The organism is Serratia sp. BNK-12 (genome assembly GCF_047456085.1).
In the GTDB taxonomy this organism is placed as follows: Bacteria; Pseudomonadota; Gammaproteobacteria; order Enterobacterales; family Enterobacteriaceae; genus Serratia; species Serratia liquefaciens.
This window is the reverse complement of record NZ_CP179896.1, coordinates 1211103-1326445: the sequence shown is the minus strand read 5'-3', so window position 1 is coordinate 1326445 and position 115343 is coordinate 1211103. Positions and strand designations below refer to the sequence as shown.

Sequence of the window (115343 nt, the reverse complement as noted above, 5' to 3'; positions counted from 1 at the left end):
ATCAAAATGACAAATCTCCACGCTGCGGCGAATGCTGTAGTAGTAGTCGTTGTGGGTACGTGGGATCAGCTTCGGCGTGCCGGTACTGCCACCGGAGAGTTGGAAGAACGCTACCTGATCGGCCGCGGTTGGCGCAGCCACGAAATCGCCGCAATCCTCTTCCAGCCAGCTCACCAGCGACTGCTCACCCTGTTCCTCACTGCGCAAAGCGACCAGGCGCAATGAAGGATGTTCAGCGCGAAACGTCATCAGGAATTCGTCGTTACCGAACAGGCCATGCTGACGATCGGCAATCAGCAACGCCGGTTTGATCTGCGCCGCATAGGCGTTCAGCTCATTGCGTTGGTGGCTAAACAGCGCATTTACCGGCACCACGCCAATTTTCAACAGCGCAAAGAAAGTCACGTAGAACTCGACCACGTTACCCAACTGCACCAGCGCGGTATCACCGCTGTGTATGCCCCGACGCAGCAAGGCCGCAGCCAGCCGATCGGAGAGTTGATTAAGCTGGCGATAGCTCAGGCTGCGTTGCGGGTCGATCAGCGCGATGGCGTCATTTTTAGCCTGGCGGGTGATGATGTCGGTCAATGGCCGGTCGGTCCAATATCCCCGTTCGCGATAGCGACGGGCTAATGCCTCAGGCCAGGGAGTAAAAGCAATGCTCATGGAAATGTCTATCCTTGGTTCAGGCCAAACGCCCGCGAAATGGTACTGAGTTTGGTGCCGGTTTCGTGCCATTCAGATTCCGGCGAAGAGTCTTGCACAATGCCGGCTCCGGCAAAGAGTCGCACCTGGTTGCCCTGCACCGTGCCACAGCGGATGGTCACTACCCACTCCCCGTTGCCTTCGGCATCACACCAGCCGACGATGCCGCCAAACAGGCCGCGATCAAAAGGCTCCAGTTGCTTGATCACCTGATGCGCCAGCGCCGTTGGCGTACCGCACAGCGCCGGTGTCGGATGCAGCAGGCAGGCCAACGACAACGCGTTTTCCGCCCGGCTGGCGGCCTCACCGTCGATTGGTGTAGACAAGTGCCACAGCGTGGTGGTGCTCAATAATTCAGGCGAGGTGGGGATATTCAAATAACTGCAGCGATCGGCCAGCACCTGCCGCATACCTTCGGTAACAAACTGGTGCTCGTAGAGATCTTTCTCGGAAACCAACAGCTGTTGGCTGACTTCACGATCCCGCTGCGGGTCGGCGTCACGACGGGCGGAGCCTGCCAGCGGGTTGGAATAAAATTGTGCGCCGGATTTACGCAGCAGCAGTTCAGGGCTGGCGCCCAGCAATGCTCCCTGTTCCAACGGCACATGGAAATGGAAGCCATGCGGGTTTTGCGCGATGATACGCGCCATCAATGCCTGACTGTCTACCGGTTCGCGTGTTTCAATCTCCAGCAGGCGTGACAGCACCACTTTATCCAGTTGGTCACCACGGGTTGCTTCCACCGCATCTGCCACCATCTGCATGAAAGGCTGTTGTGCCGGCACTTCATTTTGGCTGATAATTTCCGGCAGGGCTTCCTGTGGTGAGGTTACGCCAGCCAAAAAGGCATCGCGCTCAAACCACTGGGTGTGCTGGGGAATAAAAAGCGCAGAGGGTTGATGAGTATCGAACGGGATCGCGCCGCACAGGACCGGGTTTTTCACCCCCGCCAGTTTGGCTTCGGCAAAAGCATGCCGTACCGCCTGCTGGAACTCGCCGTTAAGCTGATCCCCGCCCTGGGCCGGCAGCGTGATTTTGGCGAAGCAGCCCTGGGTGCTCAGGCTACGGAAAGGAGAGGTAAAGAAAAAGCCGGAGGTCGGCGACACGCCTGCTACGGACGACTCGCTCTCCTTGCTGTGCGGCTTCTTCTGCCCGGTACCCTTTACTGTCACGCTCATCGGTTCTCCCTTTCGTATCATGAACAATAACCTGTATAATAATGATTATCATTTGTATTGAATCGCGTTAAATTACCCTCGTGAATATGCTATGTCAATAAATGTAAACAGTTCTTCTATTCATTATCGTGCTATAAAACCAGCAGTTTTAATTATATAAATGATAAGTATTACTATTTAAATTCTAAGGAATGCTTTATGAAGAAGAACCTGTTCTTCGGCTTCGCACTGTTTGGCATGTTAGCCATGGGTGCAGCCCATGCCACAGAGGCCGGTTGGCCGCGTAAAATCGAAACTTCACACGGCGTAGTGACCCTGCAGCAGCCCCCTACCCGCATCGTTTCCACCAGCGTAACCGTCACCGGCACCCTGCTGGCGATTGATGCGCCAGTGATCGCCAGCGGCGCCACCACGCCCGGCAGCCGTCTGGCGGACTCACAAGGTTTCTTCCACCAATGGAGCGCTATCGCAACGCAGCGCGGCGTAAAGCGCCTGTACATTGGTGAACCCAACGCAGAAGCCATTGCCGGTGAAGCGCCCGACCTGATCATCATCTCCGCTACCGGTGCCGACTCCGCCGTACGCCTGTACGATCAGCTGTCCGCCATTGCCCCGGTGCTGGTGGTCAATTACGACGACAAAAGCTGGCAGGCGCTGGCGATAGAGCTGGGCCAGGCCACCGGGCACGAAGCCGATGCGCAAAAAATCGTTGATGATTTCGATAGCCGGGAAAAGTCACTCAAACAACGTATGACGCTGCCGGAACAACCGACCTCCGCTCTGGTCTTCAGCGCCGACGGCAAGTCAGCCAACCTGTGGACCGCCGAATCTTCCCAGGGGCAAATGCTCAAGCAGCTGGGTTTCACCCTGGCGGTTCCGTCTGACAAGCTGAACAACAGCCGCAGCATGGGTATGCGAAAGGACATCATTCAGCTCGCCGGGGAAAACCTGGCGGAAGGGCTGAACGGCCAGACGCTGATGCTGTTTGCCAACAACGAAAGCGATGCGCAGCGGCTGATGGCCAATCCTTTCCTCGCTCACCTGCCGGCGGTGCAGCATAAGCGGGTTTATGCGCTGGGCAATGACACCTTCCGACTGGACTACTACAGCGCCAGCAACCTGCTGACGCTGTTGGAAAAACAGTTTATTTCTCAGTAGATCCCGCGGCGGGCTGGAGATCGCTTTCCTGCCCGCCAAGGCTCACCTGACGCAGACCTTTCATCGCGAACGCCAGCACCACACCCAGTACCGCCACGCCAAAACCGAAGCTGGTTGAAGTCATGGCCGGCAACATAAACGCCCCCATCGCCCCCAGCAGCAGGGCACCCAATGCGTCCCCCACCACATTTTGCGCCGTCCACAGGCCATTAATGCGCCCCAGGAAAGCATCCGGCGTCAGGTTCTGAATCAGCCCGTACTGCAGTAATGAGTTCAATGCGCTCAGGTAGCCAAACACCACCAGGAAGAACAGTGCCAGACCGTACCAGGGCATCAGGCCGAACAGGCCGATAGCGACAAACGCGCCAATCGCCGTCATCAGCATCATCCAGCCCGGCCGCGCCACGTGCGCCACCCGGCCACTGGTAAAGGCGCCAATTGCCGCGCCCAGCGGCACGGCGGAATACATAAAGCCCAGCTGCGCCGCACTGACCTGCCACATGCCGGACATCGCCGGGTACAGCACTCGCACCGCGCTGGCCATGGTCAGCAACGCGCCGATCAGCGCCACCATGCCAATCACCCGGTTACGAAACAGGAAGCCAAATCCCCCGGCCAGTGCGCGCAGCGGATGCTCACGCGGCTGAGGGGGTGGCAACAGCTGTGGCAGCTGCAATAAAGGGATCAACGTCAGCAAGGTGCCGAAGGCCGCCAAAGCGTAGTTCCAGGTCACGCCGGCGTTGGCAATCACCAACCCGCCGATCGCCGGGGAAAGAATGGAGCCGAAACGCACCGTCAGCATGCTGATGGCACCGGCCTGAACGATATTTTCACGCCCAACCAGCGCAGGCGTCGCCGCCAGCAACGCCGTCACGCCTACCGCCCCGAAGAACCCGTCCCAAACCGCCAGCAGATAAATCAGCGTTAATGACGGCGCAGGTAAAGCGGCATTTAAACAAAGACCGATAAACCCAATACCACAGGTGGAACGAGCGAAGAGGATCAGACGGCGGCGCTCGTAGCGGTCAGCCAGTACGCCCCCCATCAGCAAACCGGCAAACATGCCGCTGCCGGCCAGCGTCACGGACAACCCGACCAGCAGCGTCGACCCGGTCAGGGCCTGGATCTGCACCGGGATGGCAATGGCCATCAGCCCGAGCGCCAGAATGGAAATAAAACGCGCGCAGAACACAGCGCGAAAGGCGCTATTGGTCTTAAGCAGGCCAAAATCAAGCAAAATAGAGGGCTTACTCATTAGCTTTCTCACCACAACTAAAGAAAAGGGGCAGCGTCTGTGCTGCAATAGCGAAGGGACTCATGGTACCATAGATGAAAACAATCAATAATGATAATAAATATCATTCATATTCAATCAAATAATGGATTGTTATGTTACGGATTACACGCAATTGCACACCGTCCATTCCGCTGTCCAGGGACCGTCTTGCGGGTGGCACTCCCCGCTCATTTCGTCGCAAGCTGCTTGGCTTGCTGATTGCCGTTTGCGCCCTGTTGGTCGTCATGCTGCTCAGCCTGTCGCTCGGTGCCAAATCTATCCCCTTCGACACGGTTATCCAGGCGCTCAACGGCCAATGTAGCGGCGCCGACTGCACCATCATTACCAACGCCAGGCTGCCGCGCACGCTGATCGGCGTGCTGGCGGGTATCGCCCTTGGCCTGTCCGGCGTGCTGATGCAAACCCTCACCCGCAATCCGCTGGCCGACCCTGGCATTCTCGGCGTTAACGCCGGCGCGGGGTTTGCCGTGGTATTGGGCATCACTTTCTTTGGTGCCGCTCACGTCGGCGAATATCTGTGGTTCGCCTTTGCCGGCGCGATGTTTGCCGCCCTGCTGGTGGCGCTGATCGGCGCATTGGGTGGCAGCAGCCTGAACCCGGTTCGCCTGACGCTGGCCGGCGTCGCGCTGGCGGCGGTGCTGGAAGGCATGACCTCCGGCATTTCCCTGTTGAACCCGCTGGTGTTCGATCAGCTGCGTTTTTGGCAGGCCGGTTCGCTGGATATTCAAAATATGCAGGTGGTGCGCACCGTTGCCCTGCCGATCCTGCTGGGCACAGCAATCACGCTGTGGATGAGCAAATCGCTGAACAGCCTGAGTATGGGCAATGAGTTAGCCACCGCGCTGGGCACCGGCATCGTCCGCACCCAGTTGCTGGGGTTGCTGGCGATCACATTGCTGTGCGGTGGCGCCACCGCCGCCGTTGGTCCGATAGCCTTTGTCGGACTGATGATGCCGCACATTGCCCGGCGACTGGCCGGCTCCGAGTTGCACTGGATGCTGCCGTGGACCTTGGTATTGACCCCTATCCTGCTGCTGAGCGCCGATCTGATCGGCCGCTTCCTGGTCGCCGGTGAACTGCGCGTTTCCATCGTCACCGCGCTTATTGGCGCACCGCTGCTGATCATGCTGGTGCGCCAACGCCATATGTTCAGGAGGCAGCGCTAATGTCGATGTCCGCAGCCCGCCTGATGGCCAACCACAAAATGCGCGCCTTGTCGCGCCCGGCGCTAACCGCGCTGCTGCTGTTGCTTGCCGCTCTGGCACTGGCGATTTATGCCTTGGGTTCCGGCGCTCTGTCGCTCAGCGCTCTGCAGGTGATCGACGCCTTACGCGGTGAAGGCCCGGCCAACCTGGCGGTGATCGTTACCCAGTGGCGTTTGCCTCGCGTGATAATGGCGCTGTTGTTGGGTGCCGCGCTTGGTATCAGCGGCGCCATCTTCCAATCGCTGCTGCGTAACCCGCTCGGCAGCCCGGACGTCATCGGTTTTAATACCGGCGCTTACAGCGGCGTACTGGTGGCAATAGTGCTGTTTAACGGCGGCATTCTCGGCATCACCTCCGGGGCACTGGCCGGTGGCTTGCTGACCGCCGCGCTGATTTATCTGCTGGCATGGCGCAACGGCGTCGAGTCATTCCGTTTGATTATCGTCGGTATTGCCGTTCGCGCCCTGCTGGTGGCCGGCAATACCTGGCTGATCATCAGCGCTTCGCTGGAGTCCGCCATGACCGCCGGACTGTGGAGCGCCGGTTCACTCAACGGCGTGACCTGGGCGAAAAGTTTGCCGGTGCTGGCGGTGATTGCGCTGTGCTGCCTGCTGCTGTTGATGCTGGCCCGCCGCATGCGGCTGCTGGAGATGGGCGATGACACCGCCTGCGCACTCGGTGTGCCGGTGGAGCGCTCACGCGTGCTGCTGTTATTGGTCGGCGTTACCCTGACCGCCGCCGCCACCGCCGTCGCCGGGCCGATCTCCTTTATTGCGCTGGTGGCCCCACAGATTGCGCGACGCCTGTGCGCCAACCGCAGCGTCCTGTTGCTGACAGCCCTGACTGGTGCCCTGTTGCTGCTGCTCGCCGATGTCGCGGCGCAACGCCTGTTTATGCCTTATCAGTTGCCGGTCGGGGTATTGACCGTCAGCCTGGGCGGCATTTATCTGATTTGGCTATTAATCCGTGAGTCACGAAAAAAATGAATGCTGAACTCTTACAGCCCGCGCCGTTACGCGCCGAAAACCTGACGCTCGGCTATGACAAAAAAATCGTCGCGCGCGACCTTTCCGTTTCTATTCCGCACGGTGAACTGACGGTCATTATCGGGCCGAATGCCTGCGGTAAATCGACCTTGCTGCGCACTCTTAGCCGCCTGATGCAGCCGCAGGCCGGTGCCATCTGGCTCAACGGCAAACACATTAGCGACTATGCCACCAAAGAGGTGGCTCGCCAGTTGGGGCTGTTGCCACAAAGCTCGACCGCGCCAGGTGACATTACCGTGTTTGATCTGGTGGCACGCGGTCGCTATCCGCATCAGCGCCTGTTCAGCCGCTGGCGTGAAGAAGACCAGCAGGCGGTCGAACAGGCCATGCGCTCCACCGGCGTGTTTGAACTGGCTGAACAGCCGGTTGATACGCTTTCCGGCGGACAGCGTCAGCGGGTCTGGATCGCTATGGTATTGGCGCAGCAAACGCCGTTGCTGCTGTTGGATGAGCCGACCACCTGGCTGGATATCAGCCATCAGATCGACTTGCTGGAACTGATGCGCCAGTTAAACCGTGAAAATGGCCATACGCTGGTGGTGGTGCTGCACGATCTCAACCATGCCTGCCGTTACGCCACGCATCTGATTGCCATGCGCGACGGTAAAGTGGTCGCAGAGGGTGCACCGAAGGATATTGTGACGCCGGAATTGATCGAAAAGGTCTACGGTCTGCGCTGCATGATCATTGACGATCCCGTCTCGCACACGCCATTGGTGGTACCGCTGGGTAAGTAATCGAGATTGTAGGGGCCCAGCATGCTGGGCCCGCGTTAATCGGGACGAATGTATTCGTCCCCTACCATCACTGGGTATTATAAAGCGCGAAGTATGCGGTTCAACAACGGTCCTAATACCTTGAACGACGTTGGTGAAACGATATCCACGTGCGCACAGTCCAGTTCATGAACCTGTAGCGCGTCCACATATTGCGACCAGGTCTGCTGAACATCCATCCCCTCCTGCAACGTCTGGCGCGCAACAAACAGCGTCGCTTGTCCTTTGAAGTTCGCCGTATGGGTGGCTGAAAGCAGACGAACCGAATCGGCATAGTTGGCTTCGATATTATCGAACATGGCTACGCGAGTTTCGCCCAATGCCGGATCCAGCGCATCTTCAGACACCGCCAGGAACTGCTGTCGTTCGCGCTGAACTTCTTTCAACACGTTGTCATCCAACATCACGTCCCAGTTTTGCGTTTCCGGCGGATAGGTATCCAGCAGCCCAAGGAAAGCCACTTCTTCGCCCCTTGCCTGTAAGCGCGCGGCAATGCCTTGTGCCAGAGTACCGCCCAGCGAGTAACCGATAAAGTGATACGGGCCGTGCGGTTGCACTTGCAACACCGTCTCCAGATGCGCGTCGCATACCTGGTCCATATTTTCGCTCAGCGCCAACGGGCCATCCGGCCGTGGTGACTGAATGCCCACCAGCGACCAGTGCTGATCGATATAGCGCGGCAACACGCTGAACTGCCATGAGAAGCCGGACGCCGGATGCAGGCAGAACAGCGTTGGTCCTTCGGTGGTGCGCAGTGGCAGAACGCGGTCAAAACCGGTTTTGTCAGCTTCTTCCTGGGTGCGTTCTTCGGCCAACAGCTGCGCCAGCTGTTCCACGCGGGAAGCCACCATCACCTGCCCTACCGACACCGCCTTGCCCAGCTCACGCCGCAGCTCCGCCGCCAAACGCATCGCCAACAGCGAGTGCCCGCCGAGGGCAAAGAAGTCATCGTCGGCAAACACGGTTTCACGTTGCAGCAGGCGAGCGAACACCGCAGCAATCGCCGTCTCCAGCCCCGCTTGCGGCTCACGCCCTGCAGCGCGGGCTGCGCCCTGCGGTTGCGGCAACGCTTTACGATCCAGCTTGCCATTGGCGCTCAGCGGCAGAGTATCCATCTCGACCAGCGCCACCGGCACCATATGCGGCGGCAGGCGATCGGCCAACGCTGCGCGGAGTGCGTCCAGATCAAGGCGCACGCCGGGCTGCGCCACCAGATAGCCCACCAGCTGGCGGGCATCGCCACCGCCAGGATCGGTTGGCGTATTTTCCAGCACCAGCGCGTGAGTCACCGCCTGTTTAATCCCCGGCAGCGACAGCAAAGCATGATCGATTTCACTCAACTCAATACGTTGCCCACGTATTTTTAACTGATCGTCACTGCGGCCAAGGTATTCCACCTCGCCTCCCGGCAGCCAACGGGCGACGTCACCCGTGCGATACATCCGCCCGCCATCGCCGTCAGGATCGGCCACAAAGCGGCTGGCGGTCAGTTCCGGTCGTCCCAGATAGCCGTGCGCCAGTTGCACACCGGTAAGGTACAAATCACCGGCGACGCCCGGCGGCACTGGCCGCAGGCGCGTATCGAGGATGCGTAAACCGGTGTTCCAAACCGGTAAACCAATCGGCACATTGGCGCCAGTGACGGCAGCCAAGGCTTCGCCCCAGGCCGGATGCCAACTGACGTCCACCGCCGCTTCGGTCGGCCCGTACAGGTTATGCAACGGCACCGCAGTGCGGCTTTGCCACAGGCGGCACAGTTCCGCCGGCAAGGCTTCACCACTGCAAAATACCTGGCGTAACGGCGCACAACACGCCACCGCCTGCGGGCTATCCAACGCGCTGACGAAGGCCGCCAGCATCGAAGGGACAAAGTGCATGGTGGTGACACGATGTTGATCAATCAGCTGGAGCAACTGTTCCGGATCGCGATGCGCTTCAGGCGGGGCCATCACTAACTGGGCCCCCACTATCAGCGGCCAGAAGAATTCCCATACCGAAACGTCAAAACTGCAAGGCGTTTTCTGCAGCACCACATCGCCTGCCGCCATAGGATACTGATGTTGCATCCACAGCAACCGGTTGACGATCGCCTGATGCCCCACCAACACGCCTTTCGGTCGCCCGGTCGAGCCGGAGGTAAAGATAATGTAGGCCGGGTGATGCGGCGTCGGTCCATTGAGCGTGACGTTGACTGCGCTGTCTATCGGCAACGGCGCGTCATACAGCAAGATCTCACCCTTGCCGGCAAAACGTGCCTGCTGGGTCGGTTCGGTGATAATCAGGCGCGGCGCAGCGTCCTCCAGCATCATGCCAAGACGCTCGTCAGGATAACCGGTATCCAGCGGCAAATAGGCCGCCCCGGCTTCGACGATGGCCATTAACGCCAGAGACAAAAAGACCGAGCGCGGTAAGGCGACGGCGACGATATCACCCGGTTGTACACCCTGCTCCGTCAACTGACGCGCCAGCGCGGCAACCTGTTCACGAGTTTCGCGATAGGTAAATTGGTACTGCGCATCGGCCAGCGCCGGGGCGTCAGGGGTTTTCTGCGCCTGCTCCGCCAGCAGCCCGCTGAGGGTTTGCGCCTTCACCGGATGTGCCGTGTCATTAACCCGGGCCAACAGTTGGCGGTCTTGCTCGGTGAGCAAATCGGCATCGCCAATCGGCATCTGAGGCTGTGCGGCAAACTGACGCAACAACAGAGGCAGGCGTTGCAGATGCGCCGCCAGCTCATCACGCTGATAACGTTCGGCATTAGCCAACAGATCGACCTTCAGCGTACCGGCCTCGTCGAGGTACAACGCAATCTCCAGATCACGGACCGGCCCGGAGGCCAGCTCATGGGTGATGCCTTCGATACCGCCGAAGTCCAACTGGAAATCGAACATCTTAAAGTTGAATACCGTGCCGTACAGCGGTTGGGCATCGCCAATTCGCCCCAGATCGCGCTGCACCTGCTCCGCCTCGTAGCGCTGATGGCGGCGAACGGTTTTTAACTCACGACCAATATTACCGGCGACCTCGCTCAGCGTAGCCTGAGGGTCGAGGTGCATTTCGATCGGCAAGACGTTAATCACCGGTCCGTTGGCACAGAGCGCGGCCGAACCGGTACGGCGCATAAAGATAAAACCGGCGCTGAAGCTGGCATGTCCGCTCAGGCGTGAAACCCACAACGCAACCAACGCCAGTGCCATATCTGCCACGCTGAACTGCTGCTGACCGGCGTTCACCAACTGCGTGAAATCTTGTCGGTCGCACAGCTGTGACAAGCGGTGAATACGGGTGGTTGGCGTCTGCCCGGCCAACGGTTGCGGGCAAAGGGTGGCAGGCGTCGGCAATTGCTGTGCCTTGTTCAACCAGAAGGCAGCGTCGCGCTGAGAGGTGGACGATTGCGCATAACGCTGATATTCCTCGACCACTTCGCTGAATGCGCTGAAGGGCGTCGGATCCGGCCGTTCATTGTGCAACGTCCGGGTGTAAATATGGGCGATTCTGCGGGCAATGGCGGTAAAACTGAAGCCATCTACCAGAATATGATGATAACGCTGATACCAAAACCAGCGCTGTTCCGACAGGCGGATCAGCATATGACGATATAACGCATTGCCGCTACCGATGCGCAAATCACCGGACATATCCAACTGCATGAGGGCACGCGCTGCTGCAGCGGCATCGGGAGATTCGCTGAGATCGAAGTATTCTACCGGCAGGATCGCCAGCTCGGGGTCATGCCACTGCATCGGCACCCCGTCACGCTCTTCAAAGCGGAACTGCAGGGTATCTACTTCCGACAGCCCCTGCTCAATCGCACGCAACAGGCACGCCTGATCCAGCGGGCCATTCAGCTCAATATAGTGGGAAACCGCATAGGCGTTGGCATGCGGCGAAATCTGATCGGCAACCCAGATCCCGGGTTGCGCGGCGACCAACGGCAGTTCAGTGGCGAACGGCCGTTCGGTCGGTAATAAATTCCGGTCTGACAAGGTACTGACTCCTGTTATCGGTATTGGCGCCATCACGCCTTACGCAGCGAGGCGGGCCGCATATCCTGCCAATGCTGTTCCAGCCAAATCACGCACAGCGGACGCGCCGCCGGGCCAAACACCGGCGTCCACCCCGCCGGCACTGCGCTAAAGTCTGGCCACAGGCTGTATTGCAATTCATCATTCTGCACAATCAGGCAGCTTTGTTGCTCGTCATCGAACGGGTTCAGAGTTTCCATCGCGGACTCCTTGGGCAGTGAAGGTTAGCTTGATCGAGGGGGCAGAGGATTGGTCCGCCCACAGTGCCTGCAGACCGTCTATCAGACCGCCACGCCAGCACAAATGATCGTGTCCCCCGGCCACCACCCGGTATTGCACCCGGTGACCGGCATCACGCAGCAAGTCCGCCATCCGATCGTTGACCCGGCGCGCCACTTTTTCATGCACGCCGGCTTCCATAAACACCTTCAGCTTGCCTTTGCCAACGCCCTGCTCAACCTGATGCAGTAACCAACCGGCATCGGCCGGAATTTCCGCAAGCTGATACATGTCGCGACGTGGCCACCAGAAAGAGCTGGACTGGCAAATCACCCCGCCGAAGCTCTGCGGCCAGTGCAGCCCGGCATACAGCGATGACAAGCCGCCAAAACTTTGGCCGCACACCAGAGTACGGGCAGGATCGCGCTGGTACGGCGCCCATTCGGCGACCTGCGGCAGCAATTCTTCTTGTACCGCCAGCCAGAAATCTGCATTGCAGGCCAGCTCCTGGGAGCGGTGTTTGAGATCGATAATGTCAATCAGCAGATAAACCGCTTCCGGCAGCTTGCCCTCGCGGGTCAACTGCATCAGCGGATCCCAGACCGGCATGTTGCTCGCCCAGAATTGACCGTCCAGCAATATCGCCAGCGGACGTTGTGTTGGATCGCCTTCGCCGGTGGTATAAACCCAGACGTTACGGGTATTGCCCAGACGCTCGCTGTGCCAGCTGTGGCGCTGCAGTTTCGCCGGGGGAGCTGGAGTACAACGCCCGCTGGCGACCGCATAGCGATCGAAATCCTGCCAGGCCGGTTGCGGCAGCGCTTCCGGCATATGCAGGCCTGACAATACATGCCCGCCGACACCGGCCCAGGAACGATGGGGATTCAGCAGGTCCTGGGTCGCACCGGCAAACACCTGATGCCACCAATGGCGGACCGAATGCATATTAACGTGCGCATCCTCATCACTGGGGGCCAGTGGCCGGTCGTCCATACAGGGGATAAAGCAGTAGCTGCCGCGCCAGTCGGCGCTGAGCTCGGTTTGCCAGTACCAAACGTCGGTCCCTTCCAGCCGTTGCAGGCTCTGCGGCGGCGACGACTGATGATGGTCGGTCAGACAATTGATGTGGATCCAGACGCGTCGATAGGCGGAAGTGAGTTCACATCCCTGGGGGTCACGCCATAAAAAGGTGACCTTCCCGCGTCCATCCCCTTGCAGCTCCACCAGCGGCGTGCCGCGTTTGGCGATATTCAGCCACCATCCATGGCGCCCGGCGTGCTTGCTTGATAATAATCTGCTGCTTTCTGACTCGGATTTTGTTTTCAAACGCCTATTCACTATTTAGCTGGCAGCTTCAGGAAAGCCGGTAATTTCGCGGCGCGAGGCGCTGCCCAAGAAAACGGTAAGTCGAATACTATTGATAATTATTTGCGTTTGCAATAGTGTGTGTAGGCTCGTAAACAGGGCAGGTATTCTTCAACAGGGACGGATGCCGAATTTAAGCGCTGAATCCAATGTCGTGGCCGCTGCGTCTTGGCCGATTGGGTTTCTCTTTCCGAAAACAAAAAACTACAACCGCCCTTCTCATAGCCGGAGAGCTACTGCTTCGGTGCCCGGAGAAAGGCAGCAAGGTAGGAACTCTCAGATGAACAGCAAATTATCACGTTATTCCTTAGCCACACTCATCGGGTTAGGGTTAGGCGCGTCCGCTTTTGCACACGCCGCACAGCAAACCGACACCAGCCCAGAAACAGACAAGGTCGCCAAAAGTAAAAAAGAAGCCGCCGAGGACACTATTGTCGTCACTGCCGCCAAGCAAAACCTGCAGGCACCTGGGGTTTCTACCATTACCGCCGACGAAATCAAAAAACGCCCACCTGCCCGTGATATCAGCGAGCTGATCCGCACCATGCCCGGCGTTAACCTGACCGGTAACTCCACCAGCGGCCAGCGCGGCAACAACCGCCAGATCGATATCCGCGGCATGGGCCCGGAAAATACCCTGATCCTGATTGACGGCAAACCTGCCAGCAGCCGCAACTCGGTGCGTCAGGGCTGGCGCGGTGAGCGTGATACCCGCGGCGATACCGCCTGGGTCCCGCCGGAAATGATTGAACGTATCGAAGTGCTGCGCGGCCCCGCGGCAGCCCGTTACGGTAACGGCGCCGCCGGCGGCGTGGTCAACATCATCACCAAGAAGAACACCAAAGAGCTGCACGGCTCGCTGAACACCTATTTCAACGTGCCGGAGCACAAGCAGGAAGGCTCCACCAAGCGTACCGACTTCAGCCTGTCCGGCCCGCTGACCGACCAGTTGAGCTTCCGCCTGTTCGGGGGTTACAGCAAAACTCAGGCCGATGCCTGGGACATTAACGAATCGCATAAATCCGAGCGAGTGGGTGCCTACGCCAGCAGCATTCCTTCCGGCCGTGAAGGGGTGGTAGATAAAAATATCGACGCCTTGCTGCACTGGGACTTCGCGCACCTGCAGTCGCTGGAGTTTGAGTATTCCTATGGCCGTCAGGGCAACCTGTACGCCGGTGACACTCAGAACACCAACACCAATGCGCTGGTACAGAGCAACTACGGCAAAGAAACCAACCGTATCTATCGCGAGACCTTCGGCCTTAACCACCGCGGTGCCTGGGACAATGGCGTCAGCACCAACAACTACGTTCAGTTCGAGCGCACTCGCAATACCCGCCTGAACGAAGGGTTGGCCGGCGGTACCGAAGGTATCTTCGACGCTAAAAACGAAGGCTTCGGCACCACCAAACTGGACGATTTCCTGGCGCACAGCGAAGTCAGCGTGCCATTTGAACTGGGCGTGACGCAAACCGCCACCCTGGGTACCGAATGGAACCAGCAACGCATGAAGGACGGTTCATCCACCAGCCAAACGATGATGGGGGGCACCATTCCCGGTCAAGGTAGCGGTACTCGTAGCCCTTACGCATCCGCCCATATCTTCTCGCTGTTTGCCGAAGACAACATGGAGCTGACCGACAGCACCATGCTGACGCCGGGCCTGCGTTACGATCTGCACTCCGAAGCCGGTAACAACTGGAGCCCGTCGCTGAACCTGTCACAGGAACTGGGCGACAACTTCACCCTGAAAATGGGCATCGCCCGCGCCTACAAAGCGCCTAACCTGTACCAGACCAACCAGAACTATTTGCTGTACAGCAAAGGTCAGGGTTGTTCGTCCAGCGATGTCAAAAATGGCTGCTACCTGCTGGGTAACGACGACCTGAAGGCAGAAACCAGCGTCAATAAAGAAGTCGGGTTGGAATTCCACAATGAAGGCTGGCTGGCCGGCGTGACTTATTTCCGCAACGATTACCACAATAAAATCGAAGCGGGTAATAGCCGTATCGGCACCAGCAGCACCGGCACAGCCGTGTACCAATGGGAAAACGTGCCGAAAGCGGTAGTCCAGGGCCTGGAAGGCACGTTGAACGTGCCGGTCAGCGAGACCGTCTCCTGGAGCAACAACGCCACCTATATGATCGAGAACAAGAACAAGAGCACCGGCGACTACCTGTCGGTGATCCCCAAGTTCACCATCAACTCGACGCTGAGCTGGCAGGCGACCCAGGATCTGTCGATGCAATCGACCCTGACCTGGTACGGCCGTCAGAAACCGAAGAAGTACAACTACCAGGGTAAACCGGTCAGCGGTACCGAAACCAAGGAGGTCAGCCCTTACGCCGTGGTAGGTGCCAGCGCGACCTATGATGTGACCAAAAACATCAGCCTGACGGCGGGTATCGACAACCTGTTCGACAAACGTCAGTTCCGCGAAGGTAACTCGCAGAACGTGGGTGACCCAACCACCGGTGCCATTAACATTGCCGGTGCAGGTGCCGCCACCTACAACGAACCGGGTCGTACTTACTATATGAGCGTGAATACCCATTTCTAAACGGCCGGCTTAATCAAGACTGCTAACCCCCACTAAGGGGCTAAACCGGTAGGGGTCGAACATGGGTACAAACCGGTCACATAGGTAACACTTTTAACCGGTCACATGGGTAACAGTTATAGACTGGCATAGCGGAGGTAATTCACTATGCCCTGGACCGAGACCGTTACCATGAAACGCCTTGAATTTATTCATGCCTGTCAGACCAGCGGGGATTCTTTTTCCGCTGTCTGCAGGCATTTTTGTATCAGCCGTAAAACGGGTTACAAGTGGCTTAAGCGTTTTCAGCCCGATGACGTCTCCTCTCTTGAGGACCATTCCCGTGCACCTCTGACTCATTCACGGCAACATTCATCCGACGTCATTAACTGCCTCATTAGCCTTCGTCGTGCTCATCCTGACTGGGGCCCAAATAAAATTCGTCAGTGGCTTCTCAACCATGAAATCCCTTTTGACGTTCCCGCAGGCAGTACGATTGGCGATATTCTCAAACGCGAAGGCCTTGTCCCAGACAGGATAAAACGCAGAAAAACTCCCGAAAATACGCATGCGCTCACTGATATTCAGGCCGTCAATCAGGTCTGGAGTGCTGACTTTAAAGGTAAATTTAGGCTACTCAGTCAGGAGTACTGTCGCCCTTTTACACTGACCGATAACCATAGCCGTTATCTTCTGGCATGTGAGGCTAGCGCGTCAGAAAACCTGCTGTTCACTCGAGCCTGTTTTGAGAGAGCCTTCCATGAGTATGGTCTGCCAGAGGTTGTGCGAACTGATAATGGGGCGCCCTTTGCCGGAACGGGTATAGCCGGGCTGAGTAGTCTCAGTGTATGGATGATAAAGTTAGGTATTTACCCGGAGCGTATAAAGAAAGGCCACCCGGAACAAAATGGCCGTCATGAACGGATGCACCGTTCGTTAAAGGCTGGCCTAAGCCATAACAACATCCGGCAAACGATGGAAGAACAACAGGCATGGTTCAGTGATTATCGTTATGAATTTAATCATGAAAGGCCGCATGCGGCACTGGGAGGAGCAACGCCTTCTTCGGTGTGGACACCTTCACCCCGGCAGTGGGACGGACGGATACCGGAGGTCAATTATCCGGAAGGAGCCCGGTTGTACAAGGTGGCTGAAAAAGGAGATATACGGCTCGGTAAAAGACTGTTTGTCAGCGAGGCGTTACGGGGAGAATATGTGATGCTTAAAGAAGTGGGTGAAGGGTTGGATGTCGTGTTGTTCGACCGGATGATACTGGCTTATTACGACAGAGCTAAGCACAGTATTATCCGTATCGATTAGACGAAAGTGTTACCTATGTGGCCGGTCAGATCTGTAACCCATGTGGCGGTTGTACCCATGTTCGACCCGATTAAATCCAGTGTTTATGCAACTGGGCGCAGCATGCAGCGCCCCTACCATAAAAAAGCAGAGCCGATTGCCAACGACCTAAGGGGCTGCCATGCAGCCCCTTTTTTATTATTTCTCCAGCGAAACCTGTTTGAAGATGTGTTTGCCGAAGGGATCGATCTCGTAGCCTTTCACCTCTTTGCGCACCGGTTCAAAAATGGTCGAATGGGCAATCATCAACGCCGGCATCTGATCATGCATCATCACCTGTGCCTGTTCATACATTGCCACCCGCTTGGCGTGATCGTTTTCCTCACGCGCTTGCGAAATCAACTTGTCGAACGGCGGATAGCACCACTTGGCCGAGTTCGAACCGCCGTTGGCCGATACGCAGGTAAACAACGGGCCAAAGAAGTTATCCGGATCGCCATTGGCCGTAGTCCAGCCCATCAATGCCGTTTGATGCTCGCCATTTTTTATCCGCTGCAGATATTCGCCCCACTCGAAGGTGACAATTTTGGCCTTCACGCCAATCTTCGCCCAGTCGGACTGGATCATCTCCGCCATGCGCTTGGCATTCGGGTTGTAGGGCCGCTGTACCGGCATCGCCCACAGATCTATCGCAAAGCCCTGCCCCAGCCCTGCCTCTTGCAGTAACTTTTTGGCTTTCTCCGGGGAATACGGGTAATCCTCAATCTTGTCATTGCTGCCCCACTGGGTCGGCGGCAACAGGTTCTTCGCCGGCTGGCCCGCGCCGTGGAACACCGCTTCGAGGATCGCTGGTTTGTTCACCGCCAGCGCCAGCGCCTGCCGCACCTTGACGTTATCCAGCGGTTTTTTCTGGGTATTGAACGCCAGGAAACCGATATTCAGACCGGACTTCTCCATGACCTGGATATTGGGATCCTGACGCATGCGTGTCAGATCCGCCGGGTTAGGAAACGGCATGACCTGGCACTCATTTTTTTGCAGCTTGGCATAACGCACCGCCGCATCCGGGGTAATTGAGAACACCAGACGGTCAACCTTGGGTTTGCCTTCCCAATAGTGGTCGAACGCCTTATAGAGGATCTTCGCATCCTTCTGGTACTGCACCAACTGGAAGGGACCGGTGCCGATCGGGTCGTTGTCCACCCGCTGCGGGGTACCGGCCTTTAGCATCGCATCGGCATATTCGGCGGAGAGAATGGTGGCGAAGTACATGCCGAGATCGGCCACGAATGGCGCTTCAGCGCGCGAAAGTTCAAAGCGCACGGTATTATCGTCCACTTTGACAATGTTGTTGATCAACGTGCCGAACTCCATCGACTCAAAGTTGGTGTAAGCGCCGTTGGAAACCTTGTGATAAGGGTTATTGGCGTCTTTTTGCCGCATGAAGGAGAAGATGACGTCGTCGGCGTTGAAATCGCGGGTGGGGGTAAAGTATTTATTGCTCTGGAATTTCACCCCCTTGCGCAGGTGAAAAGTGTAATTTTTGCCGTCTTCGCTCACCTGCCAGCTTTCGGCCAGGCTGGGCTGCAGCTCAACGGTGCCGGTTTTGAAGTCCACCAATCGGTTATAGATCGTCGCCGAACTGGCGTCCACCGTCGGGCCCGAGGTAAACAACTGCGGGTTAAACCCTTCCGGTGAGCTTTCAGAACAATAAACCAGCGTACTGGCGCGCGCACCGCCCATCGCTGCCAAAGCCAATAATCCCAGCGTCATTGTGAGTGTTTTTGTTTTCATCCTGCCATCCCCGGTATAGAAAATAGACTCGATGGATACCAATAAATCATGAAGTTAGGGATGTAAAGAACAAATTTTAGGCATAAAAAACGGGGAGCGCCGCGTACGGCATTCCCCGTGGTTTTTACGCTTGATGAAATTAAATCATCTGGCTGAAGTTCATCTGCGCCATCAACTTGTAGTTGTCGGCGTAATCGACCGGAATGGCCACCACGACCGGCCCCTGGATTTCCATCGCCCTGCGTAACATGGGCCGCAGGTCATCCACCGACTGCACCGCAAACCCGACCGCCCCGCACGCCTCGGCATAGGCTTTAAAATCGATAGGGCCGAATTCCACCCCGGATTTGCGGCGGTATTTGTTCACCTCCTGCATTTCCACCATGTTGTAGGCGTTATCCACCCAAATTACGTGCACGATGTTATTTTTCAGCCGCACGGCGGTTTCCAGTTCCATGCTCGACTGCATAAAACCGCCGTCGCCGGAAATCGACACCACTTTGTCGCCCGGCCGCACCAGCGCCGCGCCGATGGCCCACGGCAGCGCCACCCCCATGGTCTGCTGGCCGTTGGAAATCAGCAGTTGGCGCGCACGGAAGCTGTAAAGGTAACGCGCAATCCAAATGTGGAAACTGCCCATGTCCACACACAACGTCACGTCGTCGCTGACAATATCCTGCAGCTCTTTGACGATGCGCAGCGGGTGGATTGGCATACCGCCGCGCCGTGCGGCACGTTCCGCCAGTTCGGTACGCTGGCGACCAAGATCGCTGAGGATCGATTCCACTTCGGCCGGCACGCTCACCACGCTGTTAAAGGCTTCGGTCATCATGTCGAGCGTGGCGCTGATATTGCCCACCAGCTCGACGTCCGGACGATAGCAGGTATCGATGTCCGCCGGCAGCACGTCGATATGCACCAGTTTCAATCGCCCCTGGCTGTTCCACATGCAGGGATCGTATTCGATCGGGCCATAGCCGACGCTGACCACCAAATCGGCTTTCTGCAGCAGCTGGTCGGCCGGTTGGTTGTTGAACAAGCCGACGCGGCCGGCAAAGCGTGCAAAGTGATTAACGTCGATCACCCCTGCCGCCTGGTAGGTCCCCACTACCGGCATATGGGTGCGATGCAGCAGTTGGCGCACCGCCTCGCTGTTTTCCGGGCGGCTGGCTTGCAGCCCCAGCAACAACACCGGGCATTTCGCCTGTTGGATCAGCTTAACCGCGGCGCGAATATCCTCGGCAGCGGCGGCCCCCATTCGCGGCAACCGACACCCCGCCAGCACCGGGGCGCTGACCGGCTCATTGACGATGTCCATCGGCAGGCTGACAAAAGACGCCCCCGGACGGCCGAATTCGGCGTGGCGGAAAGCGTTGGCAATCACTTCAGAAATCGCCGAACCGGCATGCACTTCGGCACAATACTTGGTCACTGGCCGAAACATACTGACGGTATCCATGCTCTGGTGGGTCTGTTTGAGGTTGTCGGCACGCTTCACCGCCCCGCCGAACGCCACGACCGCATCCCCTTCCGAGGTGGCGGTCGCCAGCCCGGTGATCAAATTGGAACTGCCCGGCCCGGAGGTCACCAACGCCACCCCGGCCTTGCCGGTCAAACGCCCCACCGCCGCCGCCATAAACGCCGCGTTGGCCTCGTGGCGCACCACCACCGTTTCTATCGACGGCGCGTCTTCCAGCGAATCGAATACCCGGTCAATCTTGGCGCCCGGAATACCGAATACGTGTTTAACCCCCTGCGCCTCCAGATTTTTCACCACCAAATCTGCGCCACATGCCCAATTATTGTCTGTTTTTGCCTTGTTCATGGAATACCTCCTGAAAATACACCCAGGACTGTCGCGGAATTAACCCTCGGCAGAACGAATTGCGCTATCCAAATCCTCGGGACAGAGGTCGGCGCGCAGAAAATCCGCATCATGCGGCAATTGAAGATTGAGGCGGGTGATCACGCCAAATTGCAGGCGACCGTGGTCAAGTTGGTAATCCAGCACGTGACCGCCACCGTTGCGATCGTCGGTGACAAAATGCTCGTGATAACCGGCCACGCCAACGCCCTGCATGTAATCAGGCGAACGGAAGCCAACCAGGGTGCCCTGACGTCGATGGAAGGCAAAGGTCGGCTGCTCTTCTATCGCCTCCAGCATCGGACGATAAGGCCGCTCTTGACGCGGCACGGTGCGGGTTTCCACATGGCTGAACTCGCCGTCGACGCGCAGCGCGCAGAACAGGTTCGGCGAAGCCACCTGCTCATCGATGCACTGGTGCAACTGCGCCTTGGTGATCGGACTGTCGAAGTGTTGGGTGACGCTAGGTTGGAAAAAGGTGACAACGGCAAACGGGGTTTTCTGCTGCAAACTGGCCGGTCGTGCGCTGCCGTCGGCGCGCAACTGGTGAATTTCCTGGTCGAAAGCGATCAGTTCGCCGTCGAGGTGATTGAACGTTCCCAGGCCAAAGTTGCCGTGCTTGAGCAACTCGGCAATAGTGACCTCCCCTTCGTAAACGCCGCTGATCAGTGCGCTCATCAGCGAGATTTGATAGATCTCGCCCTCCCCAACGCTCAGCGACTGCCTGGCAAACCCTTGCGCCAAATGCTGTGCGCAGGAACACCCATGGTCTTCGTTCATAACTACTCCTCCACCAGCGCGGAGTGAAATGCCCCGCGCGTTCAAAAATGCCCACCCGTAGGTGAACAAAGATGTCGCCGGCAGCGCGTTCAGTTGGAACGATTCAGCCAACGGCGACAAAAAAACCGGCACGGCAGGCCGGCGATGCCCAATGTCAACAACGGTTTAGATTCACTAATCATTGTTGGTAAACAGGGCATCAATTTGAACGGTTAATCTGGTGTTGAAGTCATCATCAATACCGCAGGCACACGGTGGAACCTGGGGGAAATTCTGTATTTAAAGTTCTAAAAACCGCGAGTTTTATGCATTTTCTCTCTGTGCGGCGGGGTTCACGACACGCCTTCGCTTTCCGTAAGCCCGAAAAAAGAGTAGCCGCATTGCGACGGACGGAGAACCTGGTATTCATAAGAAACGCTTTTGCATATAATGCAAAGATGAATGACGCCCGCTATGTTGAACATCTGCCGATATTTCTCGAGGTCGCCCTGTTGGGCAGCTTCTCCGCCGCCGCTCGCAAGCTGGGAATGGTGCCTTCTTCGCTGGTACGCCACATTGATGCGCTGGAAAACGCGCTGGACGCCACGCTGTTTATCCGCTCTACGCGGGGTTTGATACTGACGGATGCGGGCGAAAGGCTGCAGGCGCGAGCAAGCACGCTGCTGACGGATATCACCGACATCCGTGCCGAACTGGCTTCGTGGAACGATATACCGCAAGGCACGCTGCGTATCAGCTGTCTGCCCACCTTCGGCAAAACCTATATCCTGCCGCTGTTGCCGACGCTGGCCGAACGCTATCCGCAACTGTTTGTCGACCTGGATTTGACCGAACGCCAAACCGATCCGACCCAGGAACTGTTGGATGCCGCCATTCGTATCGGCGAGCAAAAAGACAGCGGGCTGTACGCCAGCCGCATCGCGACCCAGCGCTGGGTGATGTGCGCCAGCCCTGACTATATCGCCCGTTACGGACAGCCGGCCGACCTCAATGCATTGCCGCAGCATCGACTGATTGCCCGCTACCATAAGCAACAACCGGCCTGTTGGGCGCAAATCCTCAGCGTTCCTCTGATGAGCCGCTGCAGCATGGTGCTGCGCTGTGACGACTTTACCGCTCAACGCCAGGCGGCGCTGCTGGGGTTGGGGCTCACCTTTTTGCCCAACTGGGTGGTTGGCCCGGATATTCAGGCCGGCCGCTTGCTGCAGGTGTTGGAAGACCCGCGCCAGGAGCAACAGGGGATTTACCTGTTACGGCCGGTGGCGAAGGTATCCGCGCGGCTGAACCTGTTTATTACCCTGCTAAAACAAAGCATCGGTCAGCCGCCGAGCTGGGAGTAACGTGGGGAAACCTGTCCTTGCAGCGCCGAGTTGTCGCTTTCATCTTTCAGCTCCACCCCGGTCAGCCGACGCTGGAAAGCCTGCTCCAGCAGCCAGGCCAGTTTGAACGCCGCCTGCGGATAATCCAGCCCTTCCGGACGCACGTTGGAGATGCAGTTGCGCTCCGACTCGCGCCGCCGGGTGTTCGGCCCCCAGGTAAGGTAGATACCAAGGCTGTCCGGCGACGATAAGCCCGGCCGCTCGCCGATCAACATCGCCACCGCTCTGGCCTGCAAACACTCGCCGATATCATCCCCCAGCGCGACCCGCGATTGGTGTGCCAATACCACAGGGGCAACCGAAAGCCCCAGTCCATCGAGATAAGGTCGCAGCGCCTGCAACAACGGTAGCGCCTGACGGTGCACCGCCTTGGAGGATAAACCGTCCGCCACCACCAGCAGCAGATCGGCCGGTTTTTCCGGCAGGCCCAGCAGCAGGCTGCGGCTGTCAGGAGCCAAACGCCGCCCGAGGTCCGGCCGACGGAGATAGGCGGTGCGATCGGCGGCCTGACTGTGCACCGTCAGGGTTTGCCAACCTTGCTCCTGCAATGTCCCGGCCAGCGTATCGCTATCAAACGGCTGATGTACCGCATCACGCGCCTGCGCATGCGCCAGACCGAATTTAAGCAACTCCGCCGTAGGCAGGCTGGAACCGGTACGCCCCAATGCAATGCGCGCATCGGTAAAGGCGCGCAGCGCGTCCCAACGGTTAACGTGCACCGGTTTGCTCATCGTCTCTCTCCCTGCAGGGCCAGTAGCAAAGGGTGATTGGCGGCGGTATCGCGCAGTTGACCCCGTTCATCGGTAATCTGCATTTTAGTCAGCCAGTCGGCAAACTCCGGTGCGTGCTTCAACCCCAGCAGCTCGCGGATATAGAGCGCGTCGTGGAATGAGGTGCTTTGATAATTGAGCATGATGTCGTCGGCACCCGGCACGCCAATCAGGAAAGTCAGCCCGGCGGTGGCCAACAGCGTCAGCAGCGTGTCCATGTCGTCCTGATCCGCCTCCGCGTGATTGGTGTAGCACACGTCGCACCCTAGCGGCAGACCAAGTAGCTTGCCGCAAAAATGATCCTCCAAGCCGGCGCGGATAATTTGTTTACCATCGTACAGATATTCCGGGCCGATAAAGCCGACCACGGTGTTGATCAACAACGGGGAGAAATGACGCGCCACCGCATAGGCCCGCGCTTCGCAGGTTTGCTGATCGACGCCATGGTGTGCGTTGGACGACAAACAGCTGCCCTGCCCGGTTTCAAAATACATCACGTTATTGCCCAAAGTGCCGCGGTTAAGGCTCAATGCCGCCTGCTGCGCTTCCGCCAGCAGCGCCAGATTGATGCCGAACCCCTGATTGGCCGCTTCGGTACCCGCGATCGACTGGAACACCAAATCCACAGGGACGCCACGCTCCATCAACCGTAGCGTATTGGTCACATGGGTCAGCACGCAGGATTGCGTCGGAATGGCGAAGCGCTGGATCACGTCGTCCAGCATGTAGTTGAGCTTTTCCAGCAGCGGCAGGCTGTCGCTGGCCGGATTGATGCCGACGACCGCATCCCCGCAACCATACAGCAGGCCGTCGAGCATGCTGGCGGCAATACCCTGCAGACTGTCGGTAGGATGATTCGGTTGCAACCGCACGCTGAGCCGCCCCGGCAGGCCGAGGGTATTGCGAAAACGCGTAATGACCCGGCACTTCTTCGCCACCAGGATCAGATCCTGATTGCGCATCAATTTACTCACTGCCGCCGCCATTTCCGGCGTAATGCCTGCAGCTACCCGTGCCAACATCGCGCTGTCCGCCTGCTCGCTCAAGAGCCAATCGCGGAAATCCCCCACCGTCAGGTGCGATATCGGCGCAAAGGCCAACGCATCGTGGCTATCGACAATCAGCCGTGTGACCTCGTCATGTTCATAAGGCACCAGCAGTTGCTGGAGAAAGGTTTTCAGCGGCACATCCGCCAACGCGATGCGCGCCGCCATGCGTTCTTCTGCACTGTCCGCCGCCACCTCCGCCAGATAATCGCCGGAACGTGCCGGTGATGCCTTGGCCAGCAACTGGCGTAAATCGTTGAAACGGTAGCTGCGCCGGCTAAGCGTGGCCTGATACATAGCGCCCCCTGTTTTGCCCTGAATGGTCGGTGGAAGTTGCAAACCCTGTACCAAGTGTAGTCAGTGGGCGTGTGAAATTATTTTTTGCCGGAAATCAGCCTATGTCCCCATATCTCGGGCTATCCACGCTGCAGTGGCGCGCACTAAAATCATGCACGGCATTCCGCCTGTGGTCGCTTCGGGTTACAGTAGCCTCAACTAAGGAGCGGTAATGAGTCTGCAGCAGAAAATTATCCAGTGGTTACAGCAAGATAACGAAAGAATGATGGCATTGCGCACCGCACGACGACTCGGGCTGAATGACTGGTGCCTGGGGGCCGGTTTTGTGCGCAATCTGGTGTGGGATCAGCGCCACGGTTACGTTACGTCTACGCCGCTCAACGACATCGACGTGATCCATTTCGACCCACAGCGCCCGGAAGCGGAACGTGACCACATGCTGGAAACGCGGCTGCAAGAGTGGCTGCCACAGCCCTGGTCGGTGAAAAACCAGGCGCGTATGCATTTGCGTAGCGGTCGGGCTCCTTATCGCAATAGCGAAGACGCCATCAGCTTTTGGACCGAGGTGGAAACGGCCGTGGGTGCACGCCTGAATGCAGATGACAGCATTACGCTGGTCGCGCCGTTCGGTCTCGAGGGGCTGTTTGCCGACACTATTACCTTCAATGCCAAAAACGGCGACCTCGATGCCTATGAACAGCGGGTTGTCGGCAAAGGCTGGTTACAACGATGGCCGCGCCTGCGGCAAATTCGCGGGTAAAGTTTTTCCCCAGGTTGCCGATACCCTGAGTAGCCATATCAAGACTCAGGGAGAGCATTATGTCGACCAGCATCACCATGATTGTTCCGGTGAAAAATACCGTACCCGGCGTCAGCAACGTTTTTAGCGCCCCCGGTAATACAGGCCAGGTGCTGATGGCCAAGCCGGTACATCAGCAACCTGAAGGCGACAAGTCTAATGAAACCAAAGCGGCGGGCGGTAGCGACCGGGTTAGCGTTTCCGACAGCAGCGCTTCAGCACGCATCAAAGTGCTGAACAAACAGATTCAGGCTCTGCAGCAAAAACTGGTGGATCTGAAAGATTCGGACAGCGATCCCAAAGAGATCGAAAAACAGAAACAGCTGATCCAGGCGCAGATCAAGATGCTGCAGGCCGAGATCGCGCGGATTCAAAAAGAAGAGATGGAAAAACAGCAGGCCGAGCAGATGGCCAAGGCCAATGAGAGCATTGTCCCTGCCAAGGGCGATGGCATCAACCGCCCGACGGCGGCCAACGCCGTGGACGTGTATATCTGACTCAGTAGTCCGCCTGTTGTCGGCGTTGCTGCTGCAACAATGCCGCCTGCTGGCCAACCACTTGCCAGATGGCTTCCGCCGCGGGTGTCAGCGAACGGTTTTTACGCCGGACCAGCATCAGTGCGCGGTTGATTTCCGGCATCAGCCGACGCACCTTTAATTGCCCCCCTTCCGGCAGCGGTAACGCCAGCGCAGGAAAAATACTGATGCCGATACCTGCCGCCACCATCGGGAACAACGTTGCCGGGTGGCCTATCTCTTGTACCACCTGCGCTTCCACGCCTTGCTGACGCAACGCGCTGTCAATCAGCGGCCGGCTACCGGACGCATAGTCCTGCAATACCAGACGACTGCCGTTCAGCGCCGACCAGTGCACCTCGGCCCGCCCGGCGAAGGGGTGATCGTTACGGCACAGCAGCAGGAAGGGTTCGTGCAGGATGGGTTCGCAGTCCAGATCCACCGCCTGGACCGGATCCACCACGATGCCAAAATCCACTTCGGCGTTGCGAATGCTGTGCAGGACCTGTTGCTGTGCCTGATCGCGCAGCATAATGCGAATATCCGGATACTGCTTTTCCCCTGCCGCAATGCACTGCGGCATCAGGTGTGCGGAGATGGTTTGGCTGGACGCCACCCGTACCGTACCGCTGCGCTGCACGCCGAAGCTGCGCGCATCCAGCAATGACGACTGCAGCTCATCCAGCAAGCGTTCAACGCGGTTGGCCAACCGCTGCCCGGCGTCGGTCAGCACCACTTCGCGAGTGGTGCGATCGAGCAGGCGAACGCCGACCTCCGCTTCCAGCTCTTTCACGCTGTGGCTGACCGCCGACTGCGTCAGACCAATGGCCTCACCGGCCCGGCTGAAACTGCGGTGGCGGGCAATGGCGACAAACACCTTGAGCTGCTTAATCGAGTAATTCATGTTTTTTATTCATAAATGAATTAAATAAATCAATTTAATTATTATATCCCGCCGCGCGACAATGGGCGCATTGATTTTTCATCCGAGTACGCCGCCATGAGATTCTTGCCCGATCGCTTTACCCTGACGTTGATCGCCACCGTGCTGCTGGCTTCGTTCCTGCCTGCGCGCGGCGAGTTCGTCGGCTGGCTGAACGCACTGACCATCGCCGCCATCGCCCTGCTGTTCTTTATGCACGGCGCCAAGCTGTCGCGCGAAGCCATTCTGGCCGGCAGCAATAACTGGCGGCTGCATCTGTGGGTGATGTTCAGCACCTTCATTATTTTCCCGGCGCTGGGCGTGCTGTTTAAATGGTGGTCGCCGGTCAACGTCAGCCCCGAGCTGTATTCCGGCTTTATTTATCTGTGCATTCTGCCCGCCACCGTGCAATCGGCCATCGCCTTTACTTCGCTGGCAGGCGGCAACGTGGCGGCGGCGGTATGCAGCGCTTCAGCGTCAAGCCTGTTGGGGATTTTCGTTTCGCCGCTGCTGGTGGGGCTGCTGATGAACGTTCACGGTGAAACCGGCAGCCTGCAGCAGGTGGGTTCCATCGTCCTGCAGCTGTTAGTGCCCTTTGTGGCCGGTCACCTGTCGCGCCCGCTGATTGGTAAATGGATTGAACGCAACCGTAAGCTGATTGGCAAGACCGATCAGACTTCGATCCTGTTGGTGGTTTACGCGGCCTTCAGCGAAGCCGTCACCCACGGTATCTGGCATCAGGTCGGATTGGGTTCGCTGGTGTTTATCATCGTCGGCAGCCTGGTGCTGCTGACGATCGTGCTGGTGGTGAACACTTACATGGCGCGCTGGCTGGGCTTTAGTAAAGCCGATGAGATCACCATCGTGTTCTGCGGCTCGAAGAAAAGCCTGGCGAACGGTATCCCGATGGCCAATATCCTGTTCCCGGCCGCTACCGTGGGGATTATGGTGCTGCCGCTGATGGTGTTCCACCAGGTACAGCTGATGACCTGCGCCGTGCTGGCGCGGCGCTATCAAAAGAAACAGCAGGAAAAACAGGCGGTGCCAAACGCCGAAACGGCGCGGGGATAATCAAACGGGCGCGACGATTGCCGCGCCCGGCTACTCAACTTTTCTTCAGCGGCTTGACCAGGTGGTCGAGCCCTTCGATTTTAATCGCCAGCGTCATTTCCATCAGCATGCCGAGTTTGCCATTCGGGAACTCCCCCTTGCGAGCAAACCACAGCAGGTACTCCTCGGGCAGGTCAATCAGCACCCGCCCCTGGTATTTACCGAACGGCATCACGGTGTTGGCGATTTCCAGCAGGTTCTCTTTTTCCATCAGGCACCCAACAGGCGGATCATTTCCGCTTCGTCGATCACCGCAATGCCCAGTTCTTGCGCCTTCACCAGCTTGGAACCGGCGGCTTCCCCGGCAATCACCAAATCGGTTTTCTTCGAGACGCTGCCGCTGACCTTGGCGCCCAACGCCGTCAGGCGATCTTTGGCCTCATCGCGTGAAAGCTGGCTCAATGAGCCCGTCAGCACCACGGTTTTACCGGCAAACGGGCTGTCGATTTCGTCCGCGACTATCACCACCGGCGCCGGCCAGTTGATGCCTATTTCGTCGCTGATCAGTTCATTGATAACCTTCTGGTTAAGCTCCTCGTCCAGGAAATGCCGCGTGTGTTTCGCCACCACTTCACCGACGTCCGGCACTTCTTTCAAAGCCTCGATGTCAGCCGCAAACAGCTTCTCCAGCGTGCCAAAATGCGCGGCCAGATTGGCGGCCGTGGCTTCACCGACCTCACGGATGCCCAACGCGTACAGGAAGCGGGCGAAGGTGGTTTGCTTGGACTTCTCCAGCGCATTGACCAGATTCTGCGCTGATTTCGGCCCCATGCGATCCAACCCGGTGAGAATGCCGGCGGACAGGCGGAACAGATCGGCCGGGTTCTTGACGTACTCTTTTTCCACCAGCTGTTCGATGATTTTGTCACCCATGCCGTCGACGTCCAACGCTCTGCGGGAAACGAAATGCTTCAGTGCTTCTTTACGCTGCGCGGCGCAAATCAGCCCGCCGGTGCAGCGTGCCACCGCTTCGCCTTCGACTCTTTCGACATCGGAACCGCATACCGGACAGTGTTGCGGGAATACAACTTCACGCGCGTCTGCAGGGCGGCGATCGGTCATCACCCCAACCACCTGCGGGATCACATCACCCGCGCGGCGCACGATCACCGTGTCGCCAATGCGCAGGCCCAAACGTTCAATTTCGTCGGCGTTGTGCAGCGTGGCGTTGCTAACAATCACCCCGGCAACCAGCACCGGCTCCAGGCGCGCCACGGGGGTAATAGCCCCGGTACGACCAACCTGGAACTCCACCTCGCGCACCAGGGTAATCTGTTCCTGCGCCGGGAATTTGAACGCCGTTGCCCAACGTGGCGCACGCGCCACAAAGCCGAGCGTTTCTTGCAGATCGATATCGTCGATCTTCACCACCACGCCGTCGATATCAAAGCCGAGCTGCGCACGGTCCTGCTCTACCTGACGATAGAACGCCAATACCTCGTCACTGCCGGTACAACATTTGGCGCGATCGCTAACCGGCAAGCCCCACGCTTTGAACTGCATCAGCCGCTGCCAGTGGCTGCGCGGCAATTCGCCCCCTTCCAGCAGGCCAACACCATAGCAGAAGAAGGTCAGTGGGCGCTTGGCGGTGATGCGCGGATCAAGCTGACGGATCGACCCGGCGGCGGCGTTACGCGGATTGGCAAAGATTTTGCCGTCTTTGCGACGCGCCTCTTCGTTCATCTGCTCGAAACCGGCCTGCGGCATAAAGACTTCGCCACGCACTTCCAGCCGACGCGGGATGTTGTCACCGGTCAGACGCAGCGGAATGGCGCGGATGGTACGCACGTTGGAGGTAATGTTTTCACCGGTGGTGCCGTCGCCGCGCGTGGCGGCGCGCACCAGCTCGCCGTCTTCGTACAGCAAACTGACCGCCAGGCCGTCCAGTTTCAGTTCACAGCAGAAGGTCAGCGGCTCGCTGCTCTTCAGGCGATCCTGCACCCGCTTGTAGAACGCCAGGAAGCTCTCTTCGTCAAAAACGTTGTCCAGCGACAGCATCGGCACTTCATGGCGTACCTGATCGAACGCCGCCAAAGGAGCCGCGCCCACGCGCTGGGTGGGCGAGTCGGCGGTGATCAACTCAGGATGTGCGCTTTCCAGCTCGCGCAGTTCACGCATCAGGCGATCGTATTCCGCATCCGGCACTTCCGGCGCGTCCAGCACATGATATTGATATTCGTGATGGCGCAGTGAGGTTCGTAGTTGATTGATTTGTTGGATTATCGATTCCATGGCTCACCATCAAAGATAAAAAACCCCCGGCAGGCGGGGGCTTTGTTGTTACGGATGTTCAGTGCGCGTAGCAGCCGTTTAGTCGTTGTTATCCAACACTTCACGAATGCGCGCTTTGTAGGTTTCCAGCTTCTGCGGGGTCATCATGCGGCGCTCGTCGTCCAGCACCACACCACCCACGTCGTCGGCGATCCGCTGTGCCGACTGCAGCATCAGCTTGAAGTTCTGATTAGCGTCGCCATACGACGGCACCATCATGAACATCGATACGCCCGGCGTCGAGAAATCGGACATCATCTCAGGATCAAAGGACCCTGGTTTAACCATATTCGCCAGGCTAAACAGCACAGGACCGCTGCCCGCAGGGCTGATATGGCGATGGAAGATGCCCATTTCGCCAAACTGGAAGCCCGCCTGCAGCACGCTCTGCAGCAGAACTTCGCCGCCGATTACGCCACCCTGATGTGCGGTAACGTGCAGCACCAGTACGGTTTCTTTCAGTTTTGCCGGTTTGACGGCAGCAGGTGCAGGCTGAGGCTCGTGCACCACCGCTGGCTTCTCTTCCGGCTGTGGCTGATGAGCAGGTTCGGCGTGGAACGCCGGCTCCGCTGCATGCGCCACTGGCGGCAGATCGTCAACGCGCGGTTCACGGCGCGGCGCAGGCTGCTGCGGCTCGTCGTCTTCATCCTGCGCGTAGTTGTCCAGCAGGATGTCATCATAATCCGGTCGCTGAGACAGCGGTGGCGGAGACTGATGAGCAGCCGGTTGAACGGCACGCGGTGCTGGCTCAGCCGCCGGAGCGGGCTTGGGCGCAACCACGGGTTCTTCGCGAGCGGCATCAAAATGACCAAAGGACGGCTCATCTTGCGGGTGAGCGGAGCGTACACGCACCTCTCCCACGCCTTCATCGAGATCGTCGATCGGGGATTGTTCACGTTCCTTTTTGGAACGTTTGGCTGGGCGATCGCGAAAAAGCGATGAGCGTTCCTTACGACTGGTCCAAAGACCGTGCAATAACAACGCTATTATGGCGATCGCGCCAACAACGATTAATATCAGACGCAAATCCTGCATCATTGCTATCTCTGTTGTTCCAATACATTGCCACCGCGGCAAACATTCACTCTTTAACTCTATTTGCCCAAGCACACAAGTGCAAGTCCGTGCTGAACTTTATGCCAATAAAGATGATTATTCTGCCTTTTTTTGCTGTTTTTTAAGCCAATGTCACCCTAGCCAGTAGAAAATCATCCCGATATGATAGCGATGCCTGTTCAGACAAAGAGATAACTTAAGATATGTCCTATTCGCAGTCACCTTCTCACTCCACCAGCGGCCTTCATTATTTTGCCGAAGGCTGGCGCCTGATTTCGCGCCCGGGGATTAAACGCTATGTCGTCTTGCCGTTACTGGTCAACGTGCTGTTGATGGGATCCGCCTTCTGGTGGCTGTTCAGTCAGCTGGGTGACTGGATCCCCAGCATGATGAGCCATGTGCCGACCTGGCTGCAGTGGCTAAGCTACGTTTTGTGGCCGCTGGCGGTGATCTCCGTCCTGTTGGTGTTCAGCTATCTGTTCAGCACCATTACCAACCTGATTGCCGCCCCGTTCTGTGGCTTGCTGGCCGAACAGTTGGAAGGCAGCCTGACCGGCAAACCGCTGCCGGATACCGGCATTTTTGGCATTGTGAAAGATCTGCCGCGCATTATGGCGCGCGAATGGCGCAAGCTGGCCTACTACCTGCCGCGCGCGCTGGTGCTGTTGATACTCTATTTCATCCCGGGCATCGGCCAAACGGTGGCGCCGGTGCTGTGGTTCCTGTTCAGCGCCTGGATGTTGGCCATCCAGTATTGCGACTACCCGTTCGATAACCATAAGGTAAGCTTCGCCGATATGCGTCGCGCGCTGCGCCAGCATAAAACCGACAACCTGCAGTTTGGCGCCATGGTCAGCCTGTTCACCATGATCCCCATCCTTAACCTGGTGATCCTGCCGGTCGCGGTGTGCGGTGCCACCGCCATGTGGGTCGATCGTTATCGCCCACAATTCGTCCGTTCCTGAGCCGTTTTATTGGCCGCATTACGATTAATTCTTCGACAGGGCGCGCAATTTGCGCCCTTATCCTTGTGCTTAAAACTTATTTCCTAATAACATATAGATATACCAATTCTTTACTTCCCTGCCGGTACTGTTAGCGTATGCTTTCGACGTTCCCCACATTTTTCATAGAGTTAAAGGACGGGCTATGAGCAAGATATATGAAGACAACTCATTAACAATCGGCCATACGCCGCTGGTTCGTCTGAACCGTATCGGCAACGGACGCATTCTGGCCAAGGTTGAATCACGCAACCCCAGCTTTAGCGTTAAATGCCGCATCGGTGCCAATATGATTTGGGACGCAGAAAAACGTGGCATTTTGGTCGCCGGTAAAGAACTGGTGGAGCCGACCAGCGGCAACACCGGCATCGCGCTGGCGTTCGTCGCCGCGGCGCGTGGCTACAAGCTGACGCTGACCATGCCGGAAACCATGAGCATCGAACGCCGCAAGCTGCTTAAAGCGCTGGGCGCCAACCTGGTGCTGACCGAAGGCGCAAAAGGCATGAAGGGCGCGATCGCCAAGGCGGAAGAAATCGTCGCCACCGATCCGAACCGCTACATCATCCTGCAGCAGTTCAGCAACCCGGCTAACCCGGCGATCCACGAACAAACTACCGGCCCGGAAATCTGGGACGACACCGATGGCGAAGTTGACGTATTCATCTCCGGCGTCGGTACCGGCGGCACGCTGACCGGTGTCAGCCGCTACATCAAAAACACCAAGGGCAAGGCGATCACCACCGTGGCGGTGGAGCCAACCGATTCACCGGTCATCACCCAGGCGCTGGCGGGTGAAGAAATCAAACCGGGCCCGCACAAAATTCAGGGCATCGGCGCAGGCTTTATCCCCGGCAACCTGGATCTCGATCTGGTGGACCGCGTGGAACAAATCACCAACGACGAGGCCATCAGCATGGCGCGCCGCCTGATGGACGAAGAAGGCATCCTGGCGGGCATTTCCTCCGGTGCCGCGGTAGCCGCAGCGGTGAAATTGGCCGAAGAACCGGCGTTCGCCGACAAAACTATCGTGGTGATTTTGCCGTCTTCCGGCGAACGTTATTTGAGCACCGCCCTGTTCGCCGATTTGTTCACCGAGCAAGAATTGCAACAGTAGTGCCAGCCGCGCATAAATCGCTAAAAAAGCACCTTTCGGGGTGCTTTTTTGTGGGCTGGATCAAAGTTTATAGCAGTCAAAGATTGATTTTACCCGTCAGCTTTAGTATTTAACGGTGCATTATTTCGATGCGCAAAATTAATCGCCCTTCATTTCTTGTTTAGGCTGAATCGATTTACTCATTTGTCGCTGATGCGTTAAACACGGCATAATGAAGCGCGGATTGAAACGACGGCGGAAGCCAAATTTTTTGATCTGAAGTGCCAAACTCGTCGTTTTCTGTTGCATCAATGCTCGCCCCTGTACCATAGTCAGGCGCTAACCAGACAAGCTAAAGTCATACCCTTGGGCTAAACTTTAGCTCCACGACACACCAATAAGTTGGGGAAACATCAATGTTCCAGCAAGAAGTTACTATTACCGCTCCGAATGGTCTGCACACTCGCCCTGCCGCTCAGTTCGTTAAAGAAGCCAAAGGCTTCACTTCTGACATCACCGTGACCTCTAACGGGAAAAGCGCCAGCGCCAAAAGCCTGTTCAAACTGCAAACTCTGGGGCTGACTCAAGGGACCGTAGTGACCATCTCCGCTGAAGGTGAAGACGAGCAGAAAGCCGTTGAGCACTTGGTAAAACTGATGGCAGAGCTTGAGTAATCGGCCCGTCTTCTTAGTTAACACCAGTCAAGAGTAAGGTAGGGTTATGATTTCAGGCATTTTAGTATCACCGGGTATCGCTTTTGGTAAGGCTCTCCTACTGAAAGAAGATGAAATTGTCATCAACCGGAAGAAAATCTCTGCAGATGATGTAGAGCAGGAAGTCTCACGTTTTCTTGCCGGCCGCGCCAAAGCGTCCGAGCAGTTGGAAGCGATCAAGACCAAAGCTGGCGAAACCTTCGGCGAAGAGAAAGAAGCTATCTTCGAAGGCCACATCATGCTGTTGGAAGACGAAGAGCTTGAGCAGGAAATCATAGCCCTAATCAAAGATGAGTTGGCTTCTGCAGACGCTGCGGCCTACACCATCATCGAAGGCCAGGCGAAAGCACTGGAAGAACTTGACGATGAATACCTGAAAGAGCGTGCGGCCGACGTACGCGACATCGGTAAACGCCTGCTGCAGAACATTCTGGGTCTGGCTATCGTCGATCTGAGCGCCATCCAGGACGAAGTTATCCTGGTCGCTACCGATTTGACCCCGTCTGAGACCGCACAGTTGAACCTGGACAAAGTGCTGGGCTTCATTACCGATCTCGGCGGCCGGACCTCCCACACCTCCATCATGGCTCGCTCCCTGGAATTGCCGGCAATCGTAGGCACCAGCGACGTGACCAAGCAGGTGAAGAACGACGACTATCTGATTCTGGATGCGGTTAACAACAAAATTTACGTTAACCCGACCGCTGACGTTATCGATCAGCTGAAAGCCGAACAGAACCAGTACGTCACCGAGAAAAACGATCTGGCCAAGCTGAAAGATCTGCCGGCGATTACGCTGGACGGTCATCAGGTTGAAGTCTGTGCCAACATCGGTACCGTGCGCGACGTCGCCGGTGCAGAGCGCAACGGCGCAGAAGGTGTTGGTCTGTATCGTACCGAATTCCTGTTCATGGACCGCGATTCACTGCCGACTGAAGACGAGCAGTTCCAGGCTTACAAAGCCGTTGCGGAAGCCATGGGCTCACAGGCCGTGATCGTCCGTACCATGGACATCGGCGGCGACAAAGACCTGCCGTACATGAACCTGCCGAAAGAAGAGAACCCGTTCCTCGGCTGGCGCGCGATTCGTATCGCCATGGACCGCAGAGAAATCCTGCACGCGCAACTGCGCGCCATCCTGCGCGCTTCCGCGTTCGGCAAACTGCGCATCATGTTCCCGATGATCATTTCCGTGGAAGAAGTCCGCGATCTGAAAGGTGAAATCGAGACGCTGAAGGCGCAGCTGCGTGAAGAATCCAAGGCCTTTGACGAGACCATTGAAGTGGGCGTAATGGTGGAAACACCGGCCGCGGCAGTGATTGCTCATCACCTGGCGAAAGAAGTCGACTTCTTTAGTATTGGGACAAACGATCTAACCCAGTATACTCTGGCGGTAGATCGCGGCAATGAGCTGATTTCTCATCTCTATAACCCGATGTCCCCATCAGTGCTTGGCCTGATCAAACAGGTTATTGATGCATCTCATGCAGAAGGCAAGTGGACCGGTATGTGCGGTGAACTGGCTGGCGATGAGCGTGCTACACTGTTGTTATTGGGCATGGGGCTGGATGAGTTCAGCATGAGTGCGATTTCAATCCCGCGCATCAAGAAAATTATTCGTAATACTAATTTCGAAGATGTGAAGGCGTTGGCAGCGCAAGCCTTGGCACAGCCAACGGCGCAAGATCTGATGAATTGCGTGAATAAATTCATCGAAGAAAAGACGCTCTGCTAAACTTCCACGACACTGGAACGCCGCCCAATTTAATGCTTAGGAGAAGATCATGGGTTTGTTCGATAAACTGAAATCTCTGGTTTCTGATGACAAGAAAGACACGGGCACTATCGAGATCGTAGCTCCACTTTCTGGCGAAATCGTTAATATCGAAGATGTGCCTGACGTAGTATTTGCTGAAAAAATCGTTGGCGACGGTATTGCCATCAAACCTACCGGCAACAAAATGGTTGCCCCGGTTGACGGTACTATCGGTAAAATTTTCGAAACCAACCATGCTTTCTCTATCGAATCCGACAGCGGCATCGAGCTGTTTGTCCACTTCGGTATCGACACCGTTGAACTGAAAGGCGAAGGCTTCAAACGCATCGCTGAAGAAGGCCAGCGCGTCAAGAAAGGTGACGTCGTTATCGAGTTCAACCTGGCCCTGCTGGAAGAGAAAGCCAAGTCTATCCTGACGCCGGTGGTTATCTCCAACATGGACGAGATCAAAGAGCTGATCAAACTGACCGGTAACGTAACCGTTGGTGAGACCCCAATCATCCGCATCAAGAAGTAATTGCGAATGAAATAAGAACGGCGCCCTTGGCGCCGTTTTTTTATGTCACCAGGCTGAATCAGTATGTACTGCACGTACACTCCGAGGCATTTTCAAACTGCCTGCGCCGATAACGCCTATTGCACAACTGAGAATACCCAACGAATTTCGAATTGCAGCCAGGCGGCAAGCGGGGGAATCCCCAGGAGCTTACTCAAGTAAGTGACTGGTGTGCGCACGAGCAGCCAACCAACAACGCGGCGGTTCTAAAGGCGAAGGGTATTATTACTGCCAACGCGGAATGCGCAGAGTAATCACCAATCCTTCCTGTTCGCCGTTGCGCGCCTCAACCTGTCCGCCATGTGCCAGCACCACCTTGCGGGTGATCGCCAGTCCCAGTCCGTAACCCTTGCCCGACATCGACGATTTTACCCTGACGAACGGATCAAAGATGCTGGAAAGCTTCGACTCTTCTACCCCAGGCCCCTGATCGCTGACCTCTATTTGGAACAGTTGGTCGATTCGCGTCAACACCACCGTCACCCGCTGACCATGGCTGGAGAAACGTAACGCGTTGCGCACGATATTATCCACCGCGCGCCGCATCAGCTCGGCATTGCCCTTAACGGTATATTCCACGTCCGAACTGGCCTGTAGCGCAATCTCGACGCCAGGGATTTGCGCTTCGTAACGCGCGTCGCTCACTACCGCATCCACCAGCCCGTACAGATCGAAATACTCTTCGTCCGGCAGACTGTTGCTCTCGGCACGTGACAGCGCCAATAGTTCGCCAATCATTTTATCCAGCCGCCCCGCTTCATGCTCAATGCGTTGCAGCGAGTTCTCGACGTTGCCTGCATTTTGCCGCGCCAGGCCAATGGCCAACTGCAACCGGGCCAACGGTGAACGAAGCTCATGCGAAACGTCGTGCAGCAACTGCTCGCGGGCGCTGACCAACAGCTCCAGCCGCTCGGCCATGCTGTCAAAATCGCGCGCTACCTCGGACAGTTCATCATGTCGCCGGCGCATCGCAGGGAACAAACGCACCGATAAGTCGCCCTGAGCTACGCGGTCAAAACCATCGCGCAGCTTACGCATCGGCCGGGTCAGGTTCCAGGCCAGTACCGTACTGAACAGCAGCCCCGCCAGCCCCCCCACCCAAAGCATCGGCATAGGGATATTGAACACGTGCGGACGCCGGTTCGGGCTATATTCTTCCCGCAGGGCCCGCATGTCGTAACTCAACAGATAGCCCGTGCCACCCGAATCTTTCACCCACGCAGTCACCTCTTTTAACCTGCGGCGCCCCTCAAATACCGGTTCCTCCGCTGCTGGTGGCTGCGCCATCGGCGTTACGGACAGCAAGCGTCGGTCATCATCCGACCAGTCTTTCAGCATGGCATTCAATGCCGGCAGTCCGCCCTCGCGCAATTGGGTGGCGGCCGAAGTCAGTTGCAGCGTAACCGCACGCCGGGCCATCGCGTTTTCCGGTGGCTCATAGCGATCGCCATACAAAGAAAAAGCGACCCACAGCGCCTGGGTCATGATGATAAAGGTCAGCCAGAAGCCGAGCAGGATTTTCCAGAATAGTCTTCCGCGCATGGCCATTACCGAATGCGGTAGCCGATGCTGCGCACCGTTTCAATGCTGAGTGCGTTATCCGTCAACGCCCCCAACTTCTGGCGAATATTGCTGATGTGAACGTCAACGCTGCGGTCATAGGCTTCGCGCGGGCGCCCCAACCCTTTTTCCGATAGCTCGTCTTTTGATACCACGCGTTCGGGCGCGCGCAGCAACAGCTCCAGCAAGTTGAATTCGGAAGCGGTCAGATCGAAAGGTTTACCGCGCCATTCGCTGCTGCGGGTCGATGGGTTGAGGGTCAGCTCACCGAAGTTAATGGCAATTTCGTCGTCCACTTCTTCCGGGCGCTCGTCGAAACGACGCAGCACCGCACGCAGGCGTGCCACCAGCTCACGGGGATAGCATGGCTTGGGCATGTAGTCGTCGGCCCCCATCTCCAACCCGATGACCCGGTCGATATTGTCGCCTTTGGCCGTCAGCATAATGATTGGCATGCGGCTCTTTTTGCGCACGTCGCGCAGCACGTCGATGCCGCTCATGTCCGGCAGCATGATGTCGAGGATCATTGCGGTGTAATCGCCAGACAGCGCGCCTTCCACGCCCGCTTTGCCGGTCAGCACCAGCGTGGCATTGAAACCTTCGCCAGTCAGATATTCACTCAGCATGGTGCCGAGTTCGAGGTCATCATCGACCAATAAAATTTTCATGCCTTGCTCCTTCGCGGATTTTCGTCATTTTCACGCCTATTTGCCTGCTTCGCAGCCGGTTTTACTCAATCCTTACATATTCCTGAATGCCACTTAACCGCAGCCCGGCCGACGGCGCGTTAAATTAGTGCCAACAGATTTTCGCCACGCTTTATGCCAGGGAAGCTTCTCCTCATGCCATCGTTTCAACGCTTAAAACGCTATCTGCCGCCCACTGTTATTGTGGCCGCTATCGCCCTATTTCTCTACTTCCGATCCCACGACGCTACAGAAACGCCCCGGTATATCACAGCGGTAGCGCAAACCCGTGACCTGGAACAAACGGTGCTGGCCGACGGTACGATAGAAGCGCAAAAACAGGTTAGCGTCGGCGCTCAGGTATCGGGCCAGATTAAGGCCCTGTACGTGGCGCTGGGCGACAAAGTGCATAAAGGCCAGCGAGTGGCTGAGATTGATGACTTAACCCAGCAGAACGCCCTGAGGGACGCGGAAGCGGCATTGAAGAACGTTCAGGCACAGCGCGCGTCCAAAATGGCGGCGCTGCACAACAATCAGCTGGTTTATCAGCGTCAGCAGGCCATAGTGGCGCGTGGCGTCGGGGTCCGCGCAGATTTGGACAGCGCTCAGGCCACGTTGATTGCCACCCGCGCCGATATCAACGCGCTGGATGCGCAGATCATTCAGGCGCAAATCGCGGTCAACACCGCGCAGGTTAACCTCGGTTACACCAAAATCACCTCGCCGATCGACGGCACCATCGTCGCGTTACCGGTAGAAGAAGGCCAAACGGTGAACGCAGTCCAAAGCGCCCCCACCATCGTCAAAGTCGCTCAGTTGGCGACCATGACTGTCGAAGCGCAAATATCCGAAGCCGATGTGGTCAAGGTGAAAACCGGCATGCCGGTCTATTTCACCATCCTCGGCGAACCGGGCAAGCGTTATAGCACCCAGCTGCGGGCCATAGAGCCGGCACCAGACTCGATCAACGACGAAACCACTTCGACCAGCACCAGCACGTCTAGCAGCACTTCCAGCTCCAGCACCGCAATTTACTACAACGGCCTGTTTGATGTGGCAAACCCGGACGGCGCGCTGCGCATCTCAATGACTGCGCAGGTGTATATCGTGTTGGCCAAAGCGGAAAATGCGGTGGTGATCCCCGCAACCGCGCTGGAAGGCGACTGGGTACAGGTGGTGGATAAGCAGGGCAATATCGCCCGCCGTCCGGTCAAGGTCGGTATCAATAACAACGTCGACGCACAGATTATCAGCGGCGTGTTGGCCGGTGAGAAAGTGATCGTCAGCCAGGCCAATGCCACGAGCCAAAGCCCCGCCCGTCGTATGGGCCCGCCACCGATGGGGATGTGATGATGGCCTCACAACCCCTACTGCAACTGCAGGGTATCAGCCGCCGTTTTCAGGCCGGTGACCAAAACGTCACCGTGCTCAAGGAGATCAATCTCAGCATTGCCCAAGGCGAGATGGTGGCCATCGTGGGCGCCTCCGGCTCGGGTAAATCAACCTTGATGAACATTCTCGGCTGCCTCGATCGCCCAAGCGAAGGGGATTATCAGGTGGCCGGCCGCAGTACCGCACGGCTGGATCGCGACAGCCTGGCCGAACTGCGCCGCGAACATTTCGGTTTTATCTTCCAACGCTATCATTTACTGGGGGATCTTAGCGCCCAAGGCAACGTGGAAGTCCCTGCGGTGTATGCCGGCCATGCCCGCAGCGCACGCCAACAACGCGCCGCCGATCTGCTGCAAAGGCTCGGCCTGGCGCAACGGTTGAATTATCGTCCCAGCCAGCTCTCCGGTGGCCAGCAGCAACGTGTCAGTATCGCTCGCGCATTGATGAACGGTGGCGAGGTAATCTTGGCAGACGAACCCACCGGCGCGCTGGACAGCCACAGCGGGCAAGAAGTGATGAGCATCCTGAAAGACTTGCACGCTCGCGGCCATACGGTGGTGATTGTCACTCACGATATGCAAGTTGCCGAACATGCTCAGCGCATCATTGAGCTTAGTGACGGCGAGATTGTCGCCGACCGACGGAAAACAACGGCCCACACCGTGGCACGCCTACCGATAGCGCTGGATAACGCCGTCAGCCGCTGGCAATCGCAACGCGATCGCCTGTACGAAGCATTCAAAATGGCGCTGCTGGCGATGGCCTCACAACGCCTGCGCACCCTACTGACCATGCTCGGCATTATCATCGGCATTGCCTCGGTAGTATCGGTGGTGGCGCTGGGCAAAGGCTCTCAGCAGCAGGTGCTGGCCAACATCAACGCCATGGGCACCAGCACGCTGGAGGTCTATCCGGGCAAAGATTTCGGCGATATGCGTTCTGCTGCAGTACAGACGCTGCGGGCCACCGACGCCGATGCGCTGGCGCAGCAGGGCTACGTGCACAGCGTCACGCCGACCGTTTCAAGCAGCACCACCTTCCGCTATGGCAATCAGTCGGTCAGCGGCACGGTCAATGGCGTCGGTGAGCAGTATTTTCTGGTGCGCGGTTACAGCATCGACAGCGGCATGGCGTTTAACCGCCATAGCGTCGACCAATTGATGCAGGAAGCGGTGATTGACGAAAATACCCGCAACAAACTGTTTCCTCACGGCGCCAACCCGCTTGGCGAAGTGATCCTGCTCGGCTCGCTGCCGTGTCGCATTATCGGCGTCGCCGCCAAAAAACAGAGCGGTTTCGGCAGCGACGAGAATCTGAACGTCTGGATCCCCTACACCACCGCCATGAAACGCATGCTGGGCCAGAGCTACCTGAAAAGCATCACCGTGCGGGTGAACGACGATATCGATCTCACCAGCGCCGAAGACGGCGTCACCCGTCTGCTGAGCCAGCGCCATGGCGGCAAGGACTTCTTTGTGATGAATACCGACAGCATTCGCCAAACCATTGAGAAAACCACCGCCACCCTGACGCTGCTGGTGTCGATGATCGCATTGATTTCTCTGGTGGTGGGTGGCATTGGGGTAATGAATATCATGCTGGTGTCGGTGACCGAACGCACCCGCGAAATCGGCGTGCGTATGGCGGTCGGTGCCCGCGCCAGCGACATCATGCAACAATTTTTAATTGAGGCGGTACTGGTGTGCCTGCTGGGCGGCACATTGGGGGTTCTGCTGTCGCTGGGGATTGGCGTGGTGTTCAGTCAATTCAGCGACAATTTCACGATGGTGTATTCCACCGAGTCCATTGTCGCCGCGTTTATCTGTTCGACGCTGATCGGGGTGATTTTTGGCTTCTTCCCGGCAAGACGCGCTGCCGGGATGGATCCGATACATGCGTTGGAAAGGGAGTAACCCTCAACCGAAAACGCCGGTGGAGAGGTAGCGATCGCCGCGATCGCAGATGATCGCCACAATCACGCTGCCCGGGTTCGCCGCTGCGATCCGCAACGCACCGGCCACCGCACCGCCGGAGCTGACGCCGCAGAAAATGCCTTCGCGCTGCGCCAGCTGACGCATGGTCTGCTCGGCGTCGGTTTGCTCGATATCCAACACCTGATCCACCAGATCCGGGCGGAAAATACCCGGCAGATAAGCCGGTGCCCAGCGGCGAATACCGGGAATATTGCTGCCTTCCGCCGGTTGCAAGCCAATGATCTGCACCTGCGGATTTTGGCTCTTCAGGTAGCCGCCCACGCCGGTAATGGTGCCGGTGGTGCCCATGCTGGAGACGAAATGGGTGACCCGCTGCTGGCTCTGCTGCCAGATTTCCGGGCCGGTGGTGGTGAAGTGGGCGTAGGGATTGTCCAGATTGTTGAACTGATCCAGCACCTTGCCCTGCCCCTGATTCTGCATGTCCAACGCCAGGTCACGCGCCCCTTCCATGCCCACTTCCCGGCTGACCAGGATCAGCTCGGCCCCGTAGGCGCGCATCGCCGCCTGGCGTTCCAGACTCATGTTTTCCGGCATCAGCAGCGTCAAAGCGTAGCCTTTCAACGCCGCGATCATCGCCAGCGCAATGCCGGTATTGCCGCTGGTGGCCTCAATCAGCCGGTCACCGGGTTTTATCTCACCGCGCAATTCCGCCTGCTGGATCATCGCCAGCGCGGCGCGGTCCTTCACCGAGCCCGCCGGATTATTGCCTTCCAGCTTGACCCAAACCTCGCTGCCCAGTCCTGCGGCCAGACGTTGTAATTTTACCAGCGGGGTATTGCCGATGCATTGTTCGAGCGTTGTCACGTGCTTTGCCTGTGTGTTGAAGTGCGTAATGTAAAAAGGCAACCCCAGGGTTGCCTTTAAAATGATGTTGGGAGGTAAAAACTATCAGGCGCTTTTAGCTAACGCAACAGGTTGTAGCAGCCGATCGCCAGCGTACAGGCGCGCATTCAGGCTGCCGACGTAATAACGGCCACCGCGAACCGGCGGCTCGTTACCGTCAGGCAACACCACGCTGATAGGTTCCTGGTGCCAACCGATCGGCTGAACGGTCATCTGCCAGAAGTGGCCACGCGGGCTAACCTCCAGCACCTGCACCGGCAACGGGCAGCGTTCGCTGCTCTCGGTGCCCACTTCCATCTCCCAAGGCCGCAGGAACAGATCCACGCTGCCCTGATGCATCGGCTGGAACGACAGCGGCCACTGGTGCGCGCCGACGAACAGTTGCGAGCCGCGGATTTCGCCGCTCAGGCGGTTCACTTCGCCCATGAACTCCAGCACAAAGCGGCTGGCCGGTTCGCGGACAATTTCTTCCGGCGAACCTACCTGCTCAATATTGCCCTGGCTCATCACCACGATGCGGTCGGCCACTTCCATCGCCTCTTCCTGATCGTGGGTGACGAACACGCTGGTAAACTTCAGCTCTTCATGCAACTGACGCAACCAACGGCGCAGTTCTTTACGCACCTGGGCATCCAGCGCACCAAAAGGTTCGTCCAGCAGCAGAATCTGCGGCTCTACCGCCAGTGCACGAGCCAAAGCTACGCGTTGCTTCTGGCCGCCGGAAAGCTGTGAGGGATAGCGGTTGGCCAAATGATCCAGCTGCACCATCTCCAGCAGTTGGGTCACTTTTTGTTTGATTGCCGCGGCATTCGGACGCTCACGACGCGGCAGCACGCTCAGGCCAAAGGCAATGTTGTCGAACACCGTCATATGGCGGAACAGCGCGTAATGCTGGAACACGAAACCCACCCGGCGATCGCGCGCATGCACATGGCTGACGTCGGTGCCGTGGAAGCCCAGCTTGCCGCCGCTCTGGTTTTCCAGCCCGGCAATAATGCGCAGCAGCGTGGTTTTGCCGGAGCCCGACGGCCCCAACAACGCCACCATCTCACCGGAGGCAATATCGAGCGAGATATCGTTCAATACCTTGGTACGACCGAAGAACTTGTTGATACCGTTAATCTCAATGCTCATGACTTTCCTCCCGCTCGAGACGTGCATTCTGGCGTTCCAGACGCCATTGCAGGCCACTCTTCAAAAATAGGGTCACTATCGCCATCAGGGTCAGTAACCCGGCGGCGGTAAAGGAGCCAACAGTGTTGTAATCCTGTTGCAATAACTCGACCTGCAGCGGCAGGCTAAAGGTCTCGCCGCGAATAGAACCGGACACCACCGACACCGCGCCGAATTCGCCAATGGCGCGCGCGTTGGTCAGCACCACGCCGTACAGCAGCGCCCAGCGAATGTTCGGCAACGTCACCCGGCGGAACATCTGCCAGCCGGAAGCGCCCAGTAAAATGGCGGCCTCGTCTTCCTGGCTACCCTGGCTCAGCATCATCGGCACCAGCTCACGCACCACGAACGGACAGGTCACGAAAATGGTCACCAACACCATGCCCGGCCAGGAAAACATGATCTGGATATTGTGCGCATCCAGCCAACCGCCCAGCAGGCCATTACTGCCGTAAAACAGCAGGTAAATCAGCCCCGCCACCACCGGTGAAACGGCAAACGGGATGTCGATCAACGTCAGCAGCAGCTGGCGGCCCGGGAAAGTGAACCGCGTCACCAGCCAGGCCAGCAAGGTGCCGAACACCAGGTTGAACGGCACGGTAATCAGGGCAATCAGCACCGTCAGCCAGATAGCGTGCAACATGTCGCGATCGACCAGGTTGCTCCACATCGCGCCAGCGCCCTTGGAAAAGGCTTCGGCGAAAATGGAAACGATCGGCACCACCAGCAGCAATACCGAAAACAGCACGCCGATACCGATCAGCGTCCACTTGCCCCAATTGACGCGCGGGCGTTCGACACCGTTGAACTCAGAGATATCCGCCATCAGTGCCCCCCGATGCGTCGGCCAAAGCGGCTTTGCAGAACGTTAATGCTGAACAGCAGCAGCAGCGAAGCCGCCAGGATCACCGAGGCAATCGCACTGGCCGCCGGATAATCGAACTCCTGCAGACGAACGAAAATCATCAGCGAGGTCACTTCCGTCTTCCAGGCGATGTTGCCGGCGATGAAAATCACCGCACCAAACTCGCCCAGGCTGCGGGTAAAGGAAATGGCCGTGCCGGCCAGCAGCGCCGGTGCCAACTCCGGCATCACCACGCGGCGAAAACTCTGCCAGCGGGTTGCGCCCAGGGTCTCTGCGGCCTCTTCATATTCGGGCCCCAGCTCTTCCAGCACCGGTTGAACGGTACGCACCACGAAGGGCAAGCTGGTGAAGGCCATCGCCACCGCGATGCCAAGCCAGGTGAACGTCACCTTGATGTCAAAATGCGCCAACCATTGGCCATACCACCCGGTGGTGGAGAACAGCCCCGCCAGCGTCAAACCGGCCACCGCCGTCGGCAGCGCAAACGGCAGGTCGATCAGGCCGTCCAGCAGCGTGCGCCCGGGGAAACGATAGCGAGTCAGGATCCAGGCCATCAGCATGCCGAACACCGCGTTGAACAAGCTGGCGACGCCCGCCGCCAGCAACGTGACCTTATAGGCTGCAACCACCTGCGGGTTGGAAACCACTTCCCAATATTGCGCCAGGCTCATCTGCGCCAGCTGCATCACCAGTGCGCTGAGCGGCAGCAGCAGGATCAGGCAAGTGTAAAACAGGCTGCTTCCCAGACTGAGACCAAACCCAGGCAGAACCCGTTTGCTGGACAACAACATTACTTATGCCCTGCCGCTAACAGTTGATCCAACTCGCCACCGGTAGAAAAGTGCGTCTTCATCACCTGTGGCCAGCCACCAAACTGATCTTCTACACGGAACAGTTTGGTCTGCGGGAACTGGCCCTTCGCGGCCGCCATCGCCTGTTTGTCATACACGCGATAGTAGAAGCTGGTGATCACCTGCTGCGCAGCCGGGCTGTAGAGGTAATTCAAATAATCTTTGGCGGCCTGTTCAGTACCGTTTCTTTCCACGTTTTTGTCGACCCAGGCGACCGGGAACTCCGCCAGAATATCGACCGGCGGCACGATCACCTGATACTTGTCTTCGCCATACTGCTTGCGGATATTGTTCACTTCCGACTCAAAACTGATCAGCACGTCACCCAGGCCGCGTTCCACAAAGGTAGTAGTCGCACCGCGACCGCCGGTGTCAAACACCAGCACGTTTTTCAGGAAACGGGTCATAAAGGCACGGGTTTTGGCCTGATCGTTGCCGTCAGCCTGGCTGGCGGCTCCCCAGGCAGCCAGATAGGTATAACGGCCGTTGCCGGAGGTTTTCGGGTTCGGGAACACCAGCTTCACATCGTCGCGCACCAAATCGTTCCAGCTATGGATGCCTTTTGGGTTGTCCTTGCGCACCAGGAAAGCCATGGTGGAATAGAAAGGTGAGCTGTTGTTCGGTAAGCGAGCCTGCCAGTCAGCCGGAATAAGTTGGCCGCGATCGTGCAGGATCTGCACGTCGGTCACCTGGTTGTAGGTCACGACGTCGGCACGTAACCCCTGCAATATGGCCAGCGCCTGCTTGGAAGAGCCAGCGTGAGATTGTTTGATGGTCAGCTTGTCGCCCGGATGCTGCTGGTTCCACTGCTGTTCAAAACCCGGGTTCAGTGCGGTAAACAATTCACGGGAAACGTCATAGGAGCTGTTCAGCAGCTCAGCGGCCGAAACGGTACCGCTGGCTAACAGCGCCGCCGCCAACCATCCTTTCAGCATGAAATTTTTAACCCGTGTTTGTTTCATTGTGCACCTTATAGCTGAATCAATCCGCCGGGCTTTCGCCCTGATGTTGACCAGTGTATTTATAACTAGGTGCGGAGCTGTAACGCTTTTATATACCGTTTAGTGATTTTCAAGCATCAAACGCTATAAGGCAGGGGCAGAGCGGTGTGGCAGAGGAGGAAGTTAATCCGGAGCCGGCATGGCCGACCCCGGAGGAAAGGTTAAAGCGACAGCAGGCGCGTCAACGAAGGCGCAAAGTAATAGCTGCCGGTCACCGCACGGCTAAAACGCAGCATCGCATCACGTTTGCCGTCCAAATCGCCAAACATGCTCAGCAGTTGTTTTTCGATGTTATGCAGGCGGGCGCAATAGGCGATGAAATATAGCCCGTGTTTACCGCTGGCAGTACCGTAAGGCAGGCTCTGACGCAAAATCTTCAGGCCTTTGCCGTCTTCTTTCAGATCGACACGGCTGACATGCGAGGTGTCAGGACGCTGCTCCGGCGGCAACTCTTCGCTGTCGTGCTTGGTGCGGCCGATAATCTGCTCCTGCTGCTCGGTGGTAAAGCGCTGCCACTGACGCAGGTTATGTTCATAACGCTGCACCAGCACGTAGCTGCCACCTGCGTCTTCTTCACCTTCGGCGATGACCGCCACTTCAGGACGTTTATCGCCCTGCGGATTTTCAGTGCCGTCGATAAAGCCGCTCAGATCGCGCTCTTCCACCCAGCGGAATCCGTGGGTTTCTTCTTCAATCTTGATGGCGTTGCCGAACGCTGCCAGCGCCGCCTGCGCCAGCGTAAAGTTAACGTCATGACGCAAGGATTGGATGTGGATCAACAGATCGCGCTGGGTGGCCGGGGCCAACCCTTTGCCCAGCGGGGTGAATGGCTTCAGCTCTTTTGCGCCCTGACCGCTGGAAAGGTCGTGCCAGACGTCATAGCCAAAGGCGATCACCGCACCCAAATGCGCATCGGGAAACTGCTGTTGCAGCTCGGTCAACGTCTGGCAAAACTGCTTGCAGCCCTGGCGCAAATCGGCGAATTCGCCCTGCACGGTGGCTTCCATAAAAATGGCGAAGCGGCAGTGTTCCAGTAAAATACCGCTCTGAACCTGGGTCATTATCGTTATCCTCAAAATCGAAATCGAGTAACAGGCTGCTGTATACCCGTCGTCTTTAAAGTCGCAGCGTTGTTACCTGCTTACAAGACCCCTCCGTAGGTCTTGCCCCTTCGGGGCCGCTACAAGCAGCGTTCAAATCTGTTCCCGACAGATTTGTCGCTCACCCCCGTTACTTACTCAAGTAAGCGCCCGGGGTGAGCGAGCTGGCCGCCTGGCTGCAACTTTAAAGCCATAGGGTATATGTCTAGATTTCCTGTTACGAATGCGCAGTATCATACCCGATGAAAACGGGATTGCCTTGCATCAGCGCAAAGAAAATAGGGTTACCCATAACCGGGCAATCTTGCCCAAAGGTAGCGGTGATTTAACGTTCAGTGGGGATGGAAACCAGATAAATCAGGGGCGCCGCGGATCGGGCGCCCAGGGGGAAGCTTTATTGCGGTTTGGCGTGCCAGATGATCTTGCTGACCGTCCAGCTTTTCAGCGTGTCATCCGGTGGGATGATATCTTGCGGGCCGGCCCACTTGCCGTCGAAGATATAGGTGACGTACTTGCTCTGCTGTGCGACGCACTCGACCTTGCCGGCATCATCGCCGTCGGCCGGTTTACAGGCACCGAACGCCTTGCTGTACAGGTCACTGAACGGCGTGCCCAGCTTGCTGCCCCACTCGGTCGCGACTTTGCTGTCCATCACGTCCACGCGCTGCACGTGACCCTTGGGTTCCCCGGTGATCACCAGCTTCACGTCGTTGCCGTCCATCGCCTGGTAGTAGGAAACTATTTTGCCCTGGCTGGTAGCCATGCCACCGCGCAGGCGGTAATCGCCATTCAGCCCGTCGTTAATGGCGCTTTCCGACATCGTGGTACCGGCGTTGAGGTCACCAACGCCCTTGGCGCTGACTTCGAGGCTGCTGCCAAACCAGTTAAATGGCGACAGGCTGGACCAAGAGAAATTGGACATCGTCGAACAGCCGGTCAGTAACAGCGGAAGCCCTAACAACAGTGGGCGAACATTCATTTTTAGCTCCTTAACATCAATGACGGGGCACAGCCTGCTCTGCCCTGCCGCACTTGGCGTTTTGTTGCGTGTCAGCCTCTCACAACTGTCCACGCATCGCCATCGGTTGCGAGCTTGGAGTGCGGAAAATGAGAAAAGTGCCGCACTGTGCGGCAATTAACCCGCCTCATCCTGTACCACGAAACAGGCCTTAAGACGCGCACTCAGCAGCAAGTAAGCCAGCGCCAACGCATCGAGCAGCGCCAACACGATGTCCAACGCCGAAGGATTGTCGTCTTGCTGCCACAGGCTAAACAGGGAACCGCCCAGCGCTGCCAGCAGCGAAGCAATCAGTACCCAGCGCCAGGCACGCCATAGCCGTGGCCACTGGTGACGACGCGGAGCAATCAAAAATGCCAACGCCGCCGGCAGCCCCAGCACGATGCCATACCAGAACCATTGGGTGTCCGGGTAAAACAGCGATAGCAGGCCTTCCCCCTGCTGGCGCGAAACCCCGGCCATCACAAACAGGATCCAGGTGCGGGCCTGTAAAATCAGTACGCCCCAAAACCACAGCGGCAAACGCAACGCACCGTGCTGATCGTAATCGTCGGGAGAAAAACGGGGTGGAAGTGGCTTCAACATCGATTCCTTGCCAATATCATGATGATTTTTCAAATGGGTGCCGTGTTTATTGTTTTCAATGCGCGCGCTTAAGAACCCCTTAAGATTTTCATGCTTTACTTAACCCCATCAAACCAGCAGTCCTGATTGGCAGGGCTTTGATTCTAGATTGAGATAAGGAAGCTTAAGATGAAAAAATATACCCTGGCAGCATTAATTGCTCTGTGCAGCGCACCGGTTATGGCTCAGCAAGGCGGGTTCCTCGATCCTGCGGCACCGCAAACGCACACCCAAAACACGCAGCAAGGCGGATTTTCCGGCCCTAGCGCCGCGTTGACCACCGTCGACAAGGTCAAGTCAATGAGTGATGACACCTGGGTGATGCTGCAAGGCAACATTGAGCAACGCGTCGGCGACGAGACCTATACCTTCCGCGACGCCAGCGGCACGCTGACGGTCGAGATCGACAAAAAACGCTGGAACGGTCAGACCATCACCCCGAAAGATAAAGTGCAGTTGGAAGGGAAAGTGGATAAAGACTGGAGTAACGTGGAAGTCGACGTGAAAACCATCAAAAAACTGCCCTAACGCGCAGTTTGGGCGGTGAAGCCTCACCGCCCAAAGTATCGCTCAATATTCCTGATCTTCGATCAGCCGCTTGCCCAGGCTGGTAATGCTCTGGATCTCGTAACCGAGTTTCTCGTACATCTCGATCACCGTGTCGTTATCTTCCCGCACCATCAGTTGGATCTTCGGGCAACCGCGCGCGATCAATTTTTTCTCTAACCGGCTGATCAACGCATTGGCGATACCGCGTCCGCGATAATCTGGATGCACCCCGAGATAATACGCCGAACCACGATGACCGTCGTATCCCCCCATCACCGATCCCACGACTTCTCCGCCCACTTCCGCGACCAGAAACAGATCCGGATCGTGATTCAGTTTGCGCTCAATATCCATCTCAGGATCGTTCCACGGCCGCAGCAGATCGCAGCGCTCCCACAGGGTAATGACTTCTTCAAAGTCGTCTTGTCGAAATACGCGAATTTCCATCGATGTTCGCCGCTGTTAATTAAGATGTTTATCTGATTATCGCGGGATTATTCACTTACGCAATATCAAACTGCGATTTCCCCGGGCAATAATGCAGAAATCCCCGGTAACTCGCGTAATAAATGGACATAGTTATCCGGTCGATTAATGATTATCAATACGATATAACGTCGCAAAATAGAATTTGTCGATGGAGCGTAGCGTTATGAAAAAGCAGGTTAAACCCTTCCTCAATTTTAAACCGCTCCCCGTTTCCCCCACGCGACGTCAATTACTGCTTTCTGGTCTGGCGCTGGTGCTGCTCGGCAGCAAGAGCCAAACGGCCCAAGCCGAAACCGGCGGCATGCTGCGCAAGCAACACGCTAAAACTGCGCCCAAACCCAGCGGCAGCAAAAGGCTGGTGATGATCGATCCCGGTCACGGCGGCATCGATTCGGGCGCCGTCGGCAGAGAAGGTTCGCAGGAAAAACACGTGGTGCTGGAGATTGCCAACCACGTGCGTCGCATTCTGCACGAACAGGAACACGTTGAAGTGCGCCTGACGCGGGAAGAAGACGAGTTTATCCCCCTGTTTCAGCGGGTGGAGATTGCCCACCAGCATCAGGCCGATCTGTTTATCTCTATCCATGCCGACGGTTTTACCAGCCCGGAAGCCTCCGGTGCCTCGGTGTTTGCCCTGTCCAATCGCGGTGCCAGCAGCGCCATGGCGCGTTATCTGTCCAACCGCGAAAATGCCGCCGATGACGTGGCCGGTGGCAAATACAAAAATCAGGACAACTATCTGCAGCAGGTGCTGTTCGACCTGGTGCAAACCGATACCATCAACAACAGCCTGACGCTCGGCCGCCACGTGCTCGGCCAGATCCGCCCGGTGCATCATCTGCACAGCAACAGCACCGAACAGGCGGCGTTCGCGGTGCTGAAATCCCCGTCGATTCCGTCGGTACTGGTCGAAACCTCGTTTATCACCAATCCGGCGGAAGAGCGCCTGCTTGGCACCACCGCATTCCGCGAGAAAATAGCCCGCGCCATCGCCGACGGCGTGATCAGTTTCTTCAGCTATTACGATTCACACCAACGAAAACCCGGCTGATACTGCCAGCCACGGTGAATAAAGGTATACTCTGCGGCTTGTTCAGTCAGACGCTGTGAATTAATCCGTATGAGTTTATCGACCATCGCAGAAGTAAAATCCTTCCTGCTGGCACTGCAGGACCGCATCTGCACGCAGCTGGCTCAGGCCGACGGCGGCGCCGTTTTCAACGAGGACCGCTGGACGCGGGAAGAAGGCGGCGGTGGCCGCAGCCGGGTATTGACCGACGGCGCGGTGTTCGAACAAGCGGGCGTCAACTTCTCACACGTCTCCGGTGCCACCCTGCCCGCCTCCGCTACCGCGCACCGCCCCGAGTTGGCCGGCCGCAGCTTCCAGGCGATGGGCGTGTCGTTGGTGATCCACCCGCGCAGCCCTTATATCCCGACCAGCCACGCCAACGTGCGGTTTTTCATTGCGGAAAAGCCGGGCGAAGAACCGGTGTGGTGGTTTGGCGGCGGCTTTGATCTGACCCCCTTCTACGGCTTTGAAGAAGATGCCATTCATTGGCACCGCACCGCCGAACAGCTGTGCGCCCCCTTCGGCGAGCAGGTGTATCCCAAATACAAAAAGTGGTGCGATGACTATTTCTTTATCAAGCACCGCAACGAAGCGCGCGGCATCGGCGGCCTGTTCTTTGACGATCTCAACACGCCCGACTTCGCTACCTGCTTCGCGTTTACCCAAGCGGTGGGCGAAGGCTTCCTCGATGCCTATTTGCCGATCGTGGAAAAACGCAAGGCGCTGAGTTGGGGCGATAACCAACGTCAGTTCCAGCTGTATCGCCGTGGCCGCTACGTCGAGTTCAATTTAGTCTGGGATCGCGGCACGTTGTTTGGCTTGCAAACCGGCGGACGTACCGAATCTATCCTGATGTCGATGCCGCCGCTGGTACGCTGGGAATACAACTATCAACCGGCGGAAGACAGCCCGGAAGCGGCCCTTTACCGTGATTTCCTGCCGGTGCGCGATTGGTTGAAGGAGCCGGAATAATGCAGATTTGGGTCGATGCGGACGCCTGTCCCAACGTGATCAAAGAAGTGCTGTTCCGCGCGGCGGATCGTACCGCCATGTCGGTAACGCTGGTCGCCAACCAACCGCTGAGAACGCCGCCTTCCAGGCATATCCACACTCTGCAGGTGGCGGCCGGTTTTGACGTGGCGGATAACGAAATCGTGCGCCGCTGCGAGAAAGGCGATCTGGTGATCACCGCCGATATCCCGCTGGCTGCCGAGGTGATCGAAAAAGGCGCGGTGGCGCTGAATCCGCGCGGGGAACGCTATACGCCAGACACCATTCGTGAGCGCCTGAACATGCGCGACTTTATGGACACCCTGCGCTCCAGCGGTATCCAGACCGGCGGCCCGAATACGCTGAACCAGCGCGACCGTCAGCAGTTCGCCAACGAGCTGGACAAGTGGTTGCAGCAGGCAAAACGGGCGCAGTGATTGCGCCCGTACTCCGCTTAGAATCGCACCTCCCCGCCGAAGATATAGGTTCGGCCGCGGGCGGTGTTGGTCGGTGTGAAGTCCTGTGACTGGGACGGCATCGAGTTCATCTTGTTCAACGCATCGGAATAGTCTCTGTCCATCAGGTTCTGCACGCTGAATTTCAACAGCAGGTTACGGTTGAACTGATAGGTGCTGTACAGATCGATAATCGTCGGAATGTGCGGCGCAGGCTCTTTCAGCAATTGCTCATTTTCGTCCCGATCCGAATTTGGCGACAGGCGAACCGCTTTACCCGTGTATTTGACCAATCCGCCCAGCGTCAGTTTCTCGTCCAGCAAACGAACCCCAGAATCTAACGTGAAATAAAACTCCGGCAGTTCGCTGATGTCACCGGCACCGAATTCGTTGCTGGCCTGATTGGTCGGTTGGCTGGTGTGCTCTTTGCTCAGGGAGAGTTTGGTGTAGGCGAAACCGGCATCATACATTGCCTCTACTTCCACCCCACGCATTCTGACCGGCTCATAAGCATTGCTGTACATGGTCATCACGACATTCTCATCGGCGTTATCCCACTCTTCCTGCGTAGCCTGGGAGCGGTTGCACTTCTCGCGATTGCTGCACACCATGTAGTTTTGGCTGGAAATGTAATTTTTGATCTTTGATTCAAAATACACCGCCTTCAGCTGGAAGCTGTCCTGCTTGAACAACAGGTCATGAGCATTGGCGTTGAAGCCGGCCTGGTAGGTTTCGGCGGTTTCGCCCTTCAGGAACGGGTTCATCGACTGCCCGCCGCTGTTGGCGAAGAATACCTCCTGAATATTCGGCCCGCGCATCGACTTGCTGTAGCTGACAAACGGCTGCAACCATGGCGTCACCTGCGCCGATAACAGCACCGACGGATTAAAACCGTGCTCTTTCAAATTGATATTGCTGGCCCCCTGCGGGAAGCAGGCCACTCGCTCATCACAGGCAGGTTTATAACCGGAAATATCATAGGAACTGTAGTTCAGATCAAAGTTGCTCTGCCAGATGCCGTAGTTAAGCTGCAGCCCACTGTAAAGGCTGGCGATATTTTGTTTACCCGCGATCCCCACCGGCGAACTTTCCGCCTGGTTATCGTCGGTTACCAGCCCGGATGCGTGCTTCTTGTATTCGTTACGGATCAGCTTGCCACCATAACTGAAGGCAAAATCGACCTCCTGCAGGCTGAAACGGCTGGTGTTATTGACGTCCAGCGCGTCCGAGATATTTTTCGCCTTACTGTCGCTAAACCCTGCCATATTGTCAGACATGAATTTCTGCTCACCGCGGCTGGTACTGGCTGTCAGATTAAAATCAATCAGCTCGGAGAAAGGCGCATAGTGATATTTAATATAGAAGTCATTACTGTCGATATGACGGCGGGTTATTTTATTCTGGTAGGTCCTGGCCGACAGTTCGATACTATTAAAAGCGTCTGGCTTAATATCGACTTTGAATAACTGGGATTTAGGGTTCTGTCGATAAGTTTTATCAACGTTAAACTCTTCACTGTCAAAACCGGAGCCGTTTTTGTAATTAGACGTGATGGAACTGCCGCTGATGGCTGCCATCGCGCCCAGGCTGCCGCCTTCGCCAAAGGCGCCGGTTTTCCCGCCCACGGCAATCATGCCGCTGCGGCCAATGCCGTTATTGCCCACGGAAAATTTGGTGCGCACGCCAAAGGGATTATCGGAAAACACCACGTCATCCACACCCAGGGTGCGGAAGTTGGCGCTGCCTGCCAACGCATTCACTCCGGCGGAGCCCGTCGCATTGCCGCGCGCTACATCAACGCCGACGATAAAATTGGGGTCGATCAGCGCACCGAACTGGCTGGTGGGTAACCCGCCATGGGCTGCATCGCTCGGCGAACTGCCGTAGTAGTTCTGGGTAATACCGTCCACCATGGTATTAACGCGGCCAAAGCCGCTCATGCCGCGGATATTGACGCTAACCGATCCCTGGCCCGGATCGATTTGGGTATAGGTGCCCGGCATGCTGCGCAAAATGCTGTCTACCGATTCGAGATTCTTATTTTCCCCTCGTGAGCTGAAGGCACCCAGTTTTTCCAACGCCTCCTTTTCGCTACGGTCGCTTTCTGTCGCAGCCGAAACGTTCAACGGGCTAAACACCACGTTGCCGTTGCCATTATCTGCCCCGTCTTGCGCAGCCGTCGCCGTCCCGCTCAGCGCTATTCCCGCACCGATCAGGCTTACCAGTAATTTAATTTTCATAGATCCCCAGAAATGACCAAAAAGATGTTATGGCCGACAATGCCCAGCACAAAGCCCGCCGAAATCGACGGTAAAATTAACGCTTTATCGTTTTAATAAGCCGCCAGGTTATTTCCTGGCGGCCAGAAGGGTTATTTCCGCGTTTTCTGATCCACCGCCAAAATAAAGCTGTATTCCAAGGCGCTATTTTCCAGCCGCGTCAGTCGGCCCGATTTGCCGCCGTGCCCGGCCGTCATATCGGTGGCCAGCAGCAGCAGCGAATCGCCCTGTTTAAAGCGACGCAGTTTGGCCACCCATTTTGCCGGTTCCCAATATTGCACCTGCGAATCATACAGGCCGCTGGTCACCAATAGGTTCGGGTACGTCTGCTTGCGTACGTTGTCGTAGGGGCTATAAGACTTCATCAGCGCATAGGCTTCTGGTTGATTTGGGTTGCCCCACTCTTCATATTCGCCGACGGTCAGTGGAATGCTGTCGTCGAGCATGCTGGTCAAAACATCCACGAAAGGCACCTGCGCCACCACCGCGTTATACAGCTGCGGCGCCTGATTGATCACCGCGCCCATCAGCAAGCCGCCGGCGCTGCCCCCCATGGCATAGATACGCCCCGGCTGGCCGTAACCCTGTTTGATTAACGCCTGGGTTGCATCGATAAAGTCGCTGAAGGTGTTGGGTTTATGGCTCAGTTTGCCCTGCTGATACCAGTTCTGCCCCAATTCTCCGCCGCCACGCACGTGGATCAGCGCATAAACAAAACCGCGATCCAGTAAACTGATGCGGTTGGCGCTGAAGGCCGGATCCATACTCATGCCATAGGCGCCATAGCCGTACACCAGCAGCGGGCTGTGCCCCGGTTTGAACATCGCACGGTTGTAGACCAGCGAGACGGGTACCTTCACACCGTCACGCGCGCTGATCCACACCCGTTCGCTGTGGTACTGGCTGGGATCAACCCCTTTCACTTCCTGCTGTTTCAACAGGGTACGAGTGCCTTTATCAAGATCCCATTCGTAGGTGCTGGTCGGCGTGGTCATCGCCGAATAGCCGTAGCGCAGGTGCTGATTGTCCGGATCGGGGTTATAGCCCAGCCAGGCCATGTAGCTGGCATCATCGAACGGAATGCTGCGCTGGGTTTTGCCGTCCCAACTGATTTGCCGTAGCTGTACCAGGCCATCGCCACGCTCTTTCACCACCAGCCAGTCGCGGAATAAGGTGAAACCTTCGACCTCGCGCTTTTCCTGCGGTGCAATCAGCGTCTGCCACGGTTTATCGAGCGCCGCGGTATGATAGAGACCAAAATGCGGGCTTTGGTGATTGGAGCGTAAATAGAACTCGCCGCGATAATGGTCGAGGTAATATTCATGGCCGTTCCGACGGGCGGCAAACAGCACCGGCGCTTTCAGCGGTTGGTTGGCATCGATCAGCCGCGCCTCAGAGGTAGTGTTGCCGCTGATGGTAATAATGAGGTAGTCGCGGGAGGAGGAATGGGCCAGGCTCAGATAAAACGCCGCGTCATCTTCCTGATACACCAGTTTATCGTCCGCGACCGGCGTACCGAACTGATGGCGATAAACCTGGTACGGCAACAGCGTTTGCGGATGGTTGCGAATATAAAACAGCGTCTTGCCATCGTTGGCCCACACCATGTCGCCAGAGGTGTTTTCAATCACTTCCGCGGCCCATTTCTCGCTGTCGACATTACGCAACGAAATACGGTACTGCCTGCGCCCCTGATAATCTTCGGCGATCGCCATCCGCTGATTGTCCTGGCTGATCTCCAGACCGCCAACACGGTAATAAGCCTGCCCTGTCGCGCGCTGGTTGGCATCCAGCAACGTTTGCCATGGCGCATCGGCGGTAAGGGCCTGACGCTGGTACAGGGCAAAATCCTTGCCCGCCGCATAGCTTTCCTGATAGCGGTAGCCGTTCAGTTGATAAGGTACCGAGCGATCTTCCGGGCTCATGCGGCCGAGCATTTCCTGGTACAGCGTATCGCGCAGTTTTTTGTACGGCTGCATCATCTGTTCGGTATAACGGTTTTCCGCCGTCAAATAATCCAGCATCTTTTTATTCTGGCGGCTGTCGTCGCGCAACCAATAGTAATCATCTACCCGGGTTTCACCCTGGGCGGTCAACTTTTTCGGGATGATTTCCGCGCTGGGAGCCTGCGGTGCCGCCTGAACGGCCTGGCCCATTAAGCTTAATGAGATCACGACAGAGGTTGCCGCACGCCAACAACGGCCCGGCAAAAGTGGATATTTCATAGTCCCTCACGATGGTTTGACATCGGCAACGCCTGCTTTTGTTTCAGCAAACAAAAGGCCGCTGCCGTCGGCATAAACTATTGGACGGCGTGCAACGCCGCCAGATTAAAATCGATGGGCATCGTCACCCGAACCTTGTCCTGCTGAAGCATCTCCACCGGCGGCTGCGGCAAAGGCTGCGCCCGAGTCACCACCGCCAGTGCCTCCCGATCCAGCGAGGCGGTACCTGACGACGCCTGCAATCTCAAATCAGACACCCGGCCCTGCGCATCCACCGTAAAGACCACCTGCGGCATGCCTGTACGGCGGCGGCGCTGTGCATCCGACGGATAGCGTTTGATGCGGTTCAGCAGCCCCTTAACCTGGCTTTCCCACGACAGCTTGGCCTGCAGTTGACTGGCGGAATCACTGTTCAGCGGTGCCGCCGCCTGCCGGGCTACATTCAACGCTTTCGGTGCCGCGGCGCTGGAGGCCGCAGCGTGTTTGGTCTCTTTTGCCTGCTCCTCGGGCTTCGGCTGAGTTTTCTGCGGCGGCCGCTGTTCAGTTCGCTTCTTTTCGGCCACGGCAATCTTGGTTTTTTCAGCCCTTGCCAGCTTTGGTAAGTCGGGTTGTTCTTGCTGTTCAGCCGGTTGTGCAGCAGACGACTGCGCCTGCTGTACGCCTAGCGGTAAGGGTTTGGGACTTTCCGGCGCTTCAATCTGCGCGGCCCAGCTCATCATTACCGCCGGAGGCGGCAATTGCATCGGCGGCAGCGAGCGTGGCGGCCAGTAAAACAACAGTACCAGCGCCACATGTGCCGCGATAGCGCACACAAAACCGCGCGACCAGCGCGGTTGCGGCATCGCAGGGGCCGAAAAAGAGAAAGACTGACTTAGCATAGGGACATTAGATTACTTAATTGCGAATGATTGCAGATCACATTTGCTAATGATAATCATTTGTAATTATTATTAACAGTCCTTTTCACTGCCTTAACAGATTCATTTTACGGCCGGGGTGATCCACAGGTAATCGGCCACCTGTTTGTCGACCTGTACCCCGGGTTCCGCCAGCATCAGTACCGTTGGCAACGCAGCCGGTTGCAAATCCTGCACGTGCAGTGGCACTCCTACGGATTTGGCGGCATGGTAGCCACCGGCAATCAACAGCGCGGGAGTGGGCGCGGCCAGCAGGCGTTCGGCCATGCGGCGGTCACGCTGCTGTTGGATCGCCAGCATCGCATGCAATTGTTGAGGTTCAATCTTGCCGCCGTGCGAAGTGCGGATAGTTTCCTCCAGCGCTTTCTGCACCACCGGACGCACCGACAGTTGGCCCTGCGGGAAACTTGGCTGCTGATAAAAAGCCATGATTTCATCGCGATCCAGATTAGCCGACCACAGCGGATAGGGTGCACGCATCGCCGCCATTACCACATCGCCGTACAGCGACCATTTCCACCCCAACTGCCAGCCGATCAACTCCGCTACGCGTCCGTCGCGAACGCTGGGGTCCCCCTGCAGCCACTGTTTCACCTGGTTAACCTTGTCTTGCTGATTCGGGTTAATCATTTCCATCAGCACGCTACCCTGGGGACGCTGCTGCGGCAGGTTTTGCACCAGCCACAGCTCAATCTGATGGTGATAGGGGTTATCGTGTTTTTCGCCGACAATGACCCGCGGTTGACCGGCCAAACGGGCCAGAAGCTGGTCAGGTGACAGGCTTTCTCCACTGCGCAAATCCGTAATTTTGCCCAAACTATCAAGGGTATTTTTTGGCGAGGAAACCGGGGTTTGGCTACAGGCGGCGAGCGCCAGCGCGGCCAATAAAATCAAAAGTCTCATGATGCTGCCCTGTCATAAAAAGTGGCGACATTATAGATAATAATTATCATTTGCATATAGACAACCCCCTTTCCTGCGACATCGATAACTATTTTTTTACTTTAGGATCTCTGACCACGCATTGATTTCATGAAGTATTGCAGGTATAACCAATAGCCATTTAGCAGCTTAGACGTCTATACGGGTAAAACACCATGCACTCACCTGTCCCCGCCGAAGGGCAATTCAAACGCACCATGAAGGCCCGGCACCTGGTGATGCTGTCGCTGGGTGGCGTGATCGGTACCGGGCTGTTTTTCAACACCGGCTATATCATTTCCACCACCGGCGCCCTGGGTACCCTGCTGGCCTATCTGATTGGCGCACTGGTGGTCTATCTGGTCATGCTGTGCCTGGGCGAGCTTTCGGTGGCGATGCCGGAAACCGGCGCCTTCCATGTTTATGCCTCCCGCTATCTTGGTCCGGCGACCGGTTATACCGTGGCCTGGCTCTATTGGCTCACCTGGACCGTCGCACTCGGTTCCAGCCTGACCGCCGCCGGTTTCTGCATGCAGTATTGGTTCCCACAGTCGCCGGTTTGGCTGTGGTGTTTGATTTTCTGCGCGGCCATTTTCCTGCTCAACGTAGTCACCACTCGCTTCTTCGCGGAGAGCGAATTCTGGTTCTCGTTGATCAAGGTGATCACTATTTTGGCGTTTATCATCCTCGGCGGAGCAGCCATGTTTGGCCTGCTGCCGATGAAAGACGGCACCCCGGCTCCCTTTCTGCATAACCTGACCGCCTCCGGCTGGCTGCCCAACGGCACCCTGCCGATCCTGATGACGATGGTGGCGGTCAACTTCGCTTTCTCCGGCACGGAGCTTATCGGCATTGCCGCAGGCGAAACCGAAAATCCGGAAAAGGTGGTGCCCTGGGCGATACGCACCACGGTGATCCGCCTGATGCTGTTCTTTGTCGGCACGGTGTTTATTCTGGCTGCGCTGATCCCGATGGATCAGGCCGGGATTGTCAAAAGCCCGTTTGTGTTGGTGTTTGAACGCATCGGCGTGCCCTATGCCGCCGATATCTTTAATTTCGTCATCCTGACCGCCATCCTGTCGGCCGCCAACTCAGGCCTGTACGCTTCGGGCCGCATGCTGTGGTCGCTGGCCAACCAGCGCACCCTGCCGGCCTATTTTTCTCGCGTCAATAAACGCGGCATTCCGATCAATGCGCTGACCTTCAGCATGCTTGGCGGCGTACTGGCGCTGTTAACCAGCGTGATTGCGCCGGACACGGTGTTTGTTGCCCTGTCGGCCATTTCCGGCTTTGCCGTGGTGGCAGTTTGGTTGAGCATCTGCGCCTCCCACTACGCTTTCCGCCGCCACTATCTGCGCAGCGGCCAGCCGATCGCCGGCCTGAAATACCGCGCGCCGGGCTATCCGTTAACGCCGATCGTCGGTTTTTCCCTGTGCCTGCTGGCCTGTATCGGACTGGCGTTCGATCCGGAGCAGCGCATCGCGCTTTACTGCGGGCTGCCGTTCGTCGCACTGTGCTACGCCGCCTATTATCTGACCCGCCGCAGCGGGCAAAAAACATCTTTGGGAGAAAATCATGTTGGTTAACAACCCCGTCGCCACGCTGTTGGCCACCCACAACACGCTGATTCTTGACGGCGCACTGGCGACCGAACTGGAGGCTCGCGGCTGTGACCTCAGTGATTCCCTGTGGTCGGCCAAGGTGCTGATCGAAAACCCCGAGCTGATTTATCAGGTTCATCTCGACTATTTCAACGCAGGGGCGCAGTGCGCCATCACCGCCAGCTATCAGGCCACGCCACAGGGCTTTTTGCGCCGGGGGCTGGATCACGAGCAGTCACTGGCGCTGATCGCCAAAAGCGTGCACCTGGCGCAACAGGCGCGCAGCGACTTTCTGGCTCAGCACCCGCAGGCAACCCCCTTGCCGATCGCCGGCTCGGTCGGCCCCTATGGCGCTTATCTGGCCGACGGCTCTGAATATCGCGGCGATTACGCATTACCGCAGGAAGAAATGATCGCCTTCCACCGCCCACGCATCCGTGCGTTGGCCGAAGCCGGCGTAGATCTGTTGGCCTGTGAAACCCTGCCCTCGTTCACCGAGCTGCAGGCGTTGCTCACGCTGTTGCAAGAATTCCCGACGCTCGGCGCCTGGTTTGCCTTCACCCTGCGCGACAGCCAACACCTCAGCGACGGCACGCCGCTGACGCAGGTGCTGGCAGCGCTGCACGGTAATCCGCAGGCGTTGGCGATTGGCATCAACTGCATTGCGCTGGAAAATGTGGCCCCGGCGCTGCGCCAATTTGCCGTGCTGACCGATAAACCGCTGTTGGTCTATCCTAACTCCGGCGAACATTACGACGCGGTGAGCAAAACCTGGCACGCCTGCGGCGGCGAGCACGGCAGCCTGATTGATCAGGTAGGAGAATGGCAACGCATCGGCGCACGGCTGATCGGCGGCTGCTGCCGGACTACGCCAAAGGATATTCGCCAGATCGCGGCACTCTGCAAGGCATAAAAAAGCCCCCTGCGCCAAGGCGTCAGGGGGCGGTTTAATGCCGAAGGCTTATAACGGTTCGGTCTGCGCTTCCACAACCGCCAGCGCCACCATGTTGACGATGCGGCGCACCGAGGCGATTGGCGTCAGGATGTGTACCGGTTTCGCTACTCCCATCAGCACCGGCCCCACGGTAACCCCTTCCGAAGACGACACACGCAGCAGGTTGTAGCTGATACGCGCCGCTTCCATGTTCGGCATAATCAGCACGTTGGCCGAGCCTTTCAGCGGGCTGTCCGGCATCAGATCATTACGAATGCTCTCAACCAACGCGGCATCGCCGTGCATCTCGCCGTCGATTTCCAGCTCCGGCGCCATCTGATTCACCAACTCGAGCGTTTTACGCATCTTGCAGGCTGCCGGGTTATCGGAAGAACCAAAGCTGGAATGGGACAGCAACGCGACCTTCGGCTCAATGCCGAAACGACGCACGGTTTCCGCCGCCATCAGGGTGATTTCCGCCAGTTGCTCCGGCGTCGGATCGTCATTGACATAGGTATCGGCGATAAAGGTGTTGCCGCTTGGCAGCAGCAGCGCATTCATCGCCCCGGCGACATGGGCGCCCTCACGGAAGCCAAATACTTTTTCAACCACGTCGTAATGCTCGTGATAGCTGCCGATGGTGCCGCAGATCATCGCATCCGCCTCGCCACGATGCAGCATGATGGCGGCAATCAGCGTCGGGTTGCCGATCACCGCACGGCGCGCCTGCTCCTGCGAAACGCCGCGGCGTTTCATGATCTGGTAGTACTCGCCCCAGTATTCATTGAAACGCGGATCGGACTCGTTGTTCACCACTTCAAAGTCTTTACCCGGCGTCAGCTGCAGGCCGAGTTTTTTCAGCCGCATTTCGATCACGCTCGGGCGCCCTACCAAAATCGGATAGGCCAAGCCTTGCGACACCAATTCCTGAGTGGCGTGCAGTACCCTTTCTTCTTCGCCTTCCGCCATCACCACCCGCTTCATTTCCTTCTTCGCCTGGGCAAAGATCGGTTTCATGAACAGGTTGGTTTTGTAAACGAATTCAGACAGCTTTTCGACATAGGCATCAAAGTCTTCGATCGGCCGCGTCGCCACGCCAGACTCCATCGCCGCCTTGGCCACTGCCGGAGCGATTTTAACAATCAGGCGCGGATCGAAAGGTTTGGGAATGATGTATTCAGGGCCAAATGACAGATCCTGATCACCATAGGCCGACGCCACCACGTCGCTTTGCTCTGCCAGCGCCAGATCGGCAATCGCATGCACGCAGGCCAGCTTCATCTCTTCGTTAATGGTGGTCGCCCCCACGTCCAGCGCACCGCGGAAGATGAACGGGAAGCACAGCACGTTGTTTACCTGATTCGGGTAGTCGGAGCGGCCGGTACAGATAATGGCGTCCGGGCGCACGGCTTTCGCCAGCGGCGGCAGGATTTCCGGTTCTGGGTTGGCCAGCGCCATGATCAACGGATCCCTGGCCATGGTTTTCACCATATCCTGAGTCAAGACACCCGGGCCGGAACAACCGAGGAAGATGTCGGCGTTAGGGATAGCGTCACCCAGCGTACGCTGGCCGTTATCTTCAATCGCATAAGCCGCCTTGGTCTGCTCCATATTGGCGTCACGGCCTTTGTAGATAACCCCTTTGGAGTCGCAGACGGTAATGTTCTGCTGGCGCAGCCCCAGGGCCACCAGCAGGTTCAGACAGGCGATCGACGCGGCGCCGGCTCCGGAAACCACCAGCCGCACGTCGGAAATATTCTTTTTCACTACCCGCAGGCCGTTCAACACTGCGGCGGTCGTGATGATCGCGGTACCGTGCTGATCGTCGTGGAACACCGGGATCTTCATGCGCTCGCGCAGTTTCTGCTCGATGTAGAAACACTCCGGCGCTTTGATGTCTTCCAGATTAATGCCGCCGAAGGTCGGCTCCAGCGCGGCGATGATGTCGATCAGCTTGTCAGGGTTTAGCTCATCGACTTCGATATCAAACACGTCGATACCGGAAAATTTCTTGAACAGGACGCCCTTCCCTTCCATCACTGGTTTACCGGCCAGCGCACCGATATTGCCCAGGCCCAGCACGGCCGTGCCGTTGGAAATGACCGCCACCAGGTTGCCACGCGCGGTATATTTGTAGGCCGCCAGCGGATCGGCAGCAATTTCCAGACAAGGTGCCGCGACGCCCGGCGAGTAGGCCAGCGCCAGATCGCGTTGCGTTGCCAGCGGCTTGGTGGGGGATACCTGGATCTTCCCTGGGACCGGATATTGGTGGAAATCAAGCGCACTCTGTTTGAGCTGTTCGTCCATTGTAGGTTCCTATGCTTTTTGCTTTTATGTTGAGGTAAGGCTATTAAGCTGTGTCCTGCCATTGTTCGTGCCAGCGTCGCAGACCCAAAAGCCCGTAATCAAGGCGGAGGATGCTGGACATAGCGTGCCTATGTTCAAACCCGACAACGCTAAGTACGGTTTTTTGGGGCGCGGCCCGAAGGGCTGGCGCTCACGTACAATGGCAGGACGCAGCCTTGTAGTATAGTGAGAGAAACGTCACAAACTTTGAAGCGGGCCAAAACCTTGATCGAAATAGTTTTATAAAAGTAAAAAAAGAAGTACCACAGGACGAAGAAGAAAAACACTGCCATCAGTGCGCTGGCAGTTGGGCGCGCCAGGCATTCATCGTGGCCACCCGGCCTGCGCAGATTTGTAACGAGGTTTGTAGCGCCAGGGTATAACTCAGCGCATCGCCCCAGGTATTGCCCAGCAGCTGCGGCTGCTCGCACGGAATAAACACCGTTTCAGGGGGCAACAGTACCACCGGCACTGCCGGCTGCGGCGGTTGGGCGCAGGAGCTCAATAACAGCGCCAGGCATAGGCTGCCCAGCGCAGGCGTCATTTTTAATCGCTTCACGGTATTTCCTCTGATAAACATCGCTTTGCTGCCGCAACTGCTGCTCCTGTTGCTGCTGAGCCGCCATCAGCGCACGATTCTGTGCATCCTGAGTTTGCAGCGTGGCAATCAACCCCGCCTGCTGCGCCAGGGTCTTTTGCTGCTCTAACGCCTGCTGCCGCGCCAGCTCCAGCCGGTGCGACAACAGCGAGCTGTAGCCGCCAAGGCAGATGGCTACCAACAACAACAGCAGCAATCCGCCCTGCGCCAGCCTGCTCAGCCAACCGCTCATGCCGGGTAATCCTTAAAGGAAAGCTGGAAGTGCGGCCCGTCCTTCAGCGTCTTCCATTCCCCGCCCCACTCAACGGCAACCGCACACTCTCGCGCGGCACGACGGACCGCCACCGCGATTTGCGCATAATAGTCCCACTCCCAGGACACCACGCCTGCCGGCATAGCCACCACGTCCACCGCGTGGCCGGTCAAATGGCGGCTTTTCAGCGTCTGGCTTTGCCCACCCCGCACCAGGTCACGCTGACGCGCCATGCTGCGGCGCCCTTCGGTGATGGAAAAAGGCACCAGCGAATAATGCAGCGCCAGCCGCATCACCCGCACCAGATCCGGATGCACGTCCATTAAATTGGTCTCGCTGCGTGCGGTAAAACGAATGTCTTCAATTTCATTTATCATCTTTAAACCCCGTTTTTTTGCCAATAAATCTTTTAATTAATGCGCTGATATAATCAGCCCCAAGAAAACCAATCAGCACGCTGGCAAGGTTCGCCCACTTTAATTCCAGCCCGGTCAGCGCCAAAGCGTCGCGCACCGTCCAGGCCAATAACGCGCACATGCCTGCATTTAATAAACGGCGCCGCATACCGACATTGCGATAAGCCCCGTGCAATAGCGCCATGAGCCCTGCCAAAATGGCATTCATCACCGGCTGAAGATATTCACATGCTCGCTGGATAATTAAGCCAACAGCGTCTGGCTCTAAGCTGGACATAGCTACACTCCTATTTTATTTTAATTAAACGCCAATCACGGCCGGTGGAATATCGGTACCATCAGAATCTAGTTAAGGATGCTATAACAAAGCAAATGAATAAATACAGCCTCTAAAGTCAAATTCATTCATGCTCACCCATGGCACAACACCGCCCTGCCAAATAACTTGGCAAGCCGATAAAAAATTCATCTTTATTGTGATTTATTTCGACTTCTCTTTATCCGATAAATAAACATTAATAGCGGCGGGAGATTCACTCTCAATGACAAAAACCTTAACTCTGGAGAAATACCATGTCAGAACGTAAAGCCGTTATTGGTTATTATTTCATTCCTACTAACCAAATTAATCACTATACCGAGTCCGATACTTCAATCGTACCTTTCCCGGTGTCCAATATTACACCGGCCAAGGCCAGGCAACTGACCCACATTAATTTCTCGTTCCTCGACATTAACAGCAATCTGGAGTGTGCCTGGGATCCGGAAACCAATGACGCCAAGGCGCGTGATGTGGTTAGCCGTTTGACTGCGCTGAAGGCGCATAACCCGAATCTGCGCATCATGTTCTCCATCGGCGGCTGGTATTACTCCAACGATCTGGGGGTGTCCCATGCCAACTATGTCAACGCGGTCAAAACCCCGGCGGCACGCACCAAATTTGCGCAATCCTGCGTCCGCATCATGAAAGACTATGGCTTTGACGGCGTAGACATTGACTGGGAATACCCGCAGAGCAGCGAGGTCGACGGTTTTGTCGCCGCGCTGCAGGAAATCCGCACCCTGCTCAATCAGCAAACCCAGGCCGACGGCCGTCAGGCGCTGCCTTACCAACTGACCATCGCCGGTGCAGGTGGCGCGTTCTTCCTGTCGCGCTACTACAGCAAGCTGCCGCAGATCGTCGCCTCACTCGATTACATCAACCTGATGACCTACGATCTGGCCGGTCCATGGGAAAAAATCACCAACCACCAGGCAGGCTTGTTTGGCGACAGCGCCGGGCCAACCTTCTATAACGCGCTGCGTGAAGCCAATCTCGGCTGGAGCTGGGAAGAGCTGACTCGCGCCTTCCCCAGCCCGTTCAGCCTGACGGTAGACGCCGCCGTACAGCAACATCTGATGCTGGAAGGCGTGCCGAGCAGCAAAATCGTCATGGGCGTGCCGTTCTACGGCCGGGCGTTCAAAGGCGTCAGCGCCACTAACGGCGGCCAGTACAGCAGCCACAGCACGCCGGGGGAAGATCCCTTCCCTGGCACCGATTACTGGTTGGTCGGCTGTGAAGAGTGCGTCCGCGACAAGGATCCGCGCATCGCCTCTTACCGCCAGCTGGAGCAAATGCTGTTGGGCAACTACGGCTATCAGCGCCTGTGGAACGATAAAACCAAAACGCCGTATCTGTACCACGCGGCCAATGGCCTGTTCGTCACCTATGACGATGCCGAAAGCTTCAAGTACAAGGCGAAGTACATCAAACAGCAGCAACTGGGCGGCGTGATGTTCTGGCACCTGGGCCAGGACAACCGCAATGGCGATCTGTTGGCCTCACTCGACCGTTACTTCAACGCACCGGACTATGACGACAGCCAGTTGGATATGGGCACCGGCTTGCGCTATACCGGCGTTGGCCCAGGTAATCTGCCAATCATGAGCGCCCCGGCCTACGTTGCCGGTACCACCTATAACCAGGGAGCATTGGTGTCGTATCAGGGCTATGTCTGGCAGGCCAAGTGGGGCTATATCACTGCCGTGCCGGGTTCCGATACCGCCTGGCTGAAAGTGGGGCGCGTGGCGTAACGGTCAGCGACGACATAAAAAAACCCCGGGGCTGATGGCGACGGGGTTATAGGCTGCGTCCCACCATTGCACATGACGCCGTCGCAGACCCAAAAGCCCGTAATCAAGGCGGAGGGTGCTGGGCATAGCGGGCCTACGTTCAAGCCCGACAACGCAGAGTACGGGCTTTTGGGGCGCGACCCGAAGGGCTGGGGCCATTTGAACGCGCACCTGTGTTACGAGCCGCTTATTTGGCCTGCCAAACGTCACGACTCGCGCCTTGCTGCGCGTCCAAATGACCGCCAGCGGCGCTCACGTGCAATGGTGGGACGCAGCCTGCAAATTAAACGTTTAATTTTCGCATCCCTTCGTGGTCACTCCCTCAGTTGTTACACCAAGGATAACCCCCATCACGTATTACTTCCCGCCCCAGCAGACTGAAGACGTCGCTTTTGCGCGTCAGCCGCTCATGCCACCAGCTAAAACCGGCCCCTTTGCTGGCCGGATGCCAGGCCAGCCAAATCATTTCATCGCCTTTTTGCATATCGACCGGTACCGTCACCAACTCGCCGCTGGCCAGCTCTTTTTCTATCAGCGCCGGCGGCAAGAAGCCGTGCCCAATACCCCGCTTCAACAGCGCCAATTTGCTCTCGACGTCGCATACCATCAGTTGGCGCTGCAACGGCATGGCGCCATGGTTACGCTTGGGCAGCTCGTGGCTGCTGTCGGCAATGCCCACCACGATATCGTTCAGCCGCTGGTTTTTATCCACCGGCTTTTTCTGCGCCGCAAAGGGATGAGAAGGAGAAACGCACAGCACAAAATTCAGCTTGCCGAGCATCAGCGTCTTGGCCTGCACGCTGTCCGGGATCTGGCCGATGGCAATAATCAAATCCGCCCGGTTGTTCTTCAACGCATCCCAGGTGCCATTCAACGCTTCACGCTGCACGGATATGTTGGCGTTTGGGCTGTGCTGGATATAGTCGCGGATATCCTGGGTGAGCGTTTCCAGCGGAAAGAAATTATCAACCACGATGCGGATATTATTATCGAACTTTGGGATGTTTCTTACCCTACTTTCCAGATCCTGTACCGCATTTAAAATCCAGCCACCTTCCTGCAGCAGGAATTCCCCTTCATCCGTCAGGGTAATCATCGGGCCATTACGATGAAAAAGTTTCACGCAGAGTTTACTTTCTATATTGGAAACCCGGTAAGATATTGCCGAAGGGGTTTTATGCAACGCCTCCGCCGCCATTGAGAAAGAGCCGGTACTTTTGATGGTGCTGATTATTTTAATCGCATCCAGGGATAATCTAGTCATACAAATTCCTCTTTGACATAAAATAAGAAAAAAATGACACTAAATTCCCAAGTGGTTGGCGCGTAAAAGTCGTTCAAGTCACACAAGAGTAAGCAAAACCACAAGCAATATACTCTATATTGCAGCACGTCATCTGAAAGACTATTCATCAACACTTTAAATAAAATTCATCATGACGCCGTTTTTTTAGACAGCAGCGTTTAAATAAATTCAATCAAGAAATAAAAGACAATCATCATAATAATTTTAGTTAATAGCCTATAAAACATTCCACCTTGACAGCTGAGTCTAAGGGTAAAAATAAAACAAGCCGCCAAGAATGATGTTTTTAATTTTTTAATAACCTCTCTTTTTGTCGGTGAAAATAAACCCAACTTACAATACAACTTCAGTCAGGAGTGACTTATGAACAATACTTCCCGTACCCTTATGTCCCTTGGCCTGCTGAGCGCCGCGTTGTTCGGCGTATCACAACAGGCCGCCGCCCACGGTTACGTCGAAACGCCGGCCAGCCGCTCCTATCAGTGCAAACTGCAGCTCAATACCCAATGCGGCAGTGTGCAATATGAACCACAGAGCGTTGAAGGCTTGAAAGGCTTCCCACAGGCGGGTCCGGTTGACGGGCATATCGCCAGCGCCGACAAATCCACCTTCTTCGAACTGGATCAGCAAACGCCAACCCGCTGGAACAAGATCAATCTGCACACCGGCGCCAACTCCTTCACCTGGAGACTGACCGCTCGCCACAGCACCACCAGCTGGCGTTATTTCATTACCAAGCCGAACTGGGACGCGTCACAGCCACTGACCCGTGCGTCCTTTGACCTGACGCCGTTCTGTCAACAGAACGACGGCGGTGCGATTCCAGCCGCGCAGGTCACCCACCAGTGCAACATACCTGCAGACCGTAGCGGTTCGCACGTCATCCTCGCCGTGTGGGATGTAGCAGATACGACCAATGCCTTCTATCAGGCGATTGACGTTAACTTGACCAAATAATAAGGAAGGGAAATACCACAGGGTTCAGCCAGGTGCTGAACCCTTTTTTATTGCGAGTGCGCTATGCCACATCTTTTTCCCCTCGGTCAGCCCATACTGACACCGCCTTCGCAGGTGAGGTAAGCGGCTGCAAAACCGCGCCCTACCTGGCTCGTTTCGGGATCCATTGTTCTTATCCATCGCAACAATCAGAAAAAGCGCATTTTAATCATCGGGCTTCTGATGCAGTGTGTTCAGCCTACGATGAAAAACGTTCTCATTTCCCTACATTGACGTTTGGTCAAGGAGCTTATTAATGAACCAATTAGACGCACTCAAGCAGCTCACCACGGTGGTAGCCGACAGCGGCGATATCGAATCCATCCGCCAGTTCGAACCGCAGGATGCCACCACTAACCCTTCATTGATCCTGAAAGCCGCTGCGCTGCCTCAATATAAGCCACTGATCATCGAAGCTCTGAACTATGCCCGCCAGCAAGGTGGCAATAAAGAAACCCAACTGATCAACGCCAGCGACAAACTGGCGGTGAACATCGGCGTCGAAATTCTCAAAAGCGTGCCGGGCCGCATTTCCACCGAAGTGGACGCACGCCTGTCCTTCGATCGCGGCATGTGCGTGGCCAAGGCGCGTAAGCTGATCGGCATGTATCAGGAACAGGGTATTGATAAGTCGCGTATTCTGATCAAGCTGGCCTCCACCTGGGAAGGCATCAAAGCCGCCGAAGAACTGGAAAAAGAAGGCATCAACACCAACCTGACGCTGCTGTTCTCTTTTGCCCAGGCCCGCGCCTGTGCCGAAGCCGGCGTGTTCCTGATTTCCCCGTTCGTGGGGCGTATTTATGACTGGTATCAGGCCAAACAGCCTGCTGCAGACTATGACGCCGAGCAGGATCCGGGCGTCAAATCGGTGCGCAACATTTATGAATACTACAAACAGCACCGCTATCAGACCGTGATTATGGGTGCCAGCTTCCGTAAGGTAGAGCAGATCCTGGCTTTGGCCGGTTGCGATCGTCTGACTATTGCGCCGAACCTGCTGGAGCAGCTCAAACAAAGCGAGCAACCGGTAGAACGCAAACTGACGCCATCCACCGAGGCCTTCCACCAACCTGCCCCGCTGGCCGAAGCCGAATTCCGCTGGCTGCATAATCAGGACGCCATGGCCGTTGAAAAACTGGCCGAAGGCATTCGTCTGTTCGCCGTTGACCAGCAAAAGCTGGAAGACATGCTGTCCGCTGAACTGTAATTACTCTGGAGTAAAACATGTCCTCTCGTAAAGAGCTTGCCAACGCCATCCGCGCACTCAGCATGGACGCCGTACAAAAAGCAAATTCCGGCCACCCGGGTGCACCTATGGGCATGGCGGACATCGCCGAAGTCCTGTGGCGTGACTACCTGAACCACAACCCGACCAACCCGCACTGGGCTGACCGTGACCGCTTCGTCCTCTCCAACGGCCATGGCTCCATGCTGATTTACAGCCTGTTGCACCTCACCGGCTACGACCTGCCGATGAGCGAGCTGGAAAACTTCCGCCAGCTGCACTCCAAAACCCCGGGCCACCCGGAATACGGCTACACCCCAGGCGTGGAAACCACCACCGGCCCACTGGGACAGGGCATCGCCAACGCCGTCGGCTTCGCCATTGCCGAACGCACCCTGGCCGCGCAGTTCAACCGCCCGGGCCATGACGTGGTCGACCACCACACCTACGCCTTTATGGGCGACGGCTGCATGATGGAAGGCATCTCTCACGAAGTCTGTTCCCTGGCCGGTACCCTCAAGCTCGGCAAACTGACCGCGTTCTACGATGACAACGGCATCTCCATCGACGGTCACGTGGAAGGCTGGTTCACCGACAACACCGCCGAGCGCTTTGAAGCCTACGGCTGGCACGTGGTGCGTCACGTGGACGGCCACAACCCGGATGCCATCAAGGCCGCGATTGAAGAAGCCCGCAAGGTCACCGACAAGCCGTCCCTGCTGATGTGCAAAACCGTGATTGGCTTCGGCTCCCCGAACAAGGCCGGTACCCACGACGTGCACGGTGCTGCGCTGGGCGCCGCCGAAGTGGCCGCCACCCGCGAAGCCCTGGGCTGGAAATACGCCGCCTTCGAAATCCCGCAGGACATCTATGCCCAGTGGGACGCCAAAGAAGCCGGCAAGGCGAAAGAAGCGGCCTGGAACGACAAGTTCGCCGCCTACGCCAAGGCCTTCCCGGAACTGGCGGCCGAGTTCAAACGCCGCATGAACGGTGAACTGCCGGCCAACTGGAAAGCCGACGCCAAAGCCTTCGTCGAGCAGCTGCAGGCCAACCCGGCCAACATCGCCAGCCGCAAGGCCTCGCAGAACGCGCTGGAAGCCTTCGGCAAGGTGCTGCCTGAGTTCCTCGGCGGCTCCGCTGACCTGGCGCCAAGCAACCTGACCATGTGGTCCGGCTCGAAAGCGCTGAACGTTGACCCGGCGGGTAACTACATCCACTACGGCGTGCGCGAGTTCGGCATGACCGCCATCACCAACGGCATCGCGCTGCACGGCGGCTTCCTGCCGTACTCCGCGACCTTCCTGATGTTCGTGGAATACGCCCGTAACGCGGTGCGCATGGCGGCGCTGATGAAAATCCGCAACGTGTTCGTTTATACCCACGACTCCATCGGTCTGGGCGAAGACGGCCCGACGCACCAGCCGGTTGAGCAGATTGCCAGCCTGCGCGTGACCCCGAACATGAGCACCTGGCGTCCGTGTGACCAGGTGGAATCGGCGATTGCCTGGCAGTACGGCATCGAGCGCAATGACGGCCCGACCACGCTGATTTTCTCGCGTCAGAACCTGACCCAGCAGCCGCGTACCGCGGAGCAGCTGGCCAACGTTTACCGCGGCGGCTACGTGCTGAAGGACTGTGCCGGTACGCCGGACGTCATCCTGATTGCCACCGGTTCGGAAGTGGGCATCACCGTGGAAGCGGCAGACAAGCTGAGCGCGGCGGGCACCAAGGTGCGCGTGGTCTCGATGCCGTCTACCGACGCCTTCGACAAGCAGGACGCGGCTTACCGTGAATCCGTGCTGCCGGCGGCGGTCACTGCCCGCGTGGCGGTGGAAGCGGGTATCGCGGACTACTGGTACAAGTACGTGGGCCTGAACGGCGCTATCGTGGGCATGACCACCTTTGGTGAGTCGGCACCGGCAGAGCAGCTGTTCAAAGAGTTCGGCTTCACCGTGGATAACGTGGTGGCCAAGGCGCAGGCACTGCTGAAATAAGGCATCTCGCGTCGCATTACCCCAGGCCCGGCACCTTGCCGGGCTTAGTCTAATGACAAACAGCCGAAAAACGTGGTTTTCGGCTGTTTGGGGTAAATCTGAAGACATAATCCTTTGTTTTTATTCGTCCCCAGATCGGAATTTTTAACTGCAAAGGACTTTGTTATCAATCTGAGCCCGGCATCTTGCCGGGCTTTTTCATTTGGGCAGATACGCGCTTTAAATTCTATATTCCCCACCCTCGATTGAGTTAATCATAATCGGGTAGCTTATACCCTTACTTTATTTTAAACGGCGCCCACCCCATCACAATGGCATAATTAAAACAAAATAACTCCCGCGATAGTTTTATTAAGAAATCAATTTCTGAGATATTTATTGATTTTTAGTGCCATTATTTTTATTGCAAAACGGAATATTGGTAAACATCTCATATAACCAATGAGTCTGTATTCCTTAGGATAATTCGCACACACTCAAGAAATAAAGTTAAAATACAGAAAAAAATCAATAACTTAAAAATAAACACATCATAATTTAATAGATTGTAACTATTGATAGTTATTTTTCGATCGATAGCACCGATAGATTTAACCGATCAAAAAATAAAAATTAATAGATTGAACGATACGATCATAGCGTGTAATTTTCATTCCTATTTTAAAACCACAAAGGAATAAAATAAAAAATCATAAGACAAAAAATGTTTCCTTCCGCATTTAGAATCAGCCAACAAATGAAATAGGGATATTTACATCCAACATGAGGGAGACACCATGATTATTATCAGTGAAACACTTGGAAACATAAATCAGCACAAAGAGTGGCAAGACAAGATCAGCGGAACCTCACCAGACTACCTTATTTTGGACGCTGCGCAGTTGGAAAAGGAATGTCATCAACAATCCACCCATGATGGGCTGAGGCTGGCCGTGTTTATGCCGCCCAACAGCTCACTGGCGGATGGCGACATTTTAATCTGGGATGAAGAGACGAAAAACGCCGTTATCGTGAAGGTTATCTCGCATGACATTATGGTAATTAACCTGCAGCGCCTGCTCTGCGTCAATGCAGACGCCATTATTCACTATACGTTCAAACTGGGTTTGATTTTGGGGCAGCATAAGCTGCACGCCATGATAAAGAACAACCTGGTTTACGTTCCGATCACCATCGCGACCAGCACGTTGGACGCCCTGTTCAAAGAAAACAGTTTCCACTCGCTGTCCTATTGGTATGTCAACGGCGCCGATATTTCATCCTTGTTAACCCCCAATGAAATCGATCTGCTGTTCGACGGTATCTTTCCCTCTAGCCATGCATGACACCAGTAACCTACCCCGCTCGCTGTCAGCATTCTTTTTATAAATCAGAGGCCATTCACCCAAGCAACAGAGTATGAACACCCCAAAAAGCCGATGCGATAAAAGGAGTTTTCCATGGCAATTAATATGCAGATTTTTATTAATGACATGCTTAAATGGATAGAAAGCAATTTGGGCGCAGAGCTGGATATAGAGACCATTGCCAAGAAATCCGGCTACAGCAGATTCCATATTCAGCGGCTTTTCAAATTGCATGCCGGACTGACCATTGCCCAATATATCAGAATGCGACGAGTCACCGAGGCGGCGATCGCCCTGAGGTTCACCGACAGAAAAATCATGGATATCGCACTAGACTATGGCTTTGACTCTCTGCAGGTTTTTACCCGAATATTCAAAAAACAGCTAAAGACCACGCCAGGCGAGCTGAGGAGAAGCAAGCAATTGAACAATAAGCGGCTCTGCCATTCCTTATACATGCCGACGATGCCACAAAAAATACCGACGGGCCCACCTAACGCCCACAAGCATAGTTAGCGAACGTGGGGTCATCTCGCCGTTCACCGGCGAGATGACCAGCAGGTCTCAGCCCATGATCCGATGAATTTGCAGGTACTGCAGCAACATGATGGTTTTGCCGTCTTTAATACGGCCGTCGGCAATCATCGCCACCGCTTCGGTAAAGGGCAGTTCTACTACCTCAATGTCTTCGTCTTCGATACCGCCGCCGGCCGCATTGCGCTCGTCGTCATGGTACTCGGCAATAAAGAAATGGACGATCTCGGTTACGCCGCCTGGCGACATATAGGCTTCGAAAATCTTCTGCACGTCACCGACCTGAAAACCGGTTTCTTCTACCGCTTCGCGACGGGCGCATTGCTCTGGAGAATCGGCATCCAACAAGCCGGCACAGGCCTCTAACAGCATGCCGCTGTCGTTGCCATTCACATAGGTCGGCATGCGGAACTGATTGGTCAGCACCACGGTCCCTTTGGCACGGTTGTACAACAAAATGGTGGCGCCATTGCCACGATCGTAGACTTCGCGCATCTGCTGAACGGAGCCGCCATCCTTACGCTTGAGATCAAAAGTATATTTGTGCAGCACATACCAGTTATCCGAAAGCAGCTCTTTCTTCACATTCTCAATTTTCGCCGACATGAACCCTTCTTCTTTTCCGTTAGCTGAAACGCAAAAATGATACCGCGATTAAGCGCCGAAGGGGCAATGGATTTGCAACAAAAAAGCCCCGCGGCTCATGGAGCGCTACGGGGCATTTGACCGCAAAAGATTTAGAACCCGTTAGGAACGTCGCGCATGTCCGGCAGCTTGTGCGCAATCCCCTTGTGGCAATCGATGCAGGTCTTGCCTTCCGTTACCGCCTTGTCGTGCATCTTCGCCGCCACGGTTTTCTGTGCGGTGAAGTCCATATACTCGAAGTTGTGGCAGTTACGGCACTCCTGAGAATCGTTGGCCTTCATTCGCGCCCATTCGTTGCTCGCCATCGCCAACCGATGCTGGTCAAACTTCTGCGGCGTGTCGATCAGGCCGAACGCCTTGGCGTACAACTCCTTGCTGGCCTTTATCTTGCGCAGCATTTTCGGCGCCCATTCATGAGGCACATGGCAATCCGGGCAGGTCGCACGCACGCCGCTGCGGTTGTTGTAATGAACCGTGCCCATGTACTCCTCGTAGACGTTTTCACGCATTTCATGGCAGCCGATACAGAACTGCTCGGTATTCGCCGCCTCCATGCCGGTATTGAAGCCGCCCCAGAAGATGATCCCGGCGCCAAAGCCCAGCAGCAACAGCGTGCCCAACGCCAGGCGGCTTGGCCTGCGCCACCAGCGCCATAAACGTAACAGCAGGCCGGGCTTTTTCTCAGTCGTGGTGTGTTTGCGTTCGCTCATAGCTCCCCCGCTTAGCGCCCAAAGCCCGGCATGGGCTGGAAATCATTGCCGACAATCGGCGCCGCGTCGGTTTGCGGTACGTGGCACTGCAGGCAGAAGTAGCGACGTGGCGCGACATCGCTCAGCACCTTGCCGTCCCGGTCCATAAAGTGCGTCGGGCTGATGCGCGGTGCGCCGGTGGTGCGGTAATGCTCCACCCCGTGGCACTGCAGGCAACGGTTGGTGTTCTTGCTGATCTGGTAACCGTCAACGCTGTGCGGGATCATCGGCGGCTGATTGACATAGTTCAGCGCCATCCGTTCCTGCTGTTTCGGCATCGAAATCGGCCCGCCGACCGAGGCGGACACTTCCGGAGATTTACTGAGATCAACATCACCCGCGGCAAACGCCAGGCCGGCGAACGCCAGCGACAATAAGGTCACCCACAGGGCAAGCGTCTTTTTCATAACAGGGCTTTTCATTTTTATTTGGCTCCCGGGTAATAAAATGGGGTCTTCATTCGCAATTCGTCAGCCTCACACCTTCTGCAACTTCACGGCGCATTTCTTGAAGTCGACTTCTTTAGAAAGCGGATCGGTGGCGTCCAGCGTCAGGTTGTTCACCAACTGCGCCGCATCGAAGAACGGCATGTACACCAGCCCTCTTGGCGGGCGGTTACGGCCACGAGTTTCGACAGAACTGATCACCTCACCGCGGCGCGACAGCACTTTGACCTTGTCACCACGACGCAGGCCACGGCTTTTGGCATCCAGCGGATGGATAAACAACACCGCCTGCGGGAAGGCGCGATGCAGCTCCGGTACCCGTCGGGTCATGGTGCCGGTGTGCCAATGCTCCAGTACCCGACCGGTGGAAAGCCAAAGATCGTATTCGCCGTCCGGGCTTTCCGCCGCCGGTTCAAACGGCAGCGCAAAGATCACCGCCTTGCCGTCGGGTTTACCGTAGAAACGCACCGCTTCGCCCGCCTTCACATACGGATCCGTTCCTTCGCGGTAGCGCCACAGCGTTTCTTTGCCGTCCACCACCGGCCAACGCAGACCGCGTGCCTGGTGGTAACTGTCGAACGGCGCCAAATCGTGACCGTGGCCACGCCCGAAACCGGCATACTCCTCAAACAACCCTTTCTGCAGATAGAAGCCGACTTCCCGCGCCTCATCGTTGAGCTGGTCCGCCGGGATTTCCGACAGCGGGTACTTATTGACCTGGCCGTTGGCGAACAGCACGTCGTACAACGTTTTGCCGCGATATTCCGGTTTTTGCGCCAGCAGATCGGCCGGCCACACTTCCTCAACCTTGAAGCGTTTGGAGAACTCCACCAGTTGCCACAGATCGGATTTTGCCTCGCCCGGCGCTTTCACCTGCTGACGCCAGAACTGAGTACGACGCTCCGCATTGCCATAGGCGCCCTCTTTCTCCACCCACATGGCAGTCGGCAGGATCAGATCGGCGGCTAATGCGCTGACGGTCGGATAGGGATCGGACACCACCACAAAGTTGCGCGGATCGCGCCAGCCCGGCATCCTTTCTTCATTGATGTTCGGCCCGGCCTGCATGTTGTTGTTACACATCACCCAGTAGGCGTTCAGCTTGCCGTCTTTCAGCGCACGGTCTTGCGCCACCGCATGCAAACCGACTTTCGCCGGAATGGTGCCGGCCGGCAGTTGCCATTTCTGTTCGGCGATTTGGCGGTGTTTCTCATTGGTGACCACCATGTCAGCCGGCAGACGGTGAGAGAAAGTCCCGACCTCACGTGCGGTGCCGCACGCAGAAGGCTGGCCGGTCAGGGAGAACGGCCCGCAGCCGGGCTTGGAGATCTTGCCGGTCAGCAAATGCAGGTTGTAGCACAGGTTATTGGCCCACACGCCGCGCGTATGCTGGTTGAAGCCCATGGTCCAGTACGACACCACCTTGATGTTCGGGTCGGCATACAGCTTCGCCAGCGCTTCCAACTGGTCTTCCGGCACGCCGCTCATTTGAGCCGTTTTTGCCAGCGTGTATTCCGCCACGAAGGCTTTGTACTCTTCGAAACTCATCGGCTCGGAAGCATCTGAACCCGGGTTTTTCGCTTTTTTCTCCAGCGGATGCGTCGGACGCAAGCCGTAGCCGATATCCGTCGCACCGCGGCGGAAGTTGACGTGCCGATTCAGGAAGTCCTGATCTACCGCGTTGTTTTGAATGATGTAGTTGGCGATGTAGTTCATGATCGCCAAATCGGTCTGCGGCGTGAACACCATGCCGTTGTCCGCCAGTTCGAAGCTGCGGTGCTCGAAGGTGGACAACACCGAGACGTTGACGTGCTGGTTGCTCAGGCGACGGTCGGTAATGCGCGACCACAGGATCGGGTGCATCTCCGCCATGTTGGAGCCCCACAGCACAAAGGCGTCGGCCTGCTCGATATCGTCATAGCAGCCCATAGGCTCGTCCATGCCGAAGGTACGCATAAAGCCCACCACCGCCGACGCCATGCAGTGACGTGCGTTAGGATCCAGGTTATTGGAACGCAGCCCGGCCTTGAGCAACTTGGCGGCAGCGTAGCCTTCCCACACCGTCCACTGGCCGGAGCCGAACATACCGACCGCCTCTGGGCCTTTCTCTTTCAAAGCCTGCTTGAACTTGTCGGCCATGACGTCGAAAGCCTGCTGCCAACTGACCGGGGTAAATTCGCCTTCTTTATGGTACTGGCCGTTTTTCATGCGCAGCAGCGGCTGAGTCAGACGGTCTTTGCCGTACATGATTTTTGGCAGGAAATAGCCTTTGATACAGCTCAACCCACGGTTGACCGCCGCGTCCGGATCGCCCTGCGAGGCAACAATACGGCCATTCTGAGTGCCGACCAGCACCCCGCAGCCGGTGCCGCAGAAACGGCATGGCGCTTTGTCCCATTTGATAGCGTCAGCACTGCCCGCTACCGCCTGTGCCACCGTGGGAATAGTCAGTCCGGCGGCGGCCGCAGCGGCTACCGCGGCATTAGCTTTCATGAAGTCTCGACGACTGAGTTTCATGGCGTTACCTCACCTTGAGTGTCCAGCTGGTGATAAACCAGCGATACCGCCAGCACGCCATCCAGATTGCGCACCGACTCAATTTTTTCCAGCAGCCCTTGAGAGCATGCCGCTTGCATCACTACCACCAGCTTGCCGTTCTGCTGATCCTGCGCCGGAATTTCCGTGTCAGCGATCGCCAGCAAGGCCGTGACGAGTTGGGGAAAGCTTTCCGGTCTCGCCTGCACGACCAGACCGCTGACATGCCATTCGCTATTCATCATTATTATTTTCGCTCTGGGTTAAGGTGACGGCGCCGGTCGGGCAACCGGCGACACAGGCACCGCAGCCGTTGCAGGCTGCTGCATCCAATACTGGCTGCGCCATTTCGCCCAAGCGGGGCCGAAAGCGGATCGCCTGGGGCTCGCAGCTGTCCTGGCAGCTGCGGCACTCCACGCCCCGCTGTGCCAGGCAGGCAGTACCGAATACCGCGTGTTGTCGCCAGGGGGTTTCCGTCAGTGGACGAAACACGGGTTCCGCGCAGGCCTGCGCACAACGCCCGCAAAACGTGCATTCCGCGCGTTGGAAATCAATTTCGGGAAAACCGCCGCTGCCGCTGATGAGCACCCCGGTTTCACAGGCGCGAACGCAGGCCTGACAGCGGGTGCAATCGGTAATAAAAAGGGATCCTTGCCGCGACCACGGGGGACGGATCGCAGCGGTTGGCTGACGCCATTGTCCTCCGAGCAGTTTGCGTCGCGACAATATGGTCATGCTGGTTATCCTTGACATTGCAAACACGGCATCGCGTGTAAATAGAACCTGTTTTTGTATTGTTATTGTTGCTGCTGTGCCCAGTGGGTTTCATCATGCTGACAGGCATAAACCCCTGAGAAAGACGGGGGTAAGATAAGAGGAGCGCGGGGGGTATATAATCCCCCTAAAGGGGTAAATACGGGGGTAGCTTGCGCCAGATCAATCTATTAATGGGGGTCGCGGGGTTTTCGTCCCCGATCTGCCGTCAAACGCTATCTAGTTGATTATATAACGTAGGTGCTTACCGCTGCGACGAACGACCTGGCGCACAATGCCGCGCATTTTAGTTGCAAAAGTTATAATTTTGCTTTCGAATGAAACCCGGCAATGCCCATTGCCTGCAAGAGAAGGATGAAGGATTGCTTGTTAAACGTTCAGTGACCAGCAGCCTGGCCAAGGCGCTGTTTTGCATTGTGATTCTGTCCGTGCTCTCTACCGGGTTGGCGCTGACCACCGTCGCGGACAGCCTGCGCGATGCCGAAGCGGTCAACATCGCCGGTTCACTGCGCATGCAGAGCTACCGGCTGGCCTATGATCTCACCCGCTCCGCCCCGGAGCTGGAACAACACCTGCTGCAGTATCAGCGGTCTCTGCAGGCCCCGGCATTGCAAAAGCTCGATCGTTTTTATGTGCCTGCGGACGTGCGGGAAAAATACCTGTCGCTGCAGCACGCCTGGCAACCGCTGGCACAGCAAATCCAGGCCGGTCAGTCGGCCGATTATCAGGCCAATATCGCCGGCTATGTGAACCAGATTGACCATTTCGTGTTAGCGCTGCAGCGTTATTCCGAGTTGAAACTGACCATCGTGGCCACCATTAGCGTCGTGGGCTATATCGCCATCATCGGTCTGGTGCTGTTTTGCATCCGTTTTATGCGCCGTCAGGTAGTGGCGCCGCTCAAGCATCTGGTGGACGCCAGCCAGCGTGTGCAACAGCGCGATTTTAACCATCTCCCGTTGGATACCGCACTGCCGAACGAGCTGGGCGTGCTGTCGCAGGCCTTTACCGCCATGTCCGGCGATCTGGCCAAACTTTACCAGTCGCTGGAACAGAAAGTGCAGGTGAAAACCCAGCGCCTGCAGCAGGCGAACAAGACGCTGGAGGTGCTGTACAACTGCTCGCAGGCGCTGAGCGTGCGGCAGATAGATCAGCAGGCTTTTGAGAAAATCCTGCATATCGTGCGTCAAAGTGAAGATTTGCACTGCATCCGCTTAAAAGTGGCGGACAGCCTCAGCGAATGGCAGTTGCACAGCGGTCTCCCTTCGTCGACGCTGGACTGGCAATCGCTGACCATCATCCAGGGCGACAAACCTCTGGGGGAACTGAGCTGGCAATATCAGGAACACCCGCCGCATCCGCACCTGATGCAGAGCGTGGCCAACATGCTCAGCCGCGGGGTTTATTTTAACCGGGCGCAGAAACAGCACATGCAATTCCTGTTGATGGAAGAGCGCGCCACCATCGCCCGGGAACTGCACGACTCTCTGGCGCAGGCCCTGTCGTTTTTACGTATTCAGCTCACTTTGCTCAAGCGCACGTTGGCGGACAGCACCCCCGACGCACAAGAGATTATCGCCGATTTTGATCGGGCTCTGGCCGATGCTTATCGCCAGCTGCGCGAGCTATTGACCACCTTCCGCCTGAACATTCAGGAAGCCGACTTGAACACCGCATTGAACCAATTGTTGGCGCCATTAAAGGTTCTTACCGCAGCGCGGATTCAGTTACACTGTCGGCTTTCTTCCCAGGCGCTTAACGCTCAGCAGCAGGTACATGCGCTGCAAATTGTGCGTGAAGCGGTGCTCAACGCCATCAAACATGCCGATGCACGGGAGATCGTGATTCGCTGTGAGGTCACGGCCGAGGGTGACAACAGGATCAGCATCGCTGACGATGGCTGCGGTATTGCCAGCCTGAATGAACCTGAAGGTCACTACGGGCTGACCATCATGAGCGAACGCGCCGCGCGGCTGGGGGGAACGCTGCGCATCCAGCGGGGTGAGCCAGACGGCACGGAAGTCCGCCTGACATTTCCGCCATAAAACCACGGCCGTTCACCCTTCGTTACGGTTTAACGATGTCCGACGGTCATTTCAGGATGTTTGTGGCGCCAATTGCCACTATTTTATAAGAGTCAGTCCCACTGTGAAGCGTGCTGGACAGCGCGTTTGAGTGGCTTTACTCGCTACAGGGAGCATATTTCATGGTGATGAAGAATTACCGAGTGATGATCGTCGACGACCACCCGCTGATGCGCCGAGGCATCAAGCAGCTGTTGGGGCTGGATCCGCTGTTCAACGTGGTCGCCGAAGCCAGCAACGGCAACGAAGCCATTACTTTCGCGCTGCAGCAGGCTCCGGACGTGATCCTGCTCGATCTGAATATGAAAGGTTTGTCCGGCCTGGACACGCTGAAAGCGCTGCGCAATGAAGGCGTCGATGCGCGGATCATCGTGCTGACGGTATCAGACTCGCGCAACGACGTTTATGCGCTGATTGACGCGGGAGCCGACGGCTACCTGCTGAAAGACAGCGAACCTGAACAGCTGCTGGAGCATATTCGCTCAGCGGCGGAAGGACAAAACGTGATCAGCGACGCGGTGGCGGACTACCTGTTATCCCGCAGTGAACAACATAATCCCTTTGCCGAGCTGACCGAACGCGAGCTGGACGTCTTGCAGGAAGTGGCGCGTGGCCTGTCCAATAAACAGGTGGCGGCGCAACTGCATATTTCTGAAGAGACGGTGAAGGTGCATATCCGTAACATGCTGCGCAAACTGGACGTGCGTTCACGCGTGGCCGCGACGGTGATGTATCTGGAACACCGGAGTCAATAAGGCTTCCCCGGCGCGCCGGGGAGGGTTTATTCGATGGCGGCAAGCAGCGCCTGATGATGCTGGTGAACCCAGCTCTTGTTGATCGGCCCCCAGCTTTCCAACTGGTAAAAACCGTCGTTATTGCGCACGCCCTGCTGAACAAACTGCAATGCCACTCCCAAGCCCGGCAAGGCTTTCAACACGTCTTGCAGGGTGCGACGCGGCCAGCCGGTCAATTCCATCAGCCGCGGGACGTTTGGCCGTTCGCTGTGGCTGATTAACCAGCACAGATAAAGACGACGGGCAAATACCGGGTTAATTTCCATGCCTTGCTCCTGCTTTAAGGTGAGTCCTGATGACGTCGCGGGAACCCCAGCGGTCAGGTCCTTGATTGCAATAAAATTGTCTTAATGACGTTTTTAACGGCAATGATGGCAATATTGCGCGTTTATCCTACCGTTATTTACATTATCTCCTTTTTTTCTCCACGCTTTACTCCCACTTCCCGAGTAAAGTGCATAAGCGCCGGAATCCTTCCCAGCCGCTGATAAACGCAATTCTGATGCGTCTTAAAGATAGAACAAGTCACAACGAGGTTCGCGCTGCATGGCCAATTTTTTTATTGATCGCCCGATTTTCGCCTGGGTTCTGGCAATTATTCTTTGCCTGACCGGCGCCTTGGCGATTTTTTCATTACCGGTGGAACAGTACCCTAACCTCGCGCCGCCAAACGTTCGCATCAGCGCCAACTACCCTGGCGCCTCAGCGCAAACGCTGGAAAACACCGTCACCCAAATTATCGAACAGAACATGACCGGCCTGGACAACATGATGTATATGTCGTCACAGAGCACCAATACCGGCCGGGCTACGGTCACGCTGACCTTTGAGGCCGGCACAGATCCTAACGAGGCGATGCAGCAGGTGCAAAACCAGCTGCAGGCGGCCATCAAACGGCTGCCGCAGGCGGTGCAGACCCAGGGCGTGACGGTGTCGAAATCCGGCGATACCACGCTGATGATGGTAGCCTTCGTCTCCACCGACGGCAGCATGGACAAGCAGGACATTGCCGATTACATCGTTTCCAACCTGCAGGATCCGCTCAGCCGTATCAACGGCGTGGGCAGCATGGACGTCTACGGCTCGCAATACGCCATGCGCATCTGGCTCGATCCCAACAAGCTCAACAGCTACCAGCTCACCACCCAGGACGTGGTCAGCGCGATCCAATCGCAGAATGCGCAGGTGGCGGTCGGACAGCTTGGCGGTACGCCGTCGGTCGACAAGCAGGCGCTCAACGCCACCATTAACGCGCAATCGCAGTTGCAAACGCCGGAACAATTCAAGCAAATCACCCTGCGGGTCAATCAGGACGGCTCACTGGTGACGCTGGGCGATGTTTCCACCATTGAACTGGGTGGCGAAAACTACGATTACCTCAGCCGCTATAACGGTATGCAGGCCGCTGGCATGAACATCAAGCTGGCGTCCGGGGCCAACGAGCTGCAAACCGATCAGTTGGTTAAAGACAAGATTGCCGAACTGTCGCAGTATTTCCCGCACGGGCTGGAGGCGAAAGTCGCCTATGAAACCACCCCGTTCGTTAAGGCCTCAATCAAAGACGTGGTGAAAACCCTGCTGGAAGCCATTGTATTGGTGTTCCTGGTGATGTACCTGTTCCTGCAGAATTTCCGCGCCACGCTGATCCCCACCATCGCCGTGCCGGTGGTGCTGATGGGCACCTTTGCCATCCTTTCCGCCTGCGGATTCAGTATCAACACCCTGACCATGTTCGCCATGGTGCTGGCCATCGGGCTGCTGGTGGATGACGCCATCGTGGTGGTGGAAAACGTCGAACGCGTGATGAGCGAAGAAGGCTTGCCGCCACGGGAAGCTACGCGCAAATCCATGGGGCAAATCCAGAGTGCGTTGGTCGGTATCGCCATGGTGCTGTCGGCGGTATTTATCCCGATGGCGTTCTTCGGCGGCACTACCGGCGCCATTTACCGCCAGTTCTCCATCACCATCGTTTCCGCCATGGTGCTGTCGGTGCTGGTGGCGATGATCCTGACCCCTGCCCTGTGCGCCACCCTGCTCAAACCCATTGCCAAAGGCCACCATCACGGCAAGCGCGGCTTCTTCGGCTGGTTCAACCGCATGTTCAACCGCAACGCCGACCGCTACGAGCGTGGTGTGGCACGGGTGCTCCATTCCAGCCTGCGTTATATGCTGATTTACGTGTTGCTGCTCGGCGGGATGGCGCTGCTGTTCATCAAGCTGCCGACCTCTTTCCTGCCTCAGGAGGACCGTGGCGTATTCACCGTTCAGGTGCAGCTGCCGCCAGGATCGACCCTGCAGCAAACCACCAAGGTCGTGGAAAAGGTGGAAAATTACTTCCTGACCAAAGAAAAAGAAGATGTGCTGTCGGTGTTCTCCACCATCGGTGCCGGGCCGGGCGGTAACGGACAGAACGTGGCGCGTATGTTTATTCGTTTGAAAGACTGGGAGTTGCGCACCTCAGGTGCCAACAGCTCTTTCGATATCATCGATCGCGCGACTCATGAGTTTAATAAGATTAACGAGGCTCGGGTGATAGCCAGCAGCCCGCCGGCCATCACCGGCCTGGGCAACTCATCCGGTTTCGATATGGAATTGGAAGATCACGCAGGCCTGGGGCACGACAAACTGATGGCGGCACGCGATCAGCTGCTGCAACTGGCTGCGGCCAATCCCCTGCTTTCACGGGTGCGTCACAATGGCCTGGATGACAGCCCGCAGTTGCAAATCGATATCGACCAACGCAAGGCGCAGGCGCTGGGCGTCTCCATCGATGACATCAACAACACGCTGTCGACCGCCTGGGGTTCCACCTACGTCAACGACTTTGTCGATCGCGGCCGGGTGAAGAAGGTGTATGTGCAGGCTGCCGCACCGTTCCGCATGCTGCCCGGCGATATCGACAAATGGTACGTGCGTAACAGCGCAGGCGGCATGGTGCCGTTCACCGCCTTCGCCACCTCGCATTGGGAATACGGCTCACCGCGCCTGGAACGCTATAACGGCAACTCGGCGCTGGAGATTGTCGGCGAAGCGGCTGAGGGCGTCAGTAGCGGTACCGCGATGGCGGAAATGGAGAAAATCGTCAGCCAGTTACCGACCGGCTTCGGTCTGGAATGGACCGCCATGTCCTACCAGGAACGCCTTTCCGGTTCGCAAGCGCCGGCGCTGTACGCCATTTCACTGCTGGTGGTGTTCCTGTGCCTGGCGGCGCTTTATGAAAGCTGGTCGATTCCGTTCTCGGTGATGTTGGTGGTGCCGCTCGGCCTGATTGGTGCCGTTGCCGCCACCTGGCTGCGTGGGTTGGAAAATGACGTTTACTTCCAGGTGGGGATGCTGACCATTATCGGGCTGTCGGCGAAAAACGCCATTCTGATCGTCGAATTCGCCAACGAGCTGAATCAAAAAGGGCAGGATCTGATGTCGGCCACGCTGGAAGCCTCGCGCATGCGCCTGCGGCCGATTTTGATGACCTCGCTGGCCTTTATCTTCGGCGTACTGCCGATGACCATCAGCAGCGGCGCCGGCTCCGGCAGCCAACATGCGGTGGGCACCGGGGTGATGGGCGGCATGATTTCCGCTACCCTGCTGGCGATCTTCTTCGTGCCATTATTCTTCGTGCTGGTACGCCGCCGTTTCCCAGGTAAGCAACCTATACCCTAAATAATTGGAGTTGCATCGAGGCGGCAACGCAGCGAATCCCCAGGAGCTTACACTAGTAAGTAACTGGGGTGAGTGAGGAAAGCCAACAAAGATGCAGCTTTAAGTATGACGGGTATTTAGCCACTACAACGGAAGACGCAGGGGAATAACGGACATAAAAAAGCAGCGTCGGGTAACCGATGCTGCTTTATTTCGAACCCGAGGCTCGATCCCAAGGTGTTTCAATGACCAACCAATAAACCAACCTTGCTATCAACTTTACCGCAGTGTCAGTTACCTAACATCTCATCGATGAAGTCTTTCCAGTTTCCCAACTCACGATCAACCATAATAATTCACAACCTCAATTAATAGACGAAGCGAATTCTACGCCTGTTTTTTGAGCAAGTGAAGCACCTCGGGAACGATGCCACCCGCGAAAACAGGGGATAGTGCACATTTTCGTACTTATCTTATCGAGCAAGAACTACGGCTATTCCCTTCCGATATCAATCCAGCAAATGAGATAGATAAAAGATCTAAACCGACCGCCATTGGCTGGCGGCCGGAGCTTTAACTCAGCGAGATTTAGAAATCAACGCGCAGGCCAAGGTTGTAGTGACGGCCTTCAAGCTGCGGATAAGCGCCCCAATTGGTGGTGCGTTTAGGGGCCGTATCCAAGATGTTATACACGCCGGCCATCACCTGAGTGTGCTTATCCAGGCGATAAATCACGCCGGCATCCAACAAGGCATAAGCGCTATAGCGGGTATGATTACCGGTATCCTCGTTGCGGCTGCGATAATTGACCTTGGACCAAACGTCCAATGCCGAAGCTGCGGCCCACTTGGCGGATAAGTTGGCCATGTGTTTCGGGAAGTCATTCAGCGCATAACCCTTGTTGATGCCGTTTTTCTGTTCACTCTTGTTAAACGTATAGTTTGCGCTGAGGTTCAAACTGTCGGTCGCCTGCCAATCGGCATTGAGCTCCACACCGTAGACATTGGCCTTGCCGATATTGAAATATTTATCAATGGAATCGGCGTTATAGCCGTTAACCACGCAAGGGTGATTCTCACTCGCCTCGCAGATGTTAACTTCAGCGATTTTGTCCTTGAAGTCGGTATAAAACACCGTGGCGTCGAGGGATAAATCACGGTTGTTGTTCCAGTACAGGCCCAGCTCGGTATTCACGCTGGTTTCCGGCTTCAGCTCGCTGTTGCCCACCGACAGATAGGGATAAGGCGGGTTGCTGCCACGCGGCGTAATGAATTGATCCGAGTTTTCCCGCAGCGAAGGTTTTTTATAGCCGGAAGAGATCCCGCCCTTCAGCGCCCAGGCTTCGTCTAAAATCCAGTTGCCGTAGAGTTTCGGGCTGATGTGGGTGCCGAAGTAGTTGTCCCTGTCCATACGCGCCGAGGTTGTCAGCGAAAAGTCATCGATATTCCACTGCCCTTCGGCAAACAGTGCCCACCCATCACGCGAAATTTTGGTTACCGGATCGATCCCCGGCGCTTTTTTACTGTCGGCGTAGAAATCGTCATTGAGCGTTTCGCGGCTGTAATTGGCACCGACGGTCAGGTTATGTTCCCCCAAACTCAGTTTGGCCTGGCTATTCAGCACATAATTTTCGGTCTGGATATGCTGCGGGGCCAGGCTGACGGAGCGATATACCGATTCGCCTTTCTCGTACTGGAAATAACTGGTGGTGGCGACACTGTCATCCACGTACCAACCTGAATGAGTCAGGCTCAGAGCATCGCGATCGAAGTCCCAGCCCCACGGCGTACCGCCGCCTTTGGCAGAACGGCTGCGTTTTTTCTCTCCTTTGGCCAGGTTCAGATCGAACAGGTTGGTTTCATTGGCGGCAAAGCCGAGCGTCATGTCGAGCGACTTCTTGTTGTTTTTGCTGAAGGCGTTAGGTTTTTCATCTTCACGGCGATCGAGGTAGTCCGCCGACAGGCTGAGGCCCAGTACATCGGGCACCAAGGGCCCCATCAAAAACAGATTGGCTTGTTGGGTGTTACCGAAGTCCTGATGCTGTTGCAGGAAGCTGTTGCCGGCAATCGAGCCAATCCACTCCCGTACGCCAAACGGCTTTTTGGTGATCACGTTGACCACGCCGCCAATGGAGTCGGAACCGTATAACGATGACATAGGGCCACGGATCACTTCAATGCGGTCGATGGCCGCCAGCGGCGGTAAAAAACCGGCTTCGGTACCGATATTCTGACCATACGGGCGCGACTCGCCGGTATTTTGTTTGATGCTGTTGACCATGAACGAGGTGTAACTCGAGTCCATGCCGCGGATCATCACATCGCCGGTCACTTCGCTCCCGGCCCCGTTGCTGACGAACACCCCGGAGACATCCTGCACCGCTTCGGCGACATCCCGGCTGTTCTGCTTTTCGAAGGTCTTTTTATCGATGACGGAGATACTGGCGGGGGCATATTTTTTGTTCTGCTTGAACCCGGAGGCGGTCACCACGACCTGATCCTCTTGCAAGGCATCCTTGTCTTTTTCTGTCCCGCCTTCCTGTGCGTAAACCTGGGGTGCGCACATCAAAGCCAGCGCTATGGCCGTGGCGATGCGGGAGCCCTTTCCCATGGAGGGTTGATTGATCATTTCCTTTCCTAATAAAGCCTGTTTCCGGTGGGTGTTGTCGCCCACAAAGCCTTCCCAAAACGGCTGACGCAATAAAACGCAGTACGCATCAATGCCACCACCAGCGTCGCCATAACGACCTGTCGTTATGATTTTTTATTTACACTTCTTAACAGTCGCCGGGCGAATATAGCGGATATTTTCAGACATTAAAACGAAATGAAAATCATTACATAGTTTAAACATACCGGAAACATCGCCATTCAATAACATGATTTTATAAGGGATATTTAATAAATCATTATATTTCAATGCCAAAAAACCATATCTTCATATGATTAATTAAATGATATTGATATTAATAATCAATATCATTAGCATCGGCGAATCGTAAACTGATGTAAAGGAATGTATATGAAGATGCACCTGTCCACTTCAGGCAAAGGTTTCTCCCTCAGCGCCCTGGCGTCTGCCGTGCTGCTGTTGTCTTGTTCAACGCTGGCCGCTGACCTTCCCGAGAGTCAATTTCAAACCAAACCGGTCGGGCACGGCCTGTATGAACTGGCTTTTGATGGCACCAGCAACACCCTGTTTGCCGCCTCTACGCCTTCCTTCGCCAAAGAAAAAAACGGCGGTATCGTCTTTAGAGTCAATCCCGCCACGCTGGCCACCGACGCCAATATCGTCACTAAGCGACGCGCCTTCGCCACCGCATTGGATGAGCAGCGCCATCTGTTGTACATCGGCAACACCGTCGACGGCTCAGTCACGGTGATCGATACCCAGACAGGTAAAGAACTCGCGACTATTCAACTCAATGAAAGCGTGAAAGACGATCAGTTTGTCCCGACGCGCGAACTGCTGCTCGATAAGAAAAATCAGCGCCTTTATGTTTCCGGCACGGCGCAAAAAGGCGTGCTATGGGTCATTGATACCGCCAAGCGGGAAAAAATTGCCACGCTGGGCAACATGGGTGAATACCCGACCGGCATTGCGCTGGACAGCGAACGCGGCCATATCTATTGCGTTAACGGCCGTGGCGAACTGATTACGCTGGACGCCACCAGCCATAGGATCCTCAAACGCGTGGTGGTCGAACCGACCAAGAAACACTTCTTCCTCAATATCGCTCTGGACAGCAAAACCGGTCGTGCGTTTATCACCGATCCGGATCTGCCAAACGTCCTGGTCGTGGACGTCAACAGCGGGAAAATCCTGCACCAGATTGACGTAATCAATTCTCTGGCGGTGCTATTTAACCCGCTGCGCAGCGAGATCTATATCACTCACCGTGAAGCCAAACGCATCAGCATCGTCGACAGCAACAGCTATCAGGTGAAAAACAGCATCACTACCCATGCATTGCCTAACAGCCTGGCGCTTTCTTCCGACGGCCAGCAGCTGTTCGCCAGCATCAAGCAGTCCAAGGAAGAGATGGAGAAAAAACAGGATTACCTGATCAAGATTGATCTTGGCGGATTGTGAGGCATCTCCATGGCTAGCTTTATGATTCGCCTCTCCGGCGGCGCACTGTTGTGCGTCCCGGTGATGATGGCGCAGGCGGCAGGCACCGAGCAGACCGCCCACAGCCAAAAAGAAGAAACCCTGGAGGTGGTCGCGTCCCCCTTCAGCGATGACGGCAGCACCGAGAATACCGGCTCCTACACCACCAAACAGATGACCACGGCAACCGGGTTGCCGTTGAGCATTAAGGATACGCCACAGTCGGTTTCGGTGATCTCGCGCCAATTGATTGACGATCTCAACGCCAACTCGCTGAAGGAAATTCTGCGCTGGTCTACCGGCGTCAGTGAAAGCAATTACGATAGTGAACGTTCTTCGTTCAACTACCGTGGTTTCAGTGTGGACAGCTATCAATACGATGGTATCCCTACTTTCTTTGACTCCGGCTATTCCGGCGGGGAATCCGAAATTGACTCGATCACGCTCGATCACGTGGAGATCGTCAGGGGTGCGGCAGGATTGTTGAACGGCGTCGGAAACCCGGGCGCTGCGATCAATCTGGTCAGGAAAAAAGCCTCCAGCCTTTCTCCTTTTGCCCGTACCGAGCTTTCGGCCGGTTCCTGGGATCACTATCGCACCACGATCGATGCCGGTACCCCGCTCAATGATGAAGGTACCGTCAGGGTGCGCGTCGCTGCCTCCGGTGAACGCAGCCACTCTTTCATGGATCGCCATCAAGAACGCAAAGGGACGGTCTACGGGACGTTGGAAGCTGACCTGACCAGCGCCACCCTGCTGCGTCTGGGGGCTGACTATCAGCAAAACCGGCCAAAAGCTTCCACCTGGGGCGGCGCGCTGCCGACCGGCTGGTTCAGCGACGGCAGCGAGATCAACTGGGATCGCCACTACAGCGGGGCTTCTGACTGGTCAAGCTGGGACACCACCCTCAGCACCCAGTTCGCCACGCTGGAACACCAGTTCGCTAACGACTGGAAAGGCGTAGCCAACTACACCCACAACCGTCAGGCCTTCGATGCCAAAATGGCGATGAGCCTCGGCGGCCTGATCGACCCGGACACCTGGGCGGTGAAGCCTTCAACCCCTTACGCCGGACGCTATGAAGGCTATCGGGATCAGCAAGCGGTAGACCTGAAGCTGAACGGGGACTTTCCACTGCTGGGCCGCACCCACAAGTTTGTGGTGGGCAGTTCCTCCGCCTGGCAACACAGCTACAGCACCTATCGCAGTGCCAGTACCACACAGCTGTTTAGCGGCAGCCTGAAGGACTGGAACGGCGGCCTGGGTGAACCTGCGTGGTCAGACAAAATGCCTCAGCAGGATTTCCGTACGCGGCAAATCGGGATTTACAGCAGCGCCGACTTCTCGGTGACGGATCAACTGGATCTGGTGCTCGGTGCCCGCTTCAACAGCTTTAAAAACACCACCACCACCACGGCGAACAAAGTGACTCCGTTCCTGGGGGCGGTGTATAAGCTGACCGATCAGGTCTCTGCCTATGCCAGCTACACCGACATCTTCAAGGACCAGAACTATCTCGACAGCAGCGGCCACTATCTGGCGCCGATCGAAGGGGTCAACAAAGAGGTGGGCATCAAGGCCGCGCTGCTGGATGAGCGTCTCAACGTTTCGCTGTCGGCGTTCCGCATTACTCAGGATAATCTGGGCGTACTGGATGAAAATCCGGAAAACATCAACGCGCTGCAACAGACCTATCATGAGAGTCAGGGCGCAACCAGCAAAGGGGTGGAGTTCGAGCTGAGCGGTGAACTGGCGCAGGGCTGGAATGCCCAGTTGGGCATCACCCATTTCTCCTTGAAGGACAAGGATAAGGTTGATCTCAACACCGAGCAGCCCCGCACCCGCATCACTCTGTTCACCACCTATCAGTTGACGGGTGCGCTGCGCGATCTGACGCTGGGCGGTGGCGCACGCTGGCAGAGTAATGTTTATGCCAACGTCCAGGGCGCCAGCAACGGTGAATTTGTCGAGCGCAAAGCCGAGCAAGGGTCCTACGTGCTGGTCGATGCGATGGCGCGTTACAAGCTGACGCCGCAAACCTCGGTGCAGTTGAACCTGAACAACGTTTTCGACGAGAAATACTACTCGCAGGTGAATTTCTACAGCACCCGCAACTATGGCGAGCCACGTAACGTTATGGTGACGCTGAAGCACGAGTTCTGATCGCCCTACAGTATTAAACGGCCCCGGATAACGGGGCCGATTTAGTTCTAACCGCTATATCCCTTGTATGATGAATTCTTCCGTAGTAGCGTGCCAAAGGTATAAAAAACCCCCATTTCTCTGAGGCCATGTCATGTCCCCTACGCTGACCATCGAACAACTGAAAGAGCTGGGCCGTTATCAAGACGCCACCGAACTGGCGCAGCAGCAGTTGCTGCAACAACCGGAAGACGCGGTGCTGCACTACCAATTAGCCTGTCTGTACGACGTGCAAGGATTCGAGCAACAGGCAATTCCCTGCTACCAGGCCGCGCTGGCGCGCAATTTACCGGCTCCGCAGCGACAGGAAGCCTGGCTTGGCCTGGGCAGCACCTATCGGGCGCTTGGACTGTATCAGCAATCGCTGGCCACCTTCGACCAGGGGTTGGCCGAATTTCCCGAGGCCAAAGAGATCACCCTGTTTCGCGCCATGACGCTGTACAACCTGGGTGAAACCAAACAGGCGGTGGCCGATTTGTTGGTGCTGTTAGCGGAAACCTCCTCACACAGCGACATCAGCAGTTATCAGCGCGCCATTCGCCAATACGCTGCCGATCTGGACCGTATCGGCTAGGAGGAAAACATGGAAATTGTCACCGATCCAAATCGCTATGGCGTCGACTGGTCGCAATTGGCCGCGCTGTTGGAAGCTGCAGGGCTGGGCCAGCGTGACCCGCAGGTGCTGCAGCGCGTTTACCAACACAGCCAATTTTGCTACTGGGGCTATCGCGACGGCCGATTGATGGCCACCGCCCACGCCATCAGCGACATGACCTCGGTAGCCTATCTGGCCGACGTGGCAATCCATCCGGACTTTCAGGGGCTGGGACTGGGGCGACAGCTGATGGATCGGGTGATGCAGGATTTGGCGCCGCTCGGCAAAGTGTTTATCTACTCGGTTCCCGACAAGCTGGCATTCTACAAAAAATACCGCTTCCGCGAGCTGACCACCGGCATGGTCTATGCGGACAGCGCGGCTTTGGAACGCCTGGAGCAGAATGGTTACCTGCGCACCCCTCTTTAAGGAATGTCCCTTTGATCATAGAGAACAAGCGAGCCGCACAAGATTGTGCAGACATGGATGAGATCCGCACAGAAATAGACCTGCTGGATGAAAATATTATCACGCTGATCGCACAACGTTTCGCCTATGTAAGGGCGGCGGCAAAATTCAAAACCAGCCCAGATGCGGTGCGGGCCAAAGCACGTTTTGAAACCATGTTATTGCAAAGACGGGCCTGGGCCGAAGAGCAAGGTTTGAGCCCGGAAGTTATAGAAAAAATGTATCGCGATTTGGTCAATTACTTTATCAGCGAAGAGATGAAGCATTGGTCCAAGACCCAAAGTGAATAGAATCTCCATCATCGACCACGAATGGCCGATGGTGAAAAAGAACCTGGGTTATAAGTTGCGACAGGTCAGAGACGAGTAACGGTCCGCTAAGCTACAGCGTCTTCATCATGAAAACGCGGCTGGTGCCCGCCGGCAGACAGGGTACCTCGCCAAAGCGCGTCCAGCCGTTCAATTCATAAAACTTCGGCGCCTGAAAGCTGATGGTGTACAGCACGGCGGAAACGCAGCCTCTGCGCCGCCCTTCCAGCTCGAAACGGCGCAGCAGTTCGCTGCCCAACCCCGATCCGCGCAGCGATTTTGGCAAATGAAACAGATCCACAAACAGCATGCCCAACGATGAACGTCCGCTGATGCCGCCCAACACTTCACCGCTGGCCGGATCTCGCACCACCACCGCCAACGGGCGACGATCGTTGGTGCCGGTTATCTCGTCGTTATATTGATTCAGCCCGGCTTCGATCAGGGCTTCTATTTCTTCCGTCGCATTTTCGGCAACTTCAATCAGGTATTTTTCCATGCTCATCTTCTTCTTATGTAGGGTGACTGAATAGCGCACTAAGATTAGCAAAATCCGCCGCAATAAATGCGCGCCGTTTTTTTTCAGCTTTTCCCCGGCTTTCAGGCCATTGGACGGTGGAACTCCCCGCCATTTTTCGGCATGCTGGTCGCTGGTTTTCATTTCACCGCCCCCGGCGGTTTACCACCGGCCACACGCGCCGGTGTGGGTTGCAGAGAAGGTTCTTACTCCATGACGTTGACCATGTACGGCATCAAAAATTGTGACACCATCAAAAAAGCACGCCGCTGGCTGGAAGAACAGGGCGTGGCTTATCACTTTCACGACTACCGCGCCGACGGGCTGGACGAACAGCAACTGCGGGGTTTTGTCGAACTTTTGGGCTGGGAACCGCTGCTGAACACTCGCGGCACCACCTGGCGCAAACTGGACGAAGCGCAGCGCAACGCCTGCGATAATGCCGATGCGGCCATCGAACTGATGCTGGCCCAGCCGGCCATCATCAAGCGCCCGCTGCTGAGCGACGGCAAGGGGCATGCTCTGCTCGGTTTCAACGCCGACAGCTATCAGCAATTTATTTCCGAGGTGGCAGCATGACTTGCCCGGTAATCGAACTGGCCCAACAGCTGATCAAACGTCCTTCCCTCAGCCCGCACGACGAAGGCTGTCAGGCGTTGATGATTGAACGTCTTGAGGCCATCGGCTTCACCGTTGAGCCTATGCCTTTCGGCGATACCCTGAATTTTTGGGCCTGGCGTGGCGAGGGGCAAACCCTGGCATTTGCCGGCCACACCGACGTGGTGCCGACCGGCGACGAAAAACGCTGGGACAACCCGCCGTTTGAACCGACCATCCGCGACGGCATGCTGTATGGCCGCGGCGCGGCGGACATGAAAGGTTCGTTGGCAGCCATGGTAGTGGCGGCCGAGCGCTTTGTGGCCGCCAATCCGCACCATCAGGGGCGCCTGGCATTCCTGATCACCTCCGATGAAGAGGCCAGCGCAACCCACGGCACGGTGAAAGTGGTCGAAGCCCTGATGGCACGCAACGAGCGTCTGGATTACTGCCTGGTCGGCGAGCCGTCCAGTACCGAACGCGTTGGTGACGTGGTGAAAAACGGCCGTCGTGGCTCTATCACCGCAAACCTGCACATCCACGGCATTCAGGGCCACGTCGCCTACCCGCACCTGGCGGATAACCCGGTACATCGCGCCATGCCGGCGCTGAATGAGCTGGTGGCGATAGAATGGGATCGCGGCAATGAATTCTTCCCGCCGACCAGCATGCAGATCGCCAACGTGCAGGCCGGTACCGGCAGCAACAACGTGATCCCCGGTGAGATGTTCGTCCAGTTCAACTTCCGTTTCAGCACCGAATCGACCGATGCGACGATCAAACAACGCGTGGAAGAGCTGCTCGAGCGTCATCAACTGAACTACAGCATCGAATGGCGTCTGTCTGGTCAGCCGTTCCTCACTGCGCGCGGCGCATTGGTGGATGCGGTGGTTAATGCCGTCGAACATTATTCTGAGCTGACGCCGCAGTTGCTGACCACCGGCGGGACTTCAGACGGTCGCTTCATCGCCCAGATGGGGGCGCAAGTGGTTGAGTTGGGCCCGGTAAACTCCACCATCCATAAGGTTAACGAATGCGTCCACGCGGCCGATCTGCAACTGCTGAGCCGCATGTATCAGCGCATCATGGAGCAATTGATCGCATGATCACGCCAGAAATGCTGACCGGGCGCTCGACCGACCATCTGGCGCCGCTAAGCGGTAACCACCGCATGCAGCCTGCCGCAGTGGCCGCGTTTCTCGCCATGCAGCAAGCGGCGCACGCCGCCGGGTTCAATCTGCAACCCGCCAGCACATTTCGCGATTTTGAACGGCAACAGGCGATCTGGAATGGAAAATTCTGCGGCGAGCGACCAGTATTAGATAAGGACAGCCGACCGATCGACATCACGCCGCTGTCTGCTGCCGAGCGCTGCGAAGCGATCCTGCGTTGGTCGGCCTTGCCGGGTGCCAGCCGCCATCACTGGGGCAGCGACCTGGATGTCTATGACCCCACACTGTTGCCCGAAGGGCAAAAGCTGCAGCTGGAACCGTGGGAATACGAACAAGGCGGTTACTTTTACCCGCTCAATCAGTGGATGACGGAACACATGGCCGAATTTGGCTTTTATCGTCCGTTCACCGAAGACGGCGACGGCGTGGCGGTGGAGCCCTGGCACCTGAGCTACCGCCCGCTGGCGCAGGAAGCCGAACATCTGCTGACGCCTGCGCTGCTGTTGGCGGCCTGGAAAGATAAGGACATTGCCGGTGCTCAATGGCTTGAAGCCCATCTGCCAGCGATATTTTCGCGTTTTATACGCGCTGAAGGAAAGGAGTGAATATGGAATGGTTAGCTGACTACTGGTGGATTATCCTGCTGATTCTAGTAGGGATGATCATCAGCGGGATCAAAGAACTACGCCGCGTCGACGTGAAAGGCTATCTGGCCGATAAGCCGAAGCTGCCGCCGCACCGCGATAACAACGCCGAGTGGGATGACGAAGACGACTGGCCGAAGAAAAAATGACATCAGGGCGCATTATGCGCCCTGAAGCTTATTTAAAGGCGATCAAATCCCCGCGCTTGCCGAACATAGCCTCTTCCCAGTAGCGCTGCGGCACGTAGTAATGCAGCCGTTCAAGCGCGCTGTCCATCATGTCCTGATTGATGGCATGCCCCACGCCCTCTTCCACGTCCAGCGTAAAATCGACGCCGTTGGCCTGCAGCCTTTCCGCCGCCGCCTGGGCATGTTGCACTGAAATCACCGCATCCTGCTCACCGTGGATAAGATGCACCACGCTGTCACCGAACGCCTGGTCGGGCAGACTGGCAAAGCGCCCGCTGAAAGCCACCACGCGGCCGGCCAATTTAGGCTCCACCTTCAGGGCTTCCAGCGCCATGATAGACCCCTGAGAGAAGCCCACCAACGCCGTGCCGGCGTCATTCACGCCGCTGTGTTGCTGCCAGTAACGCACGGTTTCAATAAACAGTGGCATCACTTCAGCAATGCGCTCAACGCGGTTTTCTTCGGTGACGTCCTGCACTGAAAACCACTGGCGGCCGCTGCCGTTACCAAAAGCAGAGGGGCCACCCACGCTGACCACCAGCGCCTGCGGGAATTCTTTAGCGAAATAACGGCCAATTTCCCCCATTGCCACCGGGGTATCGCCGACACCGTGAAACAGCAGGATCAGCTGCGCAGCCGGTGTTGCCGGGCTCTGGACAACGAAATGCTCATGTTTCATCGGTGACTCCTCGTGTGATTAAGATCCTGTCCGGCGCCAGATGCCCCGGTTTCTGCCAGCTACTATACGCCGCTGAGAAATCAGGAAAATCGGGTTTTATTGAGCAACATCTTCAATTTATTGCAACGACTGGGCCCACGCTTTCCAGCGCAGACCGTGCTGCGCATCCAGCTGTTCGAGCGCCAGTCCTGCCTCGTGTCGCCAGCGGCGCAGCAAGGCTTTCTGCCCGCTAAACCCTAGCCGTTCCACGCAGACTGCCGGCGCCAGCGACTGCTGCAGATGCATCCGCAGTGCGGGCAATGATAGCGTACTGGCCAACAGTAAGCGTTGCAGTGCCCCAAGGCTGGCCTCCAGCGGTCGATGCGCGAAGGCAAATCCTGCCAGCTCACGCCAGTCGTCCTCCCCTAGCTGCGTATCGCCGTCGTCTCCGGGGATCTCTATCTGCAGATCAATACGCGGCTGCAACCAGCGCCAGTCACGTGCCTGGTGTTTATGGGCGGCATGGCGCAACGCCTCGCCCTGTTCGCTCAGCGGCAGGATCGCCATCGCGGTGTAACAACCACTGCTGGCCTCTGTCTTGCTGCCGATGCGAGCCAGTTCAAAACCGCAAGATTGCCAGAAACGCCACAGCGGCTCGGTATAGCCAAAGCTGACCGAGAGATAATCCAGCCCCTGTGCTTGCTGGCGCTGCTGAGCAATGAGATCGCGGGCAATGCCCTGTTGACGCAGTGCGGGTAACACCGCAATGCGGGTGATGCGCCGCGAACGTAGCGTAGGTGCCCACCACTGGCCCCCGTGCGCCGCCAGCGATTGTGCCACCAGGTTGCCACGGGGACGCCGTCGACCGGCCCAGACTTCGTGTGCCAGTTCGGCGCTCAGCCCGCCTTCTTCCACCAGCCACAGGGCGCCGACAACCTCATCGTCTACCTGAGCCAAACCAAAGTGCATGCCCGGCGCATCCATCAACCGCCGTAAATCCAGTGGTGAAGTACGGTAATGAGCACTGCTCAACAAAGCGTAAAAACGCGCTAACCTTTGTGGATCGGCGCACAGCATGGTTTGCTCAGCCCCGCTGATACTCACCGGCTTATCCGTTACCTGCCAGCAGGGTTGCTCGTTAAACAGCAGCGCGTTATCTATAATGCGCTCCAGCGCATCGCCCTGCGCCCAACGCATCGGTTGATCTAACCCCAATGGCTGGAACGCAGGCAGTCCGGCGCAGAATTTCAGTAAAAAACCCCGGCCGGTGCCTTCATAACCCTGCACCGTAGTGGTCAGCAAAACGCGCGGGAAATAGCTCACCAACTGCTGCAACAGCGGGCCAGGTATCGCCGCCGCTTCGTCCACCAGCAACCACCCAACGTCGCTGACGTCCTGTTCGCGGCAATGGGCCAACAGCGCATCCGGTGCCCAGAATTGCGCACGTCCCTGCGCCCATTCGGCGGCGACTTCGGTGGCAGCGCGGCTCGGTCCGACCAACCAGCAGGTCTGCGAGGTGTTCGCCACCAGCATACCCGCTACCGTTGACTTGCCGCGCCCGCGTGCGGCGGTCAAAACCCAAATGCCCGATGCCGCGCTCAGTAATTGCGCCAGCAGCCGCTGCTGCTCGGCGGTGGGTTGGCCGTCTGGTGCCTGCCACTGTGGACGCAGCGGCAATGGCGCCAGCGTCAGCGCCTCACCCTGCAGCCAGACGGTGACTTCGCTGTCCGCCGTCAGATGCCGCTGCAGATGATGAATAAAATTTGGGGTGGTGATCGGTTGTGGGCAATCGCTCCAGCGCAGGCTGTCGTCATCCGGTTGCTGAGGCCACTGCTGCCACGGCGGCGTCAGCAACAGTAGCCAACTGCCGGCTCGCAGCGTGCCCGACAGCGCGGCCAGAGCTTCAACGTCCAGCCCTTTCGTCGCATCAAATACCGCGTGCTGGCGCTCTTGCCCCAGCAGCGTCCGCACCGCACCGCTCGCCAAGGCCTGCAGGCCCGGCGGCGGGTTTTCCCCTACCCACGGCCAGTCACCCGGCAGGGTACTCGCCAGTTGTAGCGCCTGCTGGCGACACCATTGCGGCTCGCCACTGATCACCAGCAGGCGCCTGATGCCCTGCTGCTGCATAAGTTGTTGCATTGCCAGTAACATAACCGTGGATCCAGACCTGAAAAAAATGCCGGAGTCAGGCTCCGGCATGGCATGTTAACGGGATGCGAAGGTATTGCAGGTGTTCGGATCGCCGCTGTCGAAGCCCTGTTTAAACCAGGTGTAGCGCTGCTGCGAAGTACCGTGGGTGAAGCTGTCCGGCACCACCCGTCCCTGCCCTTGCTGCTGCAAACGGTCGTCGCCGATCGCCTGCGCGGCGTTCAATGCCGCCTGCAAGTCGCCCTCTTCCAACATCTGCTGTTTCTCGGCGTATTTGCCCCACACGCCGGCAAAGCAGTCCGCCTGCAGTTCCATTTTCACCGACAGGCGGTTCACTTCCGCCTGGCTGGCACCTTGCTGCATTTGGCGCACTTTCGGCTCGATACCCAGCAGGTTCTGCACATGGTGGCCGACTTCGTGCGCCACCACGTAGGCCTGGGCAAAGTCACCGCCGGCACCCAGCTTGGTTTTCATATCCTGATAGAACGACAGGTCGATATACACCGTTTTGTCACCCGGGCAATAGAACGGCCCCATCGCCGCCTGGCCGGTACCGCAACTGGTGCGCGTTACGCCACGATACATCACCAGTTTGGGCGGCTGATAGGTTTTGCCCATACGCTGGAAAACTTCTTTCCAGTTATCTTCGGTAGACGCCAGCACCACCGAGGTAAATTTAGCCAGCTCATCGTCTTTTGGACTGATGTTGGCGCTTTGTTGCTGAGTTTGCGGGCTCACGTCCCCACCGTTCAACAGCGGCGAGAGATCGATGCCGTAATAGCCGGCCACCAACACCACCACCAGAATGGCGATACCGCCTTTGCCGCGAGGAACACGAAAGCCGCCACCGCCGCCACCCAGACCTGAAGACTGCCCGCGACGATCCTCAACATTGTCACTTTCCCGACGCCCTTGCCAACGCATAAATAAACTCCAGATTAGGTTTTTGTCATTGTACGCAATACCCAAAATAATTGGAGTTGCATCAAGGCGGCAAATGAGTGAATCCCGATGAACTTACTCAAGTAAGTGATTCGGGTGAACGAGTGCAGCCAACACAGATGCAGCTTCAAGTATGCCGGGTATTATCATTATAAGTGCTGAGCAGCGGAGGAAATGTAGAATTTTTCCGGAAATTCAGTCAGAGAGAAATATTGCGGGAAGTTAACGGGCCGAATGGCTCCGTGAGACTGCTGACAAACAGAGAATGTTTGGCGGCAGGCGCTAAAGGTTTTGAAAATAAATCTGGAAAATCAATTTATTGATTTTCGGCTGATAACACAAAGGGGGAAAACCACGCTTTATCCCCCTTTGTCAAAATCTGACGGGGCCAGATGACCCCGTAGAGCGCGACAACGCTTAGTCGAGCTTGACGCCGATGCGGCGGGCCACTTCTTCGTAGGCTTCGATCAGGCCACCCAGGCTCTGGCGGAAGCGGTCTTTATCCATCTTGTCCAGGGTGTTTTTATCCCACAGGCGGCTGCCGTCCGGCGAGAACTCATCGCCCAGCACCACTTCACCGTTGAACAGGCCGAACTCCAGCTTGAAGTCGACCAGGATCAGGCCCGCGTCGTCAAACAGCTTGCTCAGCACGTCGTTTGCCTTGTAGCTCAGCTCGCGCATACGCGCCAGGTGCTCTTTGTTCACCCAGCCGAAGGTTTCACAGTAGGATTCGTTGACCATCGGATCGTGCATGGCATCGTTTTTCAGGAACAGGTCGAACAGCGGCGGGTTCAGTACCAGGCCTTCTTCGATGCCCAGACGCTTCACCAGTGAACCGGCAGCGCGGTTGCGGATCACGCATTCGACCGGCACCATGTCCAGCTTCTTCACCAGCACTTCGTTGTCTGACAGCAGGCGTTCCATTTGCGTCGGGATGCCGGCCTCTTCCAGTTTGCTCATAATGAAATGGTTAAACTTGTTGTTCACCATGCCTTTGCGATCGAACTGCTCAATGCGCTGACCATCCAGTGCTGACGTATCGTTGCGGAACTCCAACACCAGCAAATCAGGGTTTTCGGTGGTGTAGACGGTTTTTGCCTTTCCGCGATACAACTCAGCTAGCTTTTGCATCTTACATACTCCAATAAAGAATTGTTTAAAAATGCTTTAACACACAGGCGTGATATACCCAAAATAATTGGAGTTACAGCAAGGCGGCAGGTGCGGAACTCCCCGCGAGCTTACTCAAGTAAGTGACAGGGCGAGTGCACGTAGCCAACACGGTTGTAGCTTCAAAAATGATGGGTATATTGTGCCAAAACTGCGACGCAAACGATACCGTATTGTTCAAAGAAAAAGGGGCCGTAGCCCCTTTTCAATCAGTTAACGCTGGTTTTACTGAATGCTGCCTGGAAGGCCGCCACCAAGCCGTCGTTTTGCGACTGGGTCAATGGCTTCCCTTTAGGATCGATAAATTGCAGGCTGGTGCGGTTGTTCAAATCCCCGACCTGCAGTTTGTAATCGCCCTCTTTCAGTTCAGGATCCTTGGCGCCCAACGCATCCCAATCGCTACCGCTCAGGGATTTGTAGGTGACGGCGACGGTGCCCTGCGGACGGCTGCGGTCACCCACTTTCATCCCCAGTTTCTCCAACGCCGCAGGCAGGCGATCCCACACCACGGTGTAAGGGCCGCGCACTACCAGCATCGGCAGGCCGGTGTCATCGGCGCTGCTCTGCACGTCCAGCGCGCCGAAGCGGTTGGCCGTCTGGCTGCTTGCCAGGTTGTCCTGCTTGTCCAGGCCTTCAACGATGGTGTTCATCATCATGCCGTTGTAGCGCTGCACTTCTGACGGGTCGGTAATCTGTTCGGTTTTACCCTGCTGCTGCAGGCCCACGGTTTTTACCGTCAGCGCCTGCTGGTAACCCTGCTGCTGTACGCTGATCTGGTAGCGGCCTTCGTACTGGTTGTCTTCATCCAGACGGTTCCACTTCACCCAGTCGGTGGTCAGCGTCTGACCGGCGTCCTGACGTGAGGCGATTGCGATATTTTTCGTCTGCAGCATGCTGACAACGCGCGACCACAGATTCTGGTTCTGCGGGTTGTTTTCCAACAGCAGCGTACCGCTGTCGCCGGCATATTGCGCACGTGAACCGCTCAGCAATGCCAGTGGCTGCACCGGCGGACGAATATCCAGTTGCTTGCCGACGCCGCCTTTCAGCGTGGTGGCCGGAACATCATAATTACCGCTTTGCACCGGCAGGATCATACCGGCTGGTGCGTTCAGTGGCTTGAGCACCGACGCATCGAGGTAAGACTCATCGCCGCTCACCTGGCGTTTGTAACGCTGATCGGTGGTGCAGGCGGCCAGCATCATAACCAGCGAAATACCCACGACTTTTGCTACCGTCGACTTTTGCAATGAATAAACCATCAAATTTCCCTTAGAGTTACAGCAAACCGGCGCTTTTCAACGCGCGTTCCACTACCGGACGGGCAGCGTCGGTCAACGGCGTCATAGGCAGACGCATCGTATCGGTTGCCATCAATCCCAATGCCTTACAGGCCCATTTCACCGGAATTGGGTTTGCTTCTACAAACAAATCCTGATGCAACGGCATCAAGCGCTGATTTAAGCGGCGTGCTTCAGCAAAGTCGCCCTGTGCTGCCAGCGCGCAAAGCTGCGCCATTTCACGCGCCGCCACGTTGGCCGTCACGGAAATCACCCCTTTGCCGCCCAGTTGCATGAAATCCAGACCGCTGGCGTCATCGCCGCTCAGCAAAATGAAATCTTCATCATCAACCAGCACTTGGATCTGACTTACACGACTTAAGTTCCCTGTTGCCTCTTTAACAGCAACAATATTCTTAATTTTTGCCAAACGCGCAATCACCGGCGGCAGCATGTCACACCCGGTGCGCGAAGGCACGTTATAGAGGATCTGCGGCAGTGCGGTGCTTTCGGCAATCGCCTTGAAGTGCTGGTACAGCCCTTCCTGAGTCGGTTTGTTGTAGTAAGGCGTGACCGTCAGGCAACCCACTACGCCGGTATTTTCAAAGCGCTGGGTCAGCGAAATGGCTTCGGCGGTGGCGTTGGCGCCGGTACCTGCGATCACCGGAATACGGCCTGCGGCCAGTTCCAGCGTCTGCAATACCACGTCAACGTGCTCGTCATGGGCAAGCGTTGCGGACTCGCCGGTAGTCCCTACGGAAACGATGGCCGCAGTTCCACTGGCTACATGATAATCAATCAATTTTTTTAGGCTCGCGCGATCGACAGCACCTGTGTCGTCCATCGGCGTAACCAGTGCAACAATACTTCCCGTAAACATTGGCCGTCCCCTCCACAAACAAGTCACTCATGGTACTTTTGCTGCCTATCCAAAAGCAAGCAAACAACGGCGTTGTAAGCGCTTGGCAGGCGGTTTTTTTTATGTTTACCATGGTAACCCCATTGAGCACGACAGGAAGCTCCATTTTGCCTAAGCCAGATGAACACTATCTCGTGATTACCGCGCTCGGCGCCGATCGCCCCGGAATCGTCAATGCCATCACCCGCCACGTCAGCAGCTGCGGGTGCAATATCGAAGATAGCCGTCTGGCCATGCTGGGTGAAGAGTTCACTTTCATCATGCTGCTTTCCGGCAGTTGGAACGCCATTACCCTGATCGAATCAACCCTGCCGCAAAAAGGCGCGGAGCTGGAGCTGCTGATTGTGATGAAGCGCACCAACTCGCACGAAAGGCCACCGATGCCGGCCACGGTGTGGGTGCAGGTGGAGGTGAAAGACTCGCCGCACATCATCGAACGCTTTACCGATTTGTTCGACTCCTGCCAGATGAACATTGCCGAGCTGGTATCGCGCACCCAGCCTGCGGAAGGCGACCTGCCGCCGCAGCTGTATATCCAGATCACCGCGCACAGCCCCGGCAATCAGGATGCCTCAAATATTGAACAAGCCTTTCATCGCCTATGTACAGAATTGAAAGCACAAGGCAGTATTAGCGTTGTGAACTATCCACAGCATGATGAGAAAGATGGAGAGTAGTGATGAGCCCATTGAAAGCCGGTGACACAGCGCCGAAGTTTAGTTTGCCTGACCAGGACGGTGAGGAAATTAATTTGGCCGACTTCCAGGGACAGCGAGTGCTTGTTTATTTTTATCCCAAGGCGATGACGCCGGGCTGTACCGTACAGGCCTGCGGTTTGCGGGATAACATGGATGACTTGAAAAAAGCGGGTGTCGAAGTTCTGGGCATCAGCACGGATAAACCAGAGAAACTGTCGCGTTTTGCCGAGAAAGAGTTGTTAAACTTCACGTTGTTGTCTGATGAGGATCATCAGGTGGCACAGCAGTTCGGCGTTTGGGGTGAGAAAACCTTCATGGGGAAAACCTATGACGGCATCCACCGCATCAGCTTCCTGATCGACGCCAAAGGCAAGGTTGAAAAAGTGTTTGATGATTTCAAGACCACCAATCATCACGACATCGTTCTGGATTACCTGAAACAATAATCCTCACGAAGCGCAGCGACCTGCTGCGCTTCGTTATCCACGCTTATTCCTGTTCCGTTTCTACCCGCAGTTCGTCCGGCCAGGCATGGATCACCGCCTTCACCAAGGTTGCCAGCGGGATAGCGAAGAACACGCCCCAGAAACCCCACAGCCCGCCAAAGATAATCACCGACAGAATGATCACCAGCGGATGCAGGTTGACCGCCTCAGAGAACAGAATCGGCACCAGCAGGTTGCCATCCAGCCCCTGCACCACCAGATAGGCGACGATCAGCGTCCAGAAATCGGCGCCGACACCCCATTGGAACATCGCCACCACCACCACCGGAATGGTCACCAGAACCGCACCGATATAGGGGATCAGCACCGAAAAACCGACCAGCACCGCCAGCAGCAGCGAATAGCGCATATCGAGAACCGCGAACACCAGATAGGTCGCCACCCCGACGATCACCATCTCCAGCACCTTGCCGCGAATATAGTTGGTGATCTGCTGGTTCATTTCGATCCACACCTGCCCGGCCAGCCCACGGTTGCGTGGCAGTACCCGGCGCACGGCATTGAGCATCTGTTCCTTGTCCTTCAACAGGAAGAACATCATCATCGGGACCAGGATCAGATAAATCGCCAGCGTCAGCAGGCCCACCAGCGACGCCAGCGAGAATTTCACCACCGACTCACCCATGCCCGACAGGCGTCCGCGCAGATTCTCCGCCATCATGTCGATGATGCCGGCATCTACCAGCGCCGGGTAACGCTTCGGCAGCGTCGCGGCGAAGTTATAGAACTGGTTGAGCATGCCCGGCAGATCGGTCATCAGGTTGATGCCCTGTTGCCAGGCGGTCGGCGCCACCACGAAGACCAGCAGCATCGCGATACCGGCAAACAGGATCATCACCATGCTTGCCGCCCAGTTTCGCGAACAGCCGATGCGCTGCAACCGCGCGGTTGGCCACTCCAGCAGATACGCCAGCACGATGGCCACCAGCAGCGGGGTCAGAATACCATGCAGAAAATAGAGAATGAGGAACCCGGCGAGCAGGATCACCAACAGCGCGATGGCCTGCGGATCGGTGAAGCGGCGGCGGTACCACTGTAATAACATCTCCAGCATCAGAGAGGGCTCCTAGAGGTTTGACTGGCAGGCATTGCTGTTCCTGTAATAAGTATTATTGACCCTACGCTGGCCAAGCCAAAAAGAGGAAAGGCTGAAGGCCGGACATTCAGCGTATGGTTGTACCATGCCGCCCCTTTGCCATCCAGCGATTGTCGGCACCGACCGGGGGAAAGAAAACGATCGATTTACCGCGGGGAAAGTCGCGGCGGTTTAACGGTGAGTCAAACCGCCGCTATGCCATCAGGCCTGAGAAGATCAGAAGTCGTAAGTCAGCGAGGCTTTAAGGGTGCGCGATTGCCCCTGGAAGATATAGGTGCCGTTGCTCTCCACGCTGGACCAATACTTCTCGTTGGTGACGTTATCCACGCCAACGCGCCAAACCATGGTGTTTTGATCCGCGTTCATGCGCATCCGGTAACGCACACCGAGATCCAGCGTGGTGTAACTGTCGAGTTTCTTGGTGTTCGCCGCGTCGGCAAACTGCGAGCCGGTATGGCGAACCCTGGCGGTCGCAGTCAGGCCTTCAACCGGTTGGATGTCATACTCGGCGCCCATCACCATATAGAAATTCGAAACGCCGATAGCATCTTTGCCGTCGTTGGTGCCATTTTTGGTTTTGGTCAGCTCAGGCGACAGCCAGGTGGTGCTGCCGTTAAGGCGCAGCCCGAGCATCGGCTCACCGAACACGTTCAGTTCCACGCCGCGGTTACGTTGCTCGCCATCCAGCGCATAATAATTCTCGCTGTTGAGCATGGCTGAAGGCTTCTTGATTTCAAACAGCGCCAGCGAACCGCCCACGCGTTCGAAATCGACCTTCACCCCCACTTCATTTTGTTTGGAACGGGCAATACCGGTGCTCTGGCCAAAGTTCGTGGCTTCCTTCGGCGCGTTGCTCCCCGGCTGCAGGGCTTCGGTGTGGTTGGCGTAGAGCGACACTTCTTCCCACGGCTTGTAGACCAGACCAAAGGTCGGCATCCAGCGGCTTTGGGTATAACGGGATGAAGTATCCTCCAGGCCGGTCGCGTTGCTGTAGTTGCGCACCACCACTTTCTGATGGCGCGCCGCTGCGGTAAACAGCACCCGATCGCTAAAGAACCCCAAAGTATCGCTGAACAGCCAGCCCTGGGTGCGATTACGGGCGGTGGTTAACGGATCGGAATAGTTGCCGCCAAAGTAAGCGTTATCCGGCACCGCCACATCGTGATTGTCATAAATATTGGTCGTCGGGTTGTTGGCCGACATGCGCCAGGCGGTTTTGTCGCGTTTGATTTGCGCAGAATAACCCAGGTTCACCTTGTGCGAGACATCCCAGGTATTGAATTCGCCGCTGACCCCGGCCATGCCGCTGAACGCATCGATAATGCGGTTGGTGTCCAGACGCCCTACCGTGGCGTCGCCGTTGGCATTGATCAGCTTGGGTGCGCTGTAGAGCCCGGTTTCATGAGCATGCTGCGCGCCCAGCCCGGTATAAATTTTCCAGCGTTGAGTGAGGTCGTATTCCGCCTTCACCATACCGAATTCGTTTTCGATATCGCTGTAGCCCCATTTCTGGCTGTAGTTTTTGGTCGGATCCGGCACGGCTGGAATAAAGTCGACGCCGCTGATGTTGACCCCCATGGTTCCACCGTGGAAGGTCTTCTTCTGGTAGCCGAAATCCAGCGAAGTGCGCAAGCGATCGCCACGGTAATCCAGTCCCACCGAGGCCAGCGTGGTACGGCGTTTGTCGTCGTTGACGGCAGCTTCACCTTCGCGGTGTACCAGGTTCACCCGCGCGCCAAACTGGTTGTCGTCACCGAAGCGACGGCCTACATCCAGCTTGCCGCCGACCTGAGAGTCAGAGGTGTAATCGATGCCCACCTGCGTGGTAGGCGTCTCTTCCGCACGTTTGGGTTCGAGGTTAATCATACCGCCCACCCCACTGGTGGCTACGCCGTTCAGCAAGGCGTTAGCGCCTTTGAACACCTCCACGCGCTCCAGCATTTGAGTATCCATCACCTGACGCGGCACCACGCCCGACAGGCCGCCCATGGTCATGTCCTCACCATCCAACTGGAAGCCGCGAATGCGGTAGGTTTCGGCGAAGTTGCCGTAGCCCTGCACCGCCTGAACGCCTGCGTCATTGCTGATGACATCGGCAATGGTTTTCGCCTGTTGATCCTGCACCAACTTCGCGGTGTAGCCGACCACGTTAAAAGGTACGTCCATGGCTTTTTGTTCGCCCAGCATCCCCAGACGTCCGCCATGCGCGATTTGTCCATCGAGATAAGCGGGAACCAGATCTTCGCCGCCGGCTTTAAAATCGCTCTCTTTGGTGGCCTGAACCACCAGGGTTTCTTCCTGATTTTTTTTGCTGCTTTCTGTCGGAGCGGCCAGCGCGCCCTGGCTTACCGCACCGATGGCCAGCGCCAATAACGTCAGGCGTTGCGGAAATGATGTTGAACTGGTGTTGTGCATAATTCACTCATGTATGAGGAGAAGTGGAACAAAATGGCCCGTTACCGGGCCGATAGAGCTTATTTATTTAAATCAATGCGAACGACGCTGTCCGGCCCCTGAGTAGAGTGATCCTTATTAAAGGGTTGCTTGACGGTGACAAACAGCACCTGGCCGTCTGGGGAAAGCTGCAGGCTGTTTGGATTTGGCGTTACCGCCCAGCTCTGTTTCACGGCATAGGTCGTGGCATTGAGGCTCAGCACCTTGCCGGACTCACGCTGCGAGAGGTAGATTTCATTGCGTTTGGCATTGAACAGCACTGCCAGAGAGTCGCCGACATCCAGCTGCTTGAGCAGTTTTCCACTATGAATATCCAGCACCAGCGTGGTTTTGGCTTTGGAATTGTCGGTCACAAACAGGCGCCCGGTTTCGCTGTCTTCCGCCAGGTTAAGCAGCAGCGCCGGCTTCTCGCCCAGTGGCTTCCAGCGTTTTTCGATTCGGTTGTTTTTCGGGTTGATGACCAGAATTTCACCGCTGCCGTTCGCGGCGTACAAACGCTGGGTTTGTTCCGAGTAATGCAGGCCGGTCATCCATTTGCCGGTGTTTTTGATCCGCGCTTTTAATTTCAGCGTGTTGGCGTCCACCACCCAAATCAACGCCGGGTCAGCCACAGCACCTACGTACAGCGTATCTTTGTGCAGCAGAATTTGACGCGCGCCATACGGCAGCCCTTTCTCGTTGCGTTCGCTAAACAGCAAGCGGCCTTTCACTTTGCCGTCGGCGGTAGTGATCGCGCTGATGCCGCCGTCCAGGGAGTTAGTGACATAAAGAGTTTTGCCATCCGGGGAGATCTGCATGGCGAAGTTTTTCAGATCGGTGTGGGTTGCGCCGAGCGTTTTCAGCGTTTTCGCATCCAGCTTATAAACCACCCCGCCCTGCACATCTTTAAAGCCTTCGGAACTGGCCACGTACAAGGCATCGCCCGCCGGCGTCAGCGCCATCTCATACAGGCCATCCGCCAGATCGCGTCTAACCACGTTGTCGGCAGATTGAGCCGCCGCAGCGACAGGTTGGGCAATCGGAGAAGCGGCGTGTTGCTTAGGGGCGACGCAACCGCTCAGCGCCAGTGTCATCACCACGGCGAGCGCAGAAACTTTCATCTTCATCAGGAAATCCTTGGCCATATAAACTGATTGAGTGGAGGCTCTTGCGGATTATTTTTGGCTTTCTCAACAGGAGAAATGAGCCCCACCGTACGTCTCAATGTTTCCTTGTGAATGGGGTTCACTTTATCGCAGGCGGCTGGACCGCCTTGGCTGCGAATAACAAAGAGAATAATAATCATACTCATTACTTTTTTGGCGAGCAAATGTAATTGGTCATCTTGAACGTGGGAAAACGTCGTGCTGCGAATGCCCTCCGCCGCTCACAGAATTATCTCGCGACATTGGCAAACGCGGCGGGAAGTGGTCATGCTGTAAGGCCATCTCATCCTCATGTCTGACCAAGGAGAATTTATGTCAGTTTCAGCCCGTAACCAGTTATCCGGCACCGTGTCTGCCGTCGCTAAAGGCGCCGTAAATGACGAGGTGGAAATCACTTTGCCGGGCGGCGAGAAGTTAGTCGCTATTGTGACGGTACAAAGCCAGCAGTCGCTTGGCCTGGTCGCCGGTAAGGAAGCGGTGGCGCTGATTAAGGCCCCCTGGGTTATTTTGGCTTCGGAAGACTGCGGACTGCGTTTCTCCGCCCGCAATCAATTCGCCGGGGAAGTCAGTGCAGTGGAGCAAGGGGCGGTGAACAGCACCGTGCACATTAAAACGGATGCCGGTTTCAAACTGACCTCGGTGATCACCAATGAAAGCCTGCAGGAGATGGCGTTAAAGAACGGGGCCCGTGTCATCGCTCTGGTCAAAGCCTCCTCCGTGCTGCTTGCCGTCAGGGCGTAGTTTCCAGGCCCTTTCAAGCCCGCATCGGCGGGCTTTTTAGTGAGGCAACTGCCTGAGACGTTACTTTATCCCCTGCTCGACAAGCAGCCCGACGGCGATCAACACCATGGCCGCGCCGGAAAAACGGCTGACAACCCGTGCAGCCTGCGGGCGCGTCTGCAGTACCGACTGCGAGCCATACCCCACGATCAAATAAACCACCCCGCAGCTGATCAGATGCAACAAGCCAAGCGCGAGAATTTGGTTCGGGATCGACCAACTGGCACCCGCATCGGTGAACTGAGGCAGTAAAGCCAAAAATAGCAGGAATACCTTGGGGTTCAGGCCGCTGACGCAAATGCCCTTGCCAGCCCAACGCAGCCAGGAGCCAGACGCCTGCGCATCGCCGGCGCTCGGCGTCGGGGGATGGCACAGCATGTTGATGCCAATCCACAACAGATAGCCGGCCCCCAGCAGGGTGAGCGCCGTGAGAGCCATAGGACTGCCTGTCACCAAAGCGCCCACGCCTGCCGCCACGATCGCTATAGCGATAAGGTGCCCACACAGCAATCCTACTACCGCAGGCACCACTACCCGCCCGCGGATGCCGGCCGAGATGATGTACGCCCAGTCCAACCCCGGCGTGATAACGAACAGAATCGAAACGGCCCAGAAAGCCGCAAAAATGGCGAGCGTCATAAATATCGTCCCCGCCACCGACACCCGGCAGTCTGGCTTATCCATTTCATCACTTCGCGTTCCTCCGCTGGACAGCGTTAACAGGCCGAAAGCCATTTATGTCCAAAGTTGTTCAATTATTGAAAAGAATATCCCCAAGTTGTTAGAATGTGGTTTCAATTATTTGCTTATAAATCGCAAATTGAGGGAAATTTTTCCAAATGGACAAGATTGACCGCAAAATCCTTGCTGAACTTCAGTTTGATGGGCGTCTTTCTGTTACCGACCTGGCTGACCGAATTGGGCTGAGCGTTTCCCCCTGCCATCGCAGGGTGCGAGCGTTGGAACAATCTGGCGTGATCAGAGGCTATCGTGCTCACCTCGATCCCGGCAGTCTGGGCTTTAACTTTTCCGCGCTGGTTTTCGTCACCATGCGGGAAGGGGATCGCCAGGCTGTTGAAGCCTTCGAAAACGCCATGGTGGATATTCCCCAGGTTATCCAGGCGCAGCGATTGTTCGGCGATCCCGACTACCTGTTGCATGTCATCGCCCGCGATTTACCGGCTTTTCAGCGGCTTTACGACGAACAGCTTTCCGCCCTGCCCGGCGTTCAACGCCTGACCTCCACGCTGGTGATGAAAAGCGTGGTGCAGGACCGGCCCTTTCTGCCGTTGTAGATCACAATCAAATCCAGAAGGATACAGTTATGAACAGTGGTTTCGAGGACTCAAAGGCCTTGTACATCGGCATATGCACGGTGGTAGGCGATGCCTTTCTGGCGTTGGCCAATGAAGAGCATGAAACGCAAAAAGCGGACGTGATCAATGAGCTTAAAACGGCGATCACCCGCGAAGGTCGTGATGTCAATTTGGATGAAGCGCGCGAATTGGCGATTGAGTGGCTGGAGCGATAAGTAGCGCCGGTTACCTTGCTTTTACGGGCGTTACCAGGGTCATTACCGCGCTCTGGGCTGCCGTTCTGGTGAAAAAAATGGGAGCGTCTCCGCTCCCATAGGGTATTCAGGGCACAATCACGTAGTCGGGATTGGCAACGGCGAACAACGCCTGCCGATCCGCTGCCGGTGGATAAATCCACTGCGTATTGATTTCCTGTTTGATCTTTTTGCCCTCTTCACGCGTAAAGCGCACCTGACGATCCCAACCTTCGGTGTAGAGCGCGCCCCAGGCTCCAAGATCAAGGCAGGTCACATACTTTGGCTGGCTGTAAGGGTGCAGCGGCAAACCTACCAGTTCCGCTGCGGCATTGTGGCCCGCTACACGGCCCAGACTCATCGCATGCTGGCAGGTCATCAGGTTGTGATTGCCCAGTTCGTCGGTCGCTGCCTTGACCGTGTCCCCGCTAACAAACACGCCGTCCGCCGCAGGCGCGTGCAGGAAGGCATCACCGACAATACGTCCGGCACTGTCGCGCTCACCCGGGATTTGCTCAACTAATGGATGCGCCCGTACCCCGGCGGCCAGAATCACCGTATCGGTGGCGATGCGCTCACCGCTCGACAAGGTCACACTGCCTGCGTTAATAGCCGTAACGCGAACCCCGGCTTGAGACTCAACGCCACATTCTTCCAGTGCCTGGCGGATCACCACGGCAGGTTCAGCCCCCATGCCGGCGCCAACTTCGGCCGCCGTATCGACAATCACCACGCGAATATCGGCTTGGTTGCCCAAAATGGCACGTAAGCGCATCGGCATTTCAGCAGCACTTTCCAGCCCGGTAAGCCCACCACCGACCACCACCACGGTATTGCGTGCCGGGGTCTCAGGTTGAGTCGCCAACGCTTTTAAATGGGCATCCAGCCGTTGCGCGCTTTGCAGCGTATCAACATTAAAACCATGCTCGGCAAAACCGGCGACCGCAGGCACGAACAGTTTGCTGCCGGTTGCCAGTACCAGCCGGTCATACGCCAACTGAAGTTTTTTCCCTTCGGCGCTCTCCACCACCAGCGTCTTGTTTTCGCCGTCTATCTGCTCAACCAGACCGGCCAAATGACGAACGCCAATCGCAGCGAGCTGTGCCGAAATGTCCGGGCTCATATTTTCCAGTACGGCTTCGTACAATCTAGGGCGGATGGTGACGTTCGGGGTCGGCGAAACCATCGTCACTTCAACGCTCTGTTCCTTACCGGCAAGCGCTACGGCTCGCATGGCGGAGACAGCGGCCCAAAACCCGGCAAAACCAGAACCGGCGATCACTATTTTCTGCGTCATGGAATGACTCCTTCAAATACCTGTTGTCGAGCGCCTGACGTATTTTTCAGGCGAGTTTTACCGCTGCCTCCCTGAAAAAGGGTGCAGAAGGGTGACCGCCTGTGGCACACAGGCGGGTAAAAAGCATCAGAAAAATGACGGGGGCGTTATTGCGGTTTGGCGCGAGGGGGCTTGCCGCTGCGAGTCGTACGCTCGCTCAGGCGTTCATCAAGCCAGATATTGACCTCGCCAAAGAACCCTTCCGGCGCCTTGCGCCCAAAACGAGAAGCGACAGTGCCCAGTGTTTGTAGCGCCAGCGCATCGCGCATGGCCTTTTCGGCCTGCAGCATCACCGCATGGATCGCACACTTGCCTGATATGGCCCAGTCAGGCGGGTTATCATCGAATACCGCGCAGCGACCGCGGACTTCCTGACAATCGAACAACGGCTTGTGTCCTTCAATGGCATCGATAATCTCCAGGAAAGTGATCTCCTCTGCCGGACGGGCCAACCGATACCCACCGCGCACGCCTTCGCTGGCGGCGACGATCCCCGCCTTCTCCAGCTTGGGGAAAATCTTGGCCAGGAAACTGGGTGAAATTCCCTGTAGTTCCGCGAGATCGCGACTGCTTAACGCGCGTTGATCCTCGCCGACCAACCAAAGCAAGCAGTGGATGCCGTATTCAACGCTGGTAGTGATGTAAGCCATATTGGGTTTGCGCTGCACTCTGGAATTCAATAACGCAGACTATATTAGTCCACGTTTATTCTGTCAATTAAAACACGGACAAACTTTGTCTTTGTTTTTATGGGTGGCGAAAAAGCGGCATCGACGAGGCCCAAGGACGTTGATCATCAAGGGAAGATTCAGAAATGAAAAATCAAACAATTCTGTCTGATTATTGCCGAACAGAAGTTTCCTTGTCGTCTTCGGCTGACTATGATGTTATCTGCCGACAGGGCGCCGCAATGCGTGCATTTTTGTGAGCCAACACGCTTTCGCACTGATTGTTTTGGCGAGTCCGGCAAGGAAGAAG

Annotated in this window: 105 protein-coding genes (1 of these 105 only partly in view); 46 read left to right on the top strand and 59 right to left on the bottom strand. The window is 56.7% G+C overall.

All coding sequences use genetic code 11. The features are described from left to right. Positions 1–666 carry the 5' portion of a (2,3-dihydroxybenzoyl)adenylate synthase gene (locus ACMGG1_RS05950; RefSeq protein ID WP_414161218.1) on the bottom strand. Its footprint begins 963 nt before the window's first position, so only the first 666 of its 1629 coding nucleotides appear in the window; it begins with the start codon at positions 664–666; its stop codon lies off the left edge, out of view. An 8-nt stretch (positions 667–674) separates the two neighbouring features. Continuing rightward, positions 675–1883: an isochorismate synthase gene (locus tag ACMGG1_RS05945; RefSeq protein WP_116690030.1), complete on the bottom strand. Its 1209-nt coding sequence runs from the start codon at positions 1881–1883 to the stop codon at positions 675–677. A gap of 198 nt (positions 1884–2081) precedes the next feature. Between ACMGG1_RS05945 and fepB the strand changes: the two genes are divergently transcribed. Beyond that, the gene (gene fepB / locus ACMGG1_RS05940; protein ID WP_048760950.1) at positions 2082–3041 is read left to right on the top strand and encodes a Fe2+-enterobactin ABC transporter substrate-binding protein; all 960 of its coding nucleotides are present in this window, start codon (positions 2082–2084) and stop codon (positions 3039–3041) included. Here the strand turns inward: fepB and entS are convergent. Beyond that, complete coding sequence (gene entS, locus ACMGG1_RS05935; RefSeq protein ID WP_020827967.1) at positions 3028–4296, bottom strand: enterobactin transporter EntS; 1269 nt, start codon at positions 4294–4296, stop codon at positions 3028–3030. The genes fepB and entS overlap by 14 nt on opposite strands. 134 nt (positions 4297–4430) lie before the next feature. Between entS and fepD the strand changes: the two genes are divergently transcribed. The 3 genes from fepD to ACMGG1_RS05920 are packed head-to-tail and all read left to right on the top strand — an operon-like array spanning position 4431 to position 7326. After that, complete coding sequence (gene fepD / locus ACMGG1_RS05930; RefSeq protein WP_122079950.1) at positions 4431–5504, top strand: Fe(3+)-siderophore ABC transporter permease; 1074 nt, start codon at positions 4431–4433, stop codon at positions 5502–5504. Further along, positions 5504–6529: an iron-enterobactin ABC transporter permease gene (fepG, locus tag ACMGG1_RS05925; protein ID WP_020827969.1), complete on the top strand. Its 1026-nt coding sequence runs from the start codon at positions 5504–5506 to the stop codon at positions 6527–6529. The genes fepD and fepG overlap by 1 nt, the downstream gene beginning before the upstream one ends. Continuing rightward, positions 6526–7326, top strand: coding sequence for an ATP-binding cassette domain-containing protein (locus ACMGG1_RS05920; protein WP_020827970.1), 801 nt, complete (start codon positions 6526–6528; stop codon positions 7324–7326). The genes fepG and ACMGG1_RS05920 overlap by 4 nt, the downstream gene beginning before the upstream one ends. 77 nt (positions 7327–7403) lie before the next feature. Here ACMGG1_RS05920 and ACMGG1_RS05915 read toward each other — a convergent pair whose 3' ends face one another. From ACMGG1_RS05915 to fes, 3 genes are read right to left on the bottom strand one after another with little or no spacing between them, the layout of a single operon-like run. Further along, complete coding sequence (locus tag ACMGG1_RS05915) at positions 7404–11348, bottom strand: enterobactin synthase subunit F (RefSeq protein WP_414161217.1); 3945 nt, start codon at positions 11346–11348, stop codon at positions 7404–7406. A 32-nt stretch (positions 11349–11380) separates the two neighbouring features. Beyond that, positions 11381–11587 carry an MbtH family protein gene (locus ACMGG1_RS05910; protein WP_020827972.1) on the bottom strand — a complete coding sequence of 69 codons (207 nt, stop codon included), beginning with the start codon at positions 11585–11587 and terminating at the stop codon, positions 11381–11383. Next, positions 11562–12932, bottom strand: coding sequence for an enterochelin esterase (gene fes, locus ACMGG1_RS05905; RefSeq protein WP_071844543.1), 1371 nt, complete (start codon positions 12930–12932; stop codon positions 11562–11564). Before fes ends, ACMGG1_RS05910 begins: the two co-directional genes overlap by 26 nt. Positions 12933–13251: 319 nt before the next feature. Between fes and ACMGG1_RS05900 the strand changes: the two genes are divergently transcribed. Both ACMGG1_RS05900 and ACMGG1_RS05895 read left to right on the top strand, forming a co-directional pair. Next, positions 13252–15531: a TonB-dependent siderophore receptor gene (locus ACMGG1_RS05900; protein ID WP_020827974.1), complete on the top strand. Its 2280-nt coding sequence runs from the start codon at positions 13252–13254 to the stop codon at positions 15529–15531. A gap of 171 nt (positions 15532–15702) precedes the next feature. Next, on the top strand, positions 15703–16830 hold the full coding sequence (locus tag ACMGG1_RS05895; protein ID WP_232807925.1) for an integrase core domain-containing protein: 1128 nt from the start codon (positions 15703–15705) through the stop codon (positions 16828–16830). Positions 16831–17007: 177 nt separating this feature from the next. Here the strand turns inward: ACMGG1_RS05895 and ACMGG1_RS05890 are convergent, their stop codons facing one another. The 3 genes from ACMGG1_RS05890 to budA form a co-directional block, all read right to left on the bottom strand. After that, the gene (locus ACMGG1_RS05890; protein ID WP_390902096.1) at positions 17008–18582 is read right to left on the bottom strand and encodes an ABC transporter substrate-binding protein; all 1575 of its coding nucleotides are present in this window, start codon (positions 18580–18582) and stop codon (positions 17008–17010) included. A 160-nt stretch (positions 18583–18742) separates the two neighbouring features. Beyond that, on the bottom strand, positions 18743–20428 hold the full coding sequence (gene alsS / locus ACMGG1_RS05885; protein WP_046372994.1) for an acetolactate synthase AlsS: 1686 nt from the start codon (positions 20426–20428) through the stop codon (positions 18743–18745). A 39-nt stretch (positions 20429–20467) separates the two neighbouring features. Further along, positions 20468–21247: an acetolactate decarboxylase gene (budA, locus tag ACMGG1_RS05880; protein ID WP_020827977.1), complete on the bottom strand. Its 780-nt coding sequence runs from the start codon at positions 21245–21247 to the stop codon at positions 20468–20470. Positions 21248–21684: 437 nt separating this feature from the next. Here budA and ACMGG1_RS05875 point away from each other — a divergent pair, with 437 nt between their 5' ends. Then, positions 21685–22587 carry a LysR family transcriptional regulator gene (locus ACMGG1_RS05875; protein WP_414161216.1) on the top strand — a complete coding sequence of 301 codons (903 nt, stop codon included), beginning with the start codon at positions 21685–21687 and terminating at the stop codon, positions 22585–22587. Here the strand turns inward: ACMGG1_RS05875 and eutC are convergent. Continuing rightward, positions 22566–23357, bottom strand: coding sequence for an ethanolamine ammonia-lyase subunit EutC (gene eutC, locus ACMGG1_RS05870; RefSeq protein ID WP_414161215.1), 792 nt, complete (start codon positions 23355–23357; stop codon positions 22566–22568). The genes ACMGG1_RS05875 and eutC overlap by 22 nt on opposite strands. Then, positions 23354–24739, bottom strand: coding sequence for an ethanolamine ammonia-lyase subunit EutB (locus ACMGG1_RS05865; protein ID WP_046372991.1), 1386 nt, complete (start codon positions 24737–24739; stop codon positions 23354–23356). The genes eutC and ACMGG1_RS05865 overlap by 4 nt, the downstream gene beginning before the upstream one ends. A 211-nt stretch (positions 24740–24950) precedes the next feature. Here ACMGG1_RS05865 and ACMGG1_RS05860 point away from each other — a divergent pair, with 211 nt between their 5' ends. Next, positions 24951–25499 carry a nucleotidyltransferase family protein gene (locus ACMGG1_RS05860; protein WP_115058363.1) on the top strand — a complete coding sequence of 183 codons (549 nt, stop codon included), beginning with the start codon at positions 24951–24953 and terminating at the stop codon, positions 25497–25499. A gap of 59 nt (positions 25500–25558) precedes the next feature. Next, complete coding sequence (locus ACMGG1_RS05855; RefSeq protein ID WP_020827982.1) at positions 25559–26035, top strand: FlxA-like family protein; 477 nt, start codon at positions 25559–25561, stop codon at positions 26033–26035. A gap of 1 nt (position 26036) precedes the next feature. Here ACMGG1_RS05855 and ACMGG1_RS05850 read toward each other — a convergent pair whose 3' ends face one another. Then, a complete protein-coding gene (locus tag ACMGG1_RS05850; protein ID WP_115058362.1) occupies positions 26037–26957 on the bottom strand; it encodes a LysR family transcriptional regulator in 921 nt (306 codons plus the stop codon). Between the two features lie 96 nt (positions 26958–27053). Between ACMGG1_RS05850 and ACMGG1_RS05845 the strand changes: the two genes are divergently transcribed. Next, positions 27054–28046 carry a bile acid:sodium symporter family protein gene (locus ACMGG1_RS05845; RefSeq protein ID WP_048760964.1) on the top strand — a complete coding sequence of 331 codons (993 nt, stop codon included), beginning with the start codon at positions 27054–27056 and terminating at the stop codon, positions 28044–28046. A gap of 34 nt (positions 28047–28080) precedes the next feature. On the opposite strand, the gene ACMGG1_RS05840 is transcribed toward ACMGG1_RS05845, so the two are convergent. The 3 genes from ACMGG1_RS05840 to zipA form a co-directional block, all read right to left on the bottom strand. Continuing rightward, a complete protein-coding gene (locus ACMGG1_RS05840; protein WP_020827985.1) occupies positions 28081–28296 on the bottom strand; it encodes a DUF3820 family protein in 216 nt (71 codons plus the stop codon). Then, positions 28296–30317 carry an NAD-dependent DNA ligase LigA gene (gene ligA / locus ACMGG1_RS05835; protein WP_115058361.1) on the bottom strand — a complete coding sequence of 674 codons (2022 nt, stop codon included), beginning with the start codon at positions 30315–30317 and terminating at the stop codon, positions 28296–28298. The genes ACMGG1_RS05840 and ligA overlap by 1 nt, the downstream gene beginning before the upstream one ends. Positions 30318–30395: 78 nt before the next feature. Beyond that, a complete protein-coding gene (gene zipA / locus ACMGG1_RS05830) occupies positions 30396–31394 on the bottom strand; it encodes a cell division protein ZipA (RefSeq protein ID WP_020827987.1) in 999 nt (332 codons plus the stop codon). Positions 31395–31615: 221 nt separating this feature from the next. Here zipA and cysZ point away from each other — a divergent pair, with 221 nt between their 5' ends. Together cysZ and cysK are read left to right on the top strand one after the other, a co-directional pair. After that, positions 31616–32377 carry a sulfate transporter CysZ gene (gene cysZ / locus ACMGG1_RS05825; RefSeq protein ID WP_020827988.1) on the top strand — a complete coding sequence of 254 codons (762 nt, stop codon included), beginning with the start codon at positions 31616–31618 and terminating at the stop codon, positions 32375–32377. Positions 32378–32561: 184 nt separating this feature from the next. Beyond that, positions 32562–33530 carry a cysteine synthase A gene (gene cysK / locus ACMGG1_RS05820; RefSeq protein ID WP_044552772.1) on the top strand — a complete coding sequence of 323 codons (969 nt, stop codon included), beginning with the start codon at positions 32562–32564 and terminating at the stop codon, positions 33528–33530. A gap of 138 nt (positions 33531–33668) precedes the next feature. Here the strand turns inward: cysK and ACMGG1_RS05815 are convergent, their stop codons facing one another. Beyond that, positions 33669–33818, bottom strand: coding sequence for a hypothetical protein (locus tag ACMGG1_RS05815; protein ID WP_020827990.1), 150 nt, complete (start codon positions 33816–33818; stop codon positions 33669–33671). 107 nt (positions 33819–33925) lie between these two features. Here ACMGG1_RS05815 and ptsH point away from each other — a divergent pair, with 107 nt between their 5' ends. From ptsH to crr, 3 genes are read left to right on the top strand one after another with little or no spacing between them, the layout of a single operon-like run. Next, positions 33926–34183 carry a phosphocarrier protein Hpr gene (gene ptsH, locus ACMGG1_RS05810; protein WP_004936458.1) on the top strand — a complete coding sequence of 86 codons (258 nt, stop codon included), beginning with the start codon at positions 33926–33928 and terminating at the stop codon, positions 34181–34183. A 46-nt stretch (positions 34184–34229) separates the two neighbouring features. After that, positions 34230–35957 (top strand): phosphoenolpyruvate-protein phosphotransferase PtsI, encoded by a 1728-nt coding sequence (gene ptsI / locus ACMGG1_RS05805; RefSeq protein WP_020827991.1) that lies wholly within the window; start codon positions 34230–34232, stop codon positions 35955–35957. Positions 35958–36006: 49 nt separating this feature from the next. After that, entirely contained in the window at positions 36007–36516 is a 510-nt protein-coding gene (gene crr, locus ACMGG1_RS05800; protein WP_012146162.1) for a PTS glucose transporter subunit IIA, read from the top strand. Positions 36517–36780: 264 nt separating this feature from the next. On the opposite strand, the gene ACMGG1_RS05795 is transcribed toward crr, so the two are convergent. Further along, entirely contained in the window at positions 36781–38097 is a 1317-nt protein-coding gene (locus ACMGG1_RS05795; protein WP_273854350.1) for an ATP-binding protein, read from the bottom strand. A 5-nt stretch (positions 38098–38102) separates the two neighbouring features. Then, a complete protein-coding gene (locus ACMGG1_RS05790) occupies positions 38103–38783 on the bottom strand; it encodes a response regulator transcription factor (RefSeq protein ID WP_020827993.1) in 681 nt (226 codons plus the stop codon). 174 nt (positions 38784–38957) lie between these two features. Between ACMGG1_RS05790 and ACMGG1_RS05785 the strand changes: the two genes are divergently transcribed. Together ACMGG1_RS05785 and ACMGG1_RS05780 are read left to right on the top strand one after the other, a co-directional pair. Further along, entirely contained in the window at positions 38958–40151 is a 1194-nt protein-coding gene (locus tag ACMGG1_RS05785; RefSeq protein ID WP_122079960.1) for an efflux RND transporter periplasmic adaptor subunit, read from the top strand. Positions 40152–40153: 2 nt separating this feature from the next. Continuing rightward, positions 40154–42106 carry a MacB family efflux pump subunit gene (locus ACMGG1_RS05780; protein WP_261109278.1) on the top strand — a complete coding sequence of 651 codons (1953 nt, stop codon included), beginning with the start codon at positions 40154–40156 and terminating at the stop codon, positions 42104–42106. A 3-nt stretch (positions 42107–42109) separates the two neighbouring features. Here the strand turns inward: ACMGG1_RS05780 and cysM are convergent, their stop codons facing one another. The 8 genes from cysM to ACMGG1_RS05740 form a co-directional block, all read right to left on the bottom strand. Next, on the bottom strand, positions 42110–42991 hold the full coding sequence (cysM, locus tag ACMGG1_RS05775; protein ID WP_020827996.1) for a cysteine synthase CysM: 882 nt from the start codon (positions 42989–42991) through the stop codon (positions 42110–42112). A gap of 84 nt (positions 42992–43075) precedes the next feature. Beyond that, positions 43076–44164, bottom strand: a complete 1089-nt coding sequence (gene cysA / locus ACMGG1_RS05770; protein ID WP_142814720.1) for a sulfate/thiosulfate ABC transporter ATP-binding protein CysA — start codon at positions 44162–44164, stop codon at positions 43076–43078. Further along, on the bottom strand, positions 44154–45029 hold the full coding sequence (gene cysW, locus ACMGG1_RS05765) for a sulfate/thiosulfate ABC transporter permease CysW (RefSeq protein WP_115058357.1): 876 nt from the start codon (positions 45027–45029) through the stop codon (positions 44154–44156). The genes cysA and cysW overlap by 11 nt, the downstream gene beginning before the upstream one ends. Continuing rightward, complete coding sequence (gene cysT, locus ACMGG1_RS05760; protein ID WP_020827999.1) at positions 45029–45859, bottom strand: sulfate/thiosulfate ABC transporter permease CysT; 831 nt, start codon at positions 45857–45859, stop codon at positions 45029–45031. The genes cysW and cysT overlap by 1 nt, the downstream gene beginning before the upstream one ends. Beyond that, positions 45859–46881 carry a sulfate ABC transporter substrate-binding protein gene (locus ACMGG1_RS05755; RefSeq protein WP_020828000.1) on the bottom strand — a complete coding sequence of 341 codons (1023 nt, stop codon included), beginning with the start codon at positions 46879–46881 and terminating at the stop codon, positions 45859–45861. Before ACMGG1_RS05755 ends, cysT begins: the two co-directional genes overlap by 1 nt. Positions 46882–47081: 200 nt before the next feature. Further along, complete coding sequence (locus ACMGG1_RS05750) at positions 47082–47981, bottom strand: Dyp-type peroxidase (protein ID WP_115058356.1); 900 nt, start codon at positions 47979–47981, stop codon at positions 47082–47084. Between the two features lie 433 nt (positions 47982–48414). Beyond that, positions 48415–48999: an RpoE-regulated lipoprotein gene (locus tag ACMGG1_RS05745; protein ID WP_217331692.1), complete on the bottom strand. Its 585-nt coding sequence runs from the start codon at positions 48997–48999 to the stop codon at positions 48415–48417. A gap of 156 nt (positions 49000–49155) precedes the next feature. Continuing rightward, positions 49156–49620 (bottom strand): DUF2919 domain-containing protein, encoded by a 465-nt coding sequence (locus ACMGG1_RS05740; protein WP_046374996.1) that lies wholly within the window; start codon positions 49618–49620, stop codon positions 49156–49158. A gap of 171 nt (positions 49621–49791) precedes the next feature. Here ACMGG1_RS05740 and ACMGG1_RS05735 point away from each other — a divergent pair, with 171 nt between their 5' ends. Then, a complete protein-coding gene (locus ACMGG1_RS05735; protein ID WP_142814718.1) occupies positions 49792–50190 on the top strand; it encodes a YgiW/YdeI family stress tolerance OB fold protein in 399 nt (132 codons plus the stop codon). 42 nt (positions 50191–50232) lie between these two features. Here the strand turns inward: ACMGG1_RS05735 and ACMGG1_RS05730 are convergent, their stop codons facing one another. After that, on the bottom strand, positions 50233–50658 hold the full coding sequence (locus ACMGG1_RS05730) for a GNAT family acetyltransferase (RefSeq protein WP_020828005.1): 426 nt from the start codon (positions 50656–50658) through the stop codon (positions 50233–50235). Between the two features lie 205 nt (positions 50659–50863). On the opposite strand from ACMGG1_RS05730, the gene amiA reads away from it, so the two are divergent. The 3 genes from amiA to ACMGG1_RS05715 all read left to right on the top strand — a co-directional run bounded on the left by amiA (position 50864) and on the right by ACMGG1_RS05715 (position 53196). Continuing rightward, positions 50864–51751 (top strand): N-acetylmuramoyl-L-alanine amidase AmiA, encoded by an 888-nt coding sequence (gene amiA, locus ACMGG1_RS05725; protein WP_020828006.1) that lies wholly within the window; start codon positions 50864–50866, stop codon positions 51749–51751. Positions 51752–51820: 69 nt separating this feature from the next. Beyond that, positions 51821–52741, top strand: coding sequence for an oxygen-dependent coproporphyrinogen oxidase (hemF, locus tag ACMGG1_RS05720; RefSeq protein WP_020828007.1), 921 nt, complete (start codon positions 51821–51823; stop codon positions 52739–52741). Continuing rightward, positions 52741–53196 (top strand): YaiI/YqxD family protein, encoded by a 456-nt coding sequence (locus ACMGG1_RS05715; protein WP_020828008.1) that lies wholly within the window; start codon positions 52741–52743, stop codon positions 53194–53196. The genes hemF and ACMGG1_RS05715 overlap by 1 nt, the downstream gene beginning before the upstream one ends. Positions 53197–53213: 17 nt before the next feature. Here the strand turns inward: ACMGG1_RS05715 and ACMGG1_RS05710 are convergent, their stop codons facing one another. The 4 genes from ACMGG1_RS05710 to ACMGG1_RS05695 form a co-directional block, all read right to left on the bottom strand. Beyond that, a complete protein-coding gene (locus tag ACMGG1_RS05710) occupies positions 53214–55454 on the bottom strand; it encodes a TonB-dependent receptor domain-containing protein (RefSeq protein WP_414161214.1) in 2241 nt (746 codons plus the stop codon). A gap of 131 nt (positions 55455–55585) precedes the next feature. Then, entirely contained in the window at positions 55586–57718 is a 2133-nt protein-coding gene (locus tag ACMGG1_RS05705; RefSeq protein WP_414161213.1) for a S9 family peptidase, read from the bottom strand. 77 nt (positions 57719–57795) lie between these two features. Further along, positions 57796–58596: a TonB family protein gene (locus ACMGG1_RS05700; protein ID WP_414161212.1), complete on the bottom strand. Its 801-nt coding sequence runs from the start codon at positions 58594–58596 to the stop codon at positions 57796–57798. Positions 58597–58698: 102 nt separating this feature from the next. Then, positions 58699–59538 carry a ChaN family lipoprotein gene (locus tag ACMGG1_RS05695; protein WP_414161211.1) on the bottom strand — a complete coding sequence of 280 codons (840 nt, stop codon included), beginning with the start codon at positions 59536–59538 and terminating at the stop codon, positions 58699–58701. 194 nt (positions 59539–59732) lie between these two features. Between ACMGG1_RS05695 and mmuP the strand changes: the two genes are divergently transcribed. After that, the gene (gene mmuP, locus ACMGG1_RS05690) at positions 59733–61142 is read left to right on the top strand and encodes an S-methylmethionine permease (protein ID WP_020828013.1); all 1410 of its coding nucleotides are present in this window, start codon (positions 59733–59735) and stop codon (positions 61140–61142) included. Further along, positions 61132–62070 carry a homocysteine S-methyltransferase gene (gene mmuM / locus ACMGG1_RS05685; RefSeq protein WP_142814714.1) on the top strand — a complete coding sequence of 313 codons (939 nt, stop codon included), beginning with the start codon at positions 61132–61134 and terminating at the stop codon, positions 62068–62070. The genes mmuP and mmuM overlap by 11 nt, the downstream gene beginning before the upstream one ends. Positions 62071–62118: 48 nt before the next feature. Here the strand turns inward: mmuM and maeB are convergent, their stop codons facing one another. From maeB to ACMGG1_RS05660, 5 genes are all read right to left on the bottom strand, one after another. Beyond that, positions 62119–64398: an NADP-dependent oxaloacetate-decarboxylating malate dehydrogenase gene (maeB, locus tag ACMGG1_RS05680; RefSeq protein WP_020828015.1), complete on the bottom strand. Its 2280-nt coding sequence runs from the start codon at positions 64396–64398 to the stop codon at positions 62119–62121. Between the two features lie 331 nt (positions 64399–64729). Then, positions 64730–64894: a hypothetical protein gene (locus tag ACMGG1_RS05675; RefSeq protein WP_165366427.1), complete on the bottom strand. Its 165-nt coding sequence runs from the start codon at positions 64892–64894 to the stop codon at positions 64730–64732. Continuing rightward, on the bottom strand, positions 64884–65267 hold the full coding sequence (locus tag ACMGG1_RS05670) for a DUF2570 family protein (RefSeq protein ID WP_046372973.1): 384 nt from the start codon (positions 65265–65267) through the stop codon (positions 64884–64886). The genes ACMGG1_RS05675 and ACMGG1_RS05670 overlap by 11 nt, the downstream gene beginning before the upstream one ends. Continuing rightward, complete coding sequence (locus ACMGG1_RS05665; RefSeq protein ID WP_122079970.1) at positions 65264–65665, bottom strand: M15 family metallopeptidase; 402 nt, start codon at positions 65663–65665, stop codon at positions 65264–65266. The genes ACMGG1_RS05670 and ACMGG1_RS05665 overlap by 4 nt, the downstream gene beginning before the upstream one ends. After that, entirely contained in the window at positions 65655–65981 is a 327-nt protein-coding gene (locus tag ACMGG1_RS05660) for a phage holin, lambda family (RefSeq protein WP_020828020.1), read from the bottom strand. Before ACMGG1_RS05660 ends, ACMGG1_RS05665 begins: the two co-directional genes overlap by 11 nt. Before the next feature lie 296 nt (positions 65982–66277). On the opposite strand from ACMGG1_RS05660, the gene ACMGG1_RS05655 reads away from it, so the two are divergent. After that, entirely contained in the window at positions 66278–67777 is a 1500-nt protein-coding gene (locus ACMGG1_RS05655) for a glycosyl hydrolase family 18 protein (protein WP_115058347.1), read from the top strand. Positions 67778–68138: 361 nt separating this feature from the next. Here ACMGG1_RS05655 and ACMGG1_RS05650 read toward each other — a convergent pair whose 3' ends face one another. Next, positions 68139–69080, bottom strand: a complete 942-nt coding sequence (locus ACMGG1_RS05650) for a LysR family transcriptional regulator (protein WP_020828022.1) — start codon at positions 69078–69080, stop codon at positions 68139–68141. 405 nt (positions 69081–69485) lie between these two features. Between ACMGG1_RS05650 and ACMGG1_RS05645 the strand changes: the two genes are divergently transcribed. From ACMGG1_RS05645 to ACMGG1_RS05625, 5 genes are all read left to right on the top strand, one after another. Beyond that, positions 69486–70079, top strand: coding sequence for a lytic polysaccharide monooxygenase (locus ACMGG1_RS05645; RefSeq protein WP_198639914.1), 594 nt, complete (start codon positions 69486–69488; stop codon positions 70077–70079). A gap of 295 nt (positions 70080–70374) precedes the next feature. Then, entirely contained in the window at positions 70375–71325 is a 951-nt protein-coding gene (gene tal, locus ACMGG1_RS05640) for a transaldolase (protein ID WP_046372969.1), read from the top strand. Positions 71326–71342: 17 nt separating this feature from the next. Then, positions 71343–73337 carry a transketolase gene (gene tkt / locus ACMGG1_RS05635; RefSeq protein WP_020828025.1) on the top strand — a complete coding sequence of 665 codons (1995 nt, stop codon included), beginning with the start codon at positions 71343–71345 and terminating at the stop codon, positions 73335–73337. Between the two features lie 776 nt (positions 73338–74113). Beyond that, on the top strand, positions 74114–74662 hold the full coding sequence (gene ureE / locus ACMGG1_RS05630; RefSeq protein ID WP_259218132.1) for an urease accessory protein UreE: 549 nt from the start codon (positions 74114–74116) through the stop codon (positions 74660–74662). A 114-nt stretch (positions 74663–74776) separates the two neighbouring features. Next, on the top strand, positions 74777–75199 hold the full coding sequence (locus ACMGG1_RS05625; RefSeq protein ID WP_414161210.1) for a helix-turn-helix domain-containing protein: 423 nt from the start codon (positions 74777–74779) through the stop codon (positions 75197–75199). 48 nt (positions 75200–75247) lie between these two features. Here ACMGG1_RS05625 and nudK read toward each other — a convergent pair whose 3' ends face one another. The 6 genes from nudK to napF all read right to left on the bottom strand — a co-directional run bounded on the left by nudK (position 75248) and on the right by napF (position 80327). Then, on the bottom strand, positions 75248–75823 hold the full coding sequence (gene nudK, locus ACMGG1_RS05620) for a GDP-mannose pyrophosphatase NudK (RefSeq protein WP_020828028.1): 576 nt from the start codon (positions 75821–75823) through the stop codon (positions 75248–75250). A 131-nt stretch (positions 75824–75954) separates the two neighbouring features. Continuing rightward, on the bottom strand, positions 75955–76572 hold the full coding sequence (gene napC, locus ACMGG1_RS05615) for a cytochrome c-type protein NapC (RefSeq protein ID WP_020828029.1): 618 nt from the start codon (positions 76570–76572) through the stop codon (positions 75955–75957). Between the two features lie 11 nt (positions 76573–76583). After that, a complete protein-coding gene (gene napB / locus ACMGG1_RS05610; RefSeq protein ID WP_041414810.1) occupies positions 76584–77033 on the bottom strand; it encodes a nitrate reductase cytochrome c-type subunit in 450 nt (149 codons plus the stop codon). 54 nt (positions 77034–77087) lie between these two features. Then, positions 77088–79574, bottom strand: a complete 2487-nt coding sequence (napA, locus tag ACMGG1_RS05605; RefSeq protein ID WP_414161209.1) for a nitrate reductase catalytic subunit NapA — start codon at positions 79572–79574, stop codon at positions 77088–77090. Beyond that, positions 79571–79837, bottom strand: coding sequence for a chaperone NapD (gene napD, locus ACMGG1_RS05600; RefSeq protein ID WP_259218138.1), 267 nt, complete (start codon positions 79835–79837; stop codon positions 79571–79573). Before napD ends, napA begins: the two co-directional genes overlap by 4 nt. Further along, positions 79827–80327, bottom strand: coding sequence for a ferredoxin-type protein NapF (gene napF / locus ACMGG1_RS05595; protein ID WP_020828033.1), 501 nt, complete (start codon positions 80325–80327; stop codon positions 79827–79829). Before napF ends, napD begins: the two co-directional genes overlap by 11 nt. Positions 80328–80728: 401 nt before the next feature. Here napF and narQ point away from each other — a divergent pair, with 401 nt between their 5' ends. Together narQ and narL are read left to right on the top strand one after the other, a co-directional pair. After that, on the top strand, positions 80729–82411 hold the full coding sequence (narQ, locus tag ACMGG1_RS05590) for a nitrate/nitrite two-component system sensor histidine kinase NarQ (RefSeq protein ID WP_128865041.1): 1683 nt from the start codon (positions 80729–80731) through the stop codon (positions 82409–82411). Between the two features lie 161 nt (positions 82412–82572). Continuing rightward, positions 82573–83205: a two-component system response regulator NarL gene (narL, locus tag ACMGG1_RS05585; RefSeq protein WP_020828035.1), complete on the top strand. Its 633-nt coding sequence runs from the start codon at positions 82573–82575 to the stop codon at positions 83203–83205. Positions 83206–83231: 26 nt separating this feature from the next. Here the strand turns inward: narL and ACMGG1_RS05580 are convergent, their stop codons facing one another. Then, positions 83232–83510, bottom strand: a complete 279-nt coding sequence (locus tag ACMGG1_RS05580) for a winged helix-turn-helix domain-containing protein (protein WP_020828036.1) — start codon at positions 83508–83510, stop codon at positions 83232–83234. 280 nt (positions 83511–83790) lie between these two features. Here ACMGG1_RS05580 and acrD point away from each other — a divergent pair, with 280 nt between their 5' ends. Further along, a complete protein-coding gene (gene acrD / locus ACMGG1_RS05575; RefSeq protein ID WP_020828037.1) occupies positions 83791–86904 on the top strand; it encodes a multidrug efflux RND transporter permease AcrD in 3114 nt (1037 codons plus the stop codon). Positions 86905–87173: 269 nt separating this feature from the next. Here acrD and ypfM read toward each other — a convergent pair whose 3' ends face one another. Next, complete coding sequence (gene ypfM / locus ACMGG1_RS05570) at positions 87174–87233, bottom strand: protein YpfM (protein WP_100396732.1); 60 nt, start codon at positions 87231–87233, stop codon at positions 87174–87176. A gap of 238 nt (positions 87234–87471) precedes the next feature. Next, on the bottom strand, positions 87472–89511 hold the full coding sequence (locus tag ACMGG1_RS05565) for a TonB-dependent receptor domain-containing protein (protein ID WP_256814309.1): 2040 nt from the start codon (positions 89509–89511) through the stop codon (positions 87472–87474). 393 nt (positions 89512–89904) lie between these two features. Between ACMGG1_RS05565 and ACMGG1_RS05560 the strand changes: the two genes are divergently transcribed. The 5 genes from ACMGG1_RS05560 to ACMGG1_RS05540 all read left to right on the top strand — a co-directional run bounded on the left by ACMGG1_RS05560 (position 89905) and on the right by ACMGG1_RS05540 (position 94548). Further along, positions 89905–90975, top strand: a complete 1071-nt coding sequence (locus ACMGG1_RS05560) for a YncE family protein (protein WP_130016627.1) — start codon at positions 89905–89907, stop codon at positions 90973–90975. Positions 90976–90984: 9 nt separating this feature from the next. After that, positions 90985–93156: a TonB-dependent siderophore receptor gene (locus ACMGG1_RS05555; RefSeq protein WP_130016628.1), complete on the top strand. Its 2172-nt coding sequence runs from the start codon at positions 90985–90987 to the stop codon at positions 93154–93156. 133 nt (positions 93157–93289) lie between these two features. After that, a complete protein-coding gene (locus ACMGG1_RS05550) occupies positions 93290–93769 on the top strand; it encodes a tetratricopeptide repeat protein (protein WP_020828041.1) in 480 nt (159 codons plus the stop codon). Positions 93770–93778: 9 nt separating this feature from the next. Further along, the gene (locus ACMGG1_RS05545) at positions 93779–94219 is read left to right on the top strand and encodes a GNAT family N-acetyltransferase (RefSeq protein WP_130016629.1); all 441 of its coding nucleotides are present in this window, start codon (positions 93779–93781) and stop codon (positions 94217–94219) included. An 11-nt stretch (positions 94220–94230) separates the two neighbouring features. Then, the gene (locus ACMGG1_RS05540; protein WP_414161208.1) at positions 94231–94548 is read left to right on the top strand and encodes a chorismate mutase; all 318 of its coding nucleotides are present in this window, start codon (positions 94231–94233) and stop codon (positions 94546–94548) included. Positions 94549–94639: 91 nt separating this feature from the next. On the opposite strand, the gene ACMGG1_RS05535 is transcribed toward ACMGG1_RS05540, so the two are convergent. Next, complete coding sequence (locus tag ACMGG1_RS05535; RefSeq protein WP_122080661.1) at positions 94640–95065, bottom strand: GNAT family N-acetyltransferase; 426 nt, start codon at positions 95063–95065, stop codon at positions 94640–94642. A 231-nt stretch (positions 95066–95296) separates the two neighbouring features. Here ACMGG1_RS05535 and ACMGG1_RS05530 point away from each other — a divergent pair, with 231 nt between their 5' ends. Genes ACMGG1_RS05530 through ACMGG1_RS05515 form a run of 4 tightly spaced genes read left to right on the top strand, consistent with a single transcriptional unit; the run spans position 95297 to position 97645 of the window. After that, positions 95297–95662, top strand: coding sequence for an ArsC family reductase (locus ACMGG1_RS05530; protein WP_046374994.1), 366 nt, complete (start codon positions 95297–95299; stop codon positions 95660–95662). Then, entirely contained in the window at positions 95659–96786 is a 1128-nt protein-coding gene (dapE, locus tag ACMGG1_RS05525; protein ID WP_414161207.1) for a succinyl-diaminopimelate desuccinylase, read from the top strand. Before ACMGG1_RS05530 ends, dapE begins: the two co-directional genes overlap by 4 nt. After that, a complete protein-coding gene (locus ACMGG1_RS05520; RefSeq protein WP_130016630.1) occupies positions 96783–97457 on the top strand; it encodes a M15 family metallopeptidase in 675 nt (224 codons plus the stop codon). Before dapE ends, ACMGG1_RS05520 begins: the two co-directional genes overlap by 4 nt. A 2-nt stretch (positions 97458–97459) precedes the next feature. Next, positions 97460–97645 (top strand): YpfN family protein, encoded by a 186-nt coding sequence (locus ACMGG1_RS05515; RefSeq protein ID WP_020828048.1) that lies wholly within the window; start codon positions 97460–97462, stop codon positions 97643–97645. A gap of 28 nt (positions 97646–97673) precedes the next feature. Here ACMGG1_RS05515 and ypfH read toward each other — a convergent pair whose 3' ends face one another. The 6 genes from ypfH to dapA all read right to left on the bottom strand — a co-directional run bounded on the left by ypfH (position 97674) and on the right by dapA (position 104762). Beyond that, positions 97674–98363, bottom strand: coding sequence for an esterase (ypfH, locus tag ACMGG1_RS05510; RefSeq protein ID WP_174574554.1), 690 nt, complete (start codon positions 98361–98363; stop codon positions 97674–97676). A 117-nt stretch (positions 98364–98480) separates the two neighbouring features. Continuing rightward, on the bottom strand, positions 98481–100493 hold the full coding sequence (locus ACMGG1_RS05505) for a tRNA(Met) cytidine acetyltransferase TmcA (RefSeq protein WP_414161206.1): 2013 nt from the start codon (positions 100491–100493) through the stop codon (positions 98481–98483). A 54-nt stretch (positions 100494–100547) separates the two neighbouring features. After that, positions 100548–101414: a neutral zinc metallopeptidase gene (locus tag ACMGG1_RS05500; protein ID WP_115058306.1), complete on the bottom strand. Its 867-nt coding sequence runs from the start codon at positions 101412–101414 to the stop codon at positions 100548–100550. A 435-nt stretch (positions 101415–101849) separates the two neighbouring features. After that, positions 101850–102563 carry a phosphoribosylaminoimidazolesuccinocarboxamide synthase gene (gene purC / locus ACMGG1_RS05495; protein WP_020828051.1) on the bottom strand — a complete coding sequence of 238 codons (714 nt, stop codon included), beginning with the start codon at positions 102561–102563 and terminating at the stop codon, positions 101850–101852. Positions 102564–102811: 248 nt separating this feature from the next. Then, the gene (gene bamC / locus ACMGG1_RS05490) at positions 102812–103864 is read right to left on the bottom strand and encodes an outer membrane protein assembly factor BamC (protein ID WP_020828052.1); all 1053 of its coding nucleotides are present in this window, start codon (positions 103862–103864) and stop codon (positions 102812–102814) included. A gap of 16 nt (positions 103865–103880) precedes the next feature. After that, positions 103881–104762 carry a 4-hydroxy-tetrahydrodipicolinate synthase gene (gene dapA, locus ACMGG1_RS05485; protein ID WP_020828053.1) on the bottom strand — a complete coding sequence of 294 codons (882 nt, stop codon included), beginning with the start codon at positions 104760–104762 and terminating at the stop codon, positions 103881–103883. Positions 104763–104872: 110 nt separating this feature from the next. Here dapA and ACMGG1_RS05480 point away from each other — a divergent pair, with 110 nt between their 5' ends. Next, entirely contained in the window at positions 104873–105478 is a 606-nt protein-coding gene (locus tag ACMGG1_RS05480) for a glycine cleavage system transcriptional repressor (RefSeq protein ID WP_198640024.1), read from the top strand. A 2-nt stretch (positions 105479–105480) separates the two neighbouring features. Further along, complete coding sequence (gene bcp, locus ACMGG1_RS05475; protein WP_020828055.1) at positions 105481–105945, top strand: thioredoxin-dependent thiol peroxidase; 465 nt, start codon at positions 105481–105483, stop codon at positions 105943–105945. Between the two features lie 43 nt (positions 105946–105988). Here the strand turns inward: bcp and ACMGG1_RS05470 are convergent, their stop codons facing one another. The 3 genes from ACMGG1_RS05470 to ACMGG1_RS05460 form a co-directional block, all read right to left on the bottom strand. Next, positions 105989–107059 (bottom strand): AI-2E family transporter, encoded by a 1071-nt coding sequence (locus tag ACMGG1_RS05470; protein ID WP_020828056.1) that lies wholly within the window; start codon positions 107057–107059, stop codon positions 105989–105991. 258 nt (positions 107060–107317) lie between these two features. Continuing rightward, positions 107318–109516, bottom strand: a complete 2199-nt coding sequence (locus ACMGG1_RS05465) for a TonB-dependent receptor (protein ID WP_414161205.1) — start codon at positions 109514–109516, stop codon at positions 107318–107320. 59 nt (positions 109517–109575) lie between these two features. After that, positions 109576–110661: a YncE family protein gene (locus ACMGG1_RS05460; protein ID WP_142814661.1), complete on the bottom strand. Its 1086-nt coding sequence runs from the start codon at positions 110659–110661 to the stop codon at positions 109576–109578. 351 nt (positions 110662–111012) lie between these two features. Between ACMGG1_RS05460 and ACMGG1_RS05455 the strand changes: the two genes are divergently transcribed. Further along, positions 111013–111441, top strand: coding sequence for a TOBE domain-containing protein (locus ACMGG1_RS05455; protein WP_122079986.1), 429 nt, complete (start codon positions 111013–111015; stop codon positions 111439–111441). Positions 111442–111501: 60 nt separating this feature from the next. On the opposite strand, the gene ACMGG1_RS05450 is transcribed toward ACMGG1_RS05455, so the two are convergent. After that, positions 111502–112119 carry a LysE family translocator gene (locus tag ACMGG1_RS05450; RefSeq protein WP_261157458.1) on the bottom strand — a complete coding sequence of 206 codons (618 nt, stop codon included), beginning with the start codon at positions 112117–112119 and terminating at the stop codon, positions 111502–111504. A 200-nt stretch (positions 112120–112319) separates the two neighbouring features. Here ACMGG1_RS05450 and ACMGG1_RS05445 point away from each other — a divergent pair, with 200 nt between their 5' ends. Beyond that, entirely contained in the window at positions 112320–112775 is a 456-nt protein-coding gene (locus ACMGG1_RS05445; RefSeq protein ID WP_020828061.1) for an Lrp/AsnC family transcriptional regulator, read from the top strand. 29 nt (positions 112776–112804) lie between these two features. Next, positions 112805–113011 carry a DUF2767 family protein gene (locus tag ACMGG1_RS05440; protein WP_020828062.1) on the top strand — a complete coding sequence of 69 codons (207 nt, stop codon included), beginning with the start codon at positions 112805–112807 and terminating at the stop codon, positions 113009–113011. Between the two features lie 106 nt (positions 113012–113117). Here ACMGG1_RS05440 and ACMGG1_RS05435 read toward each other — a convergent pair whose 3' ends face one another. Together ACMGG1_RS05435 and ACMGG1_RS05430 are read right to left on the bottom strand one after the other, a co-directional pair. Beyond that, positions 113118–114326, bottom strand: coding sequence for an NAD(P)/FAD-dependent oxidoreductase (locus ACMGG1_RS05435; protein WP_414161204.1), 1209 nt, complete (start codon positions 114324–114326; stop codon positions 113118–113120). Between the two features lie 146 nt (positions 114327–114472). Continuing rightward, positions 114473–115015: an RrF2 family transcriptional regulator gene (locus ACMGG1_RS05430; protein WP_041415582.1), complete on the bottom strand. Its 543-nt coding sequence runs from the start codon at positions 115013–115015 to the stop codon at positions 114473–114475. Positions 115016–115343 lie beyond the last annotated feature (328 nt).

Excerpts from the sequence above, each read along its gene's own strand:
- ACMGG1_RS05645 (WP_198639914.1), top strand. The coding sequence starts at position 69,486 with ATGAACAATACTTCCCGTACCCTTATGTCCCTTGGCCTGCTGAGCGCC.
- ACMGG1_RS05455 (WP_122079986.1), top strand. The coding sequence starts at position 111,013 with ATGTCAGTTTCAGCCCGTAACCAGTTATCCGGCACCGTGTCTGCCGTC.
- ACMGG1_RS05445 (WP_020828061.1), top strand. The coding sequence starts at position 112,320 with ATGGACAAGATTGACCGCAAAATCCTTGCTGAACTTCAGTTTGATGGG.
- ligA (WP_115058361.1), bottom strand. The coding sequence starts at position 30,317 with ATGGAATCGATAATCCAACAAATCAATCAACTACGAACCTCACTGCGC.
- ACMGG1_RS05900 (WP_020827974.1), top strand. The coding sequence starts at position 13,252 with ATGAACAGCAAATTATCACGTTATTCCTTAGCCACACTCATCGGGTTA.
- ACMGG1_RS05535 (WP_122080661.1), bottom strand. The coding sequence starts at position 95,065 with ATGGAAAAATACCTGATTGAAGTTGCCGAAAATGCGACGGAAGAAATA.
- ACMGG1_RS05555 (WP_130016628.1), top strand. The coding sequence starts at position 90,985 with ATGGCTAGCTTTATGATTCGCCTCTCCGGCGGCGCACTGTTGTGCGTC.
- ACMGG1_RS05565 (WP_256814309.1), bottom strand. The coding sequence starts at position 89,511 with ATGATCAATCAACCCTCCATGGGAAAGGGCTCCCGCATCGCCACGGCC.
- tkt (WP_020828025.1), top strand. The coding sequence starts at position 71,343 with ATGTCCTCTCGTAAAGAGCTTGCCAACGCCATCCGCGCACTCAGCATG.
- napD (WP_259218138.1), bottom strand. The coding sequence starts at position 79,837 with ATGATGAATAGCGAATGGCATGTCAGCGGTCTGGTCGTGCAGGCGAGA.
- acrD (WP_020828037.1), top strand. The coding sequence starts at position 83,791 with ATGGCCAATTTTTTTATTGATCGCCCGATTTTCGCCTGGGTTCTGGCA.
- napA (WP_414161209.1), bottom strand. The coding sequence starts at position 79,574 with ATGAAACTCAGTCGTCGAGACTTCATGAAAGCTAATGCCGCGGTAGCC.
- amiA (WP_020828006.1), top strand. The coding sequence starts at position 50,864 with ATGAAAAAGCAGGTTAAACCCTTCCTCAATTTTAAACCGCTCCCCGTT.
- ACMGG1_RS05460 (WP_142814661.1), bottom strand. The coding sequence starts at position 110,661 with ATGAAGATGAAAGTTTCTGCGCTCGCCGTGGTGATGACACTGGCGCTG.
- cysA (WP_142814720.1), bottom strand. The coding sequence starts at position 44,164 with ATGAGCATTGAGATTAACGGTATCAACAAGTTCTTCGGTCGTACCAAG.
- eutC (WP_414161215.1), bottom strand. The coding sequence starts at position 23,357 with ATGAGCAAACCGGTGCACGTTAACCGTTGGGACGCGCTGCGCGCCTTT.
- ACMGG1_RS05545 (WP_130016629.1), top strand. The coding sequence starts at position 93,779 with ATGGAAATTGTCACCGATCCAAATCGCTATGGCGTCGACTGGTCGCAA.
- ACMGG1_RS05580 (WP_020828036.1), bottom strand. The coding sequence starts at position 83,510 with ATGGAAATTAACCCGGTATTTGCCCGTCGTCTTTATCTGTGCTGGTTA.
- ACMGG1_RS05895 (WP_232807925.1), top strand. The coding sequence starts at position 15,703 with ATGAAACGCCTTGAATTTATTCATGCCTGTCAGACCAGCGGGGATTCT.
- dapE (WP_414161207.1), top strand. The coding sequence starts at position 95,659 with ATGACTTGCCCGGTAATCGAACTGGCCCAACAGCTGATCAAACGTCCT.
- ACMGG1_RS05920 (WP_020827970.1), top strand. The coding sequence starts at position 6,526 with ATGAATGCTGAACTCTTACAGCCCGCGCCGTTACGCGCCGAAAACCTG.
- ACMGG1_RS05910 (WP_020827972.1), bottom strand. The coding sequence starts at position 11,587 with ATGGAAACTCTGAACCCGTTCGATGACGAGCAACAAAGCTGCCTGATT.
- ypfH (WP_174574554.1), bottom strand. The coding sequence starts at position 98,363 with ATGAAACATGAGCATTTCGTTGTCCAGAGCCCGGCAACACCGGCTGCG.
- ACMGG1_RS05790 (WP_020827993.1), bottom strand. The coding sequence starts at position 38,783 with ATGAAAATTTTATTGGTCGATGATGACCTCGAACTCGGCACCATGCTG.
- tal (WP_046372969.1), top strand. The coding sequence starts at position 70,375 with ATGAACCAATTAGACGCACTCAAGCAGCTCACCACGGTGGTAGCCGAC.
- entS (WP_020827967.1), bottom strand. The coding sequence starts at position 4,296 with ATGAGTAAGCCCTCTATTTTGCTTGATTTTGGCCTGCTTAAGACCAAT.
- ACMGG1_RS05625 (WP_414161210.1), top strand. The coding sequence starts at position 74,777 with ATGGCAATTAATATGCAGATTTTTATTAATGACATGCTTAAATGGATA.
- cysW (WP_115058357.1), bottom strand. The coding sequence starts at position 45,029 with ATGGCGGATATCTCTGAGTTCAACGGTGTCGAACGCCCGCGCGTCAAT.
- bcp (WP_020828055.1), top strand. The coding sequence starts at position 105,481 with ATGAGCCCATTGAAAGCCGGTGACACAGCGCCGAAGTTTAGTTTGCCT.
- ACMGG1_RS05500 (WP_115058306.1), bottom strand. The coding sequence starts at position 101,414 with ATGCGTTGGCAAGGGCGTCGGGAAAGTGACAATGTTGAGGATCGTCGC.
- napC (WP_020828029.1), bottom strand. The coding sequence starts at position 76,572 with ATGAGCGAACGCAAACACACCACGACTGAGAAAAAGCCCGGCCTGCTG.
- ACMGG1_RS05450 (WP_261157458.1), bottom strand. The coding sequence starts at position 112,119 with ATGACGCTCGCCATTTTTGCGGCTTTCTGGGCCGTTTCGATTCTGTTC.
- ACMGG1_RS05480 (WP_198640024.1), top strand. The coding sequence starts at position 104,873 with ATGGTAACCCCATTGAGCACGACAGGAAGCTCCATTTTGCCTAAGCCA.
- mmuP (WP_020828013.1), top strand. The coding sequence starts at position 59,733 with ATGCACTCACCTGTCCCCGCCGAAGGGCAATTCAAACGCACCATGAAG.
- ACMGG1_RS05875 (WP_414161216.1), top strand. The coding sequence starts at position 21,685 with ATGAATGACGCCCGCTATGTTGAACATCTGCCGATATTTCTCGAGGTC.
- ACMGG1_RS05655 (WP_115058347.1), top strand. The coding sequence starts at position 66,278 with ATGTCAGAACGTAAAGCCGTTATTGGTTATTATTTCATTCCTACTAAC.
- ureE (WP_259218132.1), top strand. The coding sequence starts at position 74,114 with ATGATTATTATCAGTGAAACACTTGGAAACATAAATCAGCACAAAGAG.
- ACMGG1_RS05440 (WP_020828062.1), top strand. The coding sequence starts at position 112,805 with ATGAACAGTGGTTTCGAGGACTCAAAGGCCTTGTACATCGGCATATGC.
- dapA (WP_020828053.1), bottom strand. The coding sequence starts at position 104,762 with ATGTTTACGGGAAGTATTGTTGCACTGGTTACGCCGATGGACGACACA.
- ptsH (WP_004936458.1), top strand. The coding sequence starts at position 33,926 with ATGTTCCAGCAAGAAGTTACTATTACCGCTCCGAATGGTCTGCACACT.
- ACMGG1_RS05660 (WP_020828020.1), bottom strand. The coding sequence starts at position 65,981 with ATGTCCAGCTTAGAGCCAGACGCTGTTGGCTTAATTATCCAGCGAGCA.
- ACMGG1_RS05945 (WP_116690030.1), bottom strand. The coding sequence starts at position 1,883 with ATGAGCGTGACAGTAAAGGGTACCGGGCAGAAGAAGCCGCACAGCAAG.
- ACMGG1_RS05465 (WP_414161205.1), bottom strand. The coding sequence starts at position 109,516 with ATGCACAACACCAGTTCAACATCATTTCCGCAACGCCTGACGTTATTG.
- maeB (WP_020828015.1), bottom strand. The coding sequence starts at position 64,398 with ATGGACGAACAGCTCAAACAGAGTGCGCTTGATTTCCACCAATATCCG.
- ACMGG1_RS05865 (WP_046372991.1), bottom strand. The coding sequence starts at position 24,739 with ATGTATCAGGCCACGCTTAGCCGGCGCAGCTACCGTTTCAACGATTTA.
- fepD (WP_122079950.1), top strand. The coding sequence starts at position 4,431 with ATGTTACGGATTACACGCAATTGCACACCGTCCATTCCGCTGTCCAGG.
- ACMGG1_RS05550 (WP_020828041.1), top strand. The coding sequence starts at position 93,290 with ATGTCCCCTACGCTGACCATCGAACAACTGAAAGAGCTGGGCCGTTAT.
- fepG (WP_020827969.1), top strand. The coding sequence starts at position 5,504 with ATGTCGATGTCCGCAGCCCGCCTGATGGCCAACCACAAAATGCGCGCC.
- napF (WP_020828033.1), bottom strand. The coding sequence starts at position 80,327 with ATGACCATATTGTCGCGACGCAAACTGCTCGGAGGACAATGGCGTCAG.
- ACMGG1_RS05855 (WP_020827982.1), top strand. The coding sequence starts at position 25,559 with ATGTCGACCAGCATCACCATGATTGTTCCGGTGAAAAATACCGTACCC.
- ACMGG1_RS05745 (WP_217331692.1), bottom strand. The coding sequence starts at position 48,999 with ATGAATGTTCGCCCACTGTTGTTAGGGCTTCCGCTGTTACTGACCGGC.
- ACMGG1_RS05530 (WP_046374994.1), top strand. The coding sequence starts at position 95,297 with ATGACGTTGACCATGTACGGCATCAAAAATTGTGACACCATCAAAAAA.
- ACMGG1_RS05470 (WP_020828056.1), bottom strand. The coding sequence starts at position 107,059 with ATGCTGGAGATGTTATTACAGTGGTACCGCCGCCGCTTCACCGATCCG.
- ACMGG1_RS05840 (WP_020827985.1), bottom strand. The coding sequence starts at position 28,296 with ATGGAAAAAGAGAACCTGCTGGAAATCGCCAACACCGTGATGCCGTTC.
- ACMGG1_RS05750 (WP_115058356.1), bottom strand. The coding sequence starts at position 47,981 with ATGACCCAGGTTCAGAGCGGTATTTTACTGGAACACTGCCGCTTCGCC.
- napB (WP_041414810.1), bottom strand. The coding sequence starts at position 77,033 with ATGAAAAGCCCTGTTATGAAAAAGACGCTTGCCCTGTGGGTGACCTTA.
- ACMGG1_RS05700 (WP_414161212.1), bottom strand. The coding sequence starts at position 58,596 with ATGCTAAGTCAGTCTTTCTCTTTTTCGGCCCCTGCGATGCCGCAACCG.
- crr (WP_012146162.1), top strand. The coding sequence starts at position 36,007 with ATGGGTTTGTTCGATAAACTGAAATCTCTGGTTTCTGATGACAAGAAA.
- mmuM (WP_142814714.1), top strand. The coding sequence starts at position 61,132 with ATGTTGGTTAACAACCCCGTCGCCACGCTGTTGGCCACCCACAACACG.
- ACMGG1_RS05705 (WP_414161213.1), bottom strand. The coding sequence starts at position 57,718 with ATGAAATATCCACTTTTGCCGGGCCGTTGTTGGCGTGCGGCAACCTCT.
- ACMGG1_RS05695 (WP_414161211.1), bottom strand. The coding sequence starts at position 59,538 with ATGAGACTTTTGATTTTATTGGCCGCGCTGGCGCTCGCCGCCTGTAGC.
- ACMGG1_RS05860 (WP_115058363.1), top strand. The coding sequence starts at position 24,951 with ATGAGTCTGCAGCAGAAAATTATCCAGTGGTTACAGCAAGATAACGAA.
- ACMGG1_RS05845 (WP_048760964.1), top strand. The coding sequence starts at position 27,054 with ATGAGATTCTTGCCCGATCGCTTTACCCTGACGTTGATCGCCACCGTG.
- budA (WP_020827977.1), bottom strand. The coding sequence starts at position 21,247 with ATGAACGAAGACCATGGGTGTTCCTGCGCACAGCATTTGGCGCAAGGG.
- ptsI (WP_020827991.1), top strand. The coding sequence starts at position 34,230 with ATGATTTCAGGCATTTTAGTATCACCGGGTATCGCTTTTGGTAAGGCT.
- ACMGG1_RS05560 (WP_130016627.1), top strand. The coding sequence starts at position 89,905 with ATGAAGATGCACCTGTCCACTTCAGGCAAAGGTTTCTCCCTCAGCGCC.
- purC (WP_020828051.1), bottom strand. The coding sequence starts at position 102,563 with ATGCAAAAGCTAGCTGAGTTGTATCGCGGAAAGGCAAAAACCGTCTAC.
- hemF (WP_020828007.1), top strand. The coding sequence starts at position 51,821 with ATGAGTTTATCGACCATCGCAGAAGTAAAATCCTTCCTGCTGGCACTG.
- bamC (WP_020828052.1), bottom strand. The coding sequence starts at position 103,864 with ATGGTTTATTCATTGCAAAAGTCGACGGTAGCAAAAGTCGTGGGTATT.
- ACMGG1_RS05650 (WP_020828022.1), bottom strand. The coding sequence starts at position 69,080 with ATGACTAGATTATCCCTGGATGCGATTAAAATAATCAGCACCATCAAA.
- ACMGG1_RS05890 (WP_390902096.1), bottom strand. The coding sequence starts at position 18,582 with ATGACGCTGGGATTATTGGCTTTGGCAGCGATGGGCGGTGCGCGCGCC.
- alsS (WP_046372994.1), bottom strand. The coding sequence starts at position 20,428 with ATGAACAAGGCAAAAACAGACAATAATTGGGCATGTGGCGCAGATTTG.
- cysK (WP_044552772.1), top strand. The coding sequence starts at position 32,562 with ATGAGCAAGATATATGAAGACAACTCATTAACAATCGGCCATACGCCG.
- ACMGG1_RS05520 (WP_130016630.1), top strand. The coding sequence starts at position 96,783 with ATGATCACGCCAGAAATGCTGACCGGGCGCTCGACCGACCATCTGGCG.
- ACMGG1_RS05515 (WP_020828048.1), top strand. The coding sequence starts at position 97,460 with ATGGAATGGTTAGCTGACTACTGGTGGATTATCCTGCTGATTCTAGTA.
- zipA (WP_020827987.1), bottom strand. The coding sequence starts at position 31,394 with ATGATGCAGGATTTGCGTCTGATATTAATCGTTGTTGGCGCGATCGCC.
- ACMGG1_RS05815 (WP_020827990.1), bottom strand. The coding sequence starts at position 33,818 with ATGCAACAGAAAACGACGAGTTTGGCACTTCAGATCAAAAAATTTGGC.
- ACMGG1_RS05785 (WP_122079960.1), top strand. The coding sequence starts at position 38,958 with ATGCCATCGTTTCAACGCTTAAAACGCTATCTGCCGCCCACTGTTATT.
- cysT (WP_020827999.1), bottom strand. The coding sequence starts at position 45,859 with ATGTTGTTGTCCAGCAAACGGGTTCTGCCTGGGTTTGGTCTCAGTCTG.
- ACMGG1_RS05780 (WP_261109278.1), top strand. The coding sequence starts at position 40,154 with ATGGCCTCACAACCCCTACTGCAACTGCAGGGTATCAGCCGCCGTTTT.
- ACMGG1_RS05665 (WP_122079970.1), bottom strand. The coding sequence starts at position 65,665 with ATGATAAATGAAATTGAAGACATTCGTTTTACCGCACGCAGCGAGACC.
- narL (WP_020828035.1), top strand. The coding sequence starts at position 82,573 with ATGGTGATGAAGAATTACCGAGTGATGATCGTCGACGACCACCCGCTG.
- nudK (WP_020828028.1), bottom strand. The coding sequence starts at position 75,823 with ATGTCGGCGAAAATTGAGAATGTGAAGAAAGAGCTGCTTTCGGATAAC.
- ACMGG1_RS05435 (WP_414161204.1), bottom strand. The coding sequence starts at position 114,326 with ATGACGCAGAAAATAGTGATCGCCGGTTCTGGTTTTGCCGGGTTTTGG.
- cysZ (WP_020827988.1), top strand. The coding sequence starts at position 31,616 with ATGTCCTATTCGCAGTCACCTTCTCACTCCACCAGCGGCCTTCATTAT.
- ACMGG1_RS05730 (WP_020828005.1), bottom strand. The coding sequence starts at position 50,658 with ATGGAAATTCGCGTATTTCGACAAGACGACTTTGAAGAAGTCATTACC.
- ACMGG1_RS05670 (WP_046372973.1), bottom strand. The coding sequence starts at position 65,267 with ATGAGCGGTTGGCTGAGCAGGCTGGCGCAGGGCGGATTGCTGCTGTTG.
- ACMGG1_RS05735 (WP_142814718.1), top strand. The coding sequence starts at position 49,792 with ATGAAAAAATATACCCTGGCAGCATTAATTGCTCTGTGCAGCGCACCG.
- ACMGG1_RS05755 (WP_020828000.1), bottom strand. The coding sequence starts at position 46,881 with ATGAAACAAACACGGGTTAAAAATTTCATGCTGAAAGGATGGTTGGCG.
- ACMGG1_RS05430 (WP_041415582.1), bottom strand. The coding sequence starts at position 115,015 with ATGGCTTACATCACTACCAGCGTTGAATACGGCATCCACTGCTTGCTT.
- ACMGG1_RS05795 (WP_273854350.1), bottom strand. The coding sequence starts at position 38,097 with ATGCGCGGAAGACTATTCTGGAAAATCCTGCTCGGCTTCTGGCTGACC.
- fepB (WP_048760950.1), top strand. The coding sequence starts at position 2,082 with ATGAAGAAGAACCTGTTCTTCGGCTTCGCACTGTTTGGCATGTTAGCC.
- ACMGG1_RS05505 (WP_414161206.1), bottom strand. The coding sequence starts at position 100,493 with ATGTTACTGGCAATGCAACAACTTATGCAGCAGCAGGGCATCAGGCGC.
- ACMGG1_RS05850 (WP_115058362.1), bottom strand. The coding sequence starts at position 26,957 with ATGAATTACTCGATTAAGCAGCTCAAGGTGTTTGTCGCCATTGCCCGC.
- ACMGG1_RS05715 (WP_020828008.1), top strand. The coding sequence starts at position 52,741 with ATGCAGATTTGGGTCGATGCGGACGCCTGTCCCAACGTGATCAAAGAA.
- ACMGG1_RS05710 (WP_414161214.1), bottom strand. The coding sequence starts at position 55,454 with ATGAAAATTAAATTACTGGTAAGCCTGATCGGTGCGGGAATAGCGCTG.